The sequence below is a fragment of the Comamonas sp. HJ-2 genome, assembly GCF_053615495.1.
On sequence record NZ_JBSIFD010000015.1, the window covers coordinates 1 to 113792 of the forward strand.

At 61.2% G+C, this 113792-nt stretch carries 104 protein-coding genes, 1 tRNA gene and 2 pseudogenes (1 of these 107 running past the window's edge); 76 read left to right on the forward strand and 31 right to left on the reverse strand.

Features of this window, described 5'->3' with window-relative positions; translation table 11 throughout:
- Positions 1–78: 78 nt before the first annotated feature.
- Positions 79–633: pseudogene (locus ACWGXF_RS13635) on the reverse strand (LysR family transcriptional regulator); the annotation flags it as partial.
- Between the two features lie 197 nt (positions 634–830).
- Here ACWGXF_RS13635 and ACWGXF_RS13640 point away from each other — a divergent pair.
- The 4 genes from ACWGXF_RS13640 (at position 831) to ACWGXF_RS13655 (ending at position 3753) form a co-directional block, all read left to right on the forward strand.
- The gene (locus ACWGXF_RS13640) at positions 831–1343 is read left to right on the forward strand and encodes a universal stress protein (RefSeq protein WP_003071068.1); all 513 of its coding nucleotides are present in this window, start codon (positions 831–833) and stop codon (positions 1341–1343) included.
- A 146-nt stretch (positions 1344–1489) separates the two neighbouring features.
- Positions 1490–2464, forward strand: coding sequence for a TerC family protein (locus ACWGXF_RS13645; RefSeq protein ID WP_054075743.1), 975 nt, complete (start codon positions 1490–1492; stop codon positions 2462–2464).
- Complete coding sequence (locus ACWGXF_RS13650; protein WP_256628550.1) at positions 2461–2970, forward strand: universal stress protein; 510 nt, start codon at positions 2461–2463, stop codon at positions 2968–2970. Before ACWGXF_RS13645 ends, ACWGXF_RS13650 begins: the two co-directional genes overlap by 4 nt.
- Before the next feature lie 399 nt (positions 2971–3369).
- Positions 3370–3753 carry a DUF6713 family protein gene (locus ACWGXF_RS13655; protein WP_012839765.1) on the forward strand — a complete coding sequence of 128 codons (384 nt, stop codon included), beginning with the start codon at positions 3370–3372 and terminating at the stop codon, positions 3751–3753.
- Positions 3754–4188: 435 nt separating this feature from the next.
- Here the strand turns inward: ACWGXF_RS13655 and ACWGXF_RS13660 are convergent, their stop codons facing one another.
- The gene (locus ACWGXF_RS13660; protein WP_012839764.1) at positions 4189–4362 is read right to left on the reverse strand and encodes a hypothetical protein; all 174 of its coding nucleotides are present in this window, start codon (positions 4360–4362) and stop codon (positions 4189–4191) included.
- 281 nt (positions 4363–4643) lie between these two features.
- Here ACWGXF_RS13660 and ACWGXF_RS13665 point away from each other — a divergent pair, with 281 nt between their 5' ends.
- Positions 4644–5876 carry a DUF4382 domain-containing protein gene (locus ACWGXF_RS13665; protein WP_256628548.1) on the forward strand — a complete coding sequence of 411 codons (1233 nt, stop codon included), beginning with the start codon at positions 4644–4646 and terminating at the stop codon, positions 5874–5876.
- A 270-nt stretch (positions 5877–6146) separates the two neighbouring features.
- On the opposite strand, the gene ACWGXF_RS13670 is transcribed toward ACWGXF_RS13665, so the two are convergent.
- Positions 6147–6461: a heavy-metal-associated domain-containing protein gene (locus ACWGXF_RS13670; protein ID WP_256628547.1), complete on the reverse strand. Its 315-nt coding sequence runs from the start codon at positions 6459–6461 to the stop codon at positions 6147–6149.
- 185 nt (positions 6462–6646) lie between these two features.
- Positions 6647–7108, reverse strand: a complete 462-nt coding sequence (locus ACWGXF_RS13675) for a cupin domain-containing protein (protein WP_256628546.1) — start codon at positions 7106–7108, stop codon at positions 6647–6649.
- 857 nt (positions 7109–7965) lie between these two features.
- On the opposite strand from ACWGXF_RS13675, the gene ACWGXF_RS13680 reads away from it, so the two are divergent.
- From ACWGXF_RS13680 to ACWGXF_RS13695, 4 genes are all read left to right on the forward strand, one after another.
- Entirely contained in the window at positions 7966–8283 is a 318-nt protein-coding gene (locus ACWGXF_RS13680) for a winged helix-turn-helix domain-containing protein (protein WP_003071090.1), read from the forward strand.
- A 76-nt stretch (positions 8284–8359) separates the two neighbouring features.
- The gene (locus ACWGXF_RS13685) at positions 8360–8605 is read left to right on the forward strand and encodes a hypothetical protein (RefSeq protein ID WP_256628545.1); all 246 of its coding nucleotides are present in this window, start codon (positions 8360–8362) and stop codon (positions 8603–8605) included.
- Between the two features lie 77 nt (positions 8606–8682).
- Entirely contained in the window at positions 8683–8967 is a 285-nt protein-coding gene (locus ACWGXF_RS13690) for a hypothetical protein (protein ID WP_012839761.1), read from the forward strand.
- A gap of 195 nt (positions 8968–9162) precedes the next feature.
- Positions 9163–10080 carry a nitroreductase family protein gene (locus ACWGXF_RS13695; RefSeq protein WP_256628544.1) on the forward strand — a complete coding sequence of 306 codons (918 nt, stop codon included), beginning with the start codon at positions 9163–9165 and terminating at the stop codon, positions 10078–10080.
- Positions 10081–10579: 499 nt separating this feature from the next.
- Here the strand turns inward: ACWGXF_RS13695 and ACWGXF_RS13700 are convergent, their stop codons facing one another.
- The 3 genes from ACWGXF_RS13700 to ACWGXF_RS13710 form a co-directional block, all read right to left on the reverse strand.
- Positions 10580–11173, reverse strand: coding sequence for an HD domain-containing protein (locus tag ACWGXF_RS13700; RefSeq protein WP_256628543.1), 594 nt, complete (start codon positions 11171–11173; stop codon positions 10580–10582).
- Positions 11174–11378: 205 nt separating this feature from the next.
- On the reverse strand, positions 11379–12338 hold the full coding sequence (locus ACWGXF_RS13705; protein ID WP_256628542.1) for a catalase family peroxidase: 960 nt from the start codon (positions 12336–12338) through the stop codon (positions 11379–11381).
- A gap of 73 nt (positions 12339–12411) precedes the next feature.
- Positions 12412–12801, reverse strand: a complete 390-nt coding sequence (locus ACWGXF_RS13710; protein ID WP_256628541.1) for a COG4315 family predicted lipoprotein — start codon at positions 12799–12801, stop codon at positions 12412–12414.
- A gap of 720 nt (positions 12802–13521) precedes the next feature.
- Here ACWGXF_RS13710 and ACWGXF_RS13715 point away from each other — a divergent pair.
- The 3 genes from ACWGXF_RS13715 to ACWGXF_RS13725 all read left to right on the forward strand — a co-directional run bounded on the left by ACWGXF_RS13715 (position 13522) and on the right by ACWGXF_RS13725 (position 15316).
- Positions 13522–14175 carry a cytochrome b/b6 domain-containing protein gene (locus tag ACWGXF_RS13715; RefSeq protein WP_054075471.1) on the forward strand — a complete coding sequence of 218 codons (654 nt, stop codon included), beginning with the start codon at positions 13522–13524 and terminating at the stop codon, positions 14173–14175.
- Positions 14172–14954, forward strand: a complete 783-nt coding sequence (locus ACWGXF_RS13720; protein WP_256628540.1) for a molybdopterin-dependent oxidoreductase — start codon at positions 14172–14174, stop codon at positions 14952–14954. Before ACWGXF_RS13715 ends, ACWGXF_RS13720 begins: the two co-directional genes overlap by 4 nt.
- A gap of 83 nt (positions 14955–15037) precedes the next feature.
- The gene (locus ACWGXF_RS13725; RefSeq protein ID WP_012839754.1) at positions 15038–15316 is read left to right on the forward strand and encodes a hypothetical protein; all 279 of its coding nucleotides are present in this window, start codon (positions 15038–15040) and stop codon (positions 15314–15316) included.
- A 602-nt stretch (positions 15317–15918) separates the two neighbouring features.
- Here the strand turns inward: ACWGXF_RS13725 and ACWGXF_RS13730 are convergent.
- Together ACWGXF_RS13730 and ACWGXF_RS13735 are read right to left on the reverse strand one after the other, a co-directional pair.
- A pseudogene (locus tag ACWGXF_RS13730) lies at positions 15919–16723 on the reverse strand (anti-sigma factor).
- Positions 16724–16741: 18 nt separating this feature from the next.
- Positions 16742–17317, reverse strand: coding sequence for an RNA polymerase sigma factor (locus ACWGXF_RS13735; RefSeq protein ID WP_059440735.1), 576 nt, complete (start codon positions 17315–17317; stop codon positions 16742–16744).
- Between the two features lie 238 nt (positions 17318–17555).
- Here ACWGXF_RS13735 and ACWGXF_RS13740 point away from each other — a divergent pair, with 238 nt between their 5' ends.
- The 12 genes from ACWGXF_RS13740 (at position 17556) to ACWGXF_RS13795 (ending at position 33483) form a co-directional block, all read left to right on the forward strand.
- Positions 17556–18149 (forward strand): ferritin-like domain-containing protein, encoded by a 594-nt coding sequence (locus ACWGXF_RS13740; protein WP_034378194.1) that lies wholly within the window; start codon positions 17556–17558, stop codon positions 18147–18149.
- A gap of 68 nt (positions 18150–18217) precedes the next feature.
- The gene (locus tag ACWGXF_RS13745; protein WP_051517695.1) at positions 18218–18772 is read left to right on the forward strand and encodes a DUF3455 domain-containing protein; all 555 of its coding nucleotides are present in this window, start codon (positions 18218–18220) and stop codon (positions 18770–18772) included.
- Positions 18773–19472: 700 nt separating this feature from the next.
- The gene (locus tag ACWGXF_RS13750; RefSeq protein ID WP_054075475.1) at positions 19473–20861 is read left to right on the forward strand and encodes a sensor domain-containing diguanylate cyclase; all 1389 of its coding nucleotides are present in this window, start codon (positions 19473–19475) and stop codon (positions 20859–20861) included.
- 46 nt (positions 20862–20907) lie between these two features.
- Positions 20908–21846: an NUDIX hydrolase gene (locus tag ACWGXF_RS13755; protein WP_003071111.1), complete on the forward strand. Its 939-nt coding sequence runs from the start codon at positions 20908–20910 to the stop codon at positions 21844–21846.
- A 150-nt stretch (positions 21847–21996) separates the two neighbouring features.
- Positions 21997–22866, forward strand: coding sequence for a carboxylating nicotinate-nucleotide diphosphorylase (gene nadC / locus ACWGXF_RS13760; protein WP_034378190.1), 870 nt, complete (start codon positions 21997–21999; stop codon positions 22864–22866).
- 103 nt (positions 22867–22969) lie between these two features.
- Complete coding sequence (locus ACWGXF_RS13765) at positions 22970–23968, forward strand: tripartite tricarboxylate transporter substrate binding protein (protein ID WP_054075477.1); 999 nt, start codon at positions 22970–22972, stop codon at positions 23966–23968.
- A 424-nt stretch (positions 23969–24392) separates the two neighbouring features.
- Positions 24393–25538 carry an efflux RND transporter periplasmic adaptor subunit gene (locus ACWGXF_RS13770; RefSeq protein WP_256628539.1) on the forward strand — a complete coding sequence of 382 codons (1146 nt, stop codon included), beginning with the start codon at positions 24393–24395 and terminating at the stop codon, positions 25536–25538.
- Positions 25535–28705, forward strand: coding sequence for an efflux RND transporter permease subunit (locus ACWGXF_RS13775; RefSeq protein ID WP_452102042.1), 3171 nt, complete (start codon positions 25535–25537; stop codon positions 28703–28705). Before ACWGXF_RS13770 ends, ACWGXF_RS13775 begins: the two co-directional genes overlap by 4 nt.
- 38 nt (positions 28706–28743) lie before the next feature.
- The gene (locus ACWGXF_RS13780) at positions 28744–30069 is read left to right on the forward strand and encodes a TolC family protein (protein ID WP_256628537.1); all 1326 of its coding nucleotides are present in this window, start codon (positions 28744–28746) and stop codon (positions 30067–30069) included.
- Positions 30070–30158: 89 nt separating this feature from the next.
- The gene (locus tag ACWGXF_RS13785) at positions 30159–31259 is read left to right on the forward strand and encodes a sensor histidine kinase (RefSeq protein WP_059440759.1); all 1101 of its coding nucleotides are present in this window, start codon (positions 30159–30161) and stop codon (positions 31257–31259) included.
- Positions 31252–31872, forward strand: a complete 621-nt coding sequence (locus ACWGXF_RS13790; protein ID WP_054075481.1) for a response regulator transcription factor — start codon at positions 31252–31254, stop codon at positions 31870–31872. Before ACWGXF_RS13785 ends, ACWGXF_RS13790 begins: the two co-directional genes overlap by 8 nt.
- Before the next feature lie 243 nt (positions 31873–32115).
- Positions 32116–33483, forward strand: a complete 1368-nt coding sequence (locus ACWGXF_RS13795) for a carbohydrate porin (protein ID WP_452102043.1) — start codon at positions 32116–32118, stop codon at positions 33481–33483.
- A gap of 1 nt (position 33484) precedes the next feature.
- Here ACWGXF_RS13795 and ACWGXF_RS13800 read toward each other — a convergent pair whose 3' ends face one another.
- Entirely contained in the window at positions 33485–34006 is a 522-nt protein-coding gene (locus tag ACWGXF_RS13800; RefSeq protein WP_256628535.1) for a YqaA family protein, read from the reverse strand.
- A 179-nt stretch (positions 34007–34185) separates the two neighbouring features.
- Here ACWGXF_RS13800 and ACWGXF_RS13805 point away from each other — a divergent pair, with 179 nt between their 5' ends.
- The 8 genes from ACWGXF_RS13805 (at position 34186) to ACWGXF_RS13840 (ending at position 42363) form a co-directional block, all read left to right on the forward strand.
- Positions 34186–34950 (forward strand): M15 family metallopeptidase, encoded by a 765-nt coding sequence (locus ACWGXF_RS13805; RefSeq protein WP_231879740.1) that lies wholly within the window; start codon positions 34186–34188, stop codon positions 34948–34950.
- Positions 34951–35104: 154 nt separating this feature from the next.
- Positions 35105–36169 (forward strand): tRNA dihydrouridine synthase DusB, encoded by a 1065-nt coding sequence (dusB, locus tag ACWGXF_RS13810; protein ID WP_003071134.1) that lies wholly within the window; start codon positions 35105–35107, stop codon positions 36167–36169.
- On the forward strand, positions 36166–36399 hold the full coding sequence (locus tag ACWGXF_RS13815) for a Fis family transcriptional regulator (RefSeq protein ID WP_003071135.1): 234 nt from the start codon (positions 36166–36168) through the stop codon (positions 36397–36399). The genes dusB and ACWGXF_RS13815 overlap by 4 nt, the downstream gene beginning before the upstream one ends.
- 87 nt (positions 36400–36486) lie before the next feature.
- Complete coding sequence (gene purH / locus ACWGXF_RS13820; protein WP_003071138.1) at positions 36487–38085, forward strand: bifunctional phosphoribosylaminoimidazolecarboxamide formyltransferase/IMP cyclohydrolase; 1599 nt, start codon at positions 36487–36489, stop codon at positions 38083–38085.
- Positions 38086–38268: 183 nt separating this feature from the next.
- On the forward strand, positions 38269–38721 hold the full coding sequence (locus ACWGXF_RS13825; protein WP_054075487.1) for a c-type cytochrome: 453 nt from the start codon (positions 38269–38271) through the stop codon (positions 38719–38721).
- 113 nt (positions 38722–38834) lie between these two features.
- Positions 38835–39530 carry a phosphatase PAP2 family protein gene (locus tag ACWGXF_RS13830; RefSeq protein ID WP_054075488.1) on the forward strand — a complete coding sequence of 232 codons (696 nt, stop codon included), beginning with the start codon at positions 38835–38837 and terminating at the stop codon, positions 39528–39530.
- Positions 39531–40105: 575 nt separating this feature from the next.
- Entirely contained in the window at positions 40106–41590 is a 1485-nt protein-coding gene (locus ACWGXF_RS13835) for an amino acid permease (protein WP_256628534.1), read from the forward strand.
- A gap of 137 nt (positions 41591–41727) precedes the next feature.
- A complete protein-coding gene (locus ACWGXF_RS13840) occupies positions 41728–42363 on the forward strand; it encodes a DNA-3-methyladenine glycosylase I (RefSeq protein WP_087866188.1) in 636 nt (211 codons plus the stop codon).
- Between the two features lie 33 nt (positions 42364–42396).
- On the opposite strand, the gene ACWGXF_RS13845 is transcribed toward ACWGXF_RS13840, so the two are convergent.
- From ACWGXF_RS13845 to thiD, 3 genes are all read right to left on the reverse strand, one after another.
- Positions 42397–44169 carry an alkaline phosphatase D family protein gene (locus tag ACWGXF_RS13845; protein WP_256628533.1) on the reverse strand — a complete coding sequence of 591 codons (1773 nt, stop codon included), beginning with the start codon at positions 44167–44169 and terminating at the stop codon, positions 42397–42399.
- 162 nt (positions 44170–44331) lie between these two features.
- Entirely contained in the window at positions 44332–45636 is a 1305-nt protein-coding gene (gene hemL / locus ACWGXF_RS13850; RefSeq protein WP_256628532.1) for a glutamate-1-semialdehyde 2,1-aminomutase, read from the reverse strand.
- Entirely contained in the window at positions 45620–46588 is a 969-nt protein-coding gene (gene thiD, locus ACWGXF_RS13855; protein ID WP_012839730.1) for a bifunctional hydroxymethylpyrimidine kinase/phosphomethylpyrimidine kinase, read from the reverse strand. Before thiD ends, hemL begins: the two co-directional genes overlap by 17 nt.
- 115 nt (positions 46589–46703) lie before the next feature.
- On the opposite strand from thiD, the gene ACWGXF_RS13860 reads away from it, so the two are divergent.
- The 6 genes from ACWGXF_RS13860 to ACWGXF_RS13885 are packed head-to-tail and all read left to right on the forward strand — an operon-like array spanning position 46704 to position 57138.
- Entirely contained in the window at positions 46704–46856 is a 153-nt protein-coding gene (locus ACWGXF_RS13860; RefSeq protein ID WP_034399566.1) for a rubredoxin, read from the forward strand.
- A 50-nt stretch (positions 46857–46906) separates the two neighbouring features.
- On the forward strand, positions 46907–47311 hold the full coding sequence (locus ACWGXF_RS13865) for a response regulator (protein WP_003071158.1): 405 nt from the start codon (positions 46907–46909) through the stop codon (positions 47309–47311).
- A complete protein-coding gene (locus ACWGXF_RS13870) occupies positions 47311–47673 on the forward strand; it encodes a response regulator (protein ID WP_003071159.1) in 363 nt (120 codons plus the stop codon). Before ACWGXF_RS13865 ends, ACWGXF_RS13870 begins: the two co-directional genes overlap by 1 nt.
- Positions 47674–47688: 15 nt before the next feature.
- On the forward strand, positions 47689–48216 hold the full coding sequence (locus ACWGXF_RS13875) for a chemotaxis protein CheW (protein ID WP_003071161.1): 528 nt from the start codon (positions 47689–47691) through the stop codon (positions 48214–48216).
- Positions 48217–48235: 19 nt separating this feature from the next.
- Positions 48236–50479: a methyl-accepting chemotaxis protein gene (locus tag ACWGXF_RS13880; RefSeq protein ID WP_059440723.1), complete on the forward strand. Its 2244-nt coding sequence runs from the start codon at positions 48236–48238 to the stop codon at positions 50477–50479.
- Positions 50480–50538: 59 nt separating this feature from the next.
- Positions 50539–57138: an Hpt domain-containing protein gene (locus ACWGXF_RS13885; protein WP_256628531.1), complete on the forward strand. Its 6600-nt coding sequence runs from the start codon at positions 50539–50541 to the stop codon at positions 57136–57138.
- Positions 57139–57319: 181 nt separating this feature from the next.
- Here ACWGXF_RS13885 and ACWGXF_RS13890 read toward each other — a convergent pair whose 3' ends face one another.
- On the reverse strand, positions 57320–58810 hold the full coding sequence (locus tag ACWGXF_RS13890) for a cryptochrome/photolyase family protein (protein ID WP_256628530.1): 1491 nt from the start codon (positions 58808–58810) through the stop codon (positions 57320–57322).
- 22 nt (positions 58811–58832) lie between these two features.
- On the opposite strand from ACWGXF_RS13890, the gene ACWGXF_RS13895 reads away from it, so the two are divergent.
- The 9 genes from ACWGXF_RS13895 to ACWGXF_RS13935 all read left to right on the forward strand — a co-directional run bounded on the left by ACWGXF_RS13895 (position 58833) and on the right by ACWGXF_RS13935 (position 67979).
- Positions 58833–59432: a YqgE/AlgH family protein gene (locus ACWGXF_RS13895; protein ID WP_003071169.1), complete on the forward strand. Its 600-nt coding sequence runs from the start codon at positions 58833–58835 to the stop codon at positions 59430–59432.
- A complete protein-coding gene (gene ruvX / locus ACWGXF_RS13900) occupies positions 59429–59941 on the forward strand; it encodes a Holliday junction resolvase RuvX (RefSeq protein ID WP_034396455.1) in 513 nt (170 codons plus the stop codon). Before ACWGXF_RS13895 ends, ruvX begins: the two co-directional genes overlap by 4 nt.
- The gene (gene pyrR / locus ACWGXF_RS13905; protein WP_034366447.1) at positions 59938–60456 is read left to right on the forward strand and encodes a bifunctional pyr operon transcriptional regulator/uracil phosphoribosyltransferase PyrR; all 519 of its coding nucleotides are present in this window, start codon (positions 59938–59940) and stop codon (positions 60454–60456) included. Before ruvX ends, pyrR begins: the two co-directional genes overlap by 4 nt.
- Positions 60457–60458: 2 nt before the next feature.
- The gene (locus tag ACWGXF_RS13910) at positions 60459–61421 is read left to right on the forward strand and encodes an aspartate carbamoyltransferase catalytic subunit (RefSeq protein WP_003051536.1); all 963 of its coding nucleotides are present in this window, start codon (positions 60459–60461) and stop codon (positions 61419–61421) included.
- A gap of 223 nt (positions 61422–61644) precedes the next feature.
- On the forward strand, positions 61645–62937 hold the full coding sequence (locus ACWGXF_RS13915; protein WP_452102044.1) for a dihydroorotase: 1293 nt from the start codon (positions 61645–61647) through the stop codon (positions 62935–62937).
- Between the two features lie 187 nt (positions 62938–63124).
- Positions 63125–63886 carry a lysophospholipid acyltransferase family protein gene (locus tag ACWGXF_RS13920; protein ID WP_012839721.1) on the forward strand — a complete coding sequence of 254 codons (762 nt, stop codon included), beginning with the start codon at positions 63125–63127 and terminating at the stop codon, positions 63884–63886.
- A 50-nt stretch (positions 63887–63936) separates the two neighbouring features.
- Positions 63937–64845 (forward strand): LysR family transcriptional regulator, encoded by a 909-nt coding sequence (locus tag ACWGXF_RS13925; protein WP_034363549.1) that lies wholly within the window; start codon positions 63937–63939, stop codon positions 64843–64845.
- A 103-nt stretch (positions 64846–64948) separates the two neighbouring features.
- Positions 64949–66337: an 8-oxoguanine deaminase gene (locus ACWGXF_RS13930; protein ID WP_003071180.1), complete on the forward strand. Its 1389-nt coding sequence runs from the start codon at positions 64949–64951 to the stop codon at positions 66335–66337.
- Between the two features lie 286 nt (positions 66338–66623).
- Positions 66624–67979 (forward strand): uracil-xanthine permease family protein, encoded by a 1356-nt coding sequence (locus ACWGXF_RS13935; RefSeq protein ID WP_452102045.1) that lies wholly within the window; start codon positions 66624–66626, stop codon positions 67977–67979.
- Between the two features lie 18 nt (positions 67980–67997).
- On the opposite strand, the gene ACWGXF_RS13940 is transcribed toward ACWGXF_RS13935, so the two are convergent.
- Positions 67998–69008: a Bug family tripartite tricarboxylate transporter substrate binding protein gene (locus tag ACWGXF_RS13940; protein ID WP_003071183.1), complete on the reverse strand. Its 1011-nt coding sequence runs from the start codon at positions 69006–69008 to the stop codon at positions 67998–68000.
- Positions 69009–69141: 133 nt separating this feature from the next.
- On the opposite strand from ACWGXF_RS13940, the gene arsC reads away from it, so the two are divergent.
- From arsC to ACWGXF_RS13985, 9 genes are all read left to right on the forward strand, one after another.
- Positions 69142–69522 carry an arsenate reductase (glutaredoxin) gene (arsC, locus tag ACWGXF_RS13945; RefSeq protein ID WP_046461788.1) on the forward strand — a complete coding sequence of 127 codons (381 nt, stop codon included), beginning with the start codon at positions 69142–69144 and terminating at the stop codon, positions 69520–69522.
- Between the two features lie 165 nt (positions 69523–69687).
- Entirely contained in the window at positions 69688–71235 is a 1548-nt protein-coding gene (locus ACWGXF_RS13950) for a Do family serine endopeptidase (protein WP_370466483.1), read from the forward strand.
- A gap of 282 nt (positions 71236–71517) precedes the next feature.
- Positions 71518–73071: a phosphatase domain-containing protein gene (locus ACWGXF_RS13955; protein WP_256628527.1), complete on the forward strand. Its 1554-nt coding sequence runs from the start codon at positions 71518–71520 to the stop codon at positions 73069–73071.
- An 85-nt stretch (positions 73072–73156) separates the two neighbouring features.
- Positions 73157–73561, forward strand: coding sequence for a hypothetical protein (locus ACWGXF_RS13960; RefSeq protein WP_012839717.1), 405 nt, complete (start codon positions 73157–73159; stop codon positions 73559–73561).
- A gap of 146 nt (positions 73562–73707) precedes the next feature.
- The gene (locus tag ACWGXF_RS13965) at positions 73708–74367 is read left to right on the forward strand and encodes a response regulator (RefSeq protein ID WP_039049766.1); all 660 of its coding nucleotides are present in this window, start codon (positions 73708–73710) and stop codon (positions 74365–74367) included.
- The gene (locus ACWGXF_RS13970) at positions 74364–75731 is read left to right on the forward strand and encodes an ATP-binding protein (RefSeq protein WP_256628526.1); all 1368 of its coding nucleotides are present in this window, start codon (positions 74364–74366) and stop codon (positions 75729–75731) included. The genes ACWGXF_RS13965 and ACWGXF_RS13970 overlap by 4 nt, the downstream gene beginning before the upstream one ends.
- 156 nt (positions 75732–75887) lie before the next feature.
- The gene (locus ACWGXF_RS13975) at positions 75888–76910 is read left to right on the forward strand and encodes a sensor domain-containing diguanylate cyclase (RefSeq protein WP_034404854.1); all 1023 of its coding nucleotides are present in this window, start codon (positions 75888–75890) and stop codon (positions 76908–76910) included.
- 120 nt (positions 76911–77030) lie between these two features.
- Positions 77031–78500, forward strand: coding sequence for a sensor domain-containing diguanylate cyclase (locus ACWGXF_RS13980; protein ID WP_012839714.1), 1470 nt, complete (start codon positions 77031–77033; stop codon positions 78498–78500).
- A 192-nt stretch (positions 78501–78692) separates the two neighbouring features.
- Positions 78693–78998 (forward strand): MliC family protein, encoded by a 306-nt coding sequence (locus ACWGXF_RS13985; RefSeq protein WP_034378158.1) that lies wholly within the window; start codon positions 78693–78695, stop codon positions 78996–78998.
- Between the two features lie 140 nt (positions 78999–79138).
- Here ACWGXF_RS13985 and ACWGXF_RS13990 read toward each other — a convergent pair whose 3' ends face one another.
- Positions 79139–80029 (reverse strand): LysR family transcriptional regulator, encoded by an 891-nt coding sequence (locus ACWGXF_RS13990; RefSeq protein WP_256631279.1) that lies wholly within the window; start codon positions 80027–80029, stop codon positions 79139–79141.
- A 169-nt stretch (positions 80030–80198) separates the two neighbouring features.
- On the opposite strand from ACWGXF_RS13990, the gene ACWGXF_RS13995 reads away from it, so the two are divergent.
- The 4 genes from ACWGXF_RS13995 (at position 80199) to ACWGXF_RS14010 (ending at position 85027) form a co-directional block, all read left to right on the forward strand.
- Positions 80199–81197: a Bug family tripartite tricarboxylate transporter substrate binding protein gene (locus ACWGXF_RS13995; protein WP_256628525.1), complete on the forward strand. Its 999-nt coding sequence runs from the start codon at positions 80199–80201 to the stop codon at positions 81195–81197.
- 77 nt (positions 81198–81274) lie between these two features.
- Positions 81275–82558: a hypothetical protein gene (locus ACWGXF_RS14000; RefSeq protein WP_256628524.1), complete on the forward strand. Its 1284-nt coding sequence runs from the start codon at positions 81275–81277 to the stop codon at positions 82556–82558.
- Positions 82559–82898: 340 nt separating this feature from the next.
- Positions 82899–84254 carry a chromate efflux transporter gene (gene chrA, locus ACWGXF_RS14005; RefSeq protein WP_256628523.1) on the forward strand — a complete coding sequence of 452 codons (1356 nt, stop codon included), beginning with the start codon at positions 82899–82901 and terminating at the stop codon, positions 84252–84254.
- A 152-nt stretch (positions 84255–84406) separates the two neighbouring features.
- The gene (locus ACWGXF_RS14010) at positions 84407–85027 is read left to right on the forward strand and encodes a YdeI/OmpD-associated family protein (RefSeq protein ID WP_054075494.1); all 621 of its coding nucleotides are present in this window, start codon (positions 84407–84409) and stop codon (positions 85025–85027) included.
- 343 nt (positions 85028–85370) lie between these two features.
- Here the strand turns inward: ACWGXF_RS14010 and ACWGXF_RS14015 are convergent.
- Together ACWGXF_RS14015 and dmeF are read right to left on the reverse strand one after the other, a co-directional pair.
- Positions 85371–85445, reverse strand: a tRNA-Arg gene (locus tag ACWGXF_RS14015).
- A 51-nt stretch (positions 85446–85496) separates the two neighbouring features.
- Positions 85497–86450, reverse strand: coding sequence for a CDF family Co(II)/Ni(II) efflux transporter DmeF (gene dmeF / locus ACWGXF_RS14020; protein WP_452102046.1), 954 nt, complete (start codon positions 86448–86450; stop codon positions 85497–85499).
- 71 nt (positions 86451–86521) lie between these two features.
- Between dmeF and ACWGXF_RS14025 the strand changes: the two genes are divergently transcribed.
- A complete protein-coding gene (locus tag ACWGXF_RS14025) occupies positions 86522–86797 on the forward strand; it encodes a metal/formaldehyde-sensitive transcriptional repressor (protein WP_003071225.1) in 276 nt (91 codons plus the stop codon).
- Positions 86798–86842: 45 nt separating this feature from the next.
- Here ACWGXF_RS14025 and ACWGXF_RS14030 read toward each other — a convergent pair whose 3' ends face one another.
- The 7 genes from ACWGXF_RS14030 to ACWGXF_RS14060 are packed head-to-tail and all read right to left on the reverse strand — an operon-like array spanning position 86843 to position 96240.
- Positions 86843–87118 carry a hypothetical protein gene (locus ACWGXF_RS14030; RefSeq protein ID WP_256628521.1) on the reverse strand — a complete coding sequence of 92 codons (276 nt, stop codon included), beginning with the start codon at positions 87116–87118 and terminating at the stop codon, positions 86843–86845.
- A gap of 57 nt (positions 87119–87175) precedes the next feature.
- Complete coding sequence (locus ACWGXF_RS14035; RefSeq protein WP_452102047.1) at positions 87176–91411, reverse strand: translocation/assembly module TamB domain-containing protein; 4236 nt, start codon at positions 91409–91411, stop codon at positions 87176–87178.
- Between the two features lie 2 nt (positions 91412–91413).
- Positions 91414–93321, reverse strand: a complete 1908-nt coding sequence (locus ACWGXF_RS14040) for an autotransporter assembly complex protein TamA (protein ID WP_452102048.1) — start codon at positions 93319–93321, stop codon at positions 91414–91416.
- 4 nt (positions 93322–93325) lie between these two features.
- Positions 93326–94513: a vWA domain-containing protein gene (locus ACWGXF_RS14045; RefSeq protein ID WP_256628519.1), complete on the reverse strand. Its 1188-nt coding sequence runs from the start codon at positions 94511–94513 to the stop codon at positions 93326–93328.
- A gap of 18 nt (positions 94514–94531) precedes the next feature.
- Positions 94532–95134, reverse strand: coding sequence for a GNAT family N-acetyltransferase (locus ACWGXF_RS14050; protein WP_003071238.1), 603 nt, complete (start codon positions 95132–95134; stop codon positions 94532–94534).
- An 11-nt stretch (positions 95135–95145) separates the two neighbouring features.
- Entirely contained in the window at positions 95146–95367 is a 222-nt protein-coding gene (locus ACWGXF_RS14055; RefSeq protein WP_452102049.1) for a hypothetical protein, read from the reverse strand.
- A gap of 30 nt (positions 95368–95397) precedes the next feature.
- Positions 95398–96240 carry an AAA family ATPase gene (locus ACWGXF_RS14060; RefSeq protein ID WP_452102050.1) on the reverse strand — a complete coding sequence of 281 codons (843 nt, stop codon included), beginning with the start codon at positions 96238–96240 and terminating at the stop codon, positions 95398–95400.
- 116 nt (positions 96241–96356) lie between these two features.
- Between ACWGXF_RS14060 and ACWGXF_RS14065 the strand changes: the two genes are divergently transcribed.
- Positions 96357–97019, forward strand: coding sequence for a c-type cytochrome (locus tag ACWGXF_RS14065; protein WP_256628516.1), 663 nt, complete (start codon positions 96357–96359; stop codon positions 97017–97019).
- Positions 97020–97174: 155 nt separating this feature from the next.
- Here ACWGXF_RS14065 and ACWGXF_RS14070 read toward each other — a convergent pair whose 3' ends face one another.
- Complete coding sequence (locus ACWGXF_RS14070; RefSeq protein ID WP_034353992.1) at positions 97175–97627, reverse strand: DUF1841 family protein; 453 nt, start codon at positions 97625–97627, stop codon at positions 97175–97177.
- A 16-nt stretch (positions 97628–97643) separates the two neighbouring features.
- The gene (gene kefC, locus ACWGXF_RS14075; RefSeq protein WP_452102051.1) at positions 97644–99536 is read right to left on the reverse strand and encodes a glutathione-regulated potassium-efflux system protein KefC; all 1893 of its coding nucleotides are present in this window, start codon (positions 99534–99536) and stop codon (positions 97644–97646) included.
- 204 nt (positions 99537–99740) lie between these two features.
- Here kefC and ACWGXF_RS14080 point away from each other — a divergent pair, with 204 nt between their 5' ends.
- Together ACWGXF_RS14080 and ACWGXF_RS14085 are read left to right on the forward strand one after the other, a co-directional pair.
- A complete protein-coding gene (locus ACWGXF_RS14080) occupies positions 99741–100373 on the forward strand; it encodes a LysE family transporter (protein WP_003071257.1) in 633 nt (210 codons plus the stop codon).
- A gap of 132 nt (positions 100374–100505) precedes the next feature.
- The gene (locus tag ACWGXF_RS14085) at positions 100506–100970 is read left to right on the forward strand and encodes a MaoC family dehydratase (protein ID WP_003071260.1); all 465 of its coding nucleotides are present in this window, start codon (positions 100506–100508) and stop codon (positions 100968–100970) included.
- A gap of 103 nt (positions 100971–101073) precedes the next feature.
- Here the strand turns inward: ACWGXF_RS14085 and ACWGXF_RS14090 are convergent, their stop codons facing one another.
- The 3 genes from ACWGXF_RS14090 to ACWGXF_RS14100 form a co-directional block, all read right to left on the reverse strand.
- Positions 101074–101448, reverse strand: coding sequence for a DUF4148 domain-containing protein (locus ACWGXF_RS14090; RefSeq protein ID WP_256628515.1), 375 nt, complete (start codon positions 101446–101448; stop codon positions 101074–101076).
- Between the two features lie 87 nt (positions 101449–101535).
- Positions 101536–102030, reverse strand: coding sequence for a tRNA (uridine(34)/cytosine(34)/5-carboxymethylaminomethyluridine(34)-2'-O)-methyltransferase TrmL (gene trmL / locus ACWGXF_RS14095; protein ID WP_012839697.1), 495 nt, complete (start codon positions 102028–102030; stop codon positions 101536–101538).
- A 70-nt stretch (positions 102031–102100) separates the two neighbouring features.
- Positions 102101–102841, reverse strand: a complete 741-nt coding sequence (locus tag ACWGXF_RS14100) for a ComF family protein (protein ID WP_452102052.1) — start codon at positions 102839–102841, stop codon at positions 102101–102103.
- 86 nt (positions 102842–102927) lie between these two features.
- On the opposite strand from ACWGXF_RS14100, the gene ACWGXF_RS14105 reads away from it, so the two are divergent.
- The 7 genes from ACWGXF_RS14105 to ACWGXF_RS14135 all read left to right on the forward strand — a co-directional run bounded on the left by ACWGXF_RS14105 (position 102928) and on the right by ACWGXF_RS14135 (position 109604).
- Positions 102928–103836: a class I SAM-dependent methyltransferase gene (locus ACWGXF_RS14105; RefSeq protein WP_256628514.1), complete on the forward strand. Its 909-nt coding sequence runs from the start codon at positions 102928–102930 to the stop codon at positions 103834–103836.
- 580 nt (positions 103837–104416) lie between these two features.
- Positions 104417–105991, forward strand: coding sequence for a cytochrome c oxidase subunit II (gene coxB, locus ACWGXF_RS14110; protein ID WP_256628513.1), 1575 nt, complete (start codon positions 104417–104419; stop codon positions 105989–105991).
- Positions 105992–106025: 34 nt separating this feature from the next.
- Positions 106026–107669 carry a cytochrome c oxidase subunit I gene (gene ctaD / locus ACWGXF_RS14115; protein WP_003071270.1) on the forward strand — a complete coding sequence of 548 codons (1644 nt, stop codon included), beginning with the start codon at positions 106026–106028 and terminating at the stop codon, positions 107667–107669.
- A gap of 10 nt (positions 107670–107679) precedes the next feature.
- On the forward strand, positions 107680–107790 hold the full coding sequence (locus tag ACWGXF_RS14120) for a cytochrome oxidase small assembly protein (protein WP_003071272.1): 111 nt from the start codon (positions 107680–107682) through the stop codon (positions 107788–107790).
- 35 nt (positions 107791–107825) lie between these two features.
- Positions 107826–108440, forward strand: a complete 615-nt coding sequence (locus tag ACWGXF_RS14125; protein ID WP_034353987.1) for a cytochrome c oxidase assembly protein — start codon at positions 107826–107828, stop codon at positions 108438–108440.
- Complete coding sequence (locus ACWGXF_RS14130) at positions 108437–108634, forward strand: DUF2970 domain-containing protein (protein WP_003071276.1); 198 nt, start codon at positions 108437–108439, stop codon at positions 108632–108634. Before ACWGXF_RS14125 ends, ACWGXF_RS14130 begins: the two co-directional genes overlap by 4 nt.
- Positions 108635–108722: 88 nt before the next feature.
- Entirely contained in the window at positions 108723–109604 is an 882-nt protein-coding gene (locus ACWGXF_RS14135) for a cytochrome c oxidase subunit 3 (protein WP_012839691.1), read from the forward strand.
- A gap of 131 nt (positions 109605–109735) precedes the next feature.
- On the opposite strand, the gene ACWGXF_RS14140 is transcribed toward ACWGXF_RS14135, so the two are convergent.
- Positions 109736–109978: a twin transmembrane helix small protein gene (locus tag ACWGXF_RS14140; RefSeq protein ID WP_041744308.1), complete on the reverse strand. Its 243-nt coding sequence runs from the start codon at positions 109976–109978 to the stop codon at positions 109736–109738.
- Between the two features lie 14 nt (positions 109979–109992).
- Between ACWGXF_RS14140 and ACWGXF_RS14145 the strand changes: the two genes are divergently transcribed.
- From ACWGXF_RS14145 to ACWGXF_RS14165, 5 genes are all read left to right on the forward strand, one after another.
- Positions 109993–110805, forward strand: a complete 813-nt coding sequence (locus tag ACWGXF_RS14145) for an SURF1 family protein (RefSeq protein WP_452102053.1) — start codon at positions 109993–109995, stop codon at positions 110803–110805.
- Entirely contained in the window at positions 110741–111472 is a 732-nt protein-coding gene (locus tag ACWGXF_RS14150; protein ID WP_081007735.1) for a thioredoxin domain-containing protein, read from the forward strand. Before ACWGXF_RS14145 ends, ACWGXF_RS14150 begins: the two co-directional genes overlap by 65 nt.
- A 74-nt stretch (positions 111473–111546) precedes the next feature.
- Positions 111547–112470, forward strand: coding sequence for a heme o synthase (cyoE, locus tag ACWGXF_RS14155; RefSeq protein WP_046461867.1), 924 nt, complete (start codon positions 111547–111549; stop codon positions 112468–112470).
- A 6-nt stretch (positions 112471–112476) separates the two neighbouring features.
- Entirely contained in the window at positions 112477–113091 is a 615-nt protein-coding gene (locus ACWGXF_RS14160; RefSeq protein ID WP_039050833.1) for an SCO family protein, read from the forward strand.
- 225 nt (positions 113092–113316) lie between these two features.
- On the forward strand, positions 113317–113792 hold the start of the coding sequence (locus tag ACWGXF_RS14165) for a putative bifunctional diguanylate cyclase/phosphodiesterase (protein ID WP_003071294.1). 1300 nt of this gene lie beyond the right edge of the window; 476 of the gene's 1776 nt are visible here — the first part of the coding sequence; its start codon is at positions 113317–113319; its stop codon lies off the right edge, out of view.

The following is a 113792-nucleotide window of genomic DNA, read 5'->3' on the forward strand; positions in this document are numbered from 1 at the left end:
GCTTTACCATTCAGTTCGGAGACCGCATCTCCGTCAATTGAAGTCCGAACCGTTTACACAAAAATTCGGACACGCCCCTTGCCGAGCTGCCGCAAACAAGGATGCAGGTGCGTACCAGGCCAATGGGGATGAGCCCAGAGAGTGGCTATAGACCTTGAGGTTGGGGTTTGGAGGAGCGGCCCGGTCGGCAAGAACGACATCAAGTCGATGCAAAGCCAGGTCACCCAGCAAATCCTCGAATTCGTCAACCAAGCACAAAAGTCGAAGATGGGGTTCCTGCATCACAGGTTGCATCAGGCTTCGCACCGCCAGCTCGGGCAACTCGTCGGCGATACCGACGATCAAACGCATGGTCGGCATGCCCACTGCGTCACGCACTACCGCAGGCAGCTGTTCCCCTAGCTGGAAGATTTGCTCTGCCTGTCGCATGGCGGCAAGTCCTGCGTCTGTCAGGACAACGCCTCGCCCTGCAGGTTTGAGCAGTGCATAGCCCAGTGACCGCTCCAGCTCACGAACTTGGGTGCTAACAGTTTGTACAGCCATGCCCAGGCGCTCGGCAGCACGGGCCATGCCTCCTTCTTTGGCGACAACCCAAAAATAGTAAAGGTGCCTGTAACTGAAGCCAGGGCTCATTGTTCGGCTTTTCGGAGCTATTGCTTCCGAATTATCTGCTTTTATTAAATTGCTGCATCGCTATCGTTGGTGTTGTCCAGGGCCAGGAGAAGTGCTCGGCAGAGAACCTTCGAATCAGAAGGCGCAAGCGGTCTTTGAACGAGGTTTCACTCAGGTGAGCCACTGCACCAAGCAGCTCACCTCAAAGGAGAAGCACCATGCTGAGAGTTCTTGTCCCGTCAGACGGATCAGCCAATTCGTTGTTTGCAATACGTCACGTGATCGACGAGTTCAGGAAGAGCGAAGATCTGGAGATTCATCTCCTGAACGTGCAGCCGCCATTCTCGAAACTCATCACCGATTACTCAAGCAGGAGTGACAGGATGGAGTTTCACCACGAGCAGACGGAGTCGGCGCTCTTGACCACTCGACGAATGCTGGACGCCGCCGGGATTCCATATGCTGTCCACTCGGAAGTCGGCAACAAGGTTGACTGCATTGTGGATGTCGCGCGCAGGCTCCATTGCGACCTGATTGTCATGAGTACGGCACGCAAGAGCTCCTTGGTGCGTCTTATCGAGAATTCAGTGACGAATCAGGTGCTGGAGCGAACCAGCGTGCCTGTAGAGGTGATCCCGGGCGGGCCTGCCTCGAAGCTGGAGCGCATTGGTATTCCAGCGGGAGTCGGTGCCGGAGCGGGCATTGTGGCTCTATGGATGGCTTCAAGTTAAGAGTTCGACAGCGACGTTGAGAGCCGCTCGCACTGCCCTCGCTACGCCGTTGTTTCGCCTTGTCTCTGCGGTTGGCCGGGGCATGTCAGCGGCCCATGGTGCAAGCAGTATCTCAAGGCAAAGAAGCAAACGCTTGGGGCCATTTCATGCACAACATCGAAACTTTGGCAACCGGCCCGATGTGGATAGGCTTCATTGTCTTTGTGCTCATCATGCTGGGCCTGGATCTATTTGTCCTCGGAGGAAACAAGGCTCACCGCGTATCGGCCAAGGAGGCCGCAAGCTGGACTGCCACCTGGATGGCTCTTGCCATCACATTCGGCGCGTTGTTATGGTGGTATTTGGACGCTACCGCAGGTCGTGAAATTGCCAATCGCAAGGCACTTGAATTCTTTACCGGCTACCTCATAGAGCAGGCATTGTCGGTAGACAACATGTTCGTCTTCGTGATGATCTTTACCTACTTCGCTGTCCCGCCAGAGTTGCAGCGACGCGTGCTGCTGTATGGGGTTCTTGGAGCGATCGTGATGCGGGCAGCAATGATTCTCGGCGGAATCTGGCTCGTTTCCGAGTTTGAGTGGGTGCTCTACGTTTTTGGGCTGCTGCTCGTGGTCACGGGCGGCAAGATGTTGATCATGGCCGAGCAAAAGCCCGATCTGGAAAAGAATCCACTGCTACGCTGGTTGCGCTGCCACATGCGTATAGCGTCAGGCTTTCACGGCCAGTCGTTTTTCGTACGCATCGATGGATTGCTTCATGCAACACCAATGTTCTTGGTGCTTCTGATGATTGAAGCGAGTGACCTGGTCTTTGCCGTGGATAGTATTCCGGCCATCTTCGCTGTCACCACCGACCCATTTATCGTTTTTACATCCAATATCTTCGCGATACTGGGTTTGAGGGCGCTGTACTTCCTGCTGGCCGACATGGCCGAACGCTTTCACCTGCTCAAGTACGGCCTTGCTCTGGTACTGATCTATATCGGAGGCAAGATGCTGATGATGCCCTGGTTTCATATGCCCGTGCATTGGTCGCTACTCATTGTTGGCTCGATTGTCCTGATTTCCGTGCTGCTTAGCGTGAAGCTCTCAGGCCGAAAATCTTCAAGGAGTGTTCTATGAGCGATGCAGCGATGCCTGCGCCTGATCTCGAGCGGCGCGATAGCCTTGGCAGGCTGATTTCATTGACGTGGAAAGGCGAATGCAGTTGTGCAAACACCGGCGGCGAACGTTGGCTGGTGGCAGTGGACGGCTCTGCATGCTCTTCGCGTGCTGTTGCCGTTGGTGCGCGTTTGGTGGCAATGGGGCAAGGCAGCATGCTTGACCTCGTGAATGTGCAACCCTGGTTGAGCAAAGAGGCGGCGGAGGCAGAGTTGGGTCGATACGGCTGGGCAGCCACGGCCAGGGCGCGCCGAGCGCTCGCAGAATCAGCTACCCTTATCCCCTGGCATCTTCACGTCGTCATCGGTGATGATGCAATCGCGATCGTGGGTTTGGCTGAATCTCTTGGCTGCTTCGGTATTTGCATCGGCTCCCACGGGCTAACGGCAACAGAAGCCGTACTGCTCGGGTCTGTGACTTGCAAAGTCTTGCGCTTGGCACGGATGCCGGTTTTGATCGTGCGTTGAGTCAATATCTACATGGAGTTGGCCGACGCAACAGACTGTCTGCATTCGCGCCGAGCTGACGCATTCAGCGGACCGGCGATGCTTGACTGGTGAGAGTGGATACCAAGCAGGCATCGGCAATCGAATTCCTGCGGAGTGGTTGCTGCAGTGAGTGCTTGGCCTGTGCAGTCTTTCCGTGGCCGGATCTGACGGGTTTGCGGGCAACGGCTGGTTTTGGGGGGCACGTTGACTGCATGGTGAGCAGCCTGCGTCAAGTCACTTGCTCAAGTCCAGCCCGAGCAGCCCGCAAACGCTCATGACCTGTCGCTCTTGGTCGTGCGAGGCGATCCCCGATGGAATTGCTTGAAGAACCCGGCCAGGGTAGTCTTTATGTCCGCAAAATAGACAGACGCACTGTCAATGCCCATGCAAGACCGCCTTCGCCTTCTCTTTCTGGCAAATGCCACCATCCTGATCACGCATCAAATTGACGCTGCCTATTGGCATGAATGGGAGCTGTTCCTCATTCCTGGCGGCAATCAAATCAATCTGCTCCTCAATATTCCAATCATTGGATTGGTCATGTACTCGCACAGCCGGGTTGTCGCCAACATGAAAACCGGCTTGCCTTTCTACAAGCTCTTGGCCTGTCTCGGCCTTTTGACCGTAGGCATTCACGCGTTTTTCTTCTTCCAAGGCAGCGAGTCATTCATTCAGCCCATGTCGATTGCGCTGATGCTGGCTACATTCATTCTGTCGATATGGCAGCTAATGGCTCTGCGCCATCTAGAAGATTTGCCTTAGTTGGTGACCGCCTGATCCCGGTCTGTGCTGGCAGTCAGCCTGTGTCGACGGTGGCTCCATGATGGGCCAATGACAGTCAATCGGATGGGTTCATGTCTGCAAGTGCTTATGGGCTGAGCACAGCGAGGTTCAGTGCTAGCAGTTGCCTTTCTTGGCTTGCCCAGGTGGGCACCCATGAGGGTGGGGTTTTCTGTATCCGTCGTCGTAGTAGCCGTTCGGATACACGACACAGCCGCTGAGCAGCAAAGCTGTCGCGACCAGCGCTAGCATTTTTTTCATAGAAATCCTTTCCATCTGACGCATGTCACCGTGAGCTGCAGGGAGGTCCTGAGAATGATCGGGAGGATCTCGGTGACGTCACTATTTCTTTTGCTCAGGGCCTGGAACTGGCGGTCGCGATTGATGCTGGCAACAGCGTCGTTCGGCCTCAAAGGGCTAGTCGTTCTGTCCCAAGACGATCAGGACTGCACCGCTGAGGAGAAGCAGGATTGCCAAAGCTATCCAGAGCTCAAGGTTCGCGATGCTGCCCTGGGCATCCAGGGCAAATCCTGCTGCACAAGAAAGTGCCGCACTGACCACCAGCAGTGTTCCCAATTTGCTGCGCAGCATGGCTTTTGTCTGTACTTCTCTATCAATGATTGCTCAATGGCGGCAATGCAGGTTTGGCATCCGAGCCTTCATGGCTCCCATACCTGAATCACCTCGACCATGCCTTATTTTCGGCGATGACCGTGGCATATGGAGGCAGGTTTCAATGGCTTTGTTACCGAAGGTAGAGCATGATTGGATCCGCACATAGACCGGCTCGAATACTGGGTTCTACGAGTCGTAACACTGTATCCAAGGGCACTCCTAGCATTGCGCTGTCTTTGTTTTCAAAAAGGTAAGGTATGAGCAACTTGCATGGATTCCGGTCTGCCAAGGCCTTGTGCTGGACGGGTCTGGGTTTGATTGCTGCCGGCCTGGCAGCATGTGGCGGCGGTGGTGGTGGCGATAGCACCCCACAGCAAGGCACGCTCAAGCTGGCCATGACCGACGCTCCGGCATGTGGCTATGATCATGTCTATGTCACTGTCACCAAAATCCGCGTGCATCAGAGCGCTACGGCTGGTGCCACGGATGCCGGCTGGAGCGAGCTGACGATTCCTGCCCAGCGCATTGACCTGCTCGGTCTTACTAATGGCGTGCTGCAGGAATTGGGTTCGCTGCCGCTATCGGCTGGCAACTACCAGCAAGTCCGCTTGGTGCTGGCTGACAATCCTTCCAACCCGACATCAGCCAATCCGCTGGCCAATGCACTGGTGCTGTCGGGCTCGACCAACGAGATCGCGCTGACCACTCCCAGCGGCCAACAAAGCGGCTTCAAGCTGAAGGCCAACTTCAATGTCACCGGCGGCCAGGTCGCCGATATGGTTCTGGACTTCGATGCCTGCAAGTCCATTGTCAAGGCAGGTAACTCAGGCAACTACAACCTCAAACCCGTGGTGGCCGTCATCAAACGGTTGACTACAGCAATTGTGGGCTATGTGGATCCTGCTCTGGCCTCCAGCGTTGTAGTGTCCACGCGTGACCCGGACAACAACCTGCGCGCCACCGTGCCCAATGCCACCACAGGCAAGTTCGTGCTGGCCTACCTGCCGGAGAACACCAACTACACCGTCGTCCTTGCAGGCCAGAACCTGGCCACCGCCGCAGTGACTGGCGTTCCTGTCTCGATCGCTGCTGGTACCACCACGCTCAACGCATCGACAGCCCCCATTCCGCTGCCGACATCTGCTTCGGCGACTGTTGCGGGCAAGGTGACAAACACATCCAATACGCCTTTGACAGATGCCGAGGTCAATGCCCAACAGGTGCTGAGTGCAGGTCAGAAGCTGGACGTCGCATGGACTTTGGTTGATCCCTCCAATGCAAACTACAGCTTGACTCTTCCATTGGGGGCTCCCAATAAAGCACCGTACGTCGCAAGCGGGCCTTTGGTTTTCACTGCAGACACCGCTGCCGCTGGCAAGTACAACATCTTGGGTAGCGCTGCCGGCTACACCACTCAGACCACTGCGCCAGCCGTGACGCTGACAGCCGCCAACAGTGTGACCACCAAGGATCTGGTTCTGGCACCTTGAGAAAAAACTGGGCAATGAGTCGGAATGCTGCTCGTGGCATTCCGTATCCATGCCCAGATCATGCTGTCGCCTGCTTCCCAAATGAAAGCCTGGCCTTTCAGGCCGCTTTCATTTCATCCATCGGAGATCACCGGGGTTGCAATCGCAGTGTGAAGCGCCGGGAGTTCCGGCAAGTGACGAGCACGCTGGATGCACCAGCACTTCAGGAGGGTGAACCGATCGCTCTGGCGAGGCCCCTGGCTCAATCGGTCTCCTCATTACCCGAGCCTCTCATGAGGGCGAATCATCGCCACCGCAGCATGAAACACCGGGATGAGCCGCCCGGCATTTGCATCGAGCAGTATTTGGGCCTGCATTGCCTGCATTGCCTGCAAGGGCGGAGGTCGGTTCAATTAGCTCAGGCGTATACCCCGCATCCTGGATGGCCTCTGCAAACTCGGCGTCAGATGCGGTTCCCGAGATAAGCACGGTTCGTTTCTTAAGCTCAAACTCGATGCAGGCCTTGTCATCCATGGCCACAATTGATCGTTTGATGCGCCCCGCGCAGCCACCGCATGTCATGTCGGTCACACGAAAAGCAGTCATTGCATGCTCCTTTCAAGGTTGTGAGTCAAGTCTCAACCCTGACATCATGAGAATGTCAAATGCCTTGTATCTACGATGCTGACCGGGGGCGATGGCATGTGCCAAGCTGTTCCTGATGCACTTGCTCTGCGCGAGGGGGCACGCCAGCGGCTCCGCCGAGAGCACGCTGATAGTGCAACCTGGGTTCACTTGTGCGTCTTCTGCGGATCATCTGCCGGATCGACGTAGTTCAGGTCGAATGGGCCTTCCCCGTGGATCTGGATCACTGTTGGAACCTTGAACATGGCGAAGTGATTGGTCTTGGCCGGAATCGAACCGAAGTTGCCGGCTTTTTGGACTTTGAGTGCCTTCGAGTCCCACTTGTCGCCCATTCCGATCATGACCGTGCCCGAGATGACGGTCACGTTCTCGGCTTGGCTGTGCCAATGCGGCAAGACGCGATAGCCAGCGGGCACGGACAGACGCACCACATAGGGGCCAGGTTGATTGGGATCACCTAGGAGTACCGCGAACTTGGCTCCTTTGGCGAGAACCGGAGGCGGTGCTCCCCACTCGACACCTTCGGTGCCGTGGATGGCCCAGGATGCCATAGGAATCACTGCCAGCGCGACGAGGCTGGCTGAACGAGCGAACGAGAAATGAGACATCAGAGTCTCCTTGCGCGCGACCCATACACATCGCCGCTGACATCGCACGCGTCATCAGGGACGAGCCTCTTGAATTGGGCTGTGATGATCCGCCATGCGCACTTCACAGATGTTGACAGGAGGTATCAAAGCCTATTGCAGGCGGATTGGGTTTACAAGCCATGCCAATGCTAAAGCTAATGTCTGTGTGTGCAGCTCATGGTAGCTGCCGGTTCTCGACAACCTGGAGTCAAGAGGCACCAGGGGGCGCGGTTGCCAAGCTCGAGGTTGCAGAACCTGCAATTTGCTCCGGTATGCGGCGTCACAGGTTCCGATATGGAGTGAGGCCATGGAGTCGGCAGATCGCAGAGCCAATTGACAACAACGGCAGGTTTTGCGGCTGTCGCATATCGACACCATGCAGTCATGTGCCAGAAGAGGGCTTTGCCGCGATTGGAGCTGCTCATGGTCACGTTGCGGCCTGTCGGTCATCGCTTCACAGCGCTCAGCTGAGCCACGACTCCAGGGGGGCTGCGCAGTAATGAGCGGTCGTCGCATACAGCAAATGATTTAGGACAAAGTCCGCGGTCAGGGCTCACGCAAAAGAGCGGAAGGCCTATTGCCGCGCATTCAGCCTCGATGTTCAGCGGTTTTGGCACTCCGACCATATGAACCGAGCTTGTTGACTAGGCTGATACTTCGGACTTGAGGCTTCAGCCATCGTCATAATTCGTGCTGTGCCGGAATAGTTCCGCCCAGGGCGACGTGGTTACGCTGAGCCTTCAGTAACTTCACATCTTGCGCTTTCAAACCACATGTCCAATACACCTTCACGCTCCAATCGCGCTTTACCGCAAGTGAAGCTGCGCATGCGTGTTATGGCCGGTGACATCATTGCCATCGGCCCTGGGAAAATCGAACTCCTGGAGACCATTAACGAAACCAAATCCATTGCTGCGGCAGCCAAATCCCTGGGCATGTCCTACCGCCGGGCCTGGTTGCTGGTCGATGGCATCAATCATGCGCTGAATAAGCCGGCGGTGATCACATCAACGGGAGGTTCTCATGGCGGTGGTACGGAGCTCACTGAAACGGGGCATCTGGTGATTGCTCTGTATAGGCGTATCGAGCAACATGCTCTTAGGGCATGTCAAGCCGATCTGGACAAGCTGGTCGCCTTGGTCCACAGCAGCTAGGCAGGCTGGCGGCACAAGCACTGGCACGCAGCGGCATCCTGCGTGGCCCGCAGTGGCGTGGTGCAAAGAATCTCTCATGGCATTGAACTTCGTGCTGCAGCCCAAGTACGAGCTTCATCGCTCAACGCTCATCGCCTCCCCGTCACCACAAGGGCAGGGCGCTGAATGCATCGCATCAATTCCGCCAGAAACGCTGGCCTGCTTCTCGCAAACCATGAGCCAGCAGTGCAGCCCCATTTTCACCCACCCTATTCAGTGGGGCTCATCTTTTCGTAATATATACTTGAATATAACGAAGGCTGGCATGGCAGACTTCGTCTAGTTGGCACGCAGCGGCTCCTCCTGCTTCCATCTGCCACTGTCTCCCGAACTCTTGTGCTTATGTGAATTGAGACCTATATGGGAAGCGAAAAGCTCAACGTCGAAGAGCGGCTGCAAGTGCTGGAAATACTGTTGGAGGAGTCAATCTGGGGGCTCCATCTCGAGCGGCCAGAGCACCGCAAGGCCATCGCGTCTGCTCTGTATACCCGTCTTGAAGTGGCCAACCTGCACCAGGCGTACTCACCAGGCGTGACTGCTGCTTTGTATGAACAGGCGGATGCGCTGTCCGAGTTGGACAACACGCCTGATCCGCTCAAACCCATGCTGCGTCCCTTGGTTCGATATTCAGGGGCTGCAGACTGAACGTCACATTTCCCCCTCAAAGATTTGCGCAAGCAGGTGCGGCTTTGCAAGGGCAGACATCGATTCGAGAAGGTGTGCGCTCTATGTGCAAAGACATGACGAACACGGCTCGCCCAGATCACCGCTCATAAGCTGGTTCGAGTAATCAATGCCTTGTTCGTACTTCGCGACGATCATGTTTAGTAGAGGGCTTTAGTGAAGCAAGATCACATTTCCTACCTGCTGGCCCTCCATCGGGAGCAGGACTGGGCGGCAGCAGCAATTGCATGTCAAATCTCTCAAGCGCAGTTGAAGAAAGCTGTGGCAGAAGCCGAACGCGAGTACGGCTGTTCCCTGGTGAAAATCGGGACAGTCTTTCGGGGGTTCACGACTGAAGGCGAGAAGGTCGTTGTCTGGGCTCAAGGCTTGTCGGAGGCCATTTCCACCCTCAAGCATGTATTTGCGGCTTCGAACAGCAGAAAGGCAATTGCCCCTCTTCTAGATCGACGCTCCGTCTCACCGAAGCGACTTGAGGCACCTGGAGCGGACAGCCAGGAGATCGACCTGATGATCGAGGCGGCGTTAAGCGCACCAGATCATGGTGGTCTACATCCTTGGCGTGTACTGGTGTTTCCCGCGGATTCTCGAGCGCGGCTGGCAGATTTATTCGAACAGGAGAAATTGCGCCGCGACCCTCTAGCCTCCACTGAGGACCTCAGGCGTGCGCGTGAGCACGCTACACGCAGCCCGACTTTGCTCGCTTTCATCATTTCGCCCAAGCTGCGCATGCGGGTGCCGGAGCGCGAACAATGGCTGGCAGCCGGCTCAGCGCTGGGCAACCTGCTGAATGCTGCGCATCAACTCGGCTTTGGTGCCATCATGCTCAGCGGAGAGCGCTGCTTCGACGTTTTGCTTTGCTCTGAGCTGGGGGTCGAGTCCACCGAGTATCTGGCCGGATTCATCAGCCTCGGCAGCATCAGGGAAGCGCCGTCGCAGCGAAAGCCCGCCATGCTCGATTCTGTGAGAGCCTTCTGGCATTCCGGTGAACCGAGTGTTGAGACACCTGCGAGAAGCCCGGTCTGCCTTGATTCGGCGGCCAGCAATGCAATCTCCGAATCACAGGCTTCCCGCTAAGCTATGCGACATCTTCGCCAGACGCAGGCGGCATGCTTTTGCAGGCAAGCTGCGAGTGCTGCTCTTGACTGGCCAAGTTTGCGCAAGGAGATGACCGGCATGCTTGAGCGGGTCACGGGCAGCGGGGCCCGAAGGCTGGCCTCAGGTCTTCACTTCGACTGAGGGCTCGAAGCCCCCAAAGATCATGCGTTTGCCAGGTAGGAGTGCTGCTTGATGTTTCGATTCGATGCTGCCGCTGCATATCTGTCCAGAGGCTGAGGTTTGCGGTCGCAAGCTTCTGGCCCAAAGCCGCGACTGTGCTCGACCGAGGCCGTATGAAAAATCGAAGAGTCAGGTTTTGGGGAGCAGTCGAACCATTCCAACTGCTGTGATTGTCGATTCTCGTACGCTGCTGCTCACCCGAGCACGATGCAGCAGCTCGATTGCGACGACCAAGGGCTGCTTTGCAACACTCATTCTCAGACAAGAAATGCCTTGCCGGCAGTCGCTTGACGGTGGCCTAGAGCGACTGGCCAGGATTGCAGGAGGCTTCGGCCATTCTCTGGCGTGTGCCTTCGTCGAGGATTCTGCGCATCAATGAAAACAGAGGTTCGGCGCTGGTGTGCTTCTGACCGTAGGTCAGATTGAATCCGTAGTCGAAGTCGACCGGGTTGGTTCCCTGGTTGTGCTGAAGAATGGTCTCCAGCTTGTCCAGTGCCTTCACGGCTTTGGCTTCGGGCGATGCTGCATCCTCATACTCCTGCCAAAGCGCAAGGATCTCGGCTTGGTGCGACTTATCGAGCGAGCGTGTGAGATGCAGCAGATCGGCCTTTTCCTGCTCGCTTTTGTCAGGATGCTGGTCTTTCTCGATGGCAGGAATGTCTCCGTGAATCGCTTCGCCCAAATCATGCACAAGGCACATTTTCAGCAGCTTGAGCATGTCCATGCCGGCCAGTTCGTCCTCGAATGTCATCGCCATCAGACACAGACGCCAAGTATGTTCGGCGGTGCTCTCCGTCCTGCCTGTCGATGTGTGCGCGCTTCGGAGCACGCTCTTGAGCTTTTCCGCTTCTTGCAGAAAGGCCAGACGGCCCTTGATCTTGTCGATATCCATGCCCGATTCTATAAAGACCCATATGTTCTCGGTCGTCGCATGCTGAAAAGCCAGGGAGGCCAGGAGACGAGCATTCGCCCTATGCACTCTGCCGGATGCACGCAGCTGTAGAGCACACAGGCTGGTTCGACCGCGAACTGCAAGGTCTGCCGGCCGCAGTCTCGGATGCCCGGATGTCTTGATCCATTCGAGGTGATCCTGGAATTCATTGACCGCTCAAGCGCTTGCCAAATGACACAGCATAGGCCTGGGAGCGAAAGCGGAGCACCGGATCATTGGTCGGCGCAATGCCGTCGGCCATGACCATAGGGTCAAAGTTGATCGACTCGCACATGGATGCTTTTTGGGGCGAAGCACTGGTGATCGTCAATGTACCGGCCTTGAACTCGGGCCGCTGTGCAGGCCAGGGCTGCGTAGGGTCGTCCTGTGGATCGCCAGGCTGCCCTATAGTCACCAGCATGTCCCAGCGAGCCGGCTTTTGCGCCGTGCTGTCGATCAAGGCTTTCTCCAGGAAGTCGGCACCTGCAGTCTTCAATGCTTCGTTGCTCAGAGACTTCTCACCCTCCTGCGGCACGAAGCGCCAGCGCACCGGGATCACCTTGTCTTGTGCATTGATGAACTTAAACGTGTGAATTCCAAAGAATGCGCTGTGGGTGTAGCTATCCGGCGGGTTGTGGCTGGCCAAATATTGCGCCTGGGCATGATTGTCGGGATGGGAAGCCTTGAATGCGCTGAGCGTTTCCGGATCTGGCTTGCCGGTGGCGGGATCCGGGCGCTGGGCCAAAGTCAGATCCAGGAAAGTCCTGGGGCTGGATGCACCGAACATGGGGGTGTTCAACATGGACATCTGCTGCAACTGCCCCTGCGGGAGCTTGAATTGCAGCGCCATGCCACGCGCGCTCCTGGCGGCATCAGGGACCTTGGGATTGCCACCTGCCAGAGAGAAGCGGGCGATTACCGGAACGACTTTGCCTGTGAACAAGAGGGAGCGCGAGTAACCGGCCGCCTCAGCGGTGCCGACGAATTCGCCGATCGCGCAGCTTCCTTTGATGTGATTGCGGCGCTGTCCCTGGTGTACGCCAAAGGTACCCTCCAGAGCCTGGACCACCTCGGGTGCCGTCACTTCAGGTTCAGCAGCCTGGAGAAAAACCGGGGGCAGTGCCATGACGCAAGCCGCTGCGAGCTTTATTTTTCTGCGGTTCATTGTTTCTTCCTTTCAATGGTCGGACCTTGGACTCTTAGGGTTGGGCTGTGTGCCAGACGTTGTGGAGAAAGCCATCTCCCGTCTTGTCTCCTGGCTTGGCATCTTTGGCCCAGTAGTAGAGCGGACGGCCTTTGTAGGCCCATTGTTTGTCGCCGCTGTCGCGGATCACGACGCTCCAGTCGCCACTAGCAGCACTGCCTGCGGCCACCATCAACGGAGGCCAGTTCGTGGCGCAGACTCCGTTGCACACGCTTTTTCCGGAACCAGCGGCATCCTTGTCGAAGACATAGAGCGTCATCTGATTGGGGCCAACGAGCACACCATTGATGGCGGAGGCTGGCATCTGTGCCTGGGTCCCGGATGTCATGGCGCAGGCCGCCAGCAGCACCGAGTTCAGGGCGGCAAGGAAAACGAAGCGGGTCATGGAGTCTCCTTTTGGTTGACTTGCTGTAAACAGTTCAACGAAGCGGTTTATTCCATGCAGAGCGGTAACTACGCGGTTTTCAATCTCTATTGATGTCAACGATGCAGGCCATGCGTAGATCAGGCCGCGTCACCCAATAGACATGTCTCTGGGGCCGATCTCTGCGGCTCGCAGCTGTCGATGAAAACCAGTGCGCAGCCGGGTCAAGCAGCTTATGAATGAGCTGCATCGCCCCAAAAGCGATACATGTCTGCACCACTGTTGTCGGGTAGTCATTGATTGCGAAGCAGATGGCCGCCAGAACAATCCGCCTTTACCCGCTCAAGCCTGAAGCGCTCGCCCAACCAGGCGTTTCTGATGCCGTCGTCTAAGCGAGCCCAGTTGCTGGAAGCAGAGTGGCCGGCCAGTCAGTCTTCGCAGGCATGGGAGCTGCAGCTTTGTTCGGCTGTGAATCCTCGATAGTCTTGTCGTTCAAGAAGAGGGACTGTGAACCCTCGAGAAACAGGCTGGAAGCCCTTGGTCTTGGCTGTGCTGCAACTGCCCCGAAGCATGGAGACACGCATTCGTCAAGGTTGCAAAGTTCTGCTGACAACAAAGGCAATTGCTGAGCACTGCGTAGAAGAGGCTCGATTCAGTTCATCAACTGCGCTTGCCGAACTATCACGATTTTTTGAACTTTCGGTGAGGACTTCGAGATCAGGTGCGCAAAACAATGTGCTCATGCCTTCTCCTGCACATCAACCGCCGAAGCGCAGCGCCACAGTTCAGCCGCTGTGGCTGCGTATGACCCACTGGATCAATGCACTAGCTGTGCTGGTCATGGTGATGAGCGGCTGGCGAATCTACAACGCCTCGCCCATTTTTGACTTCTTCTTTCCCGCCGGCCTGACCCTGGGCGGCTGGCTGGGCGGCGCACTGCAATGGCATTTCGCGGGTATGTGGCTGTTCGTGCTCAATGGGCTTGCCTATCTGCTGCTCAATCTGTTCACAGGCAGGTTTGCGCAGCGCATGCTTCCCGTCACTGTGCGCGGCATATTGCGTGACACCTGGCTCGCACTGACGGCACGTTTGTCGCATTCAGACTTGAGTCACTACAACCAGCTGCAGCGTGCAGCCTACCTGTTTGCCGTTGCAGATTTGATATTGCTGGTGCTCAGTGGCTTGGTGATCTGGAAGTCGGTGCAGTTTCCGCTGCTGCGCGAGCTTTTGGGTGGCTACGACATGGCACGACGCATTCATTTTTACTGCATGGCGGCCATTGTCTGCTTTGTTGCCGTTCATCTTCTCATGGTCGTACTGGTTCCGCGCTCTTTGCTCCTCATGGTGCTGGGCCGCCCGACGTTCCGCCCTGCGATCAAGGAGAGCACGACATGAGCACATCCCTCTGGCATAGGGACAACGGTGAAGTCGTGGTCGCCGAGGCTAGTCGACTGATCGACAGGCAGTTGTCGCAATCAACGCGTCGGCAGTTTCTGGCACGAGGTCTCACACTGGGCGGTATCGGTCTGCTCAGTGGGTGCCGCATCGACGACAACGCCACAGCAGAAGCGGCGCTCTCCCGGATATCGTGCTTCAACGATCGTATACAGGGCTGGCTGTTCGACTCCTCGCGTCTTGCACCCACTTATCCCGAATCCATGATCACCCGGCCATTTCCCTTCAATGCTTTTTATGACGAAAGCAGGGTTCCGGAGGTGGACGGAGCCAGTTTTCTTCTGGAGGTCACAGGCCTTGTGGCCAACAAGCGCAGCTGGACGCTCCACGAGCTGCGCGCGCTGCCAAAGTACACGCAGGTCACGCGCCACATATGTGTGGAAGGCTGGAGCGCCATCGGCAAATGGGGTGGTCCACGCTTTGGTGACTTTCTACGCGCCGTGGGAGCTGACCTCAGTGCCCGCTATGTAGGCTTTCAATGTGCCGATGACTACTACACCAGCATCGATATGGCGACAGCCCTGCATCCTCAGACGCTGCTTGCACTCGACTTGGATGGGCAGCCTCTGCCACCCAGATATGGCTTCCCGATGAAGCTTCGCATGCCTACCAAGCTGGGCTACAAGAATCCCAAGCACATACGGGCCATCTTCGTGAGCAACTCCTTCAACCGCGGCTACTGGGAAGACCAGGGCTACAACTGGTTCGGCGGCAGCTGAGGAAACACTTCTTCAAACCGATCTCTCCTGTTCCCACTGCGGCGCATGCCGTCTTTTTCCACCTGAGCCAAGAAAGTACCATCATGAAACACGCATTCATTACCACCGCGCTTTCCATGTGTCTGGCATTGAGCGTCACTTCGGCCTTTGCAGCCGATGCGATGACCAAGGAGCCCATGGGAAAAGATCAAATGGACAAGCCTGCCATGGGCAAGGACTCCAAGCACAAGGATTCCATGAGCATGAGCAAGGGCGCAATGACCAAGGACGAAAAGTCTTCCATGGATCACATGGGCAAGGACAAGATGAGCAAGGACGCCATGGGTAAGGAAGGAATGTCAAAGGGCGCCATGGGCAAATAGCAAGCAAAGGAGCGGCAATAGCCATCTTGACGTCTTGTCGCTCCCCACACTCCAGCTACTGCGTCCGCAGCTGACGCAGCATCAAGCTCATTTTGTTCCTGCAATCACAACGCGCGGACCACCCAGTCCGGGCCACTCTGGCCGGGCCGGGCCGGGCTGGGCTGGGCTGGGCTGTCACGATGCGGCCGGAAGACGAGCAGATGCTGTCCTGAAAGATAGCCGGCTCGTTCATGCGCTGGAGGGCTGGAGTCCGAAGTTCAAGGGTCGGCATCTGTACTAGCCGTAGCAGGTGCCAATCATCACCGGCATTCTTGCTGGTGATTCAAGAGATCGGGGGCTGTAGCCGCACATCCATCCAGGCAGCCACGTCAGCATGTCCTGAGCATGGTCATACGGCGATGTCGCAACTTACCTTGCGCCTCCAGGAAGCCTGAATGATGGCCGCGCATTTGCCAAGCAATTCAAGGCGCTCATTCGGGAGAGCAAGCCGATGCACCGTTTTTGCAGCAGAAAGCAGCGACAGGACTCGCCACTTATGGCAGAACCTCAAAGGTTCTGGACACATCGGGCACAGTTCGCTGCAGTGTCAATGGAGACGCGAATCAGAGATCTCGGCGAATGAGTGAGCCCTTGAAAAGCACCGGGCCAGTCGGCCCCGTTGAGCTGGGGACGCCGCCTTTCGGCTCCAGGCTGATGGCCAGGGCCGGGATTGCGTTCACATCGCTCTCCTGCGCAGTGAGTTGCTCAAGCTTTCCATCACCCATGACGCCCAAAGAGCGCGGAGCGCCTTGCTGGGGCAAGGCCCATAGTTGCAAAGACTGGTTGTCCGCTTCTTTAAAGCCGCTCACACGCTGCAACACCAATTGCTTATGTCGAGGATCGAACGTCACCAGCATGGATGCATCGGCCTTGCCGTCGGCCAGCACCGCCACATACTGAATCTGGGGAGCAGCCTGCAGTGCAGCCTGTGTCATCTGGAGCTGAGCTTGCAGCGCAGACAGTTGTTGCTGTGAGGCGTCTTCGAGCCCCCGCTGAAACCAAAGTCCCACCGAGACAGCCGCCACAGTGGCCAATCCACCTGCCAGGGCCAGCCCACGCCACCAAGCGAGTGATGGCACTGGCGGCTTCGATACAGCGGCCTCACGTTGGCGAGCCAGTCTGATGCTGGCATCTTCGGCTTGCAGCAAATTGACTATGCGTGTCCAGACCGCTGCATCGGGCTGTATTGGAGTCTGAACCTCGGAGAAGGCCGACCAGCGACCTTGCCACAGCAATGCTGCCGCCCGTACCTGCGGATATTCGCGTGCCAGTTGCTCAAAGCGTCGGCGTGCCCCCCCCGTGCAAGGTTCCCAATGAATAGGAAGCAGCCAGGCGGTCGAGCAATTCGGGGTTTCGAGTCAGATTCATGATGTGGACTCCTGACGCTCAGACATGGCGGGCCATGCATTTGCGCAGTTGCTCCAGGCTGCGGCGCATCCATGTCTTGACGGTGCCCAGCGGCAGCTTCAGGCAGCTGGCCAGCTCGCTATGACTTAAATCTCTCAGATAGGCCAAGCTCACCACTTGGCGCTGGGGCTGCGCCAGTTGCTGCAGGCACTGATGCAATGCCGCGGCCTGTTCGCTAGCCTCGATCAGCTGCATGGGCGCTTGCGCATCCTGGTCCTGCAACAGATCTTCCACGCTCTCGATCGGGACATTGAGATGCAGGCGCTCGGCCCTGCGTCGGCGCAAAAAGTCCAAAGCCCGGCTGCGCACCAGCATGCCCATCCAGGCCAGAGGCGGGCTGAGCGAGTCTCGGTAGGTCTCCGCACTGCGCCAGATGCCCAGAAAGCTCTCTTGCAACACATCCTCGGCCCACTCTTTGTTGGCGACGATGCGCAGAGCCAGTCCATACAGCCGCGAGGCGGTCAGGTCGTACAGCAGCTTGAGAGCACGCTCATCCCGGGTTGCGACGCGGTCGAGTAAGTCCATCAATTCGTTGTCCGATGTTTTGGCGCTCATGCAGCCATTGTGAACAGAAGCGCCTCTTTAATGCGGCGCTGTTGGATAACTGCCAAGGCGTATTGCCGACCTTGCCTGTTTACCTATACGCAGCATCTCGGCTGCCGGATGTGGGCAACGCATGAATTGGCTCAGAAATATTTTCAAAAACTTGAATCCACCGATCCACAGCCTGCGTATTCCAAGGGTCGGACATCGAAATTGCTCGACACAGCCCCACAGCCAACTAGGAGTCATCATGAAGATCAATCTGTTTGAAGGCCATCCCTCACTCATGGCATCGCGACGCGGATTTCTGGGTACTACCGGCACTTTGTCAGCGGTGGCCGTCGCCATGCTGGCAGGCAGCGAAGCTCTGGCTCAAGGCATGGGCAATGACCCAGCCAAGGATGTATCCATCCTCAATGTGGCCCTGGGGCTGGAACATGAGGCTATCAATGCATACCAGCTGGGAGCCGGTAGCGGTCTGCTGCAAAAGCCCGTGCTGGATGTCGCACTGCTGTTCCAAAGCCATCACAAGGCCCACCGTGATGCCTTGATTGCAACCATTCAGAAAATGGGGGGCAAACCGGTAGCCGAGGCCCCGATGCAGACCTATGCCGAATCGCTGAAGGCTGCAACTCTGAAAAGCCAGGCTGATGTACTGGCTCTTGCCGCAAGACTGGAACTTGGGGCGACCAACGCCTACCTGGGCGTCATTCCCGCCTTTGAGAGCCGTGATCTGGCCAAGGTCGCGGGACGCCTGGCGGCTGATGAAACCATGCATTACACAGCACTGAGCTCGGCTCTGGGTCGTCCGCTGCCTGGCAACGCCTTGACGTTTGGCGGCTGACAAGCCGCAGCCCCGAGTACCGGGCAAGTCTGCCCAGTGCATTTCTCACCTTGTTTGAGGGAATTATCATGACGCACCGACATACACTTTCGCTGACTGCTCTGTGCCTATCCGCGCTTGGCCTGAGCGCTTGCTCATCCATGGGATCGCACTCCATGTATTCGCAAGCTGAACTTCCGGCTTCCGTGCAAGTACCCGCAGGACACAAAGTGGCCATGGAGACCGTGGGTATTGGCCAGATCACCTATGAGTGCCGAGCCAAAAAGGACATGGCAGCCGAGCACGAATGGGTGTTTGTAGGCCCCGATGCCAAGCTGCAAACGCGAAGCGGTACGGTCATCGGCAAATACTGGGGGCCGCCAGCGACTTGGGAGAATAATGACGGCTCCAAGGTCACTGCCACGCAGCTTGCCGTGGCTCCTGCCGGAGCGGGCAATATCCCTCTGCAACTGGTCAAGGCCAACCCTGCTAGCGGCGTGGGAGCCATGCAGGGGGTGACCTATATCCAGCGTGTGGCAACCAAGGGTGGCGTCGCGCCGAGCATGGCCTGCGGAGCCGCGAATCTGGGCAGCAAGCAGATCGTGCAGTATCGGGCCGACTATATTTTCTGGAAAGCAGCCTGACAGAGAGTCCAGTGGCGCGCCTTCCCTGTAAGAGGCCGGAACGTGGCGCCATTTTTCAGCCTGGTGCACGAAGTGCAGTCCCCACGCAGGCCAGATGGCGCGAGCGTGCCCATGGATCTCGTGGCTCTCGCACTGGGTAACCAGAGCCTCGATTTCGGTACCTTGCCCCGAATCGCCTGCGGCAATGGCCTGCTAGGGCTTGATTTCGGCAGCCACGATGCGTGTCCCCGGCCCATGCCGGAGCCACTGCCGGTCACCAGAACGATCTTGCCTTTGAAGCCGGCCACCATGCTTTCTTTCCATTGATGCTTGCTTCTAGGAATCATGGAAACAGCTGCGGCACGCCACCGAGGCGGCTGCCTTTTCCGGTTTCGTCGCTCGGCGGCTTCGGCAATGCAATACCGGCTGGTAAGGGGCAGCCCCGTGTACCCATTGCGGTCGGCCCGAGGCTGACAGCTGCCATCTGATTACGGTTTGAGCTACTGATGTCCCTGACCATGGGTAATGAGCGCGGGAAGGGAAGCGGGTAGCTCAGCCAACGGGACAAGCCCGGAAATTTCCGGTTTATGGCCTGGTGGCTGCACCGCTGAGGGCCGCTCGGCGTGGACAAGCTGAGATGCTGATGTTTTTGGTATACGCAAGTGACGCAAAGTAACGAATAATGAGCCTTCACGACTGCAAGCGCGCTTGAGGTTCAAACATGATTCGTGCCAATGCCATCGCAAAGCGAACGATCACCGGCCAGTTGCTGGAGATCGCCATGGCTCAGTCCTTTTGCGCAGTGATGATTACCGATGCCAGGTTGGATGGAGAGGGGGCTGTCATCGAGTACTGCAATGCAGCCATGTGCGAGATGACCGGATACACCGAAGCAGAGCTTCTGGGCCGCTCGCCGCGCATGTTGCAGGGGCCGCTGACGGATCAACTGGTGTTGCAGCGTTTGCATGAGTCTCTGGAGCAAGGCCTGCCATTTCAGGGCAGTGTGGTGAATTACCGCAAGGACGGCAGCACCTACCACGTGGAGTGGAATATTTCCCCCGTGCGTGATGAGAAGGGCGTCATTCGGCACTTTGTGGCGGTGCAGCGCGATATTTCGGAGCGTGTGCAGGCCGAGCAGGAGCGCGCGCTGCTCGCCAGGGCATTGAATGCGACCAATGACGGCATCTTGATCACGGATCGCGACTCCACCATCGTCTTTGTCAACCAGGCTTTTGAAGCTCTCACGGGCTATAGCGCGGCGGAACTGCTGGGCCAGCCCACCGAGATGCTGCGCTCGGGCCTGCATGAGCCGGAGTTCTATGCCCAGTTGCAGGAAGCATTGAGTCTTGGCCACAATTTTCGCGCCACCTTCATCAACCGTCACAAAAGCGGCGGCGTGTACTACGCCGAGCAAAGCATTGCAGCTCTGCGCGACGAGTCAGGGCAGATCAGCCACTATGTAGGGGCATCCAAGGACATCAGCCGCATGGTGCAGCGAGAGATGGAGCTGCGCGAGCGCGCAAACCGCGACAAGCTGACGGGCTTGCTCAACCGCCATGCAGGCGAGACCGAGCTCAAGCGCAACCAGCTCCAGGCTCAGAATCAGCTGCGGCCTTATGGCGTGATATTGGGCGATATTGATCTTTTCAAGCAGGTCAACGACCGCTTTGGCCATGTTGCCGGAGATCGCGTGCTCAAGATGGTGGCACATGTGCTTTCCGGCAAGGTTCGTCGCTATGACCATGCCGTGCGTTGGGGCGGGGAGGAGTTCCTGATCGTCCTCTCGGATGCCAGCCTCGGTGTGGCCGCAGGACTGGCAGAGCGCATTCGCTGTGCCGTGGCGGAATGCGCCGATCCCGAGGTGGGGCGTTTCACCATTTCTTTAGGGGTTGGACTCTGGGAGCCAGGCGAAACCGAGGACGATCTGCTCAAGCGCGCAGATGCGGCGCTCTACAGGGCCAAGCATAGGGGGCGCAATCAGGTGGCCATCGCCACGGGGTCGATGAACATGCCTTTGGTGCAAGCGCCTGAGTTGCTGGCGCAGGGCGATTCCTTGACCTTTTCGGGGAAGAGTCCGGATAAGCCGTGGACAGGGGCTGCCTCACCGTAGAATTTGCTATTCCTCCCTGTCCTCGTCTTCATAGCTTTTGAGTGGTTTGAACAATTCCGAACTGCATTCCGTGCAGGCCGATCTGGTGGCAGTGCTGGTTGCCGTCACGGGTGGCCAGCCCCGTATCCTGACCACCGGGTCCGGGCGAGCCTTGCCTGCCGGGCCTTTTACCAGCAACCACCGCTCGCTGCAGGCCAGCTTGCGTGCCTGGGTGGAGAAACAGACCCACCATCCTCTGGGCTTTGTGGAGCAGCTCTACACCTTCGCAGACCGGGAGCGCTCGCAGCAGCTGGGCATGCATGTCATCTCCATCAGCTATCTGGCGCTGACTCAGGAACTGGATGAGGTCGGTGCCGCACAGCCGGGCTGGCAGGACTGGTACCGCTACTTTCCCTGGGAGGACTGGCGCGACGGGATGCCCGGCGTGATTGCCGAGCGCATTGCGCCAGCGCTGCATGCCTGGAGCGAAGCTGCTTCAGATAGTGTAGCTAGAAGTGCACGCTGGCAAAGAGCTTCAATGACTTTTGGCCTTGATGAGCACGAATGGAACGAGGAGCTGGTTCTGCAGCGCTACGAGCTGCTGTTTGAGGCAGGTGTGGTGCCCGAAGCCTGGGGCGAGGGCGATGAAGCACGCGCGGCCGAATTGCTGCCCGGTGCCGCCATGAGTAATGATCACCGCCGCATTCTGGCTACCGGCATGGCCCGTTTGCGCGCCAAGATCAAATACCGGCCCGTGGTGTTTGAGCTGATGCCCGAGGAATTCTCGCTGCTGCAGTTGCAACAGACGGTGGAGGCATTGGCGGGGCGCGGCTTGCACAAGCAGAACTTCCGGCGCCTGATCGAGCAGCAGGCGCTGGTTGAGGAAACAGGCCAGATGACGGCCGTAGGTGCGGGCCGCCCGGCCAAGCTGTTCCGCTTCCGACGCAATGTAATGCTGGAGCGCGCCATTGCTGGCAACAAGCTGCCGCTGGCAAGAAGTCATTAGCCCCTGAGCCACTCTTGGGATGGAGGACTGTTTTAACTGCGGGAGCGGCTTGACTTAAATAATGCTCAGACTTAGCATAAGTCCGTTTGCGTAAGGCCTGAAAGCGATCTGGAAGTCTTTGCGTTTTTTATTGAACTAAAAATACTCAAAATGAGCATTAATAAAATTGCAGCCTTGCCCGTCCCATCCCTGCCCGATGTAATGCTGGAGCCGCTGGTACGCATGGCCTTGCTGGAAGATCTGGGACGCGCCGCAGACTTGACCACCGACACCATTGTTCCTGCCGATGCGATGGGCGAGTTGCGTCTGGTGGCCAGGCAGGATGGCATCTTGGCCGGACTTGATCTGGCTCGTCTGGCCTTTGTGCTGATGGATGCTCGCATGGAGTTTGACGTCCGCTGCGCAGACGGCACGCTGCTGCAGCCAGGCATGGAGATCGCCCGCATTCGTGGCAAAAGCCGAGCCATTCTCACGGCCGAGCGTACGGCGCTCAACTACCTTTGCCATCTCAGCGGCGTGGCCAGCGCCACGCATTCGATTGCAGAGGCCATCAAGCCCTTCGGCACCCGAGTGACCTGTACGCGCAAGACCATGCCGGGCCTGCGAGCCTTGCAGAAGTACGCCGTGCGTGTCGGTGGCGGCAGCAACCACCGTTTTGGCCTGGACGACGCCGTACTCATCAAGGACAACCACATTGCGCTGGCCGGCGATGTCGCCACGGCTGTGGGGCGTGCTCGTGCCGGCGTGGGACATATGGTCAAGATCGAGCTGGAAGTGGATACGCTGGCCCAGCTGGATGTGGCGTTGCAACTGGGCGTGGATGTAGTGCTGCTGGACAATATGGGTCTGGATGATTTGCGCACTGCGGTCGGCATGTGCAAGGGCCGGGCCATCACCGAAGCCTCGGGGCGTATTACCCCCGAAACCGCAGCTGCCGTGGCTGCCACGGGCGTGGACCAGATTGCCGTGGGCTGGCTCACGCACAGCGCGCGCGTGCTCGATATAGGCTTGGACGCTTGATGGCCTCCCCCCTGAGCGGCTTTGTCGCTTCCTTCCATGGGAGAGGGGCAGCCTTGCTTCGTAGCGGCGCTTGCTTGCGGTCCCTTGTTCTAGGGGGGCATTGATGAAGGCCGTGCTTATGTGGCGCCGCAGCTGGGCGGTACTGGTTGCTGCAGCGCTGGCGGTGACAGCTGCGGGGATTTGGCATGCCCGCGCGGGCACGGCGGTAGTCCGTTTTGAAAAGCCCATCACCATCGTTGTGACCTTTCCGCCAGGCGGTGGCACGGACCTGCTGGCGCGTCGCCTGGGCGCGGCCATGCAGCAGCGTTTGGGCCAGTCCGTAGTAGTGGAGAACCGGCCCGGCGCCAGCGGCAATATCGGAGCGAGCGCAGTGGCCGAGGCAGCCCCCGACGGCGCCACGCTGCTCATGGCCAACAGCTCGTTTGCCATCAATCCCGGCGTCTACCGGCATCTGGACTTCGACCCACGCCGGGACTTCAAGGCTGTGTTCAACGTCGGCAGCATCGCTTCGGTGCTGGTGGTTCCCAGCCAAAGCAGCGTGCGCAATCTGCACGATGCGCTGGCCGGAGCGAGCGTTGGCCAGCCTTTGCCATTTGCCTCCTGCGGCAACGGCACACCCCAGCATATGGCGGGTGAGATGCTGGCCCAGGCCGCCCATGCAAGCCTCCAGCATGTGCCCTACAAGGGTTGCGGCCCGGCCATCACTGCAGTAGCCGCAACACAGCTACCTGTGGCCGTGGTCACAGTCAGCAGCGCCGCGCCCCTGATAGCTGCAGGCCGCGTGCGGGCCATCGCTGTCACGGCACCGGCCCGCGTCGCATCCCTGCCCGATGTCCCCACGATGGCCGAGCAGGGCCTGGCCGGTTTTGCCGTAGAGCAGTGGCATGGCTTGCTGGCGCCGGCTGCCACGCCGGAGCCTGTGATTGCCCGTCTGCACCAGATGCTGACGCAGATACTGGCCGAGCCAGAGATGCAGCAGGCGCTGCGCGAGCAGGGCTATACCCCGGCCGGGGAGTCTGCCGCCCAGTTCGGCAAGCTCATCGCAGCCGATATCGAGCGCTATGCGGCCGTGACCGCGCAGCTCGGACTCACGGTTGATTGAGCGCAGGCCAGCGGGCGACGCCGGATGCCCATGTTCGTGACGGGCCACCTGCAAAGGTGGCCTGTTCTGTTTCAGGCATATGACGAGTTAGCTATACGAAGGTATAGCTGAGGCCAACCAAAAGCCAAGCCTCTCTTCCCAAGGCAGGCTCGCTTTGTCGACTGGTGGGTTTGATAATCAAAGGCGGGGATCAGGGCACCAGACCCTGGCGCCACGGCGGCATGCTTTGCCGCCCATCGCATGGAGAAGTTCCCTTTGGATGCCCATTCCTTGACGGCGCTATGGCGCGCGGCTTCCTCATGCTCTCCCGCTTTTCTGTCCTGCTGCAAAGCTGCTTCTGTATTCAAGAAGTTGCGAGGGCGAGACAGGATCAATCCTGGGCCGGGACCTGCCCTGGCCATATCGATGCCATTGTTTGCTGCTTATGAAACAAGCCCTGAACTCCTGCAGTCCCGTAGGGCCTGCCTGCCTGCTGTTGTGTCTGGCACTCGCTGCCTGCAACGGCGACAAACAGACGCCGGCCGCCGCTGCCGATAGCCGGACTGCGCTGCACCGCGAAGGCAATCTGGTCGTGGTGCCGTCGCAATCTCCAGTGCTGGCGCAGCTGAGGCTGGCACAGGCCACCCAGGAGCAGGTCCAAACCCTGATCTCGGCGCCGGCGAATATCGAGGCCGAGCCTGAAAAGATGGTCAAGATCACGCCTCCGGTCGCAGGCCGGCTGGTGCATCTGCATCGACAGCTCGGCGACCCGGTCAAGGTCGGCGAGGCCTTGATCACCATGGACTCCTCCGATATCTCGGTCGCTCGGGCGGACAATGCCAAGGCCCAGTCCGCGCTGCTGCTGGCGCGTCAGGAGTTCGACCGCCAGAAGCTGCTGTTTGATGCCGAGATCGCGGCGCGCAAGGACTACGAGGCCGCGCAGCAGGCGCTGGCCGCAGCCAGCGCCGATGCGCGCGCTGCGAGCGACCGCCTGGCTCAGCTTGGTGCCGATGTGCAGGCCAGCTCGCGCGGCAGCTATGTGATCAGGTCGCCGATCAGCGGACGCGTGGTGGAAATGGCGGGCTCGCAGGGCGGCTATTGGAACGACGTGAATGCCTCGGTGATGACCGTGGCCGATCTCAGCAAGGTCTGGCTCAGCGCCAGCGTGCCCGAGCGCGACCTAGCCCATGTGGATGTGGGCCAGCAAGCGCATATCGCGCTGACCGCCTATCCCGACCTCAAGCTCGAAGGCCGTGTGCAATACGTGGGTGAGATCGTTGATGCCGCCACGCGCAGCGTCAAGGTGCGCGTGGCCGTGGACAACCGCGAAGGGCGGTTGCGCCCGGGTATGTTTGCGCGCGTGAGCTTCGACGGACCGGGTCGTGACGCCCTCATGGTGCCGACCACGGCGCTGCTCCAGGGCAATGTGAGCTCACGGGTGTTCGTAGACAAGGGGCGCACGGACAAGGGCGCCCGCTTTGAGCCACGCGACGTGCAGGTCGGCGAGCAGCAGGATGGCAAGGTGGAGATCCGCTCGGGCCTGGCGGCCGGCGAGCGCATCGTCGTCAACGGTGGAGTGCTGCTGCAATGATCGAGCGCATCGTCAATCTCAGTTTTGCACGTCGCGGCGTGGTGTGGCTTATCTTCATCTTTGCAGCCCTGTATGGCGGGTTCAGCTGGAAGCAGCTGCCGCTCGAGGCCTATCCCGACATCGCCGATGTGACCTCGCAGATCGTCACCCAGGTGCCGGGTCTGGCGGCCGAGGAAATCGAGCAGCAGATCACGATTCCGCTGGAGCGTGCGCTGCTGGCCACACCGGCCATGCATGTGCTGCGTTCGCGCAGTCTGTTCGGCCTGTCGCTGATCACCGTGGTGTTCGAGGACGGGGTCGATGGCTACTGGGCGCGCCAGCGCCTCAAGGAGCGCATGGACGAGGTCGATCTTCCCTATGGCGCGCGCGCCGCGCTCGACCCCTACAGCTCGCCCACGGGCGAGGTCTACCGCTATACGCTGGAAAGCCCCACACACAGCCTGCGCGAGTTGTCCGAGCTGCAGCAGTGGGTGGTGATTCCGCGCCTCAAGAAAGCACAGTCCGTGGTGGACGTGACGAATTTTGGCGGCCTGACCACGCAGTTCATGCTCGAACTCGACCCCGCGCGCCTGCTGCAGTACGGGCTGACCCTGTCCCAGGTGATCGAGGCCCTCAATGCCAACAACGCCAGCGGCGGCGGCAGCGTCATAGACCGTGGCGAAGTCTCTTATGTGGTGCGCGGCGTGGGCCTGCTGAGATCGCTCGACGACATGGGCAATGTGGTGGTCAAGACCTCGGACAACGGCACGCCGATTCTGGTCAAGGACCTGGGGCGCCTGATCTATGGCAATGTGGAGCGCCGCGGCATTCTGGGCAAGGACGACAACTCCGACACGCTGGAAGGCATCGTGCTGCTGCTCAAGGACGCGAACCCCTCCAAGGCGCTGGAAGGCATCCATGCCGCAGTGAAGGAGCTCAACGAGAAGCTGCTGCCGCCCGACGTCAAGGTCGTGCCCTATCTGGACCGCACCACGCTGATCGAGCGCACCACGCATACCGTGGGCAAGACCCTGGCCGAAGGCATGATCGTCGTGACCCTGGTGCTGCTGCTGTTCCTCGGCAGCCCGCGCGCGGCGCTGATCGTGGCGCTGACGATTCCCATGGCGCTGCTGCTGGCCTTCGTCTTCATGCATCACGCCAGGATCCCGGCAAATCTGCTGTCGCTGGGAGCCATAGATTTCGGTATTTTGGTGGACGGTGCTGTGGTCGTGGTCGAGAACATTCTGCGCCGCCGCGAGGCCCAGAAGGACAAGCCCTTGACGCCGCGCGACGCCATCTCGGCCACGCTGCAGGTGGCGCGCCCCATCTTCTTCGGCATGTGCGTGATCGCCGCTGCCTATCTGCCGCTGTTCGGTTTCGAGCGCATCGAGTACAAGCTGTTCTCGCCCATGGCCAGTGCCGTGGGGGCGGCCCTGGTGGGAGCGCTGGCCGTGGCGCTGCTGCTCACGCCGGGCCTGGCCTGGATGGCCTTTCGCCGTCCGCGCAAGATCTTCCACAACCCCGTGCTCTACTTCCTGGGCGAGCGCTATGACCGCTTTCTCAGCGACGCTGTGGGGAAGATGCGTTGGCTGGTAGGGGCCGTGGCGGCGGCGATGGTGGCGCTGGTGCTGCTGGCCGGCACCATAGGCCGCGACTTTCTGCCTTATCTGGACGAGGGCTCGATCTGGCTGCAGGTGCAGATGCCTCCCGGCATCACGCTGGACAAAGCCCGCGACATGGCCGACGAGCTGCGCCGGGCCACGCTGGAGTTCCCCGAGGTGTCCTATGTCGTGACCCAGACTGGACGCAACGACGACGGCACCGATTACTGGACGCCTTCGCACATCGAGGCCAGCGTGGGCCTGCATCCTTACGATCAATGGAAGTCGGGCCTGAACAAGCAGCAACTGATTGCCAAGATGGCTGAGCATTTCGAGAGGATGCCTGGCTATACCGTGGGCTTCATGCAGCCCATGATCGACGGCGTGCAGGACAAGCTCTCGGGGGCGCACAGCGACCTGACCGTGAAGGTCTACGGCCAGGACCTGAGCGAGGACCGGCGCGTGGCCGACGAGATGGTGGGCATTCTGTCCAAGGTGCCCGGTGCGGCCGATGTGGCCGTGGACATCGAGCCGCCGCTGCCCAATCTGCGCATAGACCTGGACCGTGCGGCAGCCGCGCGCTACGGCATCAACGCGGCCGATGTGGCCCAGCTGATCTCCACAGGTGTGGGTGGGGCCTCCATAGGCCAGCTCTACGTGGGTGAACGCAGCTACGACATGACGGTGCGCTTCGCGCCCGGCACTCGCAGTGACCCCGAAGCCATAGGCGCGCTGCGTCTGGCCGCTGCCAATGGCGCCCAGGTGCCGTTGGCCGATGTGGCGCGCATCAGCACCACGGTGGGACAGAGCGTGATCGTGCGCGAGGGCGGCGAGCGCCACATTCTGGTCAAGCTCAATGTGCGCGGCCGTGATCTCGCGGGCTTCCTCAAGGATGCGCATGAGGCTCTCGATGCCCAGCTCCAGTACGACCACCAGAAGACCCATATCGAGTGGGGCGGCCAGTTCGAGAACCTGCAGCGTGCCGAGGCACGGCTGCTGGTCATCCTGCCACTGACGCTGGGCATCATGCTGGTGCTGCTGTTCGGCGAGTTCGGCAATCTGCGCCAGCCGCTGCTGGTGCTGGGCGTGGTGCCGCTGGCCATGATCGGCGGCTTTGCCGGACTGCATCTGCGCGGCATGACGCTCAATGTCTCGAGTGCCGTGGGTTTCATCGCGCTGTTCGGTGTGGCCGTGCTGTCGGGCGTGCTCATGGTTTCGCAGATCAACCGGTTGCGTCGCGAGGACGGTCTGGAGTTGCGCGATGCCGTGCTTGAGGGGGCATCGAGCCGCATGCGTCCGGTGCTGATGACGGCCACGGTGGCAGCCTTCGGTCTCATGCCGGCCATGCTTGCTACGGGTCTGGGCAGTGATGTGCAGCGGCCGCTGGCCACCGTGGTGGTCTGCGGGCTGGCCAGCGCCACCTTGCTTACCCTGCTGCTGCTGCCCAATCTCTATTACGTGATCGAGCTGCGTGCCCAGCGTGCGCTTGAGCGCAAGCGCCGGCGAGCGGCCGAGCGCGGGGAACTCGACGACGAGGATGCCGCTCCGGTGACGACACCGGCCGCCGCGGAGCGCATGGCCCCCTGAGTCCGGGCCCGCGCGATACCTACCAACTTGGAAGCACCATGCAATTTCCCTTTCTTTCCCTCAAGCGCCTGGCTCTGCTGCTGGCGACGCTGGGCCTGGGTGGCACGGCATTGGCCCAGGCCGCGGCGCAGCCTGCCGCCGCCGGGCTGCGCTTCAGCGACTATCTGAGCGCTGTCGAGCAGCACAGCCTGGACCTGCAATCACAGCAGCAGAACGTGGTGTCGGCCCGGGCTGGCGTCGGCATCGCGGGCATACGACCCGATCCCCAGCTCTCGCTGGGCGCTGCGCGCGAGCAGGTCAATAGCGGCCTGCCGCGCCCGCAGAACCGGACCTATGAACTCAGCATGGAGCTGGAGACCGGCGGCAAGCGCTCGGCTCGCATTCGCGCCGCACGCAGCCAGGTACGGCTGGCCGAGGCTGGGGTCGAGGGATTCCGCACCCAGCTGTTCTCCGATGCGGCCCAGGACTTCACACAGGCCTGCCGCGATCGCCAGGCGCTGGAGCGCAAGGAGCAGACGCTCAATGCTCTGTCCGATGTGGTCAAGGCCAACGAGGTGCGACGCAAGGCCGGCGACGTCGGCGCCGTTGAGTGGCGGCAGTCGCGCGTGGAGCGCGACCAGTTCCAGGCCGACGTGACGCAGGCCCGCGCCGATGCCCAGACCTCACGTCTGGCCCTGAGCGTGCCGCTGGGGCGCAGGATCCTGGAGATTTTCGGCTCCGACGAGCTGCAATGCGATTTCCAGCCCTTTGCGAACGACAAGAGCATCGATGTCCTGGTGACCCAGGCCCTGCATGTGCGCAGCGATGTGCGCGTGGCCCAGGCCACGCTGGACAATGCGCGCGACAATGCCGGCCTGGCCCAGGCCAACCGCTGGGTCAATCCCACGCTGGCCGTGGGATTGACCGCCATACCAGCCACGTCTGCGGGTGTGGATGCCAAAGGCAATGTCTTCGATGCGAACAACCGCTCGCGCATGTTGTCGGTCTCGGTGAGCGTGCCCATCCCGTTCTCGCGCCTGAACCGCGGTGAGGTGCTGCAGGCCGAGGCCATCGTGACCCAGGCCATGCTGGGGCTGCAGCAGTCGCAGCACAAGGCCGAGGCTGATGTGCGCTCCGCCTACTTCCGTTTCGCGGCGGCGCAGGAGAATGTGGAGCGCTATCGCAGCAATGTGCTGGCGGATGCGCAGCGCGTGCTCGAGAGCATCCGACTGTCCTACCGTCACGGCCAGGCTTCATTGCTGGAGCTGCTGTCGGCCCAGCGCTCGGCCGATGATGCCTACCTCGGCTATCTGCAGGCCAATGCTGATCTGGCCAAGGCTACGGTCGATCTGCAACTGAGCATAGGCCAGCGGCCCGCGCTGTGATGAGTGGAGTAGGCGGGCAGGGCTGGCGTGCGCGCATCTTGCGCCACAATCAACGGGTCTTTCACGCCCTGAGCTCCGCCCTGCATGCCATGACAGCCAAACCGCAACGCTTCCTGCATCTGCGCCGGGCCCTGATCCTGGCTGGCATGGCAGCGACCATGGCAGCCATCTTCGCGCTGGATACGCTGACCGAGTATGCGGTGGCCGCGGCCGTGTTCCACACGGCCGTCATCCTCGTGGCGGTGCGCTGGTTCAGCCCGCGCCTGGTGATAGGCACCACGGCGCTGTGCATAGCGCTCACCCTGGCCAGCTTTGCGCTGACGCCGGCTGGCGCCTACCGAACCGGACTCATCAACACGGGCATCAGCATCCTGGCCATCGTTATCACGGCCTATCTGGGCCTGAAGATGGTGGCCGCCCAGAATGCGGCCCACGCAGCACAGACCCAGTTGCTGCGCATCACTCAGGCCACCAGCCTGGGACAGGTGACGGCCTCGATCGCCCATGAGGTCAACCAGCCGCTGGCCGCCATCGTCACCAGCGGCAATGCCAGCCAGCGCTGGCTGGCTCAGCAGCCACCGAATCTCGAAAAAGCCGGTCAGGCGCTGGAGCGCATCCTGGGTGATGCGCGGCGCGCCAGCGAGGTCATTGCGCGTATCCGCTCCATGGCGCGCGGCGAGGCACCGAGCAAGCAGAAGTTCGATCTCAACGAGGCAGTGCGCGAAATGGTGAATCTGTCGGGCGCGGACCTGAACCAGCGCGCCATTGCCATGGACCTGCAACTGGCGCCGGGTCTGGCGCCGGCCTGGTGCGACCGAGTGCAGTTTTTGCAGGTGCTGGGCAATCTGCTGCTCAACGCCATGGACGCCATGCAGGAAACGCCGGCCGTGCAGCGGCGCATTGCCGTGGCTACCCAGGCCTTGGGCCAGCAGCTGGTGCTGACAGTCACCGATGCGGGAGAGGGGCTATCGCCGTTGGCCAAAAGCCATTTGTTCGATGCCTTCTGGAGCACCAAGCGTGAGGGCATGGGTCTGGGGTTGAACATCAGTCGCCACATGGCCGAGGCCAACGGTGGCCGCATCTGGGCCACAGAGCGAGAGGACGGGCACAGCGGCGCCGTATTTCATGTGACCATCGCGGCTCTCGTCGCCTCGGGTGATCCCGCATCAGGAGGACACAAGCTTGGCTGAGCTCGAAACCGTGTATGTGATCGATGACGACGCCTCGGTGCGCGCGGCCATCGAGGATTTGCTTCTCTCCGTGGGACTGGTCGTGGCCGCCTTCGGCGCGACGCGCGACTTTCTCGTCCATCTGGAGCTGAGCCCGCCCGAGGGGCCGGCCTGCCTGGTGCTGGACATCCGCATGCCGGGCCAGAGCGGTATGGAGTTCAGGCGCCAGATGCTGGAGCAGGGGCTGCGTTTCCCTACCATCTTCATCACCGGCCATGGCGATATTCCCATGAGCGTGGAGGCCATGAAGACCGGGGCCATAGAGTTTCTGACCAAGCCGTTTCGCGATCAGGACTTGCTGGATGCCATACAGCAAGGTATTGCCCTTGATCGCCAGCGTCGCGCGCAGGATGGGCAGTTGCTGGAGTTGCGTTCGCGTTGGAATTCGCTGTCCAGTGGAGAGCAGTCGGTGTTGATTGGCGTGGTGCGAGGCATGCTCAACAAGCAGATCGCGGGAGAGCTGGATGTCAGCGAAATCACCATCAAAGTCAGGCGATCTCAAGCCATGCGCAAGATGGAAGCCGGCTCGGTTGCCGAGCTGGTGCGCATGCTGGAGAAGCTGAGCATCCGCTGATGGCAGCCACATGGCTGGCCTGCCGGACTGTCACTTCGCGGGCGCAGCAGGCGTCGCGGGTGCCGGTACGGCGAACGTAAGAATTGTTCGTGTCGGTTTCCATGTGCAGATTGCGCATGAATTTTCTGGAGCATGTGCGGGTTTGCCAGTTCACAATGGCGGGTTCGCCAGGAGCGGTCAATGCGTCAGCAAAGAACATTCAATAACAAAATTGGTTTCGCCAAGCTTTGCACGGGCAGTTTGATGTCCTTGTGCATGATATGGGGGCTGACTGCTCATGCGCAGCAGAGTGCAGAGCCAGTCCATGCAGGCAGTGAAGAAGCCTCTGCAGCAGCGTCAGCAGCTGATGCGGGTGGGGGAAACACAGAGCCTGAGAGGTGGAATGCCAAGTTCCAGGCCACCTATGTCTGGCAGCGCAAGCCGTCCTTTTCTGCACCCTATACCGGAGAGAAAAGCCTGTTGCCGGGGCGCGAACGCAGCTACTCCTTCACGACCACTGCATCACTCGGATACCGTCCATGGGCCGGGGGGGAGGTCTATCTTGATCTGGAAGGCGCGCAGGGCATTCCTCTGTCTGGACTGGCAGGCCTGGGCGGCTTCACCAATGGGGAATTGGCCAAAACTTCGGGAGCAAGATTGAAGCTCTATCGCGCCCGTGCATTCTTGCGCCAGACCTGGAGTCATGGCGGCGAGCAAGAGGCGGTGGAGTCGGAGGCAAGGCAGTTGGCGGGCATGGTGGACAAGCGTCGTACTGTGCTCACGGTGGGCAATCTGGCGGTCATCGATATCTTTGACGACAACCGCTACAGCCATGATCCGCGCACGCAGTTCATGAACTGGTCGCTGATGACTCAAGGCGCGTTTGACTATGCCGCAGATGCCAGAGGTTACAGCTGGGGGGCGGTGCTGGAGTGGTTTCACGACGACTGGGAGGTGCGCTTAGGTCGCTTCATCCAGCCCAAGGAGCCCAACGGCCAGCCGCTGGACTATCGAATTTTCAAACACTACGGCGATCAGCTGGAAGTAGCCCACGCGCACACGCTGGCGGGCCAGCCGGGCAAGTTGCGTGCTTTGGTCTTTCGCAACCACGCCGTGATGACGCGCTATGACGATGCACTCAACCTGGCGGCGCAGACCGGGGCGGTGCCGGATCTGAATGTTGCGCGCTACGGTGCCAGAAGCAAGCAAGGCTTCGGCATCAACCTGGAGCAGGCGCTGAGTGATGACGTGGGTCTTTTTGCCCGTGGCAGCTGGGCCGATGGCAAGACGGAAATCTATGCCTTCACGGAAATCGACCGCTCTCTTTCTGCGGGTCTGCTGATCCAGGGGCGCAAATGGGGACGGGCGAACGATACGCTGGGCATAGGCGTGGCGCGCAATTTCCTCTCGTCCACACACCGTCGGTATCTGGCAGAGGGCGGGGTGGGGGCGTTCATTGGTGACGGGCGTCTGAACTACAAGCCCGAGAATATTCTCGAGATGTTCTACAGCGTGGGGATCAGCAAACAATCCAGCATCAGCTTTGACTGGCAGCATATCCGCAACCCTGCATACAACGCGGACCGTGGGCCCGTCAACGCACTGGCTGTGCGTTTGCACACCGAGTTCTGATCTAGAAAAACCGCAGGATGATCTGGTGCAGGCCTGCCGTCATCAAGGTATAGCGCAGGAATTTTCCAACTGCCATATAGGCGACGCAGGGCCAGAAAGGCAGGCGCACCCAGCCGGCGACCGCGCATAGCGGGTCGCCGACGACGGGCAGCCAGCTCAGCAGGCAGGCCTTGGCGCCGTATTTGCGCAGCCAGAAACGGGCGATGCGGTTCCAGCGTGACTTGTGGTGCATGTTCTGGGGCGGCGGCTCTCCATGTCGGCGCAGCTTTTTGGCCTTGTTCCAGGCCTGGTTGGCGGCCAGTCCCATCCACCAGCTGATGGCCCCACCCAGCGTGTTGCCCGCCGTGGCGACCACAATGGCGGGCCAGAACAGATCGGGGTTGGCTGAGACCAGTGCGGCCACCACGGGCTCAGAACCCAGCGGCAGCAGGGTGGCCGAGACCAGGGCCACGACAAACACGGTGCTAAGGCCCAGCTCCGGCAGGGCCAGCCATTGCAGCAACTGATGTATCCACGCTTCCATAGGGCGGCTAGTTTAGGCGGGTCGCTCAATTCCCTGAACTTTGCATCCTGTCATTTCTCGGTCATCGGCCATAGTTGCAGGCTGTTGATATATGGTTTCTTATCCAAATGCGTACACAGGTGTTATCCGGTAACGCCAGATCAATGGGAGTAGGAATGGCTTTCAGCCCTCTAAAAAAAATGATGCGATCGAGTCAGGCCGCAGGCCTGGCGGTCGTTTTGCTTTTGATAGCTGGTTGCGCATCGAACATAAAGACCATCGCGCCGTCCGATGCCAGATCAGCGGTCACGGTGGCTGCCGATCTGGTGCCGCTGGCGACGCTGGCGCCCGGCATCAAGCAGGACATGCGCTATGTCTCCAAGCACAACTTCATGGGCCGCCCCGTGGCTGGCTACGAAGCCGGGGTTTGCTGGCTCAGCCGCGTGGCTGCCGAATCTCTGGCAGCTGTTCAAAAGGAACTGGCTGGACAGGGGCTGGCTCTGAAGGTCTATGACTGTTACCGGCCCCAGGCGGCCGTCGACGACTTTGTGCGCTGGGGGCGCGATATGGCCGATCAGAAAAACAAGGACATGTATTACCCGCGCGTGCCCAAGAGCGAGCTCTTCAAACGTGGCTATATCGCCGAGAAATCGGGTCACAGCCGTGCCAGCACCGTGGACATGACGCTGCTGGTGGTGGATGCCAAGCGCGCCAGAAAGCTGGTGCGTGGCCCGCTGGCCGACGGTATCGAAGTGGACATGGGAACGCCCTTCGATCTATTTGACGAGCAGTCGCATACCGACAATGCCCAGCAATCGCCCGATGTGCAGCACAACCGCCGCTGGCTGCGCAGCCTGATGCAGCGCAACGGATGGAAGAACCTGCCAGAGGAGTGGTGGCATTACACGTTGGTCAGCGAGCCCTATCCCGAGCAGTACTTTGATATGCCGGTGCGTAAAAACTGAGACGCCGGTGCTGCATTGCCCGATAGTGACTCGCCTCGCAGGGTGATGCATGGAGTTTGGTTTTGCTGAAAATTTGAGCAGGTATAATTGCCCCCTCTTTTCCAGCGCCCGGTCCGTGCCAGACATTGTCTGCCGCAGAAACCAAATTCTCTCCATGCCCGCCCTGCACATTGGTCATATTCCATTGGCAAATCGTCTGTTTGTCGCTCCCATGGCGGGTGTGACGGACCGGCCGTTTCGTCAGCTGTGCAAGGCACTGGGGGCCGGTTACGCGGTCAGCGAGATGGTGACCAGCCGCAAGGACTTGTGGAACAGTCTCAAGACCAGTCGCCGTGCCAACCATGAAGGCGAGCCTGGGCCGATCTCGGTCCAGATTGCCGGCACCGAAGCGCCCATGATGGCCGAGGCTGCCATCTACAACATCGAGCGCGGCGCGCAGATCATCGACATCAACATGGGCTGCCCGGCCAAGAAGGTCTGCAACAAATGGGCAGGTTCCGCCCTGATGCAGAACGAGCCGCTGGCCGTGGAAATTGCCCAGGCCGTGGTGGAGGCCGCACGTCCCTACAACGTGCCCGTCACCCTGAAGATGCGCACAGGCTGGTGCGATACGCACAAGAACGCAGTTCTGCTGGCGCGCCAGTTTGAAGATGTCGGCATCCAGATGCTGACCGTGCACGGCCGCACGCGCGAGCAGGGCTACAAGGGCTTTGCCGAGTACGACACGATTGCGGCCGTCAAGCAGGCCGTCAAAGTGCCCGTGGTGGCCAATGGCGATGTCAACAGCCCTGAAAAGGCCCGCGATGTGCTGGCCTATACGGGGGCGGACGCCATCATGGTCGGCCGTGCAGCCCAGGGCAGGCCGTGGATCTTTCGCGAGATCGCGCACTTTCTGGCCACGGGCGAGCATCTGGCTCCTCCCCTGGTGGCCGAGCTGCGTCGTCTGCTGCTCGAACATTTGCAAGATCACTACAGCCTGTATGGCGAGGGAGTCGGCGTGCGCAGCGCCCGCAAGCATATTGCGTGGTATCTGCGAGCTCTGCCGGGCGGGGAAGAGTTCAGAAAACACATCAACACTATTGAGGACTGTGCGGTGCAATGGCAGGCCGTGGCCGACTATCTGGATGCCCTGGGGCAGCAGATGGAGCGGATCCCGGCGGCCACGGCCGCTGCTGAAGCAAGCAGCGAGCTGGACGAACCGGCAGAAATGGCTGCATGAGCAATCAGAATTTAGAACAAGTCGTTCGCGATAGCCTGGAGGGCTATTTCCGCGATCTCGAGGGCGAAACACCGGCCAATGTCTACGACATGGTGATTCGTCTTGTCGAAAAACCGCTGCTGGAAGTGGTGATGGGCCAGGCCGACAACAACCAGTCGCGCGCCGCCGAATGGCTGGGCCTGAATCGCAACACCCTGCGCAAAAAGCTCGTCGATCACGAATTGCTCTGAACGACGAAGCTACCAAATCCATAGCTGCAAGCGCTTGATATATATGCACTTGCAGCTTGTTTTTATCCAAACTTTGAATTGACGCCCATGAAAGCTCTGATCTCCGTCTCTGACAAGACCGGTATCGTCGAATTTGCGCAAGCCCTGCACGCTCTTGGCGTGCAACTGCTGTCCACCGGTGGCACCGCCAAGCTGCTGGCAGGCGTGGGCCTGCCCGTGACCGAAGTCGCCGAAGTCACCCGATTCCCCGAGATGCTGGATGGCCGCGTCAAGACCTTGCACCCCATGGTGCACGGTGGTCTGCTGGCTCGCCGCGAACTGCCCGAGCACATGGCTGCTTTGAAGGAACATGGCATCGAGACCATCGATCTGCTGGTCGTGAACCTCTACCCCTTTGAAGCCACCGTGGCCAAGGCCGGCTGCACGCTGGCCGACGCCATCGAGAACATCGATATCGGCGGCCCCGCCATGGTGCGTTCCGCTGCCAAGAACTGGAAGGATGTGGGCGTTCTGACCGCCGCCGACCAGTACGAAGCAGTGCTGGCCGAACTCAAGGCGAACGGCAAGCTGTCCGACAAGCTGCGCTTTGCGCTGTCCGTGGCGGCCTTCAACCGCATTGCCCAGTACGACGGTGCGATCAGCGACTATCTGTCTAGCGTCAAGTTCGAAGACGAAAAGCTCAGCGAAGAATATGTGCCCGAGCGCGCCCTGTTCGGCGGCCAGTCCAACGGCCATTTCATCAAGGTGCAGGATCTGCGCTACGGTGAAAACAGCCACCAGCAAGCCGCCTGGTACCGCGATCTGTACCCCGCTCCCGGCTCGCTGGCCACGGGCGTGCAGCTGCAGGGCAAGGAGCTGAGCTACAACAATATCGCCGACGCCGATGCGGCCTGGGAATGCGTCAAGAGCTTTGACACCCCTGCCTGCGTGATCGTCAAGCACGCCAACCCCTGCGGCGTGGCCGTGGGCGCGAATGCCTTCGAAGCCTATTCCAAGGCCTTCCAGACCGACCCCACCAGCGCCTTCGGCGGCATCATCGCCTTCAACCGCGCTGTGGACAAGGCCGCTGCCGAAGCCGTGTCCAAGCAGTTCGTCGAAGTGCTGATGGCTCCCGAGTTCAGCGCCGAAGCCCTGGAAATCTTCAAGGCCAAGGTCAATGTGCGCCTGATGAAGATCGCTCTGCCCGCCGGCGGCGCAACCGACTGGGACAACGGCCGCAACGCCATCGAGTCCAAGCGCATCGGCTCGGGCCTGCTGCTGCAGACCTCGGACAACCATGAGCTCAAGCTGGCCGACCTCAAGGTCGTGACCGTCAAGCAGCCTACCCCCGAAGAGCTTCAGGACCTGCTGTTCGCCTGGAACGTGGCCAAGTTCGTCAAGTCCAATGCCATCGTCTTCTGCAAGAATGGCATGACCATGGGCGTGGGCGCAGGTCAGATGTCGCGCCTGGATTCGGCCCGCATCGCCTCCATCAAGGCCGAAGCCGCCAAGCTGTCGCTGCAGAACACCGTCGTGGCGTCGGATGCCTTCTTCCCCTTCCGCGACGGCCTGGACGTGGTGGTCGATGCCGGTGCCACCTGCGTGGCCCAGCCTGGCGGCTCCATGCGCGATCAGGAAGTGATCGATGCGGCCAACGAGCGTGGCGTGGCCATGGTGTTCACCGGCGTGCGCCACTTCAGGCACTAATTGCTCCCCCTGAGGCGCTATCGCGCCTTCCCCCTCTCTGGCGCTGAGCGCCGGAGGGGGACGACACCCTCGGTGCGCGACGGCGCTTCCTTGGTGTCTCTGGTTTTAGGGCGCGCCAGTTTTGTGCTTTGTGCTCTGTGGCCGGCATTTGCTGGCCATTCTTTTTTGAATCTGGTGCTTGGTATGACAGATCCCATCGACGACGAAGAAAACTATCCGCCCAGGCCGCGCTGGATTGGCTGGCTGATCGGGCTGGTCATGCTGGCGTCGGCACTGGGCGTGGCCAATATCGGCTGGCGCATCATGCGGGTCAGCACGGCCGAGAAGGCGGCGGATGCGCTGGTGGCTGCCAAGCCCGAGCTGGCGGCGGCCCGAAAGCTGGTGGAGGGCGCAGATTGCATGCGCTGCCATGGTCTGGACCGCAAATTTGTGGGCCCGGGCTTTACGGAGATCGCACAGAAGTACGGCTCGCAAGCCGATGCCCAGAGCTATCTGGCAGACAAGATTCGCGGCGGCAGCGTGGGTGTCTGGGGCAATGTGATCATGCCGCGCCACCCGCAGATCAGCGAGGCCGATTCTCTGCAGATGGCCCGTTGGGTGCTGTCGGCTCAGGCGCCATCGGCTGCGGCTCAGTAGGCCCGGCTGCAGAGATCCTGCGTGAATTCAAAGGCTGCTAGCGCTTTGCGCTGCTAGCCTTTTTTGCTTTGCAGCCTGCGCAGGGTGGCAGGCCTTGCTTTCATAATCCGCTCATGGCAAAACCCGCGCGTGCTCCCGCTCTTCGCCCCGCCGATCAGGCAGTCCACGGATCCGGGGCTGGTCCGGCTCGCCAGCGTGGCTTTGTCTTCTGGGCCATATGGGTGAACATCGCCACCTACGCGATCTATCCTACGGCCAACTGGCTGGCCAGCCTGCGCGACCAGCGCTATGACTTCATCACGCGCTGGGATGCCATGATTCCGCTGGTGCCGGAATTCATCTTTGTCTATTTCTCGTTTTTCCCGTTTCTGGCCCTGCCGTTCTGGCTGGTGGGGCAGCCCGGCACGGCGGCGCTGGGCAAGCGCCAGGTGTTGGGTACGCTGATCTGCGGTCTGATCTTCGTGCTGTTCCCGGCAAATTTGGCCTTCGAGCGCGCGATTCCCGAATTCGAGCCCTATCGCAGCATTTTTGCGACCATGTTCTTGGTGGACAAGCCGCACAATCTGCTGCCCTCTTTGCACATCGTCTACACGGCGCTGACCTGTCTGGCCATCTGCCAGGCGCAATGGCAGCGTGGTCGCAGGGGGCTGTGTCTGCTGATTGCGCTATGGAGCGTGGCCATCTGCGCCTCAACCATGCTGGTGCATCAGCACCATGTGCTGGATGTGGTCACTGCGCTGATGCTGGTGCCAGTGCTTTGCCTGCTGATTCGCCCGGCCGATGTGCCGCCACAGCCTCCGCGTATCTGAGCCGGGCAGGATCGCTCTGCCTCGGGTCTTTTTGAATCCTGCGTCAGTGCTCGCTTGCATGCAGGACTGCAGCGCGATTTTTGAGCGCGGTGCAGGCTTCGTGAAACGCGGGCCTGACTAGTCTGTTTTGAGATGGGTGTGCAGCCGGGCCTGCACAAAACATGCAGATGGACTGGTGATGCTGCAGGGAATCTGCGCACCACTGGTGAAATCCCTAGGATGCCTTTTTGACAAAAAGGACCGGGCCGAAAGCGCCGCGCCAAAAGCGTGGCTAAGAACGTGTTTACGGTCTCCTCGCGCCGCGACAGTGGCTTTGCGGGATGGGATGCCAGGCGCGATACCGCAGCAATAGCCGTGCTATTGCGAGGATTCGCAACGCCGCAGACCGCCCCTGACCGGGCGTCCGCAAAGACACTGTCCCGAAGGGTTGGAGCGAAATCGGGCGATTTACTGCGCGCTGTCTCTTGCTTGCACCCCGGTGCAAGCGGCGAGCCATCGCTTCGAACTCATCCCGGTTGCGCTCCAACGCGGCTGCGTAGAGATCGTAAACACGTTCTCAAAGCCCGAGGATATGCATGCAGTGGCTGAAAACCAAAACCATTGAACAGGCGCTGGCCGATTCCGACGAGCCGGGCCGGCAGCTCCAGCGCACGCTGGGTGTTTTCGATCTGATGATTCTGGGCCTGGCCGTGGCCGTGGGCGCGGGGATCTTCTCGGTGGGGGCTCGCGCAGCCGGCAGCTTTGCCGGGCCGGCCGTGATTTTCTCCTTCATTCTGGCGGCCGCGACCTGCGCGCTGGCCATCATGTGCTATGCGGAGTTCGCCTCCACCGTGCCCGTCACGGGCAGCGCCTATACCTATACCTATCTGACGCTGGGCGAGGGCCTGGCCTGGATCATTGGCTGGAATCTGCTGCTGGAGATGATCTCGGCCGCTGCCGTGCTGGCCAAGTACTGGGGTATCTATCTGTCGGCCGTGTTCTCCACGGCAGGGCTGGAGATCGCGCAGAGCATCGAGATCGGCGGCTTCTCGCTGAACTGGGGGCCGTTCTTCATCGTGGCCGTGTTCACGGCCTTGCTGATTGCGGGCACCCAGGTCTCGGCCAAGGTCAACAACCTGTTCACCGTCATCAAGCTGGCGATCACCGTGTTTGTGATCGTCGTCGGCTTCACCTATATGAACACCGACAACTTCAGGCCTTTTGTGCCCAGTGCACAGCCGCCCGTGGTGGCTCATGGCGTGAGCGGTGACCTGTGGGGGCAGCCCATGCTGGCCTGGTTGTTTGGTGCCGAGCCCAGCCAGTATGGCTGGCTGGGCGTGATCTCGGGCGCATCGCTGGTGTTCTTCGCCTTCCTGGGCTTTGATGTGGTGGCAACCTCGGCCGAAGAGGTCAAGGACCCGCAGCGCACGCTGCCACGCGGCATTCTCGGCGGGCTGGTGCTGGTGACGGTGCTCTACATCCTGGTCACGCTGGCGCTGACCGGCATGGTGCCCTATACGGCACTGGCCAGGGCCGAGAACCCGTCGCTGGCCACTGCATTCATTGCCGTGGGCGCCGGCTGGGCGGCGCAGGTCATCTCGGTCGGCGTGCTGATCGGCATGACCACCGTGGTCATGGTGCTGCTGATGGGCAGCTCGCGCGTGTTGCTGGCCTTGTGCCGCGACGGCCTGCTGCCGCGCAGCTGGGGCGTGACATCGGCCAGGCGCAAGACGCCGGTTCGCCTGCAACTGGTTGTGGGCGTGATCGTGGCGCTGCTGGCAGGCTTTACCAAGGTGGAGCTGCTGGAGGAGATGATCAACATCGGCACGCTGTCGGCCTTTGTGCTGGTCAGCATCGGCGTGCTGGTGCTGCGCAAAAAGCGTCCCGACGCCGGAGCCGGCTACCGCGTGCCTTTTGTGCCTGTGCTGCCAGTGCTCTCGGCCCTGCTGTGCTTTTATCTGATGCTGAATCTGACCACGCTGACCTGGCTGCGCTTTCTGGGCTGGATGGCGCTGGGTGCTGTGATCTATATGGCCTATGGCATGCGCCATTCGCGCCTGGCTCAGACGGATAAAAAGTGAGCTGTTAGCGCTTGATATTCATTGATTTCAATATGTTTAATATCTGAAATCGTTTGATATCAAGCGCAAGAAGCTATCAAAAAAAAGCCCTGCAGGGAACGACCTGCAGGGCTTTTGCATTGGTTAGAGTGCTGGGCATGAGTACCGAACCCACCGAGACCACGCCGACCCGCTCCCCCACCCAGTCCGCCGAAGACGGCCAGCAGCGCTGCCGCTGGTGTCTGGCCACGCCGGGCTATGTGCACTATCACGACCGAGAATGGGGATTTCCGGTGGGCAGCGATCAGCGCCTGTTCGAGAAACTCTGTCTGGAAGGCTTTCAGTCCGGCCTGAGCTGGCTGACCATTCTCAACAAGCGCGAGAACTTTCGCGCGGCCTTTGCGGGTTTCGATTTTCATCGCGTGGCGCAGTTCGGCGAGGCCGATGTGCAGCGCCTGTTGCAGGACGCGGGTATCGTGCGCCACCGCGGCAAGATTGAAGCCGTGATCAACAACGCCCAGCGGGCCATCGAAATGGTCCAGGCCGAAGGCTCTCTGGCCGCGTTCTTCTGGCGCTATCAGCCTGCTGAGCCATCGACAGGCACGACCATTCAGGCCCAGACGCCGGAGTCACAAACCCTGTCCAAGGAGCTCAAGAAGCGCGGCTGGAAGTTTGTCGGGCCGACCACCATGTATGCGCTGATGCAGGCCATGGGCATGGTCAACGACCATGCGCCGGGCTGCATCACCAGAGCTGAAGTGGAACGCGCCAGAGCCGCTTTTCAGAGGCCCTGAGGGCGGGCTTGTTCCGCCTTGCCGGCCCGGGGGTCAAGCCTTGACCAGCAGCCCCGGCGCGCTGGTCAGAACTTTCATGGAGGCTTCGGTGCTGGCGGTGAACTGGCGGCTGCTGATGGTGTTCACATATACCCAGTCGGCGCGGCAGGCATCCGCCGTGGCCGTCACCAGCATATAGCCGCGGCGCGAGGTGTCGCAGTATTTGAGCGGCTTGATGAGCTGCTGCAGCGCAGCGGCCAGCGTGGCGGGGTCTTCGCCTGGCAGGTATTCCTCGAAGCCTGGCGAGCTGACCGAGGAGGTCGCAAACTCCACGCCCACGGCCTTGCCGTTCATGTCCTGCAGCTCGCTGGCCCAGGCGTTGTGCGTGTCGCCGGCCAGCACCACCAGCTTCTTGCCGAGCTGACGCGCGGAGCCCAGAACGGTCTCGCGCGCGGCCTGGTAGCCATCCCAGGCGTCCAGGTTGTAGGGGATCGAAGGCTGGGCCAGGATGGCCTGCTCCTGAGGCGTGAGTGTGGCCGGCGCGGTCTGCGCCTTGGCAACCAGCGCTGCGTACTGCGAGACTGATACGCCCGCGCCGGCTTGGATGGTCTCCATGAGTATGGGAGCGGGAATGTTCATGCGCCCCATCAGCACCTGCTGGCCCAGCACCTGCCAGGTGGCACGGGAGGCCGCCATCTGCTGCTGCAGCCACTGTGTCTGGGTCTGCCCCAGCAGCTGACGCGACGGATTGGCCATGGCCGTGGCGAAGCCCGCCGAGTCGATGCCGCCAGAGGTCATGAAATCGGCATAGTCCAGCTGCTTGTCGCGGCCTATCACGCGGGTGTCCAGCATGTGCAGCGAGACCAGATCGCCAAAGTCGAAGCTGCGGTAGATCCGCTCGGCGCTCGCGGTGCGCGTGGGCATCCACTCGTGGTAGGCCTGCATGGCAGCGGCCTTGCGCATGGCGAAGTCGCCCTCGCCGGGCTGGTGATTCTCGGCTCCCGCACTCCAGGTGTCGTTGGCAAATTCGTGGTCGTCCCAGATGGCAATCATGGGCGCGGCGGCATGCAGGGCCTGCAGGTCGGCATCGCTCTTGTACTGGGCATGGCGCTGGCGGTAGTCGGCGAGCGAGAGAATTTCGCCGGCAGGATTGACCAGACGACCCATGGCCTCGGCCTGGGCCGAGGCATAGCCGCCGCGCGCGTATTCATAGATGTAGTCGCCCAGGTGTACCGTGGCGTCCAGGTCGCTGCGCCTGGCGGCATCGGCATATACATTGAAGTAGCCGGCCGGGTAGTTGGCGCAGGAGAAGACAGCCAGTCTGACCTGGGCCACCGAGCCGGTGGGCAGGGTACGCGTGCGTGCTGCCGCCGAAGTCACGCCATGGGCGCGGAAGCGGAAGTGATAGACCGTGGCAGGCTTGAGGCCGGCTGCATCGACCTTGACCGTGAAGTCCCTGGCGGCGGTGGCGCTGCTCTCGCCGCGCGCCACGATGGAGGCGAACGCCGCGTCGCTGGCCAGCTCCCATTGCACGGGAATGTCTGCCTGGTGGCCGGCGGGCGGGGTGACGCGGGTCCAGAGCATCACGCGGTCGGACAGCGGATCGCCGCTGGCCAGGCCATGGACGAAGCGGACTTCGGGGTCGGCCGGCTTGGCCTCTGTCTGGCTGCCATCGCCGCCGCCGCAGGCCGCGAGCGGCAGCACGGACATAGCGCCGGCGCTCCAGGCCATCTGGCGCACAAAGCGGCGGCGGTTCAGTTCACTGGCTTGGTCGGTGGTGCCCTTGAGCAGGTTGTGCAGCGGCGGCTTGCTGGATTCGTCGGTCATGGTGCTTTCATTGCTGACAAAAACGCGAGCGTGGCAAGCGTCCATGACGTGGCTGTGAAACGCCGAGCCGCTGCGGCTGAAGCCGGCGCAGGCGCAGTCCGCCGCCAACAATGAAAAAGCCCTGCAGACATGGTCTGCAGGGCCTGTTGGGCGGGCAGGGATTTACAGTGTCTTGAACACTTCGCGGGCCGCTTCTATGGTGCGGTCGATATCTTCGTCGCTGTGCGCCGCGCTGACAAAGCCTGCCTCATACAGCGCCGGGGCAAAGTAATGACCGCGCTCCAGCATGCCGTGGTAGAACTTGTTGAAGACCTTGCCGTCGGTCTTCATGACCTGGGCGTAGTGCGTGGGCAGCTCGGGCAGGAAATAAAAGCCGAACAGCCCGCCTTGCCAGTCCACGCTGAAGGGAATGCCGGCGGCATTGGCTTCGGCCTTCAGGCCCTGCATCAGGTGGCCGGTCTTGAGGTGCAGCTCGGCGTGGAAGCCGGGGCGGCTGATCAGCTCCAGCGTCTTCAGGCCGCAGGCCGTGGCAATGGGGTTGCCTGACAGCGTGCCGGCCTGGTAGACGGGGCCCAGCGGCGAGAGTTTTTCCATGATCTCGCGGCGGGCACCGAAGGCCGCCATGGGCATGCCGCCGCCAATGACCTTGCCCATCACGGTGATGTCGGGCGCAAAGCCTTCGATTTCCTTGGCGTACAGGCTTTGTGCGCTGCCCAGGGCGACGCGAAAGCCCGTCATGACTTCGTCATAGATCAGCAGCGCGCCATGCTCGCGGGTCAGCTCGGAGATGCGGCGGGTGAAGTCCACCGAGGCGCGCACAAAGTTCATATTGCCGGCAATCGGCTCCATGATGACGCAGGCAATGTCGCTGCCCATCTTGGCAAAGGCCTCTTCGAGCTGAGCAACGTCGTTGTACTCCAGCACGATGGTGTCCTTGGCCACATCGGCAGGCACACCGGCCGAGGAAGAGGCGCCGAAGGTGGCCAGACCCGAGCCGGCCTTGACCAGCAGCGCATCCGCATGGCCGTGGTAGCAGCCGTTGAACTTGATGATCTTGTTGCGGCCCGTGTAGCCGCGCGCCAGGCGCAGCGCGCTCATGCCGGCTTCGGTGCCGGAGCTGACCAGGCGCACCATGTCCATGCTGGGCAAGAGGGCGCGGATCTTCTCGGCCAGCACGACTTCGCGCTCGGTGGGGGCACCAAAGCTGAAGCCTTCGAGCACGGCGGCCTGCACGGCCTCGACTACTTCGGGGTGACCGTGGCCCAGGATCATGGGGCCCCAGCTGCCGATGTAGTCGGTGAACTGCTGATCGTTCTGGTCCCAGAAATAAGCGCCCTGGGCGCGCTTCACGAAGCGCGGCGTGCCGCCCACGGCGGCGAAAGCGCGCACAGGCGAGTTCACGCCGCCGGGGATCACGCCCTTGGCGCGTTCGAACAATGCAATATTCAGATCAGTGTTTTGTGTCATGAGAGGGAATCACAAAGCCTTCAATCGGCTTGGAGTCGGGTTCGTCATCGGTGGCATCTTCGGCCTGCTCGTCTTCGGACTCCTCGTCCTCGGTGGGCTGGGCCCAGAACAGGCGATCGGGCAGATAGTGGCCCATGCCGGGGCGAAAACCTGCATCCAGGCTGTGGTCCAGGTATTCCAGTGCCTCCAGCGTCGCGGCGCCCAGATCGTTGCCGGTGGCCAGCAAGGCCGTAATCGCAGCGGACAGCGTATCACCGGCACCTGTGAACGTGGCGTCAAACATCTCGTACTTGCTGTTGCCCAATACGGACTGGGCCGTGGTCAGCACGTTGTCCACGAACTGGTCGGGCAGGGGGATGCCGGTCACCAGCACATAAGGCACTTCCAGTGCCTCGGCGGCCATGGCAATGTCGCGCGCCGTGGGCGCACGGCTGTTTTCCCATTCAGGCAGCAGCCAGCGCCACAGCGTGTTGTGGTTTCCAACCAACACCGAGGTTTGAGGCAGGACAAGCTCCTTGAACGCATCCAGGTACTGATCCTGCTTGTCGTCCTCCCACCAGGACAGGTCCGGCATATAGCTGATGATGGGAATGTCGGGGTAGTCCGATGAGATAGTGGCAATGGCGGCCAGGTTGGCAGGGCTGCCTACAAAGCCGACCTTGATGGCGGTGACGGCAATGTCCTCCAGCACCATGCGTGCCTGCTCGGTCACCGCGTCATCGTCGAGTGCAAAGTGCTCGTAGATGCGGGCCGTGTCTCTGGCGTAGGCGCCGCAGGCCACTGGCAATGCATGACCGCCGATGGAGGAGATGGTGGCGATGTCGGCCGAGAGCCCGCTGGCTCCGCTGGGGTCACTGCTGTTGAAAGACAGCACGCAGACGGGTGCTGATTCTGTCGCTTCTTCCTGGCGGGTGCGGCGAGGGGGAGTGGAGGAGATGGGGTTCAATGCCATGGCGCACCCCAGTTTGCACCCGGGAATGCAAGGGTGGGAGCCGGGGTTGTGACTAGATACAATCGTTGCATTCTATGTGAAGCCCCTTTAAGCTGTGACTGACCCTAAAACCTGGATGTGTTTGACCTGTGGCTGGCTTTATGACGAAGCCCAAGGCTGCCCCGAACATGGAATTGCTCCAAACACCCGCTGGGAAGATGTGCCCATGAACTGGACATGCCCGGAATGCGGTGCACGCAAAGAAGATTTTGAAATGGTGGAAATCTGAGTGCAAGAGTCGCTCACTCCATCAACGACCGAATTGGGAGGAATTTCACCGTGACAGCATCTGGTGCGCCTTTGCGCGTTCTGGTCGTGGATGACAGCAACACCATCCGCCGCAGCGCTGAAATTTTCCTCAAGCAAGGTGGTCACGAAGTTCTTCTTGCCGACGATGGCTTCGATGCCCTGTCCAAGGTCAATGACTACCAGCCCCAGCTCATCTTCTGCGACATTCTGATGCCCAAACTCGATGGCTATCAGACCTGCGCCATCATCAAGCGCAATGCTCGCTTTGCCAATACGCCCGTCGTGATGCTGTCATCCAAGGACGGCGTATTCGACAAGGCTCGCGGTCGCATGGTGGGCTGCCAGGACTATCTGACCAAACCGTTTACCAAAGATCAATTGCTGCAAGCCGTACAACAATTCGCGCTGCAAGCTGCAGATGTGGGAGCTGCATGATGACAATTCAAAAAGTTCTGGTCGTTGACGATTCCAAGACGGAGCTGATGGCTCTGAGCGATATCTTGCAAAAGCAGGGCATGCAGGTGCGTACCGCGGAAAATGGCGAGGAAGCCATGAAGCGCCTGGCCGAAGACAAACCCGACCTGATCCTGATGGATGTGGTCATGCCTGGACAGAACGGCTTTCAGCTGACCCGCGCCATTTCTCGCGATCCCCTGTATGCCGATGTGCCCATCATCATGTGCACCAGCAAGAATCAGGAAACCGACCGGGTCTGGGGCATGCGTCAGGGCGCACGTGGCTATATCACCAAGCCCGTGGATGCCGCCGAGCTCCAAGCCAAGATCGCAGCGCTATAACGAGCCGCGCTGCTTATGGCGAACCGTGAAGCCCTCCGAGATCTCCAATCCCGTCTGGCCGGGCGCCTGCAGGCAGCACGCAGCGAAGGCGTCAGCGTTGCTGCCTGGCTGGCAGTGCAGGCTGGCGGACGGGATTATTTGCTGCCGCTGAATCAGGCAGGAGAAATCTTTCCCTGGACCGGCGTTCAGCCCGTCCCATACACACAGGCCTGGTTTCTGGGCATCGCCAATCTGCGCGGTGCTTTGATGGGGGTGGTGGATCTGGCTCAATTGCTGGGTCATGGAAGTGTCCGCAATGAGCAGGAACTGATGGACTGCAGCCTGCTGGCCTTCAACCCTGCATTGGAGGTCAACGCGGCCCTGCTGGCCGATCGTCTGCTGGGCCTGCGTGCCGCAGACGCGTTTTCCAAGGCCGAGCCTGCGCCTGAGCGTTCCCCGAGTTTCTTCGGAGCCGTCCATATCGATGCGAGCGGCCGCCGCTGGCAGGAGCTGAAATTGCAGTCCCTGTCTCAAACCGCCAAATTTTTGAGCATTCGTGCTTGAGGTTCCTGGATACAGCGCTATGTCCTTTGCACAGAAAATAAATCAGTGGTTCCGACGCAAGCCCATCGCGGCTGCCGTCAGTGGTGATAGCAGCATGATGGGAGACACGGTCGTACAGGATATGTACGACGGATCGCTCAATAGCGTGCAGGGGGCACCTTCCGTCTTCGGCGTCGAGGAGGCCAGCCGCGCGGACGAACTGGTGAGCCTGCCTATTCTTGGTACGGCCACGACTGCCAAGCATCAGCGCACCTTGTTTACCTTGCTGGGTGGATCGGTGCTGGTGCTGGTGGTTCTGTCGGCATGGATGCTGCGCGAAGCAGGCAACTCCAACCAGCAACTGGCGGCGACCGGCCAGGCATTGATGCAGTCGCAACGTCTGGCCAAGTCGGTCTCCATCGCCATGACGGGAGCCGCTCCTGCGTTTGCCGACGTCAAGGACAGCGCCGGTGTTTTGGCGCGCAACGTGCGAGCGCTGGCTGCCGGCGATTCCGATCTGGGCGTGAACGCGCTGGGTGGCGGTTTGCAGGACGAGCTCAGCTCCATCAGCACCCTGATGGAGCGAGCGGAAAAGAGCGCCGGGCTGATTCTCGGACAGCAAAAGACTCTGACTCAAGTGGGCGACGCGCTGCGCACCATCAACCGCCAGTCCTCCGATCTGCTGGAAACCGCGGAAACCATTTCTTCGCTGAAGCTGCAGCAAGGCGCTGGCGCGGCCGAGATCTCTGCTGCCGGTCAACTGGTGATGTTGACTCAGCGTATTGCCAAGTCTGCCAACGAATTCCAGACCCTGGAGGGCGTGAGTCCCGAGGCCGTTTTCCTGCTGGGCAAGGACTTGAATTCCTTCAAGGAAATCTCCGAAGGTCTGCTCAACGGCAGCGCTGAAATGCGGCTGTCGGCGGCACGCGATCCTCAGGTGCGTGAACAGCTGGAGACGCTGATCAAGCAGTACGACGATACGCGTACCCAGGCCAGTGCCATTCTGGGCAATCTGCAAGGGCTGGTGTCGGCCCGGGAAGCGCAGACCAGCATCAACAATGACAGCGAACCGCTGCGTCAGCAGCTGGAGCAGTTGCAGACGGCGCTGCAGGGGTTGGGCGGGGCCAGCATGCTGCAGCTGGCGCTGCTGGCCATCGCCATTTTGACCGCGGTTCTGAGCGGTATCGGCATCTCGCGCGTGCAGCTGCTGGACAGCCGGGCGCGCCAGCAGGAAGCCGAGCGTCACCAGGTCGATGCCCGTTTGCAGGAGCAGGAAGCCAAGCGCATCAACGACGCCAACCAGGCGGCTATTTTGCGTTTGATGAACGAGTTGCAATCGGTGGCCGAGGGCGATCTGACGCAGGAAGCCACCGTGACCGAGGACATCACGGGCGCGATTGCCGACTCGGTGAACTACACGGTGGAAGAGCTGCGCGCTCTGGTGGGATCGGTGCAGAACACCGTGACCCGCGTGGCCCAGACCACCGAGCAGGTGGACGTCACCTCGACCGAGCTGCTGGCTGCATCGAACGAGCAGCTGCATGAAATTCGCGAAACCGGCAAGTCGATTCTGGACATGGCCGGCCGTATCAACAATGTCTCGGCTCAGGCGCAGGAATCGGCCCAGGTGGCCCGTCAATCGCTGCAGGCTGCGGACTCGGGTCTCAAGGCGGTGCAGAACGCCATCGGCGGCATGAACTCCATCCGCGATCAGATTCAGGATACCTCCAAGCGAATCAAGCGTCTCGGTGAGTCGTCCCAGGAGATCGGTGAAATTACCGAACTGATTTCGGACATTACCGAGCAGACCAACGTGCTCGCATTGAACGCCGCCATTCAGGCTGCGTCTGCAGGTGAAGCAGGTCGCGGCTTCTCGGTGGTGGCGGAAGAAGTGCAGCGCCTTGCCGAACGTTCCGCAGATGCCACGCGACAGATTGCCGCGCTGGTGAAGGCCATTCAGACCGACACCCAGGATGCGGTGGCCGCCATGGAGCGCTCTACCCAGGGCGTGGTGGAAGGAGCTCGTCTGTCCGACTCTGCAGGTACTGCACTGTCTGAAATCGACAGCGTGTCGCGCCGACTGGCCGAGCTGATCGAGCAGATTTCCAACTCCACATCACGTGAAGCCAATATGGCCAACGGCGTGGCGGAAAACATTCAGCACATTTTTGCCGTGACCGAGCAAACCGGTGAGGGAACCCGCACCACTGCGCAGCAGGTGCGAGAGCTCTCCCACATGGCTGAAGAGCTGCGTCAGTCTGTTTCCCGATTCAAGATTGCCTGATTTGACTGGCTCTTTCTCTCATAAAAATGCACGACCCTTGAGGGTTAAGGAACTAGAGCATGTCAGTGGTTGACGACTCGCCAATACGTACAGCCATGTCTGCAACTGCAGAGCAGGATCTGGGCCCGCTGGCCTGGGTGCTCGATGAAGTGCGCAAGTCGCTGGAGGCAGCGACCAAGGCTGTGAGCCGTTTCATGCGCGATGCGGATGCGGCCCGTTTGTCTGATCTAGAGGAGTTGGATACATCGGCACTGCGCATTGCACGCCAGCAGCTGCATCAGGCCTGTGGTGCTCTGGAGATGGTGGGGGTCACCGCCCCGGCTCAGGTGCTGCGCAGCATGGAAGCTGCGGTCAACCGCTTTGTACAGCGTCCCGAATACTGCACGCAGGAAGCCGCGACCACGCTGGAGCGCACGCACTTTGCGCTGATGGAATTCCTGGAGGCCGTTCTGGCCGGTCAGCAGGTCTCGGCCGTAGCCCTGTTCCCTCAGTACCGTGAGACCCAGGTGCTGGCCGGCAATGACAAGGCCCACCCGGCTGACCTATGGCCTGCCGAGCGCCGTGCACGCGAGCCCCGCTGGACCGGGACCATGCCGGAGCCACTGGCCTATGGCCCACATGCACGTGCCATGCTGGACGGTGTGGTGCTGCGCATGGTCAAGAGCGATGACCGCGAGGCGGCAGCCCAGATGTGCGAGCTTTGCCGGCGCTTTGCGGCAGCTCAGTCCGAAGATGTAGCGGCGCGCAGTTTCTGGAAAATCGCTGCGGCCTTCTTCGACGGCCTGGCACGTGGACTCATCACTGCCGATATCTACGTCAAGCGCATGGCTTCGCGCGTGCTCATGCAGTACGCCAGCATGGCCAAGGGCGACAGCCTGCCGCCCGCGCGCCTGCTGCAGGACCTGATGTTCTTTTGCGCGCAGGCCAAGCCCCGCGAGCAGGCCGGTGAGAGTCTGAAGGCCGTACACGAGGCCTATGCCATGGAGCAGATGCCGGTGGTGGACTACCACGTGGCGCGCTATGGCCGCTTCGATCCCTCGGTGCTGGTGCAGGCGCGCAAGCGCATTGCGGCCGCCGCCGAGACCTGGTCTGCCGTAGCGGGTGGCGACCGCAGCAAGATCAGATCCATGGCCGAGCAGTTCGGACTGGTGTCCGAGTCGCTGGTCAAGCTGCAGCCTGTCAGTCACGGGCTGGCGCGCGCGCTGATTCGTGTGGCGGAGACGGTGGAGCGCATTGGCGAGCCACCACCGGCCGAGCTGGCCATGGAGGTGGCGACCGCAGTGCTGTATCTGCAGGCCAGCTTCATGACCGCCGGGCATGACGACGAAATACAGGCCGCCCAGTCCAGCGTGCTGGTCCAGCGTCTGGATGCAGCTTTGCATGGCGCGCAGTCCGAGCCGCTGGAAATCTGGATGGAGGAGCTCTACCGTCAGGCCAGCGACCAGCAGACCATGGGCTCGGTCGTTGGAGAGCTGCGCATCACCCTTGGCGAGGCAGAGAAGCAGCTGGATCTGTTCTTTCGCAATCCCGCGGACACCTCGGTGCTGGCATCGGTACCGGGCCAGATGGCGCAAATGCGTGGGGTGCTGTCGGTGCTGGGATTCGAGCAGGCCGCGACCGCCATGCAGCGCATGCGTGACACCGTCGAGCATCTGATGCTCGGCGAGGTGACGGTCGAGAACCAGCCTCGCATCTTCGAGAAGCTGGGCAGCAGTCTCGGTGCCATGGGCTTTCTCATCGACATGCTCAGCTACCAGCGCAATATGGCGCGCAAGCTGTTCGTCTATGACGAGGAGAAGGACGAACTGCGCATCGTCATGGGTCATAGCCGCAGTCGCGGCCCCGAAGCCTTCCGTCCCACCGTGGATATTCCCATGGATGGCGTACCGTCTTCTGGACAGACTCCGGTCGCTTCGGCTGCCGTGATTGCTGATCCGGCAGTGGAGCCCTCGGTCGCCGCACCGCCACCGCCTGTCGAAGTGAGGCCAGTTCCCGCTGCTGTGGCGAAGCCAGAGCAGTTGCAAGTCAGGCACATCGAGGACGAGGACACCCCGCCGTGGGCAGTGACCGAGCCAGGTGCCTTGCCCGAGTTTGAGGCAGTACCCGCACCAGCCGTGGCAGAGTCGGCCGGCGTGGGCTCCGATGCCCTGGCCGATGCCATGGCTCAGGTGTTTGCGGGCATGCAGTCGGGCAAGCAGGCAACTGACGAGGCGAATGTCGCTCGGGATCTGGCAGTGGCAGTCGCAGCTCCTGCGGGCGTGCCTGCGGCTGCTACGGTGCCGGCAGCCGAACTGAGCACTGTAGATCTGGACGGCGACGATGAGCTTCTGTCCATCTTCCTGGAGGAAGCCCGCGAAGTCGTGGATAACGGCTTGCAGGCCCTCAAGGTTTTGGCGGACGAACCCGGCAATCTGAGCGAGCAGACCACGCTGCGCCGTGCGTTCCACACGCTCAAAGGCAGCTCGCGCATGGTGGGGCTGGATGAGTTTGGTGAAGCCGGCTGGGCCATGGAGCAGATGCTCAATGCATGGCTGGCAGAGCAGCGACCCATGCCGCAGGCCATGCAGCAGCTGGCTCAGGATGCCCTGAAGGCCTTTGCCGTCTGGGCACAGGATATCGAGAACCAGCAGGCGCAGAACTGGTCGGCCACGGCCTTCCGTGCCGCTGCAGACGCCATGCGTCTGCAGGGCGAGCGTGCCGAGGTGGCCCTGGTTCCGCGTCGCTGCGAGCGCGCCCAGGGCCTGGAGTCGACCGAGGCTGCCGCCGCCGCGGATGCACCCGTGCTGGAGCTGCCTGTAGCGCCCGAGCCGATCGCCGAGCCGCAGTGGCCACTGGAGCCACAGACCGTGGCCGCAGAGCCCGTATTTGCGATGCCGGAGCTGGAGTTCCCGCAAGAAGAGCTGTCTGCGCAGCCAGATCAGGAGCCGGTGGCTGAGCTGGAGGCGGCAGCAGCCGACTTTGCCTTGCCGGAACTGGATATTCCAGACGACCTGCTGCATCAGCTTCAGGCACCCGATGCGCTTGAAGCGTCCGCATTGTCTGCTCTGGAGTCGGCGGCAGGGTCTGAGCCGGAGCGGATGGAGGACGCAGGGGAGGTTCAGCCTTCGCTGCAGGAAATCACCGCGGCAGAAGAGGTGCAGGAGCTGGATTTTGCCGCCTTCGAAGCGGCCATGCGTGAAAGCGAGCAGGCTGCCATAGACATGCAGACTGCCGTGGAGCCCCCCGCCATGGACGCGGTTACCGGGGTGCCGGCCGCTGTGGAGATGGCGCTCGAGCTGCCGTCTGCAGAGGCTGCGATCGAGCTGGAGGCCATTGAAGCCTTGCTGGATGGCGTGCCCGAGCCAGTCATGGCCGAAGAATCCGCTCAGCTGCCGGAGCCCGAAGTCTCGGCGGTTGAGCCGGTGCTCGAACAGACCGAACAGACAGGTGAGCCGGACGACGGCTATCGCAATATAGACGGGCTGCGCATCAGCGCAGCGCTGTACAACGTCTATCTCAACGAAGCAGACGAGTGGTCAGAGCGACTGGGCGAGGTGTTGCAGCAGTGGTCGCAAGAGCCGGCTGCCGTCATTCCCGACGACGCGATCGCGCTGGCGCACTCCCTGGCAGGCAGCTCCGGCACCGTGGGCTTCAAGGCCTTGTCGGAGCTGGCGCGTTTGCTCGAGCATGCACTGCTGCATCTCCAGCCTCAGGGCTATGCCGGCGCGCTGCAGATTCAGCAATGCGTGACCGCATCCGATGAAGTGCGCCGCTTGCTGCATCAGTTTGCGGCAGGCTTCCTCAAGGACGCTTTACCCGCTGTCGAAGACGCACTGCGTGAAATCCTGAATACTCCGATCGATGCCGGTGCAGCAGCTGAAACTGCCGATCTCGAGCTGTCCGATCTGGCCGAGCTGGATGAGGCAGAGTGGCCCGAGGTGCAGGCGCTGCAGCCGCCTGCAGATCCCAAGGACTTGCCGCTGGACTTTGCTGCCGAGCTTTCGCAGGACGGGGCCTTGCCCGAGCTTGCGGGTGATGGACCCAAGGATGTGGCCGAGGAAGACGTGGGAGCATCGGCAGCCGACCCGTTGCTGGATGCCGTGGTGAAAGCCGCGGATCAGGCACCGTATTCCATGGTGCCTGCCGCGGGCAGCGTGGAGCATGAGGCCGAGCTGCAGCGCCGCATCGATGAAGCCATTGCTCTGGCGGTGCATGCCGGTGACGACGAAGACGATATCGATGTGCTCGATCAGGTCGATGCCGACCTGTTTCCCATTTTCGAGGAAGAGGCCATCGACCTGCTGCCCAAGCTCGGTGCTGCACTGCGCCGTTGGCATGGGCGCCCGACGCTGGATGAGGCTCGCAACGAAGCCCTGCGCGCTTTGCACACCATCAAGGGCAGTGCCCGCCTGGCGGGTGCCATGCGCATGGGTGAGATGGCCCACCGCCTGGAGTCGGCGGTGGAGCGTATTGACCAGGAGCGTCCCGCAGCCGAAGCGATCGAGCCGCTGCTGAGCAGCTTTGACGCTTTGCAAGCCAGCTTCGATGTGCTGCGCATGGCCGGTGAGCAGGAGTCCGAGCAGCCACTGGCTCAACTGGACGATCTTCTTGCTCAGGCGCCTCTGCATCTGAGCGCGGCGGAGTCTGCTGTAGAGCAAGCAGCGGAAGCTCAAGCCGGAGAAAAGACTGCCGCAGATTTTGAGCAGGCCATTGAGCTGCCGGCTCCGGTGGTGCCGCGTCCTGCGTCGCAGCAGACCGTGCGTGTGCGGGCGCAGCTGCTGGACCGTTTGATTTCCCAGACCGGTGAAGTGCTGATTGCCCGTTCGCGTGTCGATGCGCGGCTGTCGCAGGCGCGTTCGGCGCTCAATGACTTGACGGGCAACCTGGAGCGCCTGCGCACGCAGCTGCGTGACATCGAGGTGCAGGCCGAAAGTCAGATGCAGTCGCGTCTGGCCCTGTCCAAGGACACGGCAGCCGGTTTCGATCCGCTGGAGTTCGACCGTTTCACCCGCGTGCAGGAACTCACGCGCATGATGGCCGAATCGGTCAACGACGTGGCCACCGTGCAGCGCAATCTGCAGCGGGATCTGGCCGCTGCCGAAGACGATCTGGTGGCCCAGGGCCGGCAGGCACGTGATCTGCAGCGAGATCTGCTGCGCACGCGCATGGTGGAGTTCGACTCCTTTGCTGAGCGTCTGTATGCCGTGGTGCGCCAGACGTCCAAGGAAATGGGCAAGCAGGTGCGCCTGAACATCCTGGGCGGCACCATCGAAATGGACCGAGGCATGCTGGAGCGCATGATGCCGGCCTTCGAGCATCTGCTGCGCAACTGCGTGGCTCACGGCATCGAGTCGCCCGAGCGGCGCCAGGAGCTGGGCAAGCCGGCTGTCGGCACCATCGAGATCGTGCTGAGTCAGGAGCGCAACGACGTGGCGCTGTCCGTGGAAGACGACGGGGCCGGTCTGGACCTGGAGCGGATTCGCGCCAAGGCCATCAGCCTCAAGCTTTGGACCGACGAGCGTCCCATGACGCTGGAAGACGCGGGGCGCCTGATTTTCGAGCCGGGCTTCAGCACGGCCGCCGAGGTGACGGGTGTTGCCGGCCGCGGCATCGGCATGGATGTGGTGCGTTCCGAAGTGAATGCTCTGGGCGGTCGTATCGAAACCCATACCGAGCCAGGCCGTGGCAGCGCCTTCCGGCTGGTTGTGCCGTTGACCACGGCCGTGACCCAGGTGGTGATGCTGCGCATGGGCGCCGTGTCCATGGGCGTGCCCGCCAACCTGGTGGAAATCGTGCGTCGCGTGCCCGTCGATGTGCTGGAGGAGAGCTACCGCAAGCAGGAGTTCCAGGACGGCAGCGAAGTCATGCCCTTCTATTGGGCCGGCGCGCTGTGGCAAACCTCGCTGCGCAGCGAAGAAAACCTCGGTCGCACGCGCCCCGTGGTGATAGCTCGCAGTGCCTCGCAGCGTGTGGCGCTGCATGTGGACGAAGTGCTGGGCAACCAGGAAGTGGTGATCAAGAACCTGGGGCCGCAGCTGTCGCGTCTGCCCGGTCTTACCGGCATGTCCGTGCTGCCCTCGGGGGCCGTGGTGCAGATCTACAACCCGGTGGCGCTGGCCAACGTCCATGGCGAGCAGGTGCGAGCCATGCTGGCCAGGGCCGAGCAGGCCGCAGCCGATGGCGAACTGCAGGCTCACTCAGGCGGTGCCGATCTGCTGGGCGCCGAGGCTGCGCAGACCACGGTGCCACTGGTGCTGGTGGTGGATGACTCCATCACCGTGCGCCGCGTCACCCAGCGTCTGCTGCAGCGCGAAGGCTACCGTGTCACGCTGGCCGCTGACGGCCTGCAAGCCATGGAGCGTCTGCAGGACGAGCGCCCGACCCTGGTGCTGTCGGACATCGAAATGCCGCGCATGGACGGCTTTGATCTGTTGCGCAATATCCGCGCCGATCAGACGCTCGAAGGCATGCCGGTGGTCATGATCACTTCGCGCATTGCCCAGAAGCATCGCGAAATGGCCCGCGACCTGGGAGCCAATCACTATCTGGGCAAGCCTTATTCCGATGAGGAACTGCTGGGTCTGATCCAGCATTACGCCTTGCAGCGCAGCGGCCCCGCGCCTGAGCGCAGCCCGCTCGGCGGGTTTGCGGCCGAGGAGTCAGGAGTGGCTGTCGAATAAGGTTTGCTCCTCATAACAGAGCGGCTTGCGCTGATCCGGATTGCATTTCAGATTGATATTGATCTGAAATACATGAAGGACGTGCGCAAGCCGCTTCTTTTTTTGAGTGATAGCCTATTGGACGGCTGGCAGCCGAGTACACCCGGATGTGGGGCTCCGCAGGGCCAGGAGCCAGGAAAGCTCAAGCTTCTTTCTTGAGGATTCCGTAGCGCGCCAGGGTTTTCTCCCGCGCCGCCGCATGATCCACGACGGGCAAGGGATAGTCGCGCCCCAGTGCGATGCCTGATTCGGCCAGCTCCAGCGGCTTGGCCAGCCAGGGGGCATGCCGCAGCTTGGCCGGCAAGGGCGTCAGCTCGGGGACGTAGCGCACGATGAACTTGCCGTCCGGATCGAACTTCTCGCTCTGGGTCACAGGGTTGAAGATGCGGAACCAGGGCTGGGCATCGCAGCCCGTGGAGGCCGCCCATTGCCAGCCGCCGTTATTGGCCGCCAGATCGAAGTCATTGAGCTTTTCGGCGAAATAGGCTTCGCCCCGGCGCCAGTCCAGACCCAGGTCCTTGACCAGAAAGCTGGCCGTGACCATGCGCAGCCGGTTGTGCATATAGCCGCTGGAATTGAGCTGGCGCATGGCGGCATCGACCAGCGGGTAGCCGGTGCGGCCTTCGCACCAGGCGGCGAAGAGGGTGTCGGCCTCGGCTCCCGTCTCCCATTCGATGGCGTCATACGCCGGCTTGAAGCTGCGTTCCACCACATAAGGCTGGTGGGCCAGGATCTGGAAGTAGAAGTCGCGCCAGATCAGCTCGCTGAGCCAGGTGGCCGCCCCTTCGCGTGCCGCGGCAGACCAGTCCTCGTTGTGGGCCGCCTCATGGGCGAGGCGGGCCAGCTCGCGTATCGACACGGTGCCGAAGCGCAGATGCACGCTGAGATAGCTGGGCCCCTTGAGGGCCGGAAAGTCGCGTGCCGTCTTGTACTGAGGCAGGCGCGGCAGAAAATCGGCCAGCAGCTGGCGCGCGCCGCTGACGCCGGTGGGCAGGCGCAGGCCGGCCAGCGTGTCCGGGGCAAAGCCCAGATCCGCAGCCGAGGGGATCGGGCGGCGCTCGGTGTCCGGCAGATCGGCCAGCTTGCTCGCCAGATCGCGCTCGCTGGGGTAGGCCGAGAGATAGAACGGTGTGATCTTTCGCAGCCAGGCGTTCTTGTAGGGCGTGAAGACCGAAAATGGCGACAGGCTCTGGGTCAGTACCTCGTCGCGCGCAAAGATGCGGTGGTCCTTGAAGCGCAGCAGCAACTGCCCCTGGCTCTTGAGGCTGCGCGCCACCTGGGCGTCGCGGGCGATGGCCGCAGGCTCGTCGTCGTCGTTGCAGAAGACGGCGCCCGCGCCCAGCTGCCGGGCCAGGGCCGGGATGATGTCCTGGGGCAGGCCGCGCCGCGTGATCAGCCCTGCCTGCGGGCGTCCTGCGGCCTCGCGCAGGGCGGCATCCAGCTCGCTCAGACTCTGGCAGATGAACTCCACGCGGCGGTCGGCGCGGGGCAGGGCGGCAAGAATGCTGTCGTCGAAGACAAAGACGCAATACAGCTTTTCACATTGCTGCAATGCATGATAAAGGGCCGCGTTATCTGCCAGACGCAGGTCGCGCCGCAGCCAGATCAAGCCCACAGGGTAAGAAGGAGTCATGGATCGCCAGTAAAATCGCTGCATGTCTGCAGAATCTGCGCCTATCAACTTGACGCACCACTTCCTGATTGCCATGCCCGGCCTGGAAGATGAGTCGTTTTCGCGCAGCGTTGTCTACCTGTGCGAGCATAGCGAGCGTGGCGCGCTCGGTCTGATTATCAACAAGCCCTCCAAGCTCAGCCTGCAAGGCCTGCTGCAAAAAGTGGATTTGGGTCTCAAGCGCGATGATTTGCGCGACCAGCAGGTCTTTACCGGTGGCCCGGTGCAGACCGATCGCGGCTTTGTGCTGCATGAGCCCATGGTCATCGAAGGCGCACCCGAGAACGAATCGGCCTATGCCTCGACCATGACCATTCCAGGCGGTCTGGAGATGACCACGTCCAAGGATGTGCTCGAAGCCCTGTCGGACGGTGCCGGCCCCAGGCGCGTGCTGGTCACGCTGGGCTATTCCTCCTGGGATGAGGGCCAGCTCGAATCCGAGATCGGCGAAAACGCCTGGCTGACCGTGGAAGCCGACCCCGAGGTGATCTTCAGCACCCCGGTGGACGAGCGCTATGACCGCGCTCTGGGCCTGCTGGGTTTGCAGCGCTGGATGTTGTCCCCAGAGTCGGGTCGCGCATGAACGATATTTCCTCTTCCAACAAGGCCGCCGATGCGGCCTTTTCCTCGACTTTTTCCTCGGCCGAAAATGCGGCTGCCAGGCCTGCAGCAGCGCCCGCACCGCAAAAGCCGGAGGTTCCGGCCCATTTCCAGCAGTTCCTGGGCTTTGACTTCGGCATCAAGCGCACGGGTTGCGCCTCGGGCAACCGCGTGCTGGGCGGCGCCAACCCGCTGCCCACCATCAAGGCCGAAGCGGCGGATGCACGTCTGGCCGCGGTGGAAAAGCTGATCCGCGAGTGGCAGCCCAATGCCCTGGTGATAGGCGTGCCCTACCACCCCGATGGCGCGGCGCACGAGAACACGGCCCGGGCCCTGAAATTCGGCCGCCAGCTCAGAAGTCGCTTCAAGCTGCCGGTGTACGAGGTGGACGAACGCTACAGCACGACCGAAGCCCTGGCGGGTGGCGCACGCGACGCCGACGCGGCTTCGGCCTGCATCATTCTTGAACAGTTTTTGAGGAGTCTCCCATGAGTGAAACCATTGCAGGTCAGGGCAGCCTGATCCTGGACGCCGAAGCCCTGTATAGCGAGCTGCTGCGCGGCGTGCAGCGCATCATGGGCCCCAATACCCGTCTGGCGGGCATCACCTCGGGCGGTGCCTGGCTGGTCGAGCGCCTGCACAAGGATCTGAACCTCAAGGGCAAGCCCAGCGTGCTGTCTTCCTCGCTGCACCGCGACGATTTTGCCCAGCGCGGCATGGCTTCCAGCGCCCAGACCCAGATCGCCTTCGATGTGAACGGCGCCGATGTGCTGGTGCTCGACGATGTGCTCTACACCGGCCGCACCGTGCGCGCCGTGCTCAACGAACTCTATGACTACGGCCGTCCCGCCAGCGTGCGACTGGCCGTTCTGGTGGACCGGGGAGGGCGCGAGCTGCCCATCCAGGCCGACTTTGCCGCAGCGCGCGTGGCGCTGCCGGCCGACCGTTCCCTGGCGCTGGCGCGCGACGAGAGCGGTGTTTTCCACTTCCGCATTCAAGAGGCCTGATCGTGCTGTACAAGCGCAACCCCCAACTCAACAAGAACGGCGAGCTGATTCACCTGCTCTCCACCGAAGGCCTGTCCAAGGACATCCTAACCCAGATTCTCGACACGGCCAGCAACTTCGTCAGCGTCAACGACCGTGAAGTCAAGAAGGTGCCGCTGTTGCGCGGCAAGAGCGTGTTCAATCTGTTCTTCGAGAACAGCACGCGTACCCGCACCACCTTCGAGATTGCGGCCAAGCGCCTGTCGGCCGACGTCTTCAACCTGGACATCGCGCGCAGCTCGGCCAGCAAGGGCGAGACCCTGCTGGACACCATCGACAACCTCTCGGCCATGGCGGCCGACATCTTTGTCGTGCGCCACAGCGAGTCGGGGGCTCCCTATCTGATTGCCAAACATGTGGCGCCCCATGTGCATGTGGTCAATGCCGGCGACGGCCGCCATGCCCACCCCACCCAGGGTCTGCTGGACATGTACACCATCCGCCACTACAAGCAGGATTTCTCCAATCTGCGCGTGGCCATCGTGGGCGACGTGCTGCACTCGCGCGTGGCGCGCTCGGACATCCACGCCCTGACCACACTCGGCGCTGCCGAGGTGCGCGTGGTCGGTCCGCGTACCCTGGTGCCCTCGGACATGGCCAGCATGGGTGTGCGCGTCTTCCACAATCTGGAGGAAGGCATCAAGGACTGCGACGTCATCATCATGCTGCGTCTGCAGAACGAGCGCATGAGTGGCGCGCTGCTGCCTTCGAGCCAGGAATACTTCAAGAGCTTCGGCCTGACCGAAAAGCGCCTGGAGCTGGCCAAGCCCGATGCCATCGTCATGCACCCCGGCCCCATCAACCGCGGCGTGGAGATCGACTCCGCCGTGGTGGATGGCCCGCAGGCCGTGATCCTGTCGCAGGTGACCTTCGGTATCGCCGTGCGCATGGCGGTCATGTCGATCGTCGCGGGTAACGAAGCCTGATGGAACATCAGGCCATCCCCCTGAGCGGCTGGGCCGCTTCCCCCTTCTCTCGCAGCGCTGCTGCGGGAAGGGGGACGACGCCCTCGCCGCGAGGCGGCTCTTGCTTGGCGTCTCATGCGACAGCGGGCCGGTACACAGGGCAGGGTGGCATTGGGTTCAATATGTTTTTTGTAGCTTCTAGCGCTTGTGTGGCAAGGGCTAGCAGCCAATTTGGTGCCAAACCATGAAGATTCTGATTCGCAATGGCCGGGTGATGGACCCGGCACGAGGTTTCGACCAGCAGGCCGATATCGCCATCGATGGCAGCATGATCGCCGCCATTGGCACGGTGCCCGAAGGTTTTGTGGCCGAGCGTGAAATCGACGCCTCCGGCCAGTGGGTGTTGCCCGGTCTGGTGGACCTGGCCGTGCGCCTGCGCGAGCCCGGTCACGAGCATGAAGGCATGCTGCAGTCCGAGATGGCGGCTGCCGTGGCCGGTGGCGTGACCAGCCTGGTCTGCCCGCCCGATACCGAACCCGTGCTCGACGAGCAGGGTCTGGTGGAAATGCTCAAGTTCCGTGCCGAGAAGCAGCACAAGTCGCGTCTGTTCCCCATGGGCGCGCTGACCGTGGGACTCAAGGGTGAAACGCTGACCGAGATGGCCGAGCTGACCGAGTCCGGCTGCGTGGCCTTCGGCCAGGCGGACGTGCCGCTGTCCAGCATCACCACGCTGAGCCGTGCACTGAGCTACGCCAACACCTTTGGCTATGCCGTGTGGCTGCGCCCGCAGGACAAGGATCTGGGCAGGGGCGTTGCCGCCAGCGGCGCGCTGGCCACCCGCATGGGTCTGGCCGGGGTGTCCGTGGCGGCAGAGACGATTGCGCTGCACACCATCTTCGAGCTGATCCGTGGCTCGCAGACCCGGGTTCACCTGTGCCGCATCTCCAGCGCCGCCGGCGTGGAGCTGGTGCGCCGAGCCAAGGCCGAAGGCCTGAACGTGACCGCCGACGTGTCCATCAACTCGCTGCTGCTGACCGAGAACGATATCGGCTACTTCGACAGCAGCGCCCGTGTGGTGCCCGTGCTGCGCCAGCAGCGCGACCGCGATGCGCTGTCTGCTGCACTCGCGGACGGCACCATCGATGCGCTGGTTTCCGATCACTGCCCGGTGGACGAAGATGCCAAGGTGCTGCCTTTTGCCGAAGCCGAACCCGGTGCGACCGGCGTGGAGCTGCTGCTGTCCATTGCCGTGAAGTGGAGCTGCGACTACAAGGTGCCGCTGAACCGCGCACTGGCGGTCGTGACTTCGGCTCCCGTGGCCGTGCTGGGGAGCGCCCTGGGCGAGCAGCAGTCCCTGCTGGGGCAGCTCAAGGTGGGCGGCGTGGCAGATCTGTGCATCGTCGACCCCGAGGCGGAGTGGACGGTCGATCCCAAGGCGCTGCAAAGCCAGGGCAAGAGCACGCCATTCAACGGCTATGAACTGCCTGCGCGCGTGGTAACGACTATCGTTGACGGCGCTGTCGCTTATCAACGATAGGCTCCCCCTGAGCGGCTTTGCCGCTTCCCCCTCTCTCGATACGTTGCATCGGGAGGGGGACGACACCCTCGGTGCGCGGCGGCGCTTCCTCGGTGCCTCTGACTTTGCATTGCGCCAGTCTTAGGCGCTTGCCGGTTTCAAGTTGCAGCAACTGAGTCACAACGAGCCGCTACACTGTTTGAGAATCATGGCAAACGGCTTGCACAAAATCAAAACCGGCTCGCGTGCGGTATGGCGCGGACTGCGTCTGCTGGCCCATGTGGCCAAGGGCGCCTGGATCGTGGCGTTTCGCTTTCCGCAGCTGCACTACCTGCAGCAGCACGAGCATGTGCAGGCCTGGGCCGCAACGCTGCTGCTGCGGGCCGGGGTGCAACTGCAGGTCAAGGGGCTGCCACCGGCCCAGGGGCCAGTACTCATGGTCAGCAACCATATCTCCTGGCTCGATATTCCGCTGCTGCACGCGGCGCGCCATTGCCGCTTTATCTCCAAATCCGACGTCAAGGGCTGGCCCATCATCGGCACGCTGGCGACGGCTGCAGGCACGCTCTACATCCAGCGCAGCTCGCGCCGCGATGCGGTGCGCATGGTAGGTGCCATGGAAGAGGCCTTCAAGCGCGGCGAAATCCTTGCCGTCTTTCCCGAAGGAACGACGGGCGATGGACGCAGCCTGCTCTCGTTTCACTCCAATCTGCTCGAAGCCGCCGTGCAATGCGATGCGCCGGTACAGCCCGTGGGGCTGCGCTTTGTCGATGGCAAGACAGGCAGCACCAGCTATGCCGCAACCTATGTCGGGGATGAGACCTTGCTGGGCTCCATCTGGCGCGTGCTTTGTTCGGAGCAGCTGATTGCCGTGGTGCACTATGGCGATGCGCAGAGCGCACAAGGGCGCGACCGCCGCGCCTGGGCCAAGGACTTGCACACCGAGGTGGACAGGCTGCGCCAGAACTAGGCGCTGTGCCGGCGCTTTGCGCGCCCAGTCAAACCCTGTAGGCTGCGCGCATGCACGCCAGAGTTTTGCGCTATCTCGATGAAGTGGTTCGCCGCGGCTCCATCCGCAAGGCGGCCGAGCACCTGCATGTGGCTCCCACGGCCGTGAACCGGCAGATTCTCGATCTGGAGGCCGAGCTGGGAGCGCCGCTGTTCGACCGCATCCACAATCGCCTGCGTCTGACGCCTCTGGGTGAGATGGTGCTGACCCATGTGCGAAGCACCTTGCGCGAACATGCAGCGCTGCGCGAGCGCATTGCCGACCTCAAGGGCATGCGGCGTGGCGAGATCACTGTGGCGGCGACGTCGGGCCTGGCGGGCTCCTTGCTGCCATCGCTGGTGCATGACTTTCGCAGCAGCCATCCGGGGATGGTCGTGCGTGTCATCGACCTGCCAACGCAGGCCATTGTGTCTGCCGTGGAGGCCGGAGAGGTGGACCTGGGCCTTGCCTACGATCTCACGCCCAGACCCGGTTTGCGCATGCTGGCAGCCAGCGAATGGCAGATCGGAGCCGTCCTGCCGGTCAAGCACCCGCTGGCCCAGCATTCGTCGCTGCTGCTCAGCGAATGCGTGGGTCATCCGCTGATTCTGCCGGCACCGGCCCTGACCATACGCAGTCTGCTCAACGAAGCCTTCGCGCGCAGTGCCATCGAGGTGACGCCGGTGGCCGAGTCCACCTCCATGGCCTTGATACAGCGCCTGGTCATGCTGGGCGAGGGCATTGCCTTGCTCAACGCTCTGGATGTACTGGAGGAGCTGGATCGCGGCTCGCTGAGCTTCGTGCCTCTGCGCGATGCGCATCTGCAGCGCCAGACCCTGATGCTGTTCGTGCGCAAGGGCGCGGAGCTGAGTGCCGCTGCCGAGCTCATGGCGGCAAGCATCGAATCCGCGCTGGCGAGGCTCTACGCCAGAAAACACTGATTCACTGTCCACATTTTGTGGACATGCTTGGCTGAATTCAGCGCTATCGCGCGCTGGGGTGCCTCTCTAGACTTGCGCTTCTTGTTTAGAGAGGAAGAAACCCATGACCCTGATTGCCCTGAATGCCGACGTACTGGTCACCATGGATGCGCAACGCCGCGAGATCAAGGACGGTGCGCTGGTGGCGGACGGCCCGGCCCTGCTGTGGGTGGGTGCAACGGCCGAGCTGCCGGCGCAATACCGCCGCATGGCCGACGAGGGCCAGGCGCGCGTGCTGGACATGCGCGGCAAGGTCGTGACGCCGGGCCTGGTCAACACCCACCACCACATGTACCAGAGCCTGACGCGTGCCGTGCCGGCCGCCCAGGATGCCGAGCTGTTCTCGTGGCTGCAGAACCTCTACATGCTGTGGTCGCATCTGACGCCCGAGATGATCCATGTCTCGACCCAGACCGCCATGGCCGAGCTCATGCTGTCGGGCTGCACCACGACCAGCGACCATCTGTACCTGTTTCCCAATGGCTCGCGCCTGGACGATTCCATTGCGGCTGCGCAGCAGATGGGCATGCGCTTTCACGCCGCGCGCGGCTCCATGAGCCTGGGCCGCAGCAAGGGCGGCCTGCCACCCGATGTGGTGGTGGAGGAGGAAGAGGCCATCTTGCGCGACAGCCTGCGCCTGATCCAGCAATACCACGACGGCTCGCGCCACTCCATGCTGCGCGTGGTTCTGGCCCCATGTTCGCCGTTCTCGGTGACGCGTGATCTGATGCGCGAATCGGCGGTGCTTGCGCGTGCGCACGGCGTCTCGCTGCACACCCATCTGGCCGAGAACGACAACGACGTGGCCTTCTCGCGCGAGAAGTTCGGCCTGACCCCGGCGCAATACGCCGAGGACCTGGGCTGGGTGGGGCGCGACGTCTGGCATGCGCATTGCGTCAAGCTCGATCCCGAAGGCATTGCGCTGTTTGCGCGCACCGGCACCGGTGTGGCGCACTGTCCATGCTCCAACATGCGCCTGGCATCGGGCATCGCACCCATCCGCAGCATGCGCGATGCCGGCGTGTCCGTGGCCCTGGGGGTGGACGGCAGCGCATCGAACGACGGTGCCCACATGCTGGGCGAGGCGCGCCAGGCCATGCTGCTGCAGCGCGTGGGCTACGGCCCGGCGGCCATGAGTGCCCGAGAGGCGCTGGAGATCGCCACGCTGGGCGGTGCGCGCGTACTCAACCGCGATGACATCGGCGCACTGGCTCCGGGCATGTCTGCCGACTTCGTGGCCTTCGACATGGAAGACGTCGGCTATGCGGGTGCCGGCCACGACCCCGTGGCAGCGCTGGTGTTCTGCACGCCGGCCAATGTGTCCAGCAGCGTCATCAACGGGCGTGTGGTGGTCGAGGACGGGCGTCTGCTGACCGCCGACCTGCCCGTGGTGCTGGGCCAGCACCGCCATCTTGCGCGCAGCCTGTTCGAGCGAGCCGCAGCAGGACATTGAGACTTTTCGGTGACGGCCATCGTGGGTCTATTGCGATGGCCGGACATCGGTGTGAGAGAGATTCCAAGCCTTTGTGGCACTGGAAGAAAAGTGGGCTCGGGACTGGTGTCAGGTGACTTGGAGTGCCAGAAATTCTTTCTCGATGCTGGACAAGCTATACGGCGCCGCGCATGGGCTGTATCGGCAACGGCATATGAGAGCTCCCGGTTGCGTGCTTAGTCTTGTGGCCTTCGCGGGGAAGCCTATTCCCCGGCGATTGCATACCTAAAAAACAGGAGACAAGACCATGGAAAAGCTGCTTTACGGGGTGGAAGACCGTCCGCCCTGCCTCATCACCACCACGCTGCTTTCGCTGCAGCATCTGCTCGCCGCCCTGGGCGGCATCATCGCCGTGCCGCTGGTGTTCGGTGGCGCGCTCAAGCTGCCGGCCGACCAGATCGTGGCCCTGGTCAATGCGGCGCTGCTGGGCTCGGGCATCGTCACCATCATCCAGTGTCGTGGCGTAGGACCTGTCGGCATACGCCTGCCCTGCGTGATGGGTACCAGCTTTGCCTTTGTCGGCGCGGGCATCAGCGTGGGACTGGAGCATGGTGTGCCCGGCATCCTGGGCTCTTCGCTCGTGGGCTCGCTGGTGATGATCGTCGGCAGCTTCTTCATGCCTGTGATCCGTCGCTTCTTTCCGCATACCGTGACCAGCGTGGTTGTGACCATGATCGGGCTGTCGCTCACGCCCGTCGCCGTGGACTGGGCCGCAGGCGGTGTGGGCAGCGGCAGCTATGGCGCCGTGGGCAATCTGGCGATTGCGGGCTTTGTGCTGGCGCTGGTGATCGGCTTTGTGCAATGGGGCAAGGGCGTGATCTCGGCATCGGCCGTGGTTCTGGGCATTGCCTGCGGCTATCTGCTGTGCCTGGCCCTGGGCTTGATCGATTTCACCCAGGTGCGCGAGGCGCCGATCTTCGCGATTCCCCAGCCGCTGCATTTCGGCATGAGCTTTCCGGTATCGGGCATCGTTGCCATGTCCATCGCCTTTCTCGTGACCATTGTCGAGACCACGGGTACTTTCATGGCCCTGGGGGCGGCAACACAGACGCCGATCCGTGGCAAGCGCCTGTCCAGCGGCATGCTCTGCGACGGCGTGGGTTCGGCCTTTGCCGCCTTGATGTCGAGTCCTCCGGTCTCCACCTTCGCGCAGAACGTGGGCGTGGTTTCGCTCACCGGCGTGGCCAGCCGCCATGTGGTGATGCTGACCGGCGTGATGCTGTTGCTGGCCGGTCTGTTTCCGGTGCTGGGAGCGCTGGTCGTGACGATTCCCCAGCCAGTGCTCGGCGGTGCGGGCCTGATGATGTTTGCCATGATCATCCTGGCGGGCATCCGCATGCTCAGCGGCGCAGAGCAGACGCGTCGCAGCGGCCTGATCATTGCAGTCTCGCTGGGCTGCGGTCTGGCCGTGACGGTGCGCCCCGATCTGCTCTCCAAGATGCCTGCCTTTGTGCGCGAGGTGTTCGGCTCGGGTATTACCGTGGGGGCGCTGGTGGCCGTGGGCCTGAATCTGCTGCTGCCGGGGCGTGAGTTCGATGCCCACGAGGAAGAGCTGGAGTCCGCAACGGCAGCCCCGGTTGCAACCAGTTCCGCCGCAGCCTGAAGCGCAGGCCCTGGGCGCTTAAAGCGTCATCTTGCTGTCGATGATGACCTTGCGCCAGCGCGCGAGGTCCTTGACGATGAGGTCGGCAAAGACCTTGGGCGTGCTGGGCATGGGCTGGGCGCCTTCGCTTTGCAGACGCTCGAGGATGGCGGGGCTTCGGAGCGAGGCATTGATCTGCTGATTGATCCTGGCGACCACGTCGGCGGGCATATTGGCAGGACCGACCACGCCATACCATTGGTCGGCCTCAAAGCCGGGCAAGCCTGCTTCGGCCACGGTAGGCACATTGGGTAGTGCAGGGATGCGCTGAGGTGATGAAACGGCAATGGCCTTGATCTGGCCGGAGCGAATTTGGGCCAGCACGGCAGGGATGCCGGTGAACAAGGCCTGAACCTGACCTGCCACCAGGTCATTGACGGCCGGTGCCGTGCCCTTGTAGGGCACATGCTGCATCTTCAGCCCGGCTTGCAGGCTCAGATAGGCCATGGTCATATGCGCGGCACTGCCGTTGCCCCCCGAGCTGAAATTCACTGCGCCCGGGTTGGCCTTGGCGTAGCTGATGAACGATGCCAGATCATTGACCGGCAGCGATGGATGCACGACCAGCACGTTGGGCACACGCGCCACCCAGGCCAGAGGCGTAAAGCTCTTGATAGGGTCGTAAGGCAGCTTGGGGTAGAGCGTGGGGGTAACGGCCAGCGTGCCGACATGACCCATGAGCAGTGTGTAGCCATCGGCACTGGCCTTTGCCACGCGGTCCGCGCCAATGCTGCCGCCTGCGCCGGCGACGTTTTCCGGCACCACGCTTTGGCCCCAGGCGGTCGTCAGCTCATGACCTATGGCGCGACCCAGAATGTCGGCGGAGCCGCCGGGCGTGAACGGAATGACCATGCGTATGGCCTTGCTGGGGTACTTCGAGTCCTGTGCCAGAGCCGTACCGGTCAGACTGCCCAAGGTGGTAGCCGCAGCCCATTGGCTCCATTGGCGACGGTTCAGAGTGAAGGGTTCACGTGCGGTGAAAGCGGGCATATTGTCTCCTGATGATGTTTTGCAGACAGTCTATGAGATGGCGCTCTGCCTGGCTCTGGCGCAGCCGGCATAGCTGCTATGCAGTGACTGCCTGCCAAGCCTTGGACAGGTACAGGCTCGCTACACTGCAGTCATGACTACAAGTACAGACACCCCCGTGAATCGCCCTGACATCACCATTTTTCACAACAGCCGCTGCAGCAATTCGCGCGGCGCGCTGGCGCTGCTGCGCGAGCATGGTATCGAGCCCAATATCGTCGATTACATCGCCACGCCGCTGACGGCGCCAGAGTTGGCAGAGCTGGTGGCACACCTGGGCGTTTCGGTGCGTGACTTGCTGCGTACCAAGGAAGCTCAGTTCAAGGAACTGGGTCTGGACAACGCAGCGGTCAGTGATGTCCAGCTGATTCAGGCCGTGGCTGCGCATCCGGTGCTGCTCAATCGACCCATTGTGGTCACTCCCAAGGGGGCCAAGCTTTGTCGCCCGCCGGAGCTGGTGCTGGAGCTGATCTGAGCGAGGTGGGTTGCAGATTGAAAATGGCCTGAACTCCTTGAGCTGCCGATGCAAGCAGCTTCTGGTTCAGGCGCATTGGTGAATACCGCAAGCGTCTAAGTCTCGCCTAAGTGTGGACGTTCAAACTTCCCTTCAACGACACCGATCCGGTGCTTTTTTGAAAGGATGACCATGAATACAATTCTCTCCACACCCCGCCGATTGGTCATGGCCCTGGTGGCCGCTGGTGCGATCGGCGCACTGGGCGCCACCGGCGCCGGCCTGGTGGGAACCCGCAGCGCGGCCCAGGCGCAGGTGACGCAATCTGCGGCGGTTGCGCAATCCGCAGCCCTTAACCTGCCTGCGGTAAATGCTCCCAATTTTGCAGATATCACGGCGCGCAACGGCGCGGCCGTGGTCAATATCAGCGTGGTGGGCTCCTCTCGCGCCATGAGCGACGATGAAGGCGACCAGACCAGCGAACGTCAGCCACAGGGTCAGGGCATCAGCCCCGATGACCCCTTCCTTGAATTCTTCCGCCAGTTCGGCTTTCCTGGAATGCCGGGCGGGCAGGGCATGGGACCACGTGCGCAGCAGCCCGATACACCCATGCGCGGCCAAGGCTCGGGCTTTATCGTCTCCAGCGACGGCGTGATTCTGACCAATGCCCATGTGGTGCATGGCGCCAAGGAAGTGACGGTCAAGCTCAACGACCGTCGCGAGTTCAGGGCCAAGGTGCTGGGAGCCGATCCCAAGACCGATGTGGCGGTACTCAAGATTGACGCTGCCGGGCTGCCCACGGTCAAGCTGGGCCAGACCAGCCAGCTGCGTGTGGGCGACTGGGTGCTGGCGATCGGCTCGCCCTTCGGCTTTGAGAACAGCGTGACGGCTGGCGTGGTGAGTGCCAAGGGGCGTTCTCTGCCCGATGATTCCTTTGTTCCCTTCCTGCAGACGGATGTGGCGATCAACCCCGGAAACTCTGGTGGCCCGCTGTTCAACGCACAGGGCGAGGTCGTGGGCATCAACAGCCAGATCTACACCCGCTCGGGCGGGTATCAAGGGGTGTCGTTTGCGATTCCCATCGAACTGGCAACCCGTGTGCAACAGCAGATTCAGGCAACGGGCAAGGCCCAGCATGCCAAGCTGGGTGTGAGTGTGCAGGAGGTCAATCAGGCCTTTGCCGATTCCTTCAAGCTGGATAGGCCCGAAGGTGCATTGGTGGCCAGTGTCGAAAAGAATGGCCCTGCTGCCAAGGCCGGACTGGAACCAGGCGATGTGGTGCGCAAGGTGGATGGCAAACCCGTTGTTGGTTCGGGCGACCTGCCGGCCTTTATCGGCCAGGCCTTGCCGGGGCAGAAGGTAACGCTGGAAGTCTGGCGCAAGGGTGAATCCAAGACCCTGAGTGCGACCCTTGGCGATGCCAGTGACAAGGCTGTGAAGGTGGCCAAGTCCTCTGCGGATGCCGACAAGGGAAAGCTGGGGCTGGCTCTGCGCCCCCTGCAGCCTGAGGAGAAAAAGCAGATTGGCGTGGACTCCGGCCTGCTGGTGGCTCAGGCCAGCGGTCCGGCTGCTGCCGCAGGCATCAGCCAGGGTGATGTGCTGCTGTCCATCAACGGCGCACCTGCCGGGAATATCGATGAGGTGCGGGCCGCAGTCGCCAAGGCGGACAAGACCGTGGCCGTGCTGATCTGGCGCGAAGGCAACAAAATCTTTGTGCCGGTGCGCCTGGGCTGAGTTGATCCCTTGCCGTATGAAAGACCGCATCCTTAGGAGTGCGGTTTTTCTTCCCTGCTTTTATTGATTTAAAACAAAAAATATCTGAATAAATGAATATTTGATGGATTTCCACATGATGTTGTCATGTTTCCAGAGGTAACGAGTTTCTAGAGATGTAATGCCATAGACTGCCGGGCCAAAGCATTCATTCGTCTTTTTGACGCCGTGTGGTGGCGATTCGACGTGACCGCAAATACATCGTGACGGCCCTCGGAGCAGGCGCTGCGAGGGGAGGATTTTTTGGATCAGCAACACAGTCTGCAGGTGCAAGGCCTGGGCGCTTCATATGGTCCACGCGTGGTTTTGGCCGAAGTGGATTTCACACTTCCGCAATCAGGCGTAACCGCATTGCTGGGTCCTGCGGGTACAGGAAAATCCACGCTGCTGCGCACGCTGGCCGGACTGAACGCGGTCAATCCGCGTTTTCGCAGCTGGGGGCAGGTGGTCTATGCCGCTCAGCCATTGCACATGCCTTTGAGCGCCGACGGCGTGCAGGCCTTGCCGCGCCTGGTACAGCAGCATGCCCGGCTTATGCGCGCCAGTACCCTGGATGCTCTGATCGAGAAAGCACGTCGGACCGAGCACCGTGCGCCACTGGAGTGGCGTCGGTGGGTGACTGAACAGCTGCAGCACTATGGCTTTGCCGAGCTGGCTCAGGCTCTGGACAAGTCCACCATGCTGTTGAGTGCGGTGCAGCAACGCGCCGTAGCCATTCTGCGCGAGGCCTGGGCCCGGCCTGCGGTGTTGATGGTGGATGAGCCCACGGCCGACCTGGAAGGCTATGAGGCATTTTTGTTGCTGGACTTGATCAAGCAGATCGGCCAGCAGTGCAGTGTGCTGCTCGTCACGCACCATCAGCAGCATGCCCAGGCTGCTGCCCAGCAGATGTTGTTGCTCGCAGGTGGTCATATTCAGGAAGCTGCAGCAATGGCGGTGTTCACTCTGCGGCCGCTCAGTGCCGCCGGTCAGCAATTCCTGCGTACTGGCAGCTGCGCTGTCCCCATGCCGGGTACCCCTTTGAATGAGCTGGCCGACGATGTATTGCCGCCACCTCCCTTGCCTGTCGCAGCCTTGGCGGCCATTGCCGAATTTTCTGACCTGCCGGCATCTTCGGCAGCAGTGAGTGAGGCCGTTACTCCCTTCAAATTGGAACCCGTGCTGCCTGTGCCAACGTCGGTCTCTGCACCTGCACTGCCGCAAGCGGCAGCGGTCGCGGCATCTGGCCTGTCCTCTGCAACCCGCTACCAGCCTCGCATCGTGAATGCGGCTGTGCTGATGGAAATGCAGCCACTGCTGGCTGCTGAAAATGCCATGCCAGCCAGCCGCGGCCCGAACGGATTTTCCTGGCTGGTGCCAGGAAGGCTGGCAGGTACGCCCTGGCCGGGTGTGGTGCACGACATGGACGCCGACCTCAAGGCCCTGAATCGTTGCGGTATCACCATGCTGATCACGCTGACGGAAAAGGACTTCCCGCAGGATGCCTTGGCCCGCAATGGGCTCAAGAACTTTCACCTGCCGGTCTATGACCACGAGCCACCGACAGTGGCACAGATGCAGATGCTGCTGGCACGCATGTCGGTCGCCCTGCGCCGTGGAGAGGTGCTTGCCGTGCACTGTCTTGCAGGATTGGGCCGTACCGGAACCGTGCTTGCCGCCTGGCTGGTGCGCGAGGGCCTGACTGCCGAAGAAGCGCTGCGCCGTGTGCGATTGATTGACGCTCAGTATGTGCAATCCGAGGCACAGGAAGCGCTTCTTTATGAATTCGAAAACGCATTGCTGCAAAAGATGGCGTGATGTTTTCAAGACCACCAAAGCATGGGCGCTGCGGACTGCAAACGGCCATGACGCGAAAGATTAGCAATAGGAAAGTGAGAGCGTAATGAGTTTGGATACCGTGTTGACGCAGGCCGTGGCTTCGGTCCCCGAGTGCTTGGCCGCTGGTTATGTGGATGCTGCTTCGGGCATGTTGCTGTCGATCCGTACCGTGGATTCCCATCCGCGTGAGGTGATTGATCTGGTGGCGGCTGCTACGGCCGACCTGTTCAACGGCCCCAATGTCTCCATGATCGAGACCATGTTCAAGCGTTCGCGCGGCCTCAGCGATGATGGTCACCACTATTTTCAGGAAATCATCGTCAATAGTGACAACCTGATTCACGTCTTTCTGCGTAGCAAGGCAGTGCCCGACTATGTGGCAGTCTTTGTCTGCCGCCGTACCGCCAACCTGGGCATGGCATTGACCAAGGCACGTATGGCGATGCCGGGCATCGAAGCTGCGGTGTAACCGGCGGCCCTTCATGTGAGGTGGCGGCTTGCCTGCTTGGGGTGGAGCAGCCTCGCTTGCCGCCTTGCGGGCATGCAGTCTGCGTGCGATGCATCCTTTGTTTCTGGTGCTGGGCATTCCCGCTGTAGCGGCGCTATCCTTGCTCCATGCGTTTACTGCTCGTTGAAGATGACACCATGATCGGCCAGGCCGTGCTGGCGCTGCTGCGCCGTGAAGGCTATGTGGTGGACTGGGTTCAGGATGGCGCCCAGGCCGATACAGCCTTGCATGGTCACCAGTACGATCTGGTGCTGCTCGACTTGGGCTTGCCCAAGCTTGATGGCTTGCAGGTGCTGCGCCAGTTGCGTGCGCGCAAGGATGCCACGCCGGTGCTGGTGGCGACCGCCAGGGATGCCGTGCATGACCGCATTGCGGGGCTGGACGCCGGGGCCGATGACTATGTCATCAAACCCTATGACATGGATGAGCTGCTGGCCCGCATTCGCGCGCTAACGCGGCGTGCGGCAGGGCATCTGGATGCGGTGTACGAACATGGCGGCGTCATGCTGAACCCCAATACTCGCGAGGCCAGCGTGAATGGCCAGCCGGTCACTCTGTCTGGTCGTGAATGGGCAGTGCTGCAGGCGTTGCTGGCAAGGCCGGGGGCCACGCTGTCACGTCAGCAAATCGAAGACAAACTCTATGGCTGGGGCGATGAGGTCAGCAGCAATGCGGTGGAGGTCTATATCCACGGGTTGCGTAAAAAGCTCGGCGCTGCCGCAGTGCTCAATGTGCGCGGTCTTGGCTATATGGTGCCCAGGCCATGAGCGAAAACCAAGCATTGCAGCGGTTGAAACTGCCCGGCTCGCTGGGCGGGCGTCTGTTGCTTTTCATTGGCATGGCGATTTTGCTGGTGGCCGTGCTGCAAGGGGTGTTTGCCTATCGCAATGCACTGGCGCAGACCGATACCCTGTTCGACTACCAGATGCAGCAGACGGCGTTTGCACTGCGGGCGGGTCTGCCGGTCGATGCCAAAGGCAGACCGCAGGGAACGCCTCCCGAAGATGAAAACAACGAGTTCATCGTCCAGGTCTGGACCAATGAGGGACTGAGAATTTTCGAGTCGGCTCTGGGGGATGCCTTGCCCCAGATGGCGGTGCTGGGCTTTGCCGATGTGCCTGCGCGTGGCACGACCTACCGTGTGTTTTCACTGCAGACACGCTCTCAGGTGATTCAGATTGCACAGGACATGCGCGTGCGTCAGATCCTCGCGCGTGAAGCCGCCTGGCGCAGCTTGTTGCCTGTGGTGCTGCTGTTGCCGCTGCTGGCGCTGGCCGTGTGGTGGGTGATTCGCCTTTCACTGACTCCCGTGCAGCGGGTGCGCAGGGAGTTGGCCTTGCGTCAGCCTCAGGATCTGGCACCCGTGGCGGAGCATGATCTGCCGGATGAGATGCGCCCGCTGGTAGAGGAGCTCAACAGCCTGCTGCAGCGCGTACGGCAGGCTTTTGAGGCACAGCAGAATTTCGTGGCAGATGCTGCGCATGAGCTGCGCTCGCCGCTGGCCGCGTTGCAGCTGCAATTGCAGCTGCTGCGCAAAGCAACGGACAGCTCCGAGCGCGAGTCGGCGCAGGCCCGTCTGGCACAAGGAATCGAGCGCGCCAGGCGCCTGGTGGAGCAGTTGCTTGCATTGGCCAGGCAGGAAGCCAGGCCGCAGACTGAAGATGCACCGCTGGCTGACTTGCGCGTGCTGGTCGAGCAGGCTCTGGCTGATGCCGCGCCGGCTGCCCAGGCCAAGGGGTTGGACATGGGTCTTAGTGAAGACCCGCAGCAGCAGTCCGCATTCAGCGTGGCCGCAGACGCAGAGGCACTGGCGGTGCTGCTGCGCAATCTGCTGGACAACGCCATCAAATACGTGCCCGCCGGGGGGCGGGTTGATGTGGGCTGGTTGCAGGACGAGCACGGATGTGCACTGGTGGTGGAAGATTCGGGTCCAGGCATTGCACCGGCCGAGCGCCAACGCGTCCTGCAGCGCTTTGTTCGCGGTCAGGGGGCTGGTGGCATGGCCGGCGGCAGTGGCCTGGGGCTGGCCATTGCGCAAAGCATTGCGCAAAGCAGCGGTGCCCAGCTGTGGCTTGACGAGTCGCCGCAACTGGGCGGTCTGCGTGTCAGGGTCCTGTGGCCTCAGTCCTAGTCTGACAATCGATTGCTTGAAAATACAGGCGTTGGGATCTGGCTTTCATTGCATGATTGAACGATAGTCTCAGCCGAATGAAAGTGATGATGCCTAGGCTTTAGGCTTTGCTTGAGCTGCCGCACTCGTCGTGCGGCCGTACCTCCAAATTGCACCATGCCATCAATTATTCAACGCCTTTCCCAGACCGTCTCCGCATCTCAGAATCTGCCCAGCTTCACGCGACCTCTTCTGGAAATCATGGTGGAAGTGACTGATCTGGAGTCGGCCTATCTCACCACCGTGGATGAGGCACGCGGTATTCAGAATGTCCTGTACTCCCTCAATACGGGAGGAATGAAGATCCCCGAAGGGCTGGAGGTGCCCTGGCACGACACCTTGTGCAAGCGGTCGCTCGACGAAGGGCGTACCTTTACTGACAATGTTGGCGAGTGCTGGGGCGACTCGGATGCAGCGCGTCAGCTGGGTATCCAGACTTATGTGAGCACGCCCGTGCGTTTTTCCAATGGTGCGCTGTTCGGCACTCTGTGTGCAGCCAGCGACCATTCCGTCGCGCTGGCCGCGGAGGCCGAGGATCTGCTGCGCCTGTTTGCCAAGATCATTGCAGGCTTTGCCGAGCGCGAGCAACTGGTGAGATCGCTGCAGCATGCCAACGAGGAGCTGGCTTCGTTGGCCATGCTCGATTCCCTGACTGGATTGCCCAATCGCCGCTGCGTGACCGAGGAACTCAACCGACTCATTGCTCATTGCCGTCGCACCCGTGAATGGGTGCTGGTGGGCTTTGTGGATCTTGACCGCTTCAAGCAGATCAATGACCAGTTCGGTCATGAGGCTGGGGATGCATTGCTGCGTGCCATGGCTGAACAACTGCGATCAGGACTGCGCAGCAGTGACATGCTGGCTCGTTTCGGTGGCGATGAATTCGTCATGGTTGGCGCGGGGCCTTTGCTGGATGAAGACGCTGAGGCCGTGATCAGGGAGATGCAGCTGCGATTGAGCAAAGCCTCTGTTGCCCGCTTGCAATTGGCCGATGGACGTGAGATCGAGTACGCAGGAGCCAGCGTGGGAATGGTCTGCTTGATGCCCGATGACACCGATGTGGATGATGCTTTGCAGAAAGCCGATGCCGCAATGTACAAGGTGAAAGCCGCAAGGCAGAGACTGCCTGAGGTGATCTGACCTGAAAAGACTCCGCAGGGAGTCTTTTTCATTGCGGCGAGACAGTCGATCGACTCTTGCAAAAGAGGGCTGAGTGCAGGCTTGAAGTCTCGGTAATAATCGTTGGCGGAGGTATCGTTTGTGAAAAATTCGCTCGCAGAAGGTCTGGACTTCGAGGATATGTTCAACCTGGCACCGGTATCGCTCTGGATGGAGGATTACAGCGGCCTGAAACAGATTTTCGATCAATGGCGGGCGCAGGGGGTGAGCGATCTGCTCAGCTTTCTCAAAGAGGATCCGGAGCGGCTCAGGCTTTGCAGTCAGTCCTACAAGGTGCTGCGAGTCAATCAGTACACGCTGGACCTGTTCAAGGCCGAAGATGAGGAAACCCTGAAGAGCCGGCTCAGCGAGGTCTTTCGCGGCGACATGCTCGACAGCATCATGAACGAACTGGTCGCTCTCTGGGAGGGGGTGCTCAGTTTCGAGACCCGTTCGGTCAACTATGCCCTGGATGGACGGCGGCTCGATGTGCAGGTGAGGGCGCGTGTGCTGCCGGGCTATGAGCAAAGCTGGAGCCGGGTGCTGGTCTCCCTGGAGGATGTGACGGCGGAGGTGCAGAGCACGGTGAAGCTGCAGCGCAGCGAGCAATACGCCAGAGACTTGTTCGAGTACTCTCCGGTGTCACTGTGGGTCGAGGACTTCAGCGTGGTCAAGCGCCTGATGGACGATGTGAGAGCGCGCGGAATCACCGATTTCCGGACTTTTCTGAAAGTGCATCCGGAATTCGTGACCCGCTGCATGCAGGAAATCCAGGTGCTCGATGTCAATCGCCAGACGTTGCAAATGTTCGGTGCCGAGAGCAAGCAGCAACTGCTGCAGAATCTGTCCAAGGTTTTCAGGGGCGAAATGTACGATTCGTTTGCCGAGCAGCTGATAGACCTTTGGGAGGGTAAGCTGGTGCAGCAGCGGGAAGTGGTGAACTACGGGCTGGCTGGCGATGTGCTCCATATTCATATGGAGTTCGCCATCATGAGCAGCCATGCGGAAAAGTGGGGTTTGGTTCTGCTGTCGCTCGTGGATATCACCGCTCGCAAGAAGGCTGAGGCTTATCTTGAATATCTGGGCAAGCATGATGTGTTGACCCAGTTGCGCAACCGCGCTTTCTATACCGAAGAGCTCAACAGGCTGTCACGCAAAGGGCCCTGGCCCTTGTCCATGCTTGCCATAGATATGAATGGACTCAAGGTCGTCAACGACGAGCATGGGCATACTGCAGGCGATGCCATGCTCAGGCGCATGGGCGAAGTTCTCTCCAAGGCAGTGGATGCGCCGGCCTGCGCCGCCCGCATCGGTGGCGATGAGTTTGTCGTGCTATTGCCGGGAACCGATGAACGCGGTGCCGTGGCATTGCAGGAGCGCATCTTGTCCTTGCTGGAGTTGAACAATCAGTTCTATCCGGGTCACAGCATCCAGGTCTCCATGGGCCATGCCTGTGGCCTGGAAGGCACGCCGATAGAAAGCATTGTTCAAGGGGCGGACAAGGCCATGTATGCTGAAAAAGCACGCCTTTACCGGGACAAGGAGCGCGACAGGCGTGTGAGCTCAGTCTGAGCTCGGATATGCGTCAATCAAGTTCCACTTCGCGTTGCGGTCTGACCCGCTGGCGGGAGCCTGCAGTGGGTTGGGACATCCCAATCTGTCGAGAGAGACAAAGGTGATCTGCCAAGTGTTGGAAGCGCCACCAGACACAAGAGTTCTTCATGGCTGCTTGAGTCTTGCCTTGAAATATCACGGGAGAAGTCTATGAAAGTCATCGGGCTTGCCATGTTCGCCGCAATCGCCGTCAGTGCCTGCAGTTCTGCGCCGTCTCAAGATGCAGACCGTGAAGTTGCATTCACCTGTGCAAACGGAGAATCCATTTCGGTGCGTTTCTCGCCTGCCAACAGCAAAGCAGTCTTGATACGCGGCGGTCAAGGCATAGAGCTTCCACAGCAGCCAAGCGGCTCCGGATTTGTTTACAGCAACGGGCCCAATACCATCCGAGGAAAAGGACTGGATCTGACGGTAGAGGTCGGTCGCATGGTGCCGATTCAATGCAAGGCCCGGTAAGAGGCCCTCTGACTATCGCCGGAATTCCACCGCATCCATGCGCATGTGCTCGGTTGCGGGCGCAGAGCCTTGAGGCGCATTTGGCGTTCGCCGTCATCTGACAGTGGAGTTTTCTTGAGTGCTTGGCCTTTGCCGCAGGGTTATGGTTCCAGCTGTTTTTGCAACTCCTCGACGAAGCATTGCGTGCGTTCCGAAGGTGCCGAATGACTGGGCAGTGCCAGCACTACCTCTACTGAGCACTCGGGCAGGAACGGTTTGATGCAGAGGCTTGACGCAAACGTTGCCGCCACGTAGGGGTTCACCACGCCCAAGCCCGTACCTTGCGCGGCAAGGCAGCAGATGGTCGAGGAGTAGGTGGTTTCGACCGTTGAGCTGGGCCGGACATCATGCTCAAGCATGGTTCGCTGCAGTTGCAGGTAGATGTTGTCATCCGAATTCAAGGTCAGCAGCAGCTGGTTTTCCAGGTCCTGGACATGCAGGCTGCTGTGCTGTGCCAGCGGATGGCCTGGATGCATGACGCAGACGGCCTGGGTCTGATGCAGAACGCTTGCGTTGAGTTCAGGGGAGCCAATGGCCATGGTGCTGACGACCAGGTCAAACTGGCCGTGCAGCAGTCCTTCCCGAAGATGGGTAGTGCCTAGCGTCTGCAGGCTGATGTGTGTACCCGGGTAGTGCAGCAGAAAATTGTGCAGGGCCGCAGGAACGATGGACAGTCCCAGTGCCGGGGTGCAACCTATGCGCAAAGTGCCTGCACCGAACTGCCGCAGCCCCTGAAGGTCGCGCTCAATGCGGTCCAGACCTACGAAATGTTGCTGCACCGTCGAAAAGAGCTCCCGTGCCTCTGCAGTCGGGCGCAGCCGCCCTTTATGCATATCAAACAGCTTCAGGTCCGCGCCGGTCTGCATCTGAGCCAGCAGACGGCTGATGGACGGCTGCGTGGTGTGCAGCAGCTGCGCAGCGGCGGTCGTGGTGCCGGTTTGCATCACGGCACGAAATGCTTCAATTTCTTTAAAACTCAAAGGGCGTGGCATGGCGCAATCGGTTTGATGCTGAGGAGGAAGGGTATACCAACCACGTATAGGTGAGTTTGAAAAATGAATTTTTCCGAGTAGGTTAGGCTTTCTACACTGACTTCCATACGAATAAGTGCATGCGTTTTCAGGAATTGAGGGCGCATCAATCAATCCAAGGAGTCATTAGATGGTTTGCATTAGCGCTCGTCGCTCTCTGTGTCTGGGAGTGCTGGCTGCCGCAACGTTGGCGAGCGTCGGCTCGGCCTGGGCTGAAGGCAGCTCCGCATATCCAAATCCTGCTCGTCAAATTCGCATCATCGTGCCGTTCACTGCGGGTGGCAGCTCGGACGTGCAGGCCCGTATGCTTGCCGACAGGCTCGGCCGTATGTGGAATCAAGCCGTGGTGGTCGAGAACAAGCCAGGTGCAGGCGGCCATCTGGGTGGGAAATATGTGTCCGATCAGCCGGCGGACGGCTACACGCTGATGGTGGGATCCATCGGATTGCATGCTGCTTACGGGGTTTACAAGAAACTGCCTTACGACCCTGCCAAGGAGTTGCGCGTTGTCACCGTGCTGGCGGAGATGCCCCATGTCGTGGTTGCAACCCCCAATCTGCCGGTCAAGAATCTGCAGGAGCTGACCGTGCTGGCCAAGAAGGATCCAGGCAGCATCAATTTTGGCTCTGCTGGCGTGGGCTCGTCGGTTCACATGATGGGAGAGCTGTACAAGCTCCAGTCAGGCGCTCCCATTGTTCATGTCCCCTATCGTGGCAGCTCGGCAGCGCTCAACGATTTGCTTGGCGGCCAGATCCAGCTGATGTTCGAGAACCCTCCGACAGTGCTGGCTCATGTCAAGGGCGGCAAGCTCAAGGCGTTGGCGGTGACCGGCAACGAGCGCCTGGCGGCGTTGCCGGATGTGCCGACGGCCGGTGAAGCAGGAATGAAGGACTATGTGGCCACATCATGGACCACGGTCGCCGTGTCCTCCAAGGTGCCTGAGGCCCTGGTGCACAAGCTCAGTGAAGACATCCGCAAGGTGGCCAATACACCCGAGTTCCGCAAGGGGCTGCAGGATCAAGGGATGAGTGCCGTGGCCAATACCCTGGCAGAAGCGCAAAGCTTTGTGGCCAAGGAAAAGCAGCGTTGGGACCAGGTGATCGCTGCCGGAAAGATTACGGCGAATTAACCAGAGCCGGGCTTCTTCATGCCCTGCATCGCTTTCGAGTCGCAGCCAGTCGCTGCGACGCTACTGCTTGATATCCAATGACGACCTCTTCTCATTCTTCTTTTGCTCCCTGCCGACGCGTGGGTGACGGCAGCCTTCATCACTTCTTCGGCTACTACAACAAGTCCAACTGGGACAAAGGCAATCGCCTGCTGGCAACCCAGCAAACGCCCTGGATGGACATTTACCTGACGCCAGAGGTCAAGGCCACGATTGGCTATTTCGACACTCAGGACGGTGACCGCTTTCACGCAGTGGGCGAGACCGGTGCCTGGAACTTCCAGATGGGCAGCCAGCTGCAGTGGCTAGACGGCGCACCGGGCCGCAAGCTGATCTATAACGATCGCACGGGCGATATGTCAGCCCGTTACCCGGGCTTTGGCGCCGTAGTGGTGGATGTGGATACGCAAGAGCGCCGAGTTCTGCCCATGCCCGTGTATGTGGTTGCACCCAGCAGTGCCTGGGCGCTGTCGGTCAACTACCGGCGCCTGTACATCACGCACGAGACCATTGGTTACAGCGAGCCGGGCCAGCCTTTTGAATTGCCTCTGGCGCCCGCAGATGACGGCATCTGGTGCATGGAGCTGGCGACAGGTGATTCCCGGTTGCTGGTCAGCTATGAGCAACTCAAGGCATTCCATCATGTGTCGTCGATGGACAAGGCCATCCACTGGGTCAGCCATATCGAGATCAACCCGGCTTCTTCGCGCATCCTGTTTTTGCATCGATGGACAGAACGTGTGAAGGATGAGACCTGCTTTCTGCATCGCCTGATCACCATGAACCCGGACGGTTCGGACATGCGCTTGCTGGAGTGCTCCGATCATCCGCTGCCGCAGCTGGCTGACGACTTCGACCCCAGTGCCGCAGGCACGTTTGACTATGAAAAGTCGCAATACCAGATCTCTCATCCCTTGTGGCAGGACAACGAGCACATCATTGTCTGGGGGCCACATGCCGGCGAGATTCACTACCACCTCTATCACGATGTTGAAGGAGGCGAGGTGAAAGTGATTGGTCGCGATGTACTGGTGGAAAACGGCCATATGACGTTCTCGCCGGTCAGTACCCGCTGGATGCTGAGTGACACCTATCCCGACGACAGGACACACGAGCGCTTTCTGTTCCTTTTCGACATGCAGACCGGCGAGCGTCGCAATCTGGGCAGTTTCTATGCCACTCCGGAGCTGAGCAAGGAAAACCGCTGTGACCTGCATCCACGTTGGAGTCGTGATGGCAAGCAGGTGTGTATTGACTCGGTGCATGAGAGCCAGCGCCAGATGTATGTGCTGGATGTCTCGTCGATCGTGGAGGCGGCCTGATATTGAAAGCAGCGCTATCGGTGATGATGGTTCTGGTGATCCGAGCTGCGGTGTGCTTCAAGAGGGAAAATTCCGGAGCTCGATGCCTTCGTCTGCGCGAGTGAGCTGCCGCGAAGGAGCTCTGGGCGTTGAGGGCTGAGATGCCTGTCCTTGTGGCGCACAGCAAGTACGGCTCTGCTCCATGTGCTGGCGCTGCTCTCGGTAGCTGCAGACTTTGTCTTCGGCGTGCATGAGAGCTCAGGCGACTGGGCTAGAATTCCTGCATCGGGAAAGCAGCCTCCCGTCCCGCAAGGGTAGACGGTGTCCCGTCCAAGAGCTGGATATTCTCTATGGAGTTTTTATGGACACCGCTTTACCCAGGCCTACCGACCCGGTTGCGCCAGCCTCTCTTTCGCTTTCAGAAGCGCTGCGCTTCTGGTTGAAGCTTGGATTCATCAGCTTTGGCGGTCCCGCAGGTCAGATTGCACTCATGCATGAGGAGCTTGTAGACCGCCGTCGATGGATTTCCGAGAAGCGATTTCTCCATGCCCTTAACTACTGCATGTTGCTGCCGGGGCCCGAGGCTCAACAGCTTGCAACGTATCTGGGATGGCTGCTGCACCGGACATGGGGTGGCATTTTGGCAGGGCTTCTTTTTGTCCTGCCATCGCTGTTCATCATCATGGCTCTGGCCTGGCTGTATATGGCCCACGGGGACATGCCGGTCATTGCGGGCATTTTCTATGGCATCAAGCCCGCTGTGACGGCGCTTGTGGCACAGGCAGCCTACCGAGTGGGCTCCAGGTCGCTCAAGAGCAGCTGGCATTGGGGCATTGCGGCTGCTGCGTTTGTCGCCATTTTCGCGCTCAATGTTCCGTTTCCGCTCATCGTCATTGCGGCTGCAGCCATCGGTTTCATCGGTGGCAAATTGCGACCCGAGGCCTTTGGTGGCTCCAGCCATGAAAAAAGCAATGCGCGTCAGCCAGTCGGGGCCGCATTGATCGATGACGACACTCCAACTCCGCCGCATGCACAATTTTCCTGGCGAGGATTCTGGAGGGTGTCGCTGGTCTGCCTGACGCTGTGGGGCATCGCAATGGGCGTGCTCGCCACGGCGTTTGGTCTGGAATCGCCGCTGGTACAAATGGGATGGTTCTTCACCAAGGCTGCGCTGATGACTTTTGGTGGCGCATATGCGGTGCTTCCCTATGTTTACCAAGGCGCGGTGGAGAACTTCCATTGGTTGACTGCAACACAAATGATCGATGGCCTCGCTTTGGGGGAGACCACTCCGGGCCCTCTCATCATGGTGGTGTCCTTTGTGGCTTTTGTGGGCGGCTGGACAAAAGCGATCTTCGGTGTGGATTCGCTGCTGCTCGCTGGAGTCGTCGCTGCAGTGATCGTGACCTTCTTCACTTTTCTGCCGTCGTTCTTTTTCATTTTCCTGGGTGGTCCCTTTATCGAGTCCACCCACGGCAATCTGAAATTCACTGCGCCATTGGTCGGAATCACCGCTGCGGTCGTGGGTGTCATCCTGAATCTGGCGGTCTTCTTTGCCTACCATGTAGTTTGGCCCCACGGCTTCGCAGGACACATAGAGTGGCCGTCGATTGCCATTGGTCTGGCAGCAGGCATCGCGTTGCTCCGCTTCAAGATCAATGTCATCTACGTCATTGTGGCGGCAGGGCTGACAGGATTGCTTGCGCAGTTGTGGTGATCGCTCAAGCCCCTGGTCTGGGGGCGAGTCATGGGGCATTTTGCGACTGCCATAAGTTGGGAGCTCTGGTTAAACTTGTCTTACCCCACCATCAACCAGGTTCCTGCCTCTATGCCACGAATCGCGCTGATGTTAATGCCGCATAGGTCCAGATGATGCCTACTGTCAAATCCATCATCCCGCTTGAACTTGCACCAACCCTGTTCAAGAGCGCCAACGCCTTCGAGGCCTGGCTGAAGAAGAATCACGCTACTTCTGAAGGCCTCTGGCTCAAGATCGCCAAGCGAGGCTCCAACGAGCCCAGTGTCACCTACCCCGAAGCGGTGGAGATTGCGCTGTGTTGGGGCTGGATCGATGGACAGAAGAAAAGTCTTGACGATCAACACTATCTTCAGCGCTTCACGCCGAGGCGCGCGCGAAGTGTCTGGTCGAGAATCAATGTCAACAAGGTACAGGCACTCATTGAAGCGGGCCGCATGCAGGCCCCGGGTCAGGCTCAGATAGAGGCGGCCAAGGCTGACGGGCGCTGGGCGCGGGCCTACGACGGTGCGCGTACGTCCACGGTGCCCGAGGATTTGCAGGCTGCACTGGAGGCCGAGCCGGCGGCCAAGACCTTCTTTGCAAGTATCAATGCCTCCAATCGCTACGCGATACTGTGGCGTATCCAGACAGCTGCGAGGGCCGAGACGCGCGCCAGACGCATCGCTCAGTTGGTGGAGATGCTTGCCCGCGGCGAAACCATCCATCTCTTCAAGCCGAGTGCCAAGGCTTGATTGCGAAGTACGCATGGGCATTTTGCATTGAGCGGCCCGCGTACCTGTTGCTGTCTGGTTGCCTGCGGCGAAAAGCATGACTCATATGCCAGCGCCAGAGAAGGGCTGGTCGATATTCACGCCGACGAGGGCAAGGGTTGGGTGACGAGGGGGACGAAGCCAGAGGGCAAAACTGGGGGCATCTGAAATGCACCCCAATTTCTAAAAATGTACCCTCAAATGTGCCCCCAGAAGTCCTCTTATTGCGGCACATTCCTGTGGACTTCGGCGCACTTCAAATTGAGGCCTGCAGAGGGGAAAAAGAAAAAGGCCGGAAGGTTATGCACCTTCGCGGCCTTGAATTTGGTCCCCCCGACAGGAATCGAACCTGTATCTGTCGCTTAGGAGGCGACCGTTCTATCCATTGAACTACGGGGAGGGACGCTGAATTCTACCCGTGTTGCCAGCCTGCGGATTCCAACCGACTTATTTATGTCAGCTCTGTACTGTTGACTTCGACAGAGACGTGGGTGAGTTCTTCGTGTACCGACAGCAACTGGCGGATGTAGTCGGGTGTGACCGTGGCAGCGCCATCGACTGCGATGATGCAGGCATGGTGGTTCTTGCCCACGCGCCAGACATGCAGGTCTGTGATGGTGACGGGTTGCGGACCTTGCGCGATGGCATCACGTACCTCTTGCACGACGGGGGCATCCATTTCGGCATCGAGCAACACGCGGCTGCTATCGCGCAGCAAGCCCAAGGCCCACATTGCCACCATCACGGAGCCGGCCAGGCCCATGACCGAATCCAGCCAGGCAAAGCCCAGGAGCATGCCGCCCAGCAACGCTGCGATGGCCATGACTGATGTGGCTGCGTCTGCAATTACGTGCAGATAGGCGGAGCGCAGGTTCAGGTCGCCATGCGCATGGTCGTGTCCATGGTGATGATCGTGGTGGGACTCATGGCCGTGGTGATGGTGGTGTCCGTCCTTGAGCAGCCAGGCACAGACCAGGTTGACCAGCAGGCCAAGAGTTGCCACGCCTATGGCTTGCTGATAGTGAATGGCGGCAGGCGAGAGCAGGCGTTGTATGGATTCAAAAGCCATCAGGCCGGCAACCAGCAGCAGGCAGATGGCGCTGGTGTAGCCCGCCAGGATTTCTATCTTCCAGGTACCGAAGCTGAAACGTCTGTCATTGGCCAGCTTGCGCGCAGCGGCATAGGCGCTGACGGACAGGCCCAACGCCAGCGCATGTGAACTCATATGCCAGCCGTCTGCCAGCAGGGCCATGGAATTGAAGTAATAGCCGGCGGTGATTTCCAGCACCATCATGGCCAGCGTCAGCAGCATGGCCAGCTTGGCGTTTTTTTCGCCCAGCGGATTGCCTTGGTCAAAGTTGTGGGAGTGTTGCCGGGTAAGGGTGGAGGCGGTGTATGAGGTCATGGTTGGTTTGTTTTCATATACTCTACCCCAGTATATTTTCCATGCCGGCAGGAGGACTACAATTCCTGCATATGTCGCATACCGTTTCGAATCAAAAACCGTTGCTCGCGCGCATTCGCCGCATCAAGGGGCAGACGCAGGCACTGGAGCGGGCTCTGGAAGAGGGGCAGGAATGTGCCGTGGTGCTGCAGCAACTGGCGGCTGTGCGCGGGGCAGTCAACGGCTTGATGCTGGAGTTGTTAGAAGGCCATGTGCGCGAGCATCTGGGCGCCGAGGCTGCGACGGCCGAGCAGCGTGAACAGGACCTGGAGCTGGTCGTGAAGGTGCTGCGTTCCTACGTCAAATAGGGCCGGGCTGCAGGCGTGGGCGGCCTGCATGGATGAAGCGGTGGATCAGGACTGCACCAGCGCCGTCAGATCATTGACGAATGGCTGCACGCCAGGATGGCCGTGCAGCCATTGCCTGCCCAGAAATTCTTCGATCGACTGCTGCTGCAGCCCGAGGCCGGGCCGGCGGGCCGATGCGGCCTGCAGCAGGTCATGAGCGCGGTTCATGACCTGCTCGCTGTCTGCGGCCGCGGGCTCGCCCAGCTCCAGCATCCATTCCTGCTGGATGCGGAGTATCAGCTTGCCCGCGGCTTGCTCAAGCGCAGTGCGGTTGCGTGGCATAGCAGAATTGATGGCTTCTATCGCATGACAGAAAGGGGATGAAGGCAGTTCTCATGCTTAGTCCTTGCGAACGGTATAGACGATATCCATGGCGCTGGTCATGCCGGTCTGGGCGCGCAAGGTGACGCTGCGCGACAGGTCGTAGAAGATATAGATGATGCCCATGGCTCCCGACAGGCTCTGCTCGTAGGTCAGGTAGAGCTTGTCCGAGATGCGCTTGCCCATGGTCAGCGCAGCGCCTGCTGCATCCGTACCGTCCCCGCCTCCCTTGAAACCGACTTCATCGAGCCCCAGGCTGCCCGCAATCTTGCCGCTGGAACTGTTGCCGCCAGCCAGCAAGGCCATGGCGGCCTGCTGAAGCAGGGCGCTGCTGGCCCCGCCGGAGGCAGGGTCGCGGCCCATGACTACCCAGGAGAGCTTTTCCGCGTCGGGCAGGGCAGGGTCCGAGTGCAGCAGCACGCGTGGCGCACTGGCCGTGCCCAGCACCTGCACACCGGCCTTGACGGCAATATTTGGGCGCAGCGCCAGTATGTCCAGCGAGGGGTTGTTGTAGGGGCCATTGAAGCGGATCAGCCCGGTTTCCACATTCAGCGACTGTCCCCAGGCGCGGTAGCGGCCTTGCTCGGTACGGATTTCTCCGGTCACGCTGGGCGGGCCGCCGATGTAGCTGGCGCCTCGCACTTCAAGCTGACCCAGCAGTCGCGTGGTTATGCCAAAGCCTTGCAGCGCAAAGTCACGTCCCATGTCGAGCTTGACGAGAATGTCTGGCACCTTGCGCGGCGTGGCGCGGGCCTGTTCCTTGCGGGCCTGTTGTTCGCTACGCCGGCGCTCCTCCTCTTCGGCCTTGCGCGATGCCGCCGAGCGCACCACCACATTCTTGTCCAGCGATGGCGCGGATTCCTCGGGCAGGATGATGGAGGCTCTGTCGACCGTCAGGTCGCCGCGCAGCGTGAACTGGCCTTGCTCCAGCCGGGCCTGCAGATCGCCGGAGACGCTGACCTGACGGTCGGCACGCACCAGGACTTGCAGCTTGCTGGCCTTGGCCTGCAGATTCATGCTCAGGCCCGATTCGGCCCCCGTACCCGGTGGTGTGAACTGGGCATAGCCCGAGCCGGTAAGCTGGCCACCGTCTTCAGGAGCTCGGGTCAGATTGCCGCTATAGCCCAAAATGCGCGCCTGGCTGCCCTTGCCGCCCTTGAGGCGCAGTTCGGTGATGTCCAGTCTGGTGCCTTGCAGCTTGGCGCGCAGAATGCCGTCGCGCAGGTCCACGCCATCGAGCAAGGACACGATGTTGAGCCCATCGGCCTTGATATCGCCCTGCCACTTGGGGTCCTGCAAGGTGCCGCGGATGCTGGCATCCGCCGCCAAGCTGCCCTGAACGCGCCAGCCCGGTGGCGCAAACAAGGACCACAGCCCCATATCTGGCATATTGGCGTGCAGCTGACCGGACAGAGGCGCTGTGGCGGGTAGCGTCCAGCCGTCTTGCTGGTAGCTGAGCTGGGTGCGCAGGTCGGCGTTGAGCTTGCCTGCGCGCTCGCTGTCCCAAAGCAGTTTGGCGTTGACCTGGCTGCCCTGGGCCTGCACGTTGAGGCGCATGTCCTTGATGCGCGAGCGCATGCCTGCGCCGCCGATCTGGCGCGTGCGCGTGCCGCCGGCGCGTGTGGCGGTGGGGCCGGTAGTCTGGATGACGGTGGTGCTGGAGCCATCGTCCACCGCCAGCCGCAGATCGCCTGCGGCGCGCTCGACCGTGAGATCGGCCTTGAGATCCTTGCCCAGAGTGTCCAGGTTCCAGCGCGCGTTGAAGCTCAAGTCGCCGGAAATCCCAGCGGCTTCCAGTGGCGGATCGTCATCGCCCAGGCTGAAGGCATCGACCCAGGCCAGCGGAATTCCAAGGGCCTGCCCTGCGCTGCGCACACCCCATTGGCCGCTGCCGGCACGGGTGACGGAACTCGCCTCCCATGTCAGCTGGGCGGGAGGCAGTGGCTCGCTGCTGGTACGCCTGAGGCTCAGTTTGGGAGGCGTGATCTGCAGCTTGCCGGCGCTGAACTGATAGGCGGTGCTCAGCACCGTGCTGCCGCTGGTGCGCTGTTGGATCTGCACGGGGGCACCGGGCTGAAGCTGCACGACCCAGGGGCCGGGCTTGTTCTTGTCGGGTGTGAACTGGGCCTGCAGCTTGTCCAGACTGGCCTGCCAGTCCAGCGGTGCCATGGCCTTGCCGCCTGTAAGGCCGGCCTGCAAAGTAGTGTCGATCTGTATGCTCTTGCCAGCCTGCTGGGCCTGCGCGGTCAGGCCGATCCTGGCATTTTCGGGGCTGCCGTCAATGCTCAATGCCAGCGCAGGCAGGATGGCGCTCTGCTCGGCTGCGGTGCCGGCAGGCAGATAGCGAATTTTCTCGGCGCGCAGCTTGGCCTGAATCTGCAAGCCACTGGCGGGAATGGCCGCGCCATGGGCGGCACTCAGGCGCTTGAGCAGGTTTTCCCAACCGCCCTTCAGGGCCAGTTGCAAATCTGCGCTGCCATCAAGCTGCGCACCGCTCAGTGGGTCCTTGACGCCCGGCAGCTTGCGCAGCCATTGCGTGAGCGTGCTCATGGAGCCGAGCTGCAGCTGGCTTTGGACAGCGCCGCTGGCGGGGCCCATCTGCCCTTCGATGCTCAGTTGCGCACCGGGAGCAGCGGCCTTGAGCCTGGCCTTGGCCTGCTGGGTTTCGGTATTGAACTCCACGGACCTGGCATCGACGCTGGCCTGCAGGGCTTGCAGCTGCAGCTTTTCCAACTGCAGCAGCGGAGCCTGCCACTGGCCGCTGGCAGCCAGGGTCTGAATGCGCAGCGCCGGGCTGTCGCGCTTGCCGCCTGCCGCCTGCAGATTGGCGTCAAACACTATCTTGCTGGCTGCTGGATCGCTGCTGTCGACATCGGCCTGCACGGCCTTGGCACTGATCCGGCCCTGCAAGGGCGAGGCTTCCAGCGTGCTGTAGAGATCGGCCGGGTTGAGCTGTTCCACCGTGGCCAGGCCTTCGAACAACCGGGTGCTCGGAGTGAACTGACCGCCGAGTGCGATATGGCCCTTGCCGATCTGGATACGGGAGTCATCCACCTGCCATTGCTGGCCATCGAAATCGATTCGGGCTGTCAGCTCGGCCAAGGGCAGGCGCTGCCGGTCCCAGGGGCCGGGCAGCGCGTTGCTGAAACGGGTGTTCAGGTTCCAGGGCTGAGCCTCCAGGTTCGTAGCTGGAGCTACCGTTTCGTCGGGGCCAGCCTGCAATTGGCCGGTCAACAGGGTGCGTGGCCCTTGAGGCCAGAAGGCCGAGACATCGAGATTGTGGAGTCTGGCCTTGGCTGCCAGCAGCGGCTGGCTGCGCCAGGGCATGATGCTGGCCTCCACATCCGCCTGCATGGTGCCCACCTCTGCCGTTGCTGCTTCGGACGGCCTCCCGCTCTTCTCCCGCTTCGGCTCGGTAGCCTGCGGGTCTTGAGTTCCCGGGCCAGGGGTCGATGCTTCAGCGCTGGCATTGGCCTTGATTGCCAGCCTGGCCGCTTCGGTGGCCAGCGTGCCTTCGGCCGTCACCTTGGCCTGCACGGCTATGGTGTTGAGGGCGTCAGCGCTTTTGTCCAGCGGATTGGGCACTTGCACATCGCCTGTTGCTTCTGCTTGCAAGGCCATGGGGGCCGCGCCCTGCAGCTTCAGCTGGGCCTGGTAGGCACCCTGGGCAAAGCGCAGGCTGCTGACCTTGAGTTCATGGTCTGTACCCGTGTATTCATAGCGACCGCGGAGGTCCTGAACCACGGCTTCAGGCGGGCCTTGCCAGATGATCTGATCGATCCTGAAGGGCAGCTCTATCTTCACCGGCAGGGTCAGCGACTGCAGTGGTTCGCTGGCGGGTTGGTCGGGGTCGGGGGTGCTGGCAATGCGCAACTCTGCGATATGGACTTCGCCCAGCTTGAGCGTACGGGACAACAGCAAAGGCCTGAACTGCCAGCCGATCTGAGCTTCCCTGACCTCGACCTTCATGGTCGGGCTTTGCCATTGCAGCCAGCCGATACGGCCGCCGTTCTTGACGCTGCCCGTGACCTCCTTGGCCACCAGGCTCTGGTCTGCGGGCAGCCAGCCCGCCACGCGCTGCAGCGTCTGGTTGAGCGAGTCGTCCCTGCCAATCCACCACAGCAGGCTGCCAAGTGCCAGCGCCAGTGCGAGCAGGGCCGCTGCAATAGTCCAGCCCAGTGCGCGCAGCCAGCGGCGGCGTCTGGGGGCTGAGGAGGAGGCCTTGGCGGTAGGGGTTGTGTCTTGTTCTGCCATGCTTAAAACGTGAAGCCCAGGCGCAGGTGCAGGCGCAGTTGCTGCTCCTGAGCGCCCCAGGCGAGATCTGCTTGAATCGGACCGACTGGGCTTTTCCAGCGTATGCCGGTGCCAAAACCGACGCGGGTGTAGAGCCGGTTGATATCGTCGCCGACCGTACCTGCATCGATGAAGACGGCGTGTTCGAAGTCCTGGGTGTTGCCCTTGATGGTGATGGGCCGCTGCCATTCCACGCTGCCCATGGCCAGATAGCGGCCGGCAATCACGCGGCCGTTGTCGGTGCGTGCGCCAATCGACTGATAGCCATAGCCGCGCACCGTGTTGTCACCGCCGGTCAGAAACATGATGGTGGTGGGCAGATCCACATCTTTCTTGGCCATGACGGCGCCGACTCCGGCCTTGATCTGCAGACGGCTGTGGCGCCTGGTTTCCTCATCGCGCTCGCCCAGCGGGATCAGGCTGAGCCAGCGGCCCGTGAGGCGCCCGAACGGCGAACGCTGCGGTGTCAGCGTGGTGCCGGCCCCGGCTTCCAGGGCCAGACCGAAGCCCGAGGTAGGCAGTAGGTTGTTGTCGAAATAGCGGGCCGTCCAGCCATAGTTGGCCAGCAGCGAGGAGGCGCCGGGCGGAGCACCTGCTCCCTGGGTCTTGGCATAGTCGTACTGCAGGTACAAATTGCGCTCTATGTGGTCTTCTGCCTTGGAGCGGCCAAAGCGCATCTGCGCACTGTTGGTGTAGAAGTCGCCAGCAGGTGCACGCTCTAGCTTGCCGCTGGCAAACCAGCGCCAGAGGTCTTCACCAGGAAGGCCGACCAACTGAGTGGAAATCAGCGGGTTCTTCCTGTCCAGCTGCAGCTTGCTGACGGCGCGCCAGTTCAGACCAGGAACCTTGTTGTAAGTGTGATCGATGGACAGACGGGGTCCGGTGTCCGTGCTCAGACCCACACCGAACACCCATTTCTGCAGCTTGGCCTCGCGCACCTTGGCAATCACGGGCGAGGTGATGGCTGCACCCTGATTCTTGCGCTGCTCGTCGCGCTCAGCTTCGGTAGCGGCCTGTTGTGGCGAATCGGCCAGCGAAAGAAATACCGAGTCGTAATAGCCGCTGCTGACCAGGCGCTGCTGCGCATCTAGCATGCTTTGCAAGTCATATTCCCTTCCTTCCGGAAGGCGCGCAATACGGGCCGTGCGCACCGGGTCGTAGCGCTCGGCACCATCGATCTGCAGCGGACCGAATGTATAGGCCGGGCCGGGGTCGTAACTCACGCTGACCTGGGCCTTGTTGGTGTCGGCGTCCACATCGGCGAGACTGGTATCTATGCGGGCCAGCGGATAACGGCGCTTTTGCAGCTCCTTGAGACCACCGCTCTTGGCGCTGCTCCAGGCCGATTGCGAGAATTGCTCGCCAGACTGCAGCGGCCAGGTTTCCTCGATCTGCAGGCGCTGCGAGGTTCCCAGCTCGTCGCTGGCATTGACGCCGGTAAAGCGCACCTCGGATTTTTCAATGATGGTGGGCGGGCCCGGATCGACCTTGACCACCACTTTGCGCGGTGCTTCTTCCTCGGGGGTATCGGTCAGCTCCACGGTTACCGTGGGGCTGAAATAGCCCAAGGTGCCTATCAGCTCGCGTACGTTGGCATCGGTCGCGCCCAGCAGGCGCGTCAGCTCGCGGCGCTGCAGATCGGGCTGGTGGCGAAAACGCTTGAGTTCAAGATGCTGCTCCAGCAGCGCACGGACTTGTTTTGGGGCATCGACTTCCAGCGTGAAGGCGGGGGGACCACTGGTGTCGATGCCCATGGCTTCGGCTTCTTTGTCTTTGGGGGAAAGCAGGCTGCAGCCGCTGAGGAGCAAGGCGGCTCCCAAAAGCAAAGCCGGCCTCAAGGCCGGCTTTTTCAAGGGCAAGGTCTGGGGCATGCCCCTATTTTGACAGCATGCGCATGGCGTCTTCCAAGCCTTTGAGCGACAAAGGGTACATGCGGTCCCCCATCAACTGCTGGATGATGCTGATGCTCTGGCGGTACTGCCATACGCCCTGAGGTTCGGGGTTGATCCAGGCAAAGTGCGGGAAGGCGTTCGTCAGGCGCTGCAGCCACTCGGCACCGGGTTCCTCGTTCATGTACTCGACCGAGCCGCCGGGCTGCAGGATTTCATAGGGGCTCATGGTCGCGTCGCCGACAAAGATCAGCTTGTAGTCCTTGTTGTACTTGCGAATGATGTCCCAGGTCGGGAATTTCTCGGCAAAGCGGCGGCGGTTGTTCTTCCACATGAAGTCGTAGACACAGTTGTGGAAGTAATAGAACTCCAGATGCTTGAGCTCGCTCTTCACGGCGGAGAACAGCTCCTCCACGCGCTGGATATGCTCGTCCATGGTGCCGCCCACGTCCATGAGCAGCAGCACTTTCACATTGTTATGCCGCTCGGGAACCATCTTGATGTCGAGATAGCCCGCATTGGCCGCCGTGGAGCGGATGGTGTCCGGCAGATCCAGTTCCAGTTCGCTGCCCTGGCGCGCAAACTTGCGCAGGCGGCGCAGCGCGACCTTGATATTGCGCGTGCCCAGCTCCTGGGTATCGTCATAGTCGCGGTAGGCTCGCTGCTCCCAGACCTTGACGGCGCTCTTGTTGCGGCCCGGCCCGCCAATGCGTATGCCTGCCGGGTTGTAGCCGCCATGACCGAAGGGACTTGTGCCGCCCGTCCCTATCCATTTGCTGCCGCCTTCGTGGCGCTCCTTTTGCTCCTCCAGGCGCTTCTTGAGCGTCTCCATCAGCTCGTCCCAGCCCATGGCTTCGATCTTGGCCTTGTCCTCGGGGCTGAGCTCGCGCTCCAGAAGCTTTTGCAACCAGTCCTGCGGAATTTCCTTGGTCAAGTCGGCCAGCATCTCCACACCCTTGAAATAGGCGGAAAAAGCGCGGTCGTACTTGTCGTAGTGCTTCTCGTCCTTGACCAGAATGGTTCGGCCCAGGTGATAGAAATCGTCCAGGCTCCAGCGATCCTCGCTCTTGGGGCCGATGATGCCCGCGTCCAGTGCTTCCAGCAGGGCCAGAAACTCCTTGACCGACACAGGCAGTTTGGCGGCACGCAGGGTGTAGAAGAAGTCGATCAGCATGAAAAATGTCTCCAGCGCTTATGTAGCGGGTGCATGCTGCTCCAGAAGATAGAGCAGTTGTGCACGGGCTTCAGGCCATTCGCCGCTGCGCATGCTGTACATCACGGTGTCGCGAATCGTGCCGTCGCGGCGCAGCGCATGGCCGCGAATCACGCCATCTTTCTTGGCACCTAGGCGCTCGATGGCGCGCTGGCTGGCGAAGTTGAAGTTGTCCGTGCGCCAGCCCACCACATGGCAGCCCAGCGTACCGAAGGCATGGGCCAGCAGCAGCAGCTTGGCTGAAGTGTTGACATGGGTGCGCTGCACGCTTTTGGCATACCAGGTGTAGCCAATCTCCACACGGCGAATGGCCGGCACGATGTCGTGATAACTGGTCGTGCCCAGCACCTTGCCGCTGGCATCGTCGAGCACGGCGAACGCAAAGCGGTGGCCCTGGTCGCGGCCCAGCAGCGCGGCCTCGATATAGCTGCGCACCTCGCCAGGCTCGGGCACGGAAGTCACTCGAATCTTCCACAGCTCTCCATCGGCAGCGGCCGCCGCCAGTCCAGGCTCATGGCTCAGATCCAGCGGCTCCAGCCGCACACCGCGGTCGCGCAAGGTCACAGGTTCTACAAAAGTCATGGCTTGCTCACTCAAAGTGGATTGCGCTTGCTGCGCCAGAGTCGGGCCAGCTTGAGCCCCAGGCCTCCGCTCAGCCCCACCATGGCAATGGCGGCAATGCTGCCCGCACCATAGCCCTGGGCAAACAGGTCAAGGCCCAGCACATGGGACAGGCCCCAGCCCAGCAGGGTGCCGCCCACAAAGCCGATGGCGTCGGAGCCGCCTTCCAGCAGCAGTTGTTGTGCGGTGCTCATGGGCTGTGTCTCCTCGGCTCTTAAGGACGGTTAGCGGTTGCGCTGATTCATGAAGACCAGCTTTTCAAACAGGCTCATATCCTGTTCGTTCTTGAGCAGCGCGCCAACCAGGGGCGGTACGCTGACCTTGCCTTCCTCGGATTGCAGGGCCGATGCAGGAATTTCCTCGGCGACCAGCAGCTTGAGCCAGTCGATCAGCTCGCTGGTCGAAGGCTTTTTCTTGAGGCCGGGCAGATTGCGCACATCGTAGAAGACCTTCATGGCGGCATTCAGCAACTCACCCTGCAGCTTGGGAAAATGCACGTTCACGATCTGGCGCATGGTGTCGGCATCGGGGAACTTGATGTAGTGGAAGAAGCAGCGGCGCAAGAACGCGTCGGGCAGTTCCTTTTCGTTGTTCGAGGTGATGAACACCAGCGGGCGGTGCTTGGCGCGGATCATCTCGTGGGTCTCGTAGCAATAGAACTCCATGCGATCGATTTCGCGGAGCAAGTCGTTGGGGAACTCGATGTCGGCCTTGTCGATCTCGTCGATCAGCAGCGCCACGGGGCGCTCCGCCGTGAAAGCCTGCCAGAGCACGCCCTTGACGATGTAGTTGTGAATGTCCTTGACGCGCTCGTCACCCAGTTGCGAATCGCGCAGGCGGCTCACGGCGTCGTACTCATACAGGCCTTGTTGGGCCTTGGTGGCGGACTTGATGTGCCACTGCAGCAGCGGCATGTCCAGCGCCTGCGCGACCTCCTCGGCCAGCATGGTCTTGCCCGTGCCGGGCTCGCCCTTGATGAGCAGAGGGCGCTGCAGGGTAGTGGCAGCGTTGACGGCCAGCATCAGATCTTGCGTGGCCACGTATTTGTCGGAACCTTGAAACTTCATGGGCGGTATCAGCGTAAGTATTGATAAGCGTGCGAAATTCTCACTGCCATAATCGTTTGCACTGCAGCAAGGCATTTGAGCACCCGTCTGAACTCTTGAAGGATTGTGCGCGCAAAATGATAAAAACTTGGACCACGGTATTGGCAGTAGTTGTCGCATCAGTGACCGGCGTGGCAAACGCCCAGGCTGTCAAGGGCGATGCAAAGGCTGGCTCAGGCAAGATCGCCATGTGCATAGGCTGTCATGGCATCACCGGTTATCAGGCCAGCTTCCCTGAGGTATATAAGGTGCCCATGATCGGTGGGCAGAACGAAGCCTATATCGTCTCGGCCCTGAACGCCTACAAGAAAGGCGAACGCAAACACCCCACCATGCGTGGCATTGCCGACTCGCTGAGCGAACAGGACATGGCCGATGTGGCGGCCTTCTATGCAGGTCATGGCAAGGCCAAGGACGGCAAGGCCAAGGAGGCGAACCCTGCTGTCACGGCGCTGCTGCAAAAAGGCGCCTGCTTCTCCTGTCACGGTGAAGGCTTTTCAAAGCCGATTGACCCGTCCTATCCCAAGGTGGCGGGGCAGTATTCGGACTATGTTTTCCGCGCCTTGCAGTCATACAAAACCGATGGCAATCCGCTCATCGGGCGCAGCAATGGCGTGATGGCCGGCATTGCCAAGCAGTTCAAGAACGACGAGCTGCAGCAGCTCGCCAAGTACATCGGTAGCCTGGACAGCGAGATGCAGGTGGTGGCGCAGCCGCACTTCCGCCTGGGCCAGAAATAGACCTTGTTTCAGAAAAAGCAAAAGCCCGTGCAGACGGGCTTTTGCTTTTTCTCAACGGGATGCAACTCAGGGGGCCGGTCCCCAGGGCTTGGGGGGCAGAGCTGGAGCCATCCTGCCGCGAGTGTGTCATCTCCCACCGGAGGCTGCGCAGCGCATCAGGGGGTACTTTTAAAACTGCCGTCGGTGGTGGCCAGACGCTGCACTCCGGCGACATAGGCTTCGCCATCGGGCGGGCGTCCCGAGCGCTGGCTTTCCCAGAGCATCTGGCCCAGGCATTCCATGGCGGCGTGATGGGCGTCATGCAGATCACGCTTCTTGGCCAGCAACTCAACCGCCTGGCGGATGCCGCGTGGCGAGTCCACGCTGCACTGCTCGCTGATGGACAGATGCATGGACAGATGAAGAAACGGGTTGGTGCGCTCGGGCTCTGAGTCATAGTTGCGCGCCACGGCGGCATCCATGTCGGAGAGCTCATCGAAATACTCGGGGTGCTCGTCTATCCACAGGCTGGCCAGTGTCTCGATGGCCTCCATGGGCGCGCCGCTGATCATCTTGGCGCGCACACCGCAAAAAAATCGCCGTACGTCGGCTTGACTGGGGTTGAACATGATGGCGCGCAGCGTATCACGGCTGTCGGGCATCAGCCGGACTGTGGTCTTGCTCGCTGGCCTGGGGCGTATCCGCTGCCTCGGCGTTGCCAGCCAGGAGATCGGCACGTTCCTTGGCCATTTGCTCCACCAGTTGCTGGCGGCCCTGCTTGGCCACCGCAATCAGCTGGTTCTTGTCCTTGTAATGCGGGTACATGCGCTCGGCCAGTGCCAGATTGTGCTCCCTGAAGCGTGCCGTGATGCGTTTGGCCTCGGCCGGACTCTGACCTAACAGCTCCAGCACCGACTGGGCCGAGATCAGGCTGGACTCGAACACTTCACGCTGGGCATGCTCCACACCCAGGTCGCGCAGTTGGAACCAGTGATTGAGATCCCGGGTGCGGGCCACGATCTCCAGGTTGGGGAAATGCTTGCGTACCTGGCTGGCTATCTTGAGGGACTGCTCGGGAGTGTCGACGGCAATCACCAGCACATGAGCCTTGGCTGCGCCTGCAATGCGCAGCAGATCCATGCGAGTGGCATCGCCGTAAAACACCCGGTGGCCATAGATCTGCGCGGCCTCCAGCATTTCCACGCTATGGTCCAGGATGGTCGGGCGTATGCCCTGGGCCAGCAACACGCGAGCCACGATCTGGCCGTAGCGGCCGAAGCCGGCAATGATGATGGGCGAGTCCTGAGGCTCGGAGATCTCTTTGGCCTTGTCGGAGCCGCATTCCTCATCCTTGATGGTGGAAAAGCGGCGCAGCAGCAGTTTGTCCAGCAGCACCAGCAGCAGCGGGCCCAGCAGCATGGACAGAGCCACCGCTGCGACCAGCATGGACGAGACGCTGTGGCGAAACACCTTGTACTGCGCGGCTGTCTGGAACACCACAAAGGCGAATTCCCCGCCTTGCGCCAGCATCAGCGTGAACACCGGGCGTTCGCGCCAGGGAATCTGCATGAATTTGGCCAAGCCGAAGATCATCACTGCCTTCAGTGCAATAAAGCCCGTCACCATGGCGGCCATGGCCCAGGGAGACTGGAGGATGACGCCAAAGTCAATGCTCATGCCCACGGCCATGAAGAACAGGCCCAGCAGCAGCCCTTTGAACGGCTCGATATTGGTTTCCAGCTCGCTGCGGTATTCGCTGTCGGCCAGCAGCACGCCGGCAAGGAAGGCGCCCAGCGCCATGGACAGGCCCACCTGTGTCATCAGCATGGCAATGCCTACGACCAACAACAAGGAAGTGGCGGTGAAGATCTCGGGGGTCTTGCTGCGCGCAATCCAGCGCAGCAGCGGTTGCAGCAGCAATCGGCCTCCGATGATGACGGCGCCAATCGTGCCCACGGTGTTGAGAATGGCCAGCCAGACATGGCTGTCACCGTGGCTGGCATGAGCGGCCTTGTAAGCGCCGAGAATCGGAATCAGTGCCAGGATGGGGATGGCCGCCACGTCCTGGAACAACAGGATGGAGAAAGCGGCCTGTCCGCTGGGAGTACGCATCAGATTGCGCTCGGCCATGATCTGCAGGCAGACAGCGGTGGACGACAGGGCTAGGCCCATGCCCGCAATCAGGCTGACGCGCCAGGACAGGCCAAAGGCCCATGCGGCCAGAAACAGAATGCCGGTGCAGACCGCCATTTGCGCCATGCCCCAGCCGAAGATCGGTCGCCGCAGCTCCCAGAGGCGCTTGGGCTGCAGCTCAAGTCCGATCACGAACAGCATCAGCACCACGCCAAATTCGGCAAAGTGCAGGATGTCGTCCACATTGCGCACCAGACCAAAACCCCAGGGGCCCATGGCAATGCCGGCGCCCAGGTAGCCGATGATGGCTCCCAGGCCCAGGGCTCTGGCGATGGGGACGGCTAGAACTGCCGCAGTAAGATAGATGAAGCCGTAAGTCAGCCAGATGGGAGAGCCGTGTTCCATGGGAATGTTATGTGGTGTTAACCCTAGAGAGATTCCATTTTGGCACCCGCAGTCAGGCGTCAGATTTTTGACAGAAAGAAAAATGGGACGAATGGTTACCTGCTGCTTATAGCGCCTGGTCAACCATGCGTCTGCAAGTTGACCGCGCAACTTTTAAGATAGGCGCTTTGTGACTGGCGCTTTAGATCGGCGTTTGGAGTGAGTATGGATCTGCACACCTGGTTTGCTTTTTTTGTGGCCTCCTGGATCATTGCGGTCTCGCCGGGCTCGGGGGCCGTGCTGTCCATGAGTCATGGTCTGTCCTACGGCGTGCGCAAGACCAGCGCCACCATCATGGGTCTGCAGCTCGGGTTGCTGCTCATCTTGCTGATAGCCGGGGCCGGCGTGGGCTCGCTGCTCATGGCATCCGAATGGGCCTTCAATGCCGTCAAGATTGTGGGCGCCGGCTATCTCATCTATCTGGGCATCAGCCAGTGGCGCTCCGGTGGCTCGCCGCTGGCAACGCAAGAGGCCGTGCCCGAGGCCAGTCTCAAAAAGCGCGTACTGACGGGCTTTCTGACCAATGCCACCAATCCCAAGGGCATCATCTTCATGGTGGCCGTGCTGCCCCAGTTCATGACCACCAGCCGTCCTCTGGCCCCTCAACTGGCGATTCTGGCTGTGACCATGCTGGCCGTGGATACCACGGTGATGCACAGCTATGCCGCAGGCGCCAGCGCCTTGCGCGGCCTGATGCGCAGCGCACGCGCCATGCGCAACCAGAACCGCGTGTTCGGCGGCCTGCTGATGGCGGTGGGCACGGGGCTGTTCTTTGTGCAGCGCTCCGGTGAAGCCTGATCTGCTTTGAAAAACATAGCTGCAAGCGTATGAATAGATTGAGCCAGCGGCATATTTGATCGAATAATCTAGGGTAAGCCCCTTGTCCCGCGTCAGACATGGCGCAGGGCAGGGGGCTTCTACATTGGGGGCATGAAAACCTTTCGCTCCTACTCCGAAGTGCTGGCCTCGATTGGGCAGGAAGTCGCCGTCAGCGACTGGATCACCATCACACAGGCCCAGATTCAAATGTTTGCCGATGCCACGGGCGATCAGCAATGGATTCATACCGATCCCGAGCGCGCAGCCCAGGGGCCGTTCGGCGCGCCGATTGCCCATGGCTTTCTCACGCTGTCCCTGCTGCCTCAGTTTTTCGAAGGCACTTTCAAGATCGAAGGCGCCAAGATGGGAGTGAACTACGGGCTCAACCGTGTGCGCTTCATGGCCCCGGTGCCCGTCAACAGCCGCTTGCGGGCCCGCATGACATTGCAGGCGGCGGAGCGCATCGAGCCGGCCGGCATCCAGATGACCTGGCTGGTGACGGTGGAGCGCGAGGGCAGCGACAAGCCTGTGTGCGTGGCCGAGTCGCTGGCGCGCAGCTTTGGTGCTGCGGCCTGATTCGCGGCGTAATTTTCAAGCCATGAAAAAAGCCCCTTGGCATCGGCCTTGGGGCTTTGTTATTGAGCAGCACCTTGCACAGCAGGGTGCTGCGCAGAAGTCGTCATTCGCCATAGTTATCCAGCAAACCGGCCTTGCCAGCGGCAATGGTTTCCTGGCGCACCTGCTCACGGCTGAGGTTGCTGGATTGCTGTTGCTGGGGCAGAGGCAGATAGGCATCGCCAACGGGCTGCAGCTGACCCCTGGCCATGGCGTCCTGCACCTGGGCCTTGACCTGGGCACGGGTCAGGGTGGACTGTGATGCAACTTCGGGAGGGTAGTGATCGCCGGTGAAGTCAAAGCCTGCGGCCTGTGCAGCGGCGGCGGACATGGCCAGGGTGGCAACGATGGCGAGGCGGTTGGCGTATTTCATGATTCGTCCTTTGGGTACATCGGGCCTGCAGTCCTGGCGGATATCGTCGGTCGGCTGCAAGTCCATGAGTCGTACTTTAGGACGATCTAATTGCGAGAAAAATCCCTTGTTGCGCAACTTATTGTTCCGAAAATAGAGACAATAAGCGGGAACTTAAAGAGCCGTCTTGGGCTCTGCAAGGGCAGCACCCGCGAAGCCCTGCTGACGCCAGGCTTCAAACACCGTCACGGCCACGGCATTGGATAGGTTCAGGCTGCGCTGAGATGCCAGCATGGGCAGGCGCAGTCGCTGCTCGTTGGGGAACTGGGCGCGCACCTCGGGTGGCAGGCCCTTGCTTTCAGAGCCAAAGACCAGCCAGTCGCCAGCTTTGAATTCCATGGCATGCGCCGGGCTGCTGCTATGTGTGGTCATGGCGAACATGCGCTCGCGCTGCGGCTGGCAGGTTTCGAGGAAGGCGTCCCAACTGGCGTGGCGGGCTACATTGGCGTACTCGTGATAGTCCAGTCCGGCGCGGCGCATATGCCGGTCTTCCATGGAAAAGCCCAGCGGCTCGATCAGATGCAGGCTGCAACCCGTATTGGCGGCCAGACGGATGACATTGCCCGTGTTGGGAGGGATCTCGGGCGCCACAAGAACGATATGAAACATGGGGCGCTATTGTGCAGCCCGGCTTTGACCCACGCTGCTGCCTTCGCAGTTCCAGACTGGCGAATATGGGTCAAGGCGTGCGTGCCAGCACGACGGCTCTGACCGATGCCGCGCCGGCCGACAGCAGGCAGCCTGCCAGTGCATCCAGCGTGGCACCGGTGGTCATCACGTCGTCGAGCAGCAAAATCTCCCGCCCTTTCACCAGAGCCTGTCGAGCCGGGGCGAGGCTGAAAATGCCGCGCAGCTGGCGCAGTCTTTGTTCCCGGCTGGAGGCATGTTGGGGCAGCTCCAGATGTTGGCGTTGCACAGCCTCGCTCAGCAAGGGCAAAGGCCTGTCGTATTGCTCAGAGAGGGAGCGTGCCAGCAGCAGGCTGTGGTCAAAGCCGCGCTCGCGCACGCGCTGTGCGGAGGCCGGCATGGGCAGCAAGGCATCGCAGGCCCGTAACTGCTCCCTGACTTCGGGGTGACCGGCCATCAGCCTGCCCAGACTGCGCACCAACCCCAGGTCGGCCTGAAATTTGTAGCGTGTGATGAGGTTTTGCCATGGGTAGGCATAGTCCAGCGCGGCGGTGCAGCGCTTGAGTCGGGGTGGTTGCTTGAGGCAGTTGCCGCAGAGGCTGACCAGAGCCGGCAGCGGCAGGGCACAGCTGTGGCAGCGGTGCTTGTGCTGGGCCCAGCGTGCATGGCAGTCGCGGCAGATACGCGGCCCCGGCCAGCGTCCACAGATTGCGCATTGGCTGGGCAAGGCATCCAGCCAACGCTGCTGCTGGCGGCGCAGGTGTGAAAGCCATGTCGCATGAAGGTCGGGCATGGAATCAATATACTCGCGCCGCATTGATCTTCACTCCGGCAGTTGGTGAGCGGCTCGCTCGACTCTCTGCCTGCTTCTGTCCGCCCATGTCCCACGTCCTGCCTCCAACAATTGATTCTGCAGCTGCAAACCATTGGCAAATGGCCGCTCCGGCCGAATCCCCCTGGTTGCACGAAGAGGTGGCCAGTCGCATGCAACAGCGCCTGGACTGGATCGTGAAGCCGCCTGAGCAATGGTGTCACTGGGAGCCGGTTCGCGGCGGCATGCAGGCTCACCAACTGCTGCGCGAGCGCTATCCGCAGGCCGAATGCACGATCTATGAACCCGTAGCCCGCCGCGAGGCCGTGGCCCAGGACAAGCTCGGCAGCCGCTGGTGGCAGCTTTCGCGCTGGAAGGGGGCTGCCGTGCAGATGGGGGCGCCCGCAGATGCCAGCATGGACATGCTCTGGGCCAATATGCTGCTGCATACGGCAGCCGATCCGCAGACCCTGATCGAGCGCTGGCACAAGGCACTCAAGGTCGACGGCTATGTCATGTTCTCCTGCCTCGGGCCGGATACGGTGCAGCAGCTGCATCGGCTCTACGCCGAACTCGGCTGGGGGCCGGCAGGTCATACGTTTACCGATATGCATGACTGGGGCGACATGCTGGTGCATTCCGGCTTTGCCGAGCCGGTGATGGACATGGAGCGCATCACTCTGACCTTTGCCACGCCGCAGCGTCTGTTGCAGGAACTGCGCGAACTGGGCCGCAATCTGCACCCCGGGCGTTTTGCCGGTCTGCGTGGCCGTGACTGGAAGGCCGGGCTGCTGCAGAAAATGGCGGAGCGCTGGGCCGACAAGCAGCCCGATGGACAGCTCTCGTTGACCTTCGAGATCGTTTATGGCCACGCCTACAAACCGCAGCCCAAACTGCGTCTGGAAGCCAACAGCGCCGTGTCGCTGGAAGACATGAAGGCCATGCTCAAGCAGCCCCGCAACACGGGTTTGCGATAGCACATCTGTCGTTTTCCGGTCATTGATTCGACACAAAGCTGCCTACAATTTCCCCTAGTTATTTCATGGATAGCAGCAATCCTTCGGGCTTCTCTCCTGCCTGAAGGAAACCAGACAGTGCGGCCCAAGCCGCCAGGGGAGATATCGGGTGTTTCGCTTTGCCAAGGGGACTGGCCAGCGGGTTCGACAGCGGCCGGTTTTTGCATTTCATCATCACCACAAGCCAGCTTTTTGCTGCGCTGACGCATCCTTGTGCCCGGCGGTTGTCGCGGTGCAGGGACGTCCCATCTTCTTCCCTTCTGTCTTGGCTGCCAGGCCAGTTTCAGCCATCTCCGACACTTGCCGTGAGATGCGCTTGCCAGTACGAGTTTCAAGTCCGGTCAGGCCTGCCTACGCAAGGTCGATTGGCATGGGTTTCCGGTACATGCATTAGTGAATGCGCGCAGACAGTGCTATCAAATTCTGGGGCATGCTGCGTTGAAGTTCGCGAGGTAGTGTGAGTGTCACAGCCTTCTGGCCGGCAGCGGCACGAAGCGGTGTGAGCGAGTGGACAACTGAGGCTTAGAGGTAAGTGAAAACGATGAAAAACATTTCCACCAAGCTGGTTCCCTGGAGTTTGGCCTTGGCGGCGTGGGGTAGTTCCATGGCCTATGCGGCGCAGGATCTGCCGGGAGGCCCTGCCGTCAACCAGCTCAATCTGCATCCGCCTGTGACACGCATTGCCGTGGAGCAGCACTGGCTGCACTGGATGATGCTCATCATCTGCACGGTGATCTTTATCGCGGTGTTCGGGGTGATGTTCTACTCCATCTGGAAGCACCGCAAATCCCAGGGTGCCAAGGCTGCGAACTTTCATGAATCGGTCAAGGTGGAGGTGGCCTGGACGGTTGCTCCCTTCATCATCGTGATTCTGATGGCGCTGCCCGCCACCAAGGTGCTGGTGGCACAGAAGGACACGACCAATGCCGACCTCACGATCAAGGCCACCGGCTATCAGTGGAAATGGGGTTATGACTATCTGAGCGGCGAGGGCGAAGGCCTGGGCTTTGTTTCCACGCTGGACAATGCCCAGCGTCAGATGTCCAACAGCGGCGATGTGAGCAATGCGCCCAACGACTATCTGCTCAGGGTCGACAACCCGCTGGTCGTACCCGTGGGCAAGAAGGTGCGCATCATCACCACGGCCAACGATGTGATCCACTCCTTCATGGTGCCGGCCTTTGGCATCAAGCAGGATGCGATTCCCGGCTTCGTGCGCGATACCTGGTTCAAGGCCGAGAAGACCGGCGACTACTACGGCCAGTGTGCCGAGTTGTGCGGCAAGGAGCATGCCTACATGCCCATTCATGTGAAGGTGCTGTCTGCCGAAGCCTACACCGCCTGGGTGGCCGGAGAGAAGAAGAAGCTGGCCGCCAAGGCCGATGATCCGAACAAGGTCTGGGTGCTGGCCGATCTGGTGGCACGTGGCGAAAAAGTCTATGCCGCCAACTGCGCTGCCTGCCACCAGGCCAATGGCAAGGGAGCCGGTCCCATCAAGCCGCTGGACGGCAGTCCCGTGGTCCTGGGCCCCACGGCCGACATGATGCACGCCGTGCTCGAAGGTCGCGCCAACGGTGCCATGCCGGCCTGGAAGCAGCTGAGCGACACCGAACTGGCCGCAGTGGTGACCTTTGCCAAGAATCATTGGAGCAACCAGACCGGCCAACTGGTGCAGCCCGCCCAGTTCGTGGCAGCGCGTGGCGGCAAATTCCCTGAAGGCGGAGGCAGTGCTGCACCCGCCGCTCCTGCGGCAGACTCTGCTGCCCCTGCGCAAGGTGCAGCCGCTGCCGCCAGCGACGCCGGCCCTTATCAAGTCTTTTTCGAGACCGGCAAGAGCGTGCTGGACGACAAGGCCCAGGCTGCGGTGAAGAAGGCGGCCGAGTACTGGAGTGCCCACAACGACGGCAAGATTGCTCTGTCGGGCTTTGTGGACTCCACCGGCAACGCCGACAAGAACGCGGAGCTGGCCAAGGAGCGAGCCAAGGCCGTGGCCAAGCTGCTGGAGGACAGCGGTATTGCGGGAGACCGCATCGAGCTGCGCAAGCCCGAGACCATCACGGCTGCGGCAGGCGCGGACCAGCAGGCACGCCGTGTTGACATCACGGCCGCGAAGTAAGCCCCGGGTATAGAGACCGATTGGAGAAAAGAATATGAGCGCCGTAGTTCCTCCCGTCCACACCCATGAGGGCCATGGTCACGACCATGGGCACGACGACCATCACCACGCCATGCCCTCGGGCTGGCGCCGCTGGCTGTTTGCCACCAACCACAAGGACATCGGCACGATGTACCTGCTGTTCTCCTTCACCATGCTGATGGTGGGAGGCATTCTGGCCATGCTGATCCGTGCCGAGCTGTTCGAGCCTGGCCTGCAGATCGTCAACCCCGAGCTGTTCAACCAGCTCACCACCATGCACGGCCTGATCATGGTGTTCGGCGCCATCATGCCGGCCTTCGTGGGCTTCGCGAACTGGATGCTGCCGCTGCAGATCGGTGCTTCCGACATGGCGTTTGCGCGCATGAACAACTTCAGCTTCTGGCTGCTGATTCCCGCCGGCATCATGCTGGTGGGCTCGTTCTTCATGCCCGGCGGTGCGCCGGCGGCCGGCTGGACGCTGTATGCGCCGCTGACGCTGCAGATGGGTCCGTCCATGGACACCAGCATCTTTGCCATGCACATCATGGGTGCCAGCTCCATCATGGGCGCGATCAACATCATCGTCACCATCCTGAACATGCGCGCGCCCGGCATGACGCTGATGAAGATGCCGCTGTTTGCCTGGACCTGGCTGATCACCGCCTATCTGCTGATCGCCGTGATGCCGGTGCTGGCCGGCGCCATCACCATGACGCTGACCGACCGCCACTTCGGCACCAGCTTCTTCAATCCTGCGGGCGGTGGCGATCCGGTGATGTACCAGCACATCTTCTGGTTCTTCGGTCACCCCGAGGTCTACATCATGATCTTGCCGGCCTTCGGCATCGTCAGCCAGATCGTGCCCGCCTTCAGCCGCAAGAAGCTGTTTGGCTACACTTCCATGGTCTATGCCGTGGCGGCGATTGCCATCCTGTCCTTCATCGTCTGGGCGCACCATATGTTCACCACGGGCATGCCGGTCACGGGTCAGCTGTTCTTCATGTACGCGACCATGCTGATCTCCGTGCCCACGGCCGTGAAGGTGTTCAACTGGACGGCCACCATGTGGCGCGGCTCCATGAGCTTTGAAACCCCGATGCTGTTCGCCGTGGGCTTCATTTTCGTGTTCACCATGGGGGGCTTCACGGGACTGATACTGTCCATGGCGCCCATCGACATCCAGCTGCAGGACACCTATTACGTGGTGGCCCACTTCCACTATGTGCTGGTGGCCGGTTCGCTGTTCTCCATGTTTGCCGGCTATTACTACTGGTCGCCCAAGTGGACGGGCGTGATGTATTCCGAGACGCGTGGCCGCATCCATTTCTGGGGCTCGCTGATCTTCTTCAACATCACCTTCTTCCCCATGCACTTCCTGGGTCTGGCCGGCATGCCGCGTCGCTATGCCGACTACCCCATGCAGTTCGCCGACTTCAACATGATTGCCTCCATCGGCGGCTTTGGCTTCGGTCTGATGCAGGTGTACTTCTTCCTGTTCGTCGTCTGGCCCGCCATGCGCGGCCATGGCGAGAAGGCACCGCAAAAACCCTGGGAAGCGGCCGAGGGTCTGGAATGGGAAGTGCCTTCTCCGGCGCCGTTCCACACCTTCGAGACGCCTCCCAAGCTCGATGAAACCGCGACGAAGGTGATAGCTTGAGGAGGCGCGTATGACGACCCAGGAGCAACGCAAGAACAACCTGAGGCTGGGGCTGATCCTGGCCTCCACGGCTGTCGTGTTCTTTATCGGATTTGTGGTGAAGATGGCCTGGCTGCATTGAGGCAGCCCGATGGCAACCGAGTGGAGGAGCTTGAGGTGAGCATAGCCAAGGAAAACGCGAAGATGGTGGGCAAATTGGCGATCGTTGCCCTGGGCATGTTTGCGTTTGGCTATGTGCTCATTCCCATCTACAAGCATATCTGCGAGCTGACGGGCATCAACATCCTGTCGCTGTCTGAAAAGCAGGTGCCCGGCGCCGGCGTGGCGGGCCGCGACGTGAAGCTTCCGCCCAACAGCCAGATCGACACCAGCCGCACCATCACCGTGGAGTTCGATGCCAATGCTCGCGGTCCCTGGGACTTCAAGCCGGCCATGCGTTCGGTGCAGGTTCACCCCGGCGAGCTGGCCACGGTGATGTATGAGTTCCAGAACGTGCAGAACCGGCGCATGGCCGCGCAGGCCATCCCCAGCTATGCACCGCGCCAGGCCACGGCCTTCTTCAACAAGCTGGAGTGCTTCTGCTTTTCGCAGTACACGCTGGAGCCCGGCGAGAAGCGTGAGTGGCCGGTGGCCTTCGTCATCGATCCGCGCATCTCCAAGGATGTGAAGACCATCACGCTGTCCTACACCTTCTTCGAGGTGGGCGGCAAGACCCCTGCAGCGCCCGATGCCAGCACGGCGGCAGTCGTCACGCCCGGAGGCAGCTCATGACACAGGACGTCAAGAAGACCGGATTCTGGCGCAGCATTGTGGCCGTCGCCTGGGCCATGCTGGGCGTGCGCAAGGGCAAGGAGTACGAAAAGGATTTCGCCAGCATCACGCCGCTGCATGTGATTGCCGTGGGGCTGGTGGCGATTTTTGCCTTGGTATTAGCGTTGATATGGATCGTCAACCTGGTCGTTTAGCCTTGGCTGAAACAGGTGTGGCGAATGCAGTGCAAGTGATAGTGGAGCGTCGGTCAAAACAACGATCAACAGAGTCAGGAGCCGAGTGATGAGTGCAACCCCGCAGGGCGCAACCCCTTACTACTATGTGCCAGCCGAATCCAGCCATCCCGTGATGGCGGCCATCGGTCTGTTCTTTGTGATCCTGGGCGCAGGCACCTGGATCAATGGTCACGAATGGGGAATGTATTCCCTGTTCGTCGGTCTGGTCTGGTGGCTGGCCGTGCTGTTCGTCTGGTTCCGCGATGCAGCGCGCGAAAGCGAGGCCGGGCTCAACAGCCGCAAGATCGACCTGTCCTACCGCTGGAGCATGAGCTGGTTCATCTTCTCTGAGGTGATGTTCTTCGGCGCCTTCTTCACTGCGCTGTGGTGGGCTCGCGCGCACTCGGTGCCGGCGCTGGGCAGCCTGGCCAACGAGCTGCTGTGGCCCAACTTTCAGTCCGTGTGGCCCAGCGTTGCCCCCGGTGCCACGGCGTCGCCCGCGAATATTGTCGAGCCCTTCAAGACCGTGGGTCCGTTCTGGCTGCCCACCATCAACACGGCGCTGCTGCTGAGCTCGGGCGTGACGCTGACCATCGCCCACCATGCGCTGCAGGTCAACAACCGCGCGCGCTGCATCAGCTTCATGTGGATGACGGTGATTCTGGGTTTCGTCTTCCTCTGCGTGCAGGGCTACGAATACCACCATCTCTACAACGACTACAACCTCAAGCTCAACTCGGGCGTTTTCGGCTCCACCTTCTACATGCTGACGGGCTTTCACGGCTTCCACGTGCTGGTGGGCATGCTGATGCTGTTCTTCATCACCATCCGCCTGATGAAGGGCGACTTTAGCGACAAGCACCACTTCGGCTTCGAAGGCGCGGCCTGGTACTGGCACTTTGTGGACGTGGTCTGGGTCTTTCTCTACATCCTCGTGTACTGGATGTAAGACATTCAAAAATAGAAGCGTCTTGCGCATGACCCACATAGAATTCAGCATCAAAAAATGCTGAATTCTATGAATGGCAAGCGCAAGGCGCTTTTATTTTTGGAGCGTTATCCAGCGCGGCGCAAAGCGGTCTATTGCCCGGGCTGCCAGCCCGTGGGCTGTATCCATCCCATCTTGGCCGCCAGCAGAACGCAGAGAAACAGCGCAACCGACAAAGCCACGCGCAGGGCCAGGGCGCGAAACATCTTGCGGCTGCGCTCGGCGTCGTCGGCCTCCGAGCTTTCGCTGTCGTCGCCCCTGCGCATCATGAAGAACAGCGCACTGCCGAGACTCGCCAAGATGGCGAGAAAGGCGAGAATGATCACGAATTTCATGAACGGATTATCTGGTGCGCATTTCCCGATTTCCAGACCTCTGGCGGTTTCTACTGATTTCTGCGGCGGCCTTGATCTGCGTGGCCGCCACAGCATCGCTGGGCTTTTGGCAACTGGGCCGGGCAGCGCAGAAGCAGGCCATCTTTGATGCCATCATGCGCCAACAGGCGCTGGAGCCCTGGCATAACGCACAACTGGCAGCAGAAGTGCCGCTGGCATCCGAATCCATCGGCCAAGCGCAACAGGCGACGCTGCTGCATCGACCCGTGCAACTGCAGGGCCAGTGGCTGGCCGAGCAGACCATCTTTCTCGACAACCGGCAGATGCAGGGCCGCGCCGGCTTCTATGTGCTCACGCCTTTCAGACTGAGTGCGCCTCACGGGCACAGGGTTGTCGTCGTGCAGCGTGGCTGGGCACCACGCAACTTCATGGACCGCGCGCTCCTGCCCGAGGTGCAGACGCCTGCAGGCCTGGTCAGCATCGAGGGCAGGCTGGAGGCACCGCCGTCCAGGCTGATGGAGCTGGAAGCGGCCCATGGCGGGGCAGACCCTGATGAGCAAAAGTCGCGCATCCGACAGAATGCAGACATTGCCCTGTGGGCGCAGCAAGGCGGCTTGCCGCTGCTGGCGCTGAGCGTGGTGCAAAGCGGCAGCGCCAGCGAAGGCTTGCTGCGCGACTGGCCGCAGATCAATGCCGGTGTGCAAAAGCACTACGGCTATGCTTTTCAGTGGTTCGGACTCAGTGTCTTGGTGGTGTTGCTCTATGTCTGGTTTCAACTCGTCCGACGCTTTTACCCCGGCCGCCGCGCAGCGCAGCCCGAGGGATGAACCGCTGAGCTTTGCGGTCCACGGCCTGCCCGATCCCGCACAGAGCCAGGCGCGCAGCGGTCGCTGGAAGATGCTGGCCGTGCTGCTGGTCTGTGCGGCGCCGGTGCTGGCCTCCTACTTCACCTACTACGTGTTGCGTCCTTCGCAGCAGCGCAGCTATGGCGAGCTGATTGCCGAGCAGCCCGGTCTGCCCGAGGTACAGGCCAATACGCTGGACGGACGCAGCGTGAATCTGAGCAGCCTCAAGGGCCAGTGGTTGCTGCTCAGCACCAGTGCCGGGGACTGCGGGCAACGCTGTCAGGATCATCTCTATCTGCAGCGCCAGCTGCGTGAAACCCTGGGCCGTGAAAAAGACCGGCTGGACTGGGTCTGGCTCATCAGCGACCAGCAGCCTGTGCCTGAAAAAATCCTGCCTGCTGCCGAGCAAGCCACAACGCTGCGTGTGCCCGCTACAGTCATCGGCAACTGGCTCAAGCCCGAGGCGGGACATGCGCTGGACGAGCATCTGTATGTGGTCGATCCGCAGGGTCACTGGATGATGCGCTTTCCTGCAAACATGGACAAAGCCACGGCCGGCAAGGCCAAGCGCGATCTGGAGCGGCTGCTGCGCGCCTCTGCCTCTTGGGATGAGGCCGGGCGAGCCACGGCCGAAACGGCGCAGAAATAGCTGTTGAAACCCGCGGTAGCCGGCTCTCGCAAGCGCTATCAGCGATCTGAATCATGGTCAGCGAGGAGGGCCGCATGCAGGCAGAAATCTCGGATTTGAAAGACGCGGTTCCGGCAGCAGGAGCGGCTGCTTCGCGCTGGGCACAGTATTACGCGCTGACCAAGCCCAAGGTGGTGCAGCTCATCGTCTTTTGCGCCTTCATCGGCATGGTGCTGGCCGTGCCTGGCGCTCCCGGCTGGCAGGACTGGGGTCGCATGCTGGTGGCATGTGCAGGCATCTGGCTGGTGGCCGCGGCGGCAGCGGCCTTCAACTGCCTGGTCGAGCGCAGCATCGATGCGCGCATGAAGCGCACGGCCTGGCGCCCCACGGCGCGCGGCGAGCTCTCGCATTCCCAGGCCTTGCTGTTTTCGGCCTTGCTGTGCGCCGCAGGGGCCGCCATCTTGCTGCTGGCCGTGAACGCGCTCACGCTATGGCTGACGCTGGCCACCTTCATCGGCTACGCCGTGATTTACACCCTGGTGCTCAAGCCATTGACGCCCCAGAACATCGTCATCGGCGGGGCATCGGGTGCCATGCCGCCTGTTCTGGGCTGGGCGGCGATGACGGGACAGGTAGGGCATGAAGCCCTGCTGCTTTTTCTCATCATCTTTCTCTGGACGCCGCCGCATTTCTGGGCGCTGGCGCTGTACCGAGTGGAGGACTACCGGCGCGCCGGTCTGCCCATGCTGCCGGTCACGCATGGCAATGCCTTCACGCGGCTGCAGGTGTTTCTCTATACCCTGGTGCTGTTCGCCGGCTGTCTGCTGCCTTTTGTGGTGGGAATGAGCGGCTATCTCTACCTTTTTGCCGCAGTGATTCTGGGGTTGGGCTTTTGCGGTTATGGTTGGGCACTGCTGCGCAACTACTCGGATGCGCTGGCACGCAAGACCTTCCGCTTTTCCCTGATCCATCTGAGCCTGCTGTTTGCCGCGCTGCTGGTGGATCATTACCTGGCCTGACCGATCATGGATAAACGAGGTGCGCTGCGCGTACTCGGCGCTTTAGGCGCCGCAACACTGGCCGGTGCGGCCACATTGACATTGACTGGCTGCAAGGACGATAGCAAGCCCAAGTTTCAGGGCGTGGATGTGACGGGGGCAGACTATGCCAAGGACATTCCTCTCACCGATGTCCACGGAAAAAAGCGCAGTCTCAAGGACTTCTCGGGCAAGGTGGTGGCCGTGTTCTTCGGTTACACCCAGTGTCCTGATGTCTGCCCCACCACGCTGCAGGAACTGCTTGAAGTCAAGCAGGCGCTGGGCGCCGATGGCGACAAGCTGCAGGCCGTGTTTGTGTCCCTGGATCCCGAGCGTGATACGCCTGAGGTACTCAAGGCCTACCTGGCCAACTTCGACGAGAGCTTTGTGGGACTCAGCGGTACGGCTGACGAGATTGCTGCCGTGGCCAAGGATTTCAAGATTTTCTTCAAGAAGGTGCCAGGCAAGGTTGAAGGAACTTACACCCTCGATCATTCGGCCGGTACCTATCTTTTCGATCCCCAGGGCCGCTTGCGCGTGTACGAGCGCTACGGCGCGGGGCCCCAGTTGCTGACTCAGGACGTGAAGGCACTGCTGGGCTGAAGCTGTCGCGACCAGCAGCATTGGTCTCGGATTCTGAAATTTATTGTTACATGTTGGTGTTTGATATAGCGCAAGGAGAGCGTGCGATCTCGCGCGCATAGTGAGCGACTTCAAACACTTGGCAAGGCTCGATCCGGCTTCCTAGAGTTGGGCATGCAGGCCGTTGATGCAGCATGGGGAGTGGCTGCACGCAGGGACGCCAGAGTGGATATCTGGAGTCCGTGTATGGCCGAATGCCCTTTTTCTTCAATGCTCAAACCGGTGTCTGAACCAGCGCTGGCGGACTGCCAGCGCCGGTTGCGGCTGGCCATGTCGGCCTGGCAGGAGGGGGTGAGTCTTTCCGCCATGCTGAGCCGGCGTGAGCAGCAGGCGCTGGATGCCGCTCCGGACGGCATTTTGCTGGTGGATCGTGACGGGAACATCGTGACGGCCAATGCTGCCATGCAGGCCATTTCAGGCTACGGGCGCGGCGAGCTCGAAGGGCAGGCGCTGGACACGCTGCTGCCGCCCGAGTTTCAGGCCGGGCATGGCCATTACCTGCGCAGCTACTTCGCCCAGCCATCGCGCCGGCCCATGGGGCTGGGTGGCGTGCTGTGGCTGCAGCGCAAGCAGGGCAATGCCGTGCCGGTGGACATTGCTCTTGGCTATTTTGGCGATGACGACAAAGGTCTGGCCATAGCCTTTGTGCGTGATGTGACGGA

Coding starts and splice junctions, on each gene's coding strand:
- ACWGXF_RS13890 (WP_256628530.1), bottom strand. CDS start 58,810: ATGACTCCTTCTTACCCTGTGGGCTTGATCTGGCTGCGGCGCGACCTG.
- ACWGXF_RS14000 (WP_256628524.1), top strand. CDS start 81,275: ATGACGACCTCTTCTCATTCTTCTTTTGCTCCCTGCCGACGCGTGGGT.
- ACWGXF_RS13785 (WP_059440759.1), top strand. CDS start 30,159: ATGACAGCCAAACCGCAACGCTTCCTGCATCTGCGCCGGGCCCTGATC.
- ACWGXF_RS13675 (WP_256628546.1), bottom strand. CDS start 7,108: ATGTCTCATTTCTCGTTCGCTCGTTCAGCCAGCCTCGTCGCGCTGGCA.
- kefC (WP_452102051.1), bottom strand. CDS start 99,536: ATGGAACACGGCTCTCCCATCTGGCTGACTTACGGCTTCATCTATCTT.
- ACWGXF_RS13665 (WP_256628548.1), top strand. CDS start 4,644: ATGAGCAACTTGCATGGATTCCGGTCTGCCAAGGCCTTGTGCTGGACG.
- ACWGXF_RS13700 (WP_256628543.1), bottom strand. CDS start 11,173: ATGGATATCGACAAGATCAAGGGCCGTCTGGCCTTTCTGCAAGAAGCG.
- dusB (WP_003071134.1), top strand. CDS start 35,105: ATGCCCGCCCTGCACATTGGTCATATTCCATTGGCAAATCGTCTGTTT.
- ACWGXF_RS13660 (WP_012839764.1), bottom strand. CDS start 4,362: ATGCTGCGCAGCAAATTGGGAACACTGCTGGTGGTCAGTGCGGCACTT.
- ACWGXF_RS13920 (WP_012839721.1), top strand. CDS start 63,125: ATGGCAAACGGCTTGCACAAAATCAAAACCGGCTCGCGTGCGGTATGG.
- nadC (WP_034378190.1), top strand. CDS start 21,997: ATGAGCATTAATAAAATTGCAGCCTTGCCCGTCCCATCCCTGCCCGAT.
- trmL (WP_012839697.1), bottom strand. CDS start 102,030: ATGTTTCATATCGTTCTTGTGGCGCCCGAGATCCCTCCCAACACGGGC.
- ACWGXF_RS13845 (WP_256628533.1), bottom strand. CDS start 44,169: ATGACCGACGAATCCAGCAAGCCGCCGCTGCACAACCTGCTCAAGGGC.
- cyoE (WP_046461867.1), top strand. CDS start 111,547: ATGCAGGCAGAAATCTCGGATTTGAAAGACGCGGTTCCGGCAGCAGGA.
- ACWGXF_RS13740 (WP_034378194.1), top strand. CDS start 17,556: ATGAAGATCAATCTGTTTGAAGGCCATCCCTCACTCATGGCATCGCGA.
- ruvX (WP_034396455.1), top strand. CDS start 59,429: ATGAACGATATTTCCTCTTCCAACAAGGCCGCCGATGCGGCCTTTTCC.
- ACWGXF_RS13990 (WP_256631279.1), bottom strand. CDS start 80,029: ATGCCACGCCCTTTGAGTTTTAAAGAAATTGAAGCATTTCGTGCCGTG.
- ACWGXF_RS13775 (WP_452102042.1), top strand. CDS start 25,535: ATGATCGAGCGCATCGTCAATCTCAGTTTTGCACGTCGCGGCGTGGTG.
- ACWGXF_RS14130 (WP_003071276.1), top strand. CDS start 108,437: ATGACACAGGACGTCAAGAAGACCGGATTCTGGCGCAGCATTGTGGCC.
- ACWGXF_RS13780 (WP_256628537.1), top strand. CDS start 28,744: ATGCAATTTCCCTTTCTTTCCCTCAAGCGCCTGGCTCTGCTGCTGGCG.
- ctaD (WP_003071270.1), top strand. CDS start 106,026: ATGAGCGCCGTAGTTCCTCCCGTCCACACCCATGAGGGCCATGGTCAC.
- ACWGXF_RS13925 (WP_034363549.1), top strand. CDS start 63,937: ATGCACGCCAGAGTTTTGCGCTATCTCGATGAAGTGGTTCGCCGCGGC.
- ACWGXF_RS13875 (WP_003071161.1), top strand. CDS start 47,689: ATGGCGAACCGTGAAGCCCTCCGAGATCTCCAATCCCGTCTGGCCGGG.
- hemL (WP_256628532.1), bottom strand. CDS start 45,636: ATGACACAAAACACTGATCTGAATATTGCATTGTTCGAACGCGCCAAG.
- ACWGXF_RS14030 (WP_256628521.1), bottom strand. CDS start 87,118: ATGCCACGCAACCGCACTGCGCTTGAGCAAGCCGCGGGCAAGCTGATA.
- ACWGXF_RS13655 (WP_012839765.1), top strand. CDS start 3,370: ATGCCCATGCAAGACCGCCTTCGCCTTCTCTTTCTGGCAAATGCCACC.
- ACWGXF_RS14045 (WP_256628519.1), bottom strand. CDS start 94,513: ATGCTGATCGACTTCTTCTACACCCTGCGTGCCGCCAAACTGCCTGTG.
- ACWGXF_RS13720 (WP_256628540.1), top strand. CDS start 14,172: ATGAGCACATCCCTCTGGCATAGGGACAACGGTGAAGTCGTGGTCGCC.
- chrA (WP_256628523.1), top strand. CDS start 82,899: ATGGACACCGCTTTACCCAGGCCTACCGACCCGGTTGCGCCAGCCTCT.
- ACWGXF_RS14090 (WP_256628515.1), bottom strand. CDS start 101,448: ATGGACTTGCAGCCGACCGACGATATCCGCCAGGACTGCAGGCCCGAT.
- ACWGXF_RS14080 (WP_003071257.1), top strand. CDS start 99,741: ATGGATCTGCACACCTGGTTTGCTTTTTTTGTGGCCTCCTGGATCATT.
- ACWGXF_RS13690 (WP_012839761.1), top strand. CDS start 8,683: ATGGGAAGCGAAAAGCTCAACGTCGAAGAGCGGCTGCAAGTGCTGGAA.
- ACWGXF_RS14010 (WP_054075494.1), top strand. CDS start 84,407: ATGATGCCTACTGTCAAATCCATCATCCCGCTTGAACTTGCACCAACC.
- ACWGXF_RS13975 (WP_034404854.1), top strand. CDS start 75,888: ATGCCATCAATTATTCAACGCCTTTCCCAGACCGTCTCCGCATCTCAG.
- ACWGXF_RS13735 (WP_059440735.1), bottom strand. CDS start 17,317: ATGAGCGCCAAAACATCGGACAACGAATTGATGGACTTACTCGACCGC.
- ACWGXF_RS13930 (WP_003071180.1), top strand. CDS start 64,949: ATGACCCTGATTGCCCTGAATGCCGACGTACTGGTCACCATGGATGCG.
- coxB (WP_256628513.1), top strand. CDS start 104,417: ATGAAAAACATTTCCACCAAGCTGGTTCCCTGGAGTTTGGCCTTGGCG.
- ACWGXF_RS13835 (WP_256628534.1), top strand. CDS start 40,106: ATGCAGTGGCTGAAAACCAAAACCATTGAACAGGCGCTGGCCGATTCC.
- arsC (WP_046461788.1), top strand. CDS start 69,142: ATGACTACAAGTACAGACACCCCCGTGAATCGCCCTGACATCACCATT.
- ACWGXF_RS13830 (WP_054075488.1), top strand. CDS start 38,835: ATGGCAAAACCCGCGCGTGCTCCCGCTCTTCGCCCCGCCGATCAGGCA.
- ACWGXF_RS13940 (WP_003071183.1), bottom strand. CDS start 69,008: ATGCCCGCTTTCACCGCACGTGAACCCTTCACTCTGAACCGTCGCCAA.
- ACWGXF_RS14035 (WP_452102047.1), bottom strand. CDS start 91,411: ATGGCAGAACAAGACACAACCCCTACCGCCAAGGCCTCCTCCTCAGCC.
- ACWGXF_RS14050 (WP_003071238.1), bottom strand. CDS start 95,134: ATGACTTTTGTAGAACCTGTGACCTTGCGCGACCGCGGTGTGCGGCTG.
- ACWGXF_RS13805 (WP_231879740.1), top strand. CDS start 34,186: ATGATGCGATCGAGTCAGGCCGCAGGCCTGGCGGTCGTTTTGCTTTTG.
- ACWGXF_RS14100 (WP_452102052.1), bottom strand. CDS start 102,841: ATGCCCGACCTTCATGCGACATGGCTTTCACACCTGCGCCGCCAGCAG.
- ACWGXF_RS14055 (WP_452102049.1), bottom strand. CDS start 95,367: ATGAGCACCGCACAACAACTGCTGCTGGAAGGCGGCTCCGACGCCATC.
- ACWGXF_RS13960 (WP_012839717.1), top strand. CDS start 73,157: ATGAGTTTGGATACCGTGTTGACGCAGGCCGTGGCTTCGGTCCCCGAG.
- purH (WP_003071138.1), top strand. CDS start 36,487: ATGAAAGCTCTGATCTCCGTCTCTGACAAGACCGGTATCGTCGAATTT.
- ACWGXF_RS14120 (WP_003071272.1), top strand. CDS start 107,680: ATGACGACCCAGGAGCAACGCAAGAACAACCTGAGGCTGGGGCTGATC.
- ACWGXF_RS13815 (WP_003071135.1), top strand. CDS start 36,166: ATGAGCAATCAGAATTTAGAACAAGTCGTTCGCGATAGCCTGGAGGGC.
- ACWGXF_RS13770 (WP_256628539.1), top strand. CDS start 24,393: ATGAAACAAGCCCTGAACTCCTGCAGTCCCGTAGGGCCTGCCTGCCTG.
- ACWGXF_RS14140 (WP_041744308.1), bottom strand. CDS start 109,978: ATGAAATTCGTGATCATTCTCGCCTTTCTCGCCATCTTGGCGAGTCTC.
- dmeF (WP_452102046.1), bottom strand. CDS start 86,450: ATGACCTCATACACCGCCTCCACCCTTACCCGGCAACACTCCCACAAC.
- ACWGXF_RS13645 (WP_054075743.1), top strand. CDS start 1,490: ATGCACAACATCGAAACTTTGGCAACCGGCCCGATGTGGATAGGCTTC.
- ACWGXF_RS13640 (WP_003071068.1), top strand. CDS start 831: ATGCTGAGAGTTCTTGTCCCGTCAGACGGATCAGCCAATTCGTTGTTT.
- ACWGXF_RS14040 (WP_452102048.1), bottom strand. CDS start 93,321: ATGCCCCAGACCTTGCCCTTGAAAAAGCCGGCCTTGAGGCCGGCTTTG.
- ACWGXF_RS13670 (WP_256628547.1), bottom strand. CDS start 6,461: ATGACTGCTTTTCGTGTGACCGACATGACATGCGGTGGCTGCGCGGGG.
- ACWGXF_RS13970 (WP_256628526.1), top strand. CDS start 74,364: ATGAGCGAAAACCAAGCATTGCAGCGGTTGAAACTGCCCGGCTCGCTG.
- ACWGXF_RS13680 (WP_003071090.1), top strand. CDS start 7,966: ATGGCCGGTGACATCATTGCCATCGGCCCTGGGAAAATCGAACTCCTG.
- ACWGXF_RS13935 (WP_452102045.1), top strand. CDS start 66,624: ATGGAAAAGCTGCTTTACGGGGTGGAAGACCGTCCGCCCTGCCTCATC.
- ACWGXF_RS13705 (WP_256628542.1), bottom strand. CDS start 12,338: ATGGCACTGCCCCCGGTTTTTCTCCAGGCTGCTGAACCTGAAGTGACG.
- ACWGXF_RS13650 (WP_256628550.1), top strand. CDS start 2,461: ATGAGCGATGCAGCGATGCCTGCGCCTGATCTCGAGCGGCGCGATAGC.
- ACWGXF_RS13965 (WP_039049766.1), top strand. CDS start 73,708: ATGCGTTTACTGCTCGTTGAAGATGACACCATGATCGGCCAGGCCGTG.
- ACWGXF_RS14160 (WP_039050833.1), top strand. CDS start 112,477: ATGGATAAACGAGGTGCGCTGCGCGTACTCGGCGCTTTAGGCGCCGCA.
- ACWGXF_RS13915 (WP_452102044.1), top strand. CDS start 61,645: ATGAAGATTCTGATTCGCAATGGCCGGGTGATGGACCCGGCACGAGGT.
- ACWGXF_RS13870 (WP_003071159.1), top strand. CDS start 47,311: ATGACAATTCAAAAAGTTCTGGTCGTTGACGATTCCAAGACGGAGCTG.
- ACWGXF_RS14085 (WP_003071260.1), top strand. CDS start 100,506: ATGAAAACCTTTCGCTCCTACTCCGAAGTGCTGGCCTCGATTGGGCAG.
- ACWGXF_RS13745 (WP_051517695.1), top strand. CDS start 18,218: ATGACGCACCGACATACACTTTCGCTGACTGCTCTGTGCCTATCCGCG.
- ACWGXF_RS13840 (WP_087866188.1), top strand. CDS start 41,728: ATGAGTACCGAACCCACCGAGACCACGCCGACCCGCTCCCCCACCCAG.
- ACWGXF_RS14065 (WP_256628516.1), top strand. CDS start 96,357: ATGATAAAAACTTGGACCACGGTATTGGCAGTAGTTGTCGCATCAGTG.
- ACWGXF_RS14150 (WP_081007735.1), top strand. CDS start 110,741: ATGTCTGGTTTCAACTCGTCCGACGCTTTTACCCCGGCCGCCGCGCAG.
- ACWGXF_RS14105 (WP_256628514.1), top strand. CDS start 102,928: ATGTCCCACGTCCTGCCTCCAACAATTGATTCTGCAGCTGCAAACCAT.
- ACWGXF_RS13765 (WP_054075477.1), top strand. CDS start 22,970: ATGAAGGCCGTGCTTATGTGGCGCCGCAGCTGGGCGGTACTGGTTGCT.
- ACWGXF_RS13995 (WP_256628525.1), top strand. CDS start 80,199: ATGGTTTGCATTAGCGCTCGTCGCTCTCTGTGTCTGGGAGTGCTGGCT.
- pyrR (WP_034366447.1), top strand. CDS start 59,938: ATGAGTGAAACCATTGCAGGTCAGGGCAGCCTGATCCTGGACGCCGAA.
- ACWGXF_RS14135 (WP_012839691.1), top strand. CDS start 108,723: ATGAGTGCAACCCCGCAGGGCGCAACCCCTTACTACTATGTGCCAGCC.
- ACWGXF_RS13950 (WP_370466483.1), top strand. CDS start 69,688: ATGACCATGAATACAATTCTCTCCACACCCCGCCGATTGGTCATGGCC.
- ACWGXF_RS14070 (WP_034353992.1), bottom strand. CDS start 97,627: ATGTTCAACCCCAGTCAAGCCGACGTACGGCGATTTTTTTGCGGTGTG.
- ACWGXF_RS13895 (WP_003071169.1), top strand. CDS start 58,833: ATGTCTGCAGAATCTGCGCCTATCAACTTGACGCACCACTTCCTGATT.
- ACWGXF_RS13715 (WP_054075471.1), top strand. CDS start 13,522: ATGCCTTCTCCTGCACATCAACCGCCGAAGCGCAGCGCCACAGTTCAG.
- ACWGXF_RS14060 (WP_452102050.1), bottom strand. CDS start 96,240: ATGAAGTTTCAAGGTTCCGACAAATACGTGGCCACGCAAGATCTGATG.
- ACWGXF_RS13860 (WP_034399566.1), top strand. CDS start 46,704: ATGTGTTTGACCTGTGGCTGGCTTTATGACGAAGCCCAAGGCTGCCCC.
- ACWGXF_RS14025 (WP_003071225.1), top strand. CDS start 86,522: ATGTCGCATACCGTTTCGAATCAAAAACCGTTGCTCGCGCGCATTCGC.
- ACWGXF_RS13880 (WP_059440723.1), top strand. CDS start 48,236: ATGTCCTTTGCACAGAAAATAAATCAGTGGTTCCGACGCAAGCCCATC.
- ACWGXF_RS13685 (WP_256628545.1), top strand. CDS start 8,360: ATGGCATTGAACTTCGTGCTGCAGCCCAAGTACGAGCTTCATCGCTCA.
- ACWGXF_RS13825 (WP_054075487.1), top strand. CDS start 38,269: ATGACAGATCCCATCGACGACGAAGAAAACTATCCGCCCAGGCCGCGC.
- ACWGXF_RS13750 (WP_054075475.1), top strand. CDS start 19,473: ATGATTCGTGCCAATGCCATCGCAAAGCGAACGATCACCGGCCAGTTG.
- thiD (WP_012839730.1), bottom strand. CDS start 46,588: ATGGCATTGAACCCCATCTCCTCCACTCCCCCTCGCCGCACCCGCCAG.
- ACWGXF_RS13885 (WP_256628531.1), top strand. CDS start 50,539: ATGTCAGTGGTTGACGACTCGCCAATACGTACAGCCATGTCTGCAACT.
- ACWGXF_RS13725 (WP_012839754.1), top strand. CDS start 15,038: ATGAAACACGCATTCATTACCACCGCGCTTTCCATGTGTCTGGCATTG.
- ACWGXF_RS13795 (WP_452102043.1), top strand. CDS start 32,116: ATGTCCTTGTGCATGATATGGGGGCTGACTGCTCATGCGCAGCAGAGT.
- ACWGXF_RS13800 (WP_256628535.1), bottom strand. CDS start 34,006: ATGGAAGCGTGGATACATCAGTTGCTGCAATGGCTGGCCCTGCCGGAG.
- ACWGXF_RS13985 (WP_034378158.1), top strand. CDS start 78,693: ATGAAAGTCATCGGGCTTGCCATGTTCGCCGCAATCGCCGTCAGTGCC.
- ACWGXF_RS13710 (WP_256628541.1), bottom strand. CDS start 12,801: ATGACCCGCTTCGTTTTCCTTGCCGCCCTGAACTCGGTGCTGCTGGCG.